A 115,343-nucleotide genomic window follows, 5' to 3' on the forward strand; every position below is an offset into this window, starting at 1 on the left:
GCAGGCGGTGCTTCCTCGTCTACCTCATCAGCAGCTGTTACAGTCACACTGTCCGGATCGCTGGTGTTACCATCGTCATCAGTTTGTACGGCAGTAATTTCCGTACCTTCATCCTGTGAATCAATATCGAGGGACCAGTTTCCTTCTTCATCTACCGTTGTTTCCCCTAATTCTTCATCATCGGCAGAAACCGTTACGTCGTTACCAGGGTCTCCGGTTCCGGTAACTGTCTCATCATCACTGTCCACAGGATCGATAACTGGAGCATCCGGCTGTACTGCTTCTTCTGCAGGGATGCTGACGGAAGTTGTTGCTTCAGAGTCTGCCAGCACTTCAGCATCTGCCAGATCACCATCGAGCTGCGAGCCGGTAATGTCATAATCTCCTGCTGCCGGCCGTTCGTTGTAAACTACTTCAACGTTTATAGACTCACTGCCAAGTACATCAAGATCTAAAAGGCTTGAGGATGAAACGTAAAGGGAATCGCCGCTGACAAATGCGTCTCCACTTTCATCATTCAGATTAACCTCTACGACATTTCCATCTTCATCCGTTACATTAATTGCTGAGTAATCTGCTTCTGCCAAAAGTTCCGGCGGCAGCTCAAACTGGTAATACCCATCTTCAAGCAGAGCTGCTTCAGCCACGTAATCCACATCGTAGTTAAAGCTCAGCGTTTCTTCTTCCTCCAAATAGCTGCTGCCCATTGAAGCATCGGAAATGACGTCTGCATCGACATCAGCATCGCCATCATCCGCAGCCGTAACTTCTACGGTCTCTTCCGGACTTTCTACCCCGTCCTCATTCGTTTGTACAGCGCTGATCACTGTACCTTCGTCCTGCGGCTCAATATCAATGCTCCAGCTTCCGTCATCATCTACGGTCGTTTCACCCAACTCTACATCGTCCGCAGAAACCGTCACGTCGTTACCGGGCTCTCCCGTGCCTGTTACAGTAGTATCGTCACTGTCAACATCATCAAGACCCGGAGCTTGCGGAGCCTCTGCTTCAGCGTCATCTACTGTGATTTCAGCGTTTCCTGAGTCACTTATTTCCAGCAAATCTAACTCAACTAAATCACCTGTATCTACAGCTGCTGCAGATAAAGGATAGGTCCCGGGCTCTAAAGGTTCGTCAAAAGCAAGATCAAAGCTGACATTAAGGCTGTCAGTGATCCCTAAATCATCAAGAATTTCATCTATTCCCAGTAATCCTATATCCAGAAGACTTAATAATTCAGCGTTCAGCAAATCTGTATAATCTACAATGATTTTGTTTCCTTCAACGACAGCGCTTGGGGAACCCAAACTCACTTGCAATAATCCACCGTCTACAGAAAGATTGGATATATTATCTTCATTTAATTGCCCGGCTAATTCCTCCGGAAAAGCAAACGCTACTCTTCCGTTTTCCAGGAGTTCTACGTCAGCAATATTGTCTGCCGTATAATTCAAGCTTAAGCTTTGATTATCTCCAGAGAGTTCAGCGTCCAATTCATTATTTTCAAATACTCCGACATCAGCAACCGCAGCTTCCGCTGTCTGTGCCGCGAAAGGATTACTGAGCGTATTTATATACGATGATATGCCTTCCTTGGTGGAGTCAGACACGCTGCTCCCAAAGGTTGGTACTGTTGTGCCTAAGAGTAAAGCGGCCGCAGCCACCATGCTTCTTGTACGATAGTTCTTCCTTCGCCTGTTGCGGTTCATTTTCGCCGCATAGTCGATCGGCTTCCTATGTTTGCGCATATATTCACCCTCCTAGATTTAGGCCTTTTCAGCCCTTACTATTTGCAGTCTAGGAGAAATGAAAATCAGAAAATTTCAATATTTTAACATTCTTATCAACATATAAACACGTATTAAATATAAACATTTCCATCGTACTAGCTTTGAAAAAAGTTCTACCAGATTAAAAATTTATATTTCGGGAAACACGCATATTATACGAATATGTAAAGGAGGCTTTTCATGGATTATCAAATTACTGCCATTCATTTTGACGGTGGCCGTGAAAAAGAAGAGCACATTACGCATATACAGCTGGTGGACGGAACCGAGGAAACGATAGAAAAAGCGATCGCAAGCGTTGATGACGGTAAGGATTACTATTATCGCGTAGACGGCGGGGACAAAGTCCGCGTGGACACGGTTCACCCGGAAGACCCGGACACTCCTGCCTATCTCCGGACCCACCCGGATCAGTCAACAACAGACAATTTGTTAAAGCTTCCCACATTTGACCCTACCTACATGCCTTAACTCAGAAAAGCAGCGTTCTCCCGTGGGAGGACGCTGCTTTTTACAGTTCCTGTTCAAACGGATACAGCCCCCGCGCCTCGGCCTCAGCGGCATAGTCATTTAAAACTTCTTCAAGTGTATCCTCGGTATCTTTTCCTTCTGTATTAATGCCAAGCACCTGGGCCGCGTGCATAATTTCCTTCTCCCTTACGCCCGCCATCATCTGTGAAACATCTTCAGTGACTTCCACTCCGTAAACGGATGCTTTTTCCTTCCATTCCGATAAAAGTACTTCATCAATTACGGTCTGTTCATCTTTGCCTTTGACAGCTATGCCGTATTGCTCTGCTTTTTTCATTAAATCATTTTCTCGGATATCCGTACCCATCCGTTCTATTCCGGCTTCGCTTTTTTGCGCCGATACATTGGCCGGCAGGGCAACACTCGAAAGTATACAGGCGGTAATGACGGCATACATCCATTTTTTCATCTGCTCAACCTCTTTTTATATAGAGTATATTTTTATTCATCATATAGATAAATAATGTCAGGAAAAAGTCAGGAAGAGGTTATTACATCACATCCGTTTGTTTTTCACGATCGTTATTCTGATCCGGCACGTCCTGCGGCAATTCAAATACAAAGATGGTCTCTTCCGGCCGGCTCGATTGGAGGTACAGGTCGCCGCCGAGCCCCTGGGCGATTAATTTACTGAACGGCAGCCCGAGGCCGAGGCCGTGCACATTATACTTTTTATTTTCTCCCCGGTAGAAGCGCTCAAATACGAGCAGCTGCTCCTCCTCATCAATACCAATGCCGCTGTCTATCACTTCAATAGCCACCATGTGCTCGCTTTTTTCACTGCATCGTATGGTCAGCGTGCCTTCCTTCTTCATTGCCTGGTTCGCGTTATTCAAAAGATTAACCATAATTTGCTGGAAGCGCATCGGATCAGTGTAAACCGCATGCGTCTCTTCGCCGTAAAGCTTTTGAATATCCAGCCGGTCCGTGTCATTGGAAATCGACCATTGATGGATGACCTCATTCAAGAGTGACTCCAGCGTCAATGGCTGCATGTCTGTCGGCACTCCCTGGGAGGAGAAGGTGTTAAATTCAAGCAGGTCCGCAATCATGTTCCGCATCCTGCCCGTTTCCGCCAGCGTCACGCTCAAAAATTCCTTCGCCTCGTCCCCAGTTACTACATCATCTTTAACCGCCTGCACCATCCCACTGATGGAGGTAACCGGAGTTTTCAATTCATGAGTAACACCGGCCAACAGCTCGGTACGCATGCTTTCAAGCTGCCCGAGTCTCGTCGTCATGTCATTAAAGCCGGTAACCAGTTCATCGACCTCCCGCTCTTTCGCCTCGGTATCAATACGAATGGCGTACTTTTCTTCCTTTACACGCTGAAAGGCTTCGGCAATCTGCTTGATTGGCCGCAGCATTCGTTTGGAAAGAATATAAATCGTGAGCCACCCGAGCAAAGCCAGACTCACCAGCAGGATACCGACCAATTGATACTGACCGCCGACTCTTACCAGTGAATCGGCCGGCTGAACGATCACCACCCATCCTTCGAAAGAGCCGTCATCGCCCTGAATACGTGACTTGACCAGGTACTGCTCCAGACTTCCCTGTTGGACTTTCACCGTCTGCGGCCCGGAATCAAGAAATGAATCCGGGAACACGACAGGCTCCTGATACAGGGAATTTCCGAACAAAGAGTTGGATACAATATTTCCATTATTGTCCACAACATATACTAGCGGCTCCGTTTCAATATCAAACGTCTGCTGACGCTCACGCACGTATGATGCGAGATCCGCATTTAAGCCAATCGAATTATCTTCTGCCCCGGCCAAATCCTCCGAGATTTCATCCGCCAGGAAGGAAGTAACGTTCAGCCCGCGTTCGAGATTATAGGAGCGGAGCCAGAAAAATGAAATCAGGCCAATGATAATCAAGCCGATGCAGAGCGTAATAAAATAGCGCGTCGTCCAGTAGCGGAGCAGCGAAACTTTTTTATCTTTATTCCTCTTTAACACTGAGCTGATACCCCACTCCCCGGAGCGTTCGTATTTCTCCTTCTTCCACCGGCCAGTTTTTCAGTGACCGGCGTATCCGCTTGATGGCCAAATCCACCGCGCGGTCGCTCCCTTCGTAATCAATGCCCCACACGTGGGAAATTAACTGCTCCCGGTCAAAAAACTGATTCGGGTGATTGCTTAGAAAAATAAGCAGCGACAGATCCCGCGGTGTCAGATCGAGCTGCAGCCCGTTCAGCGTCACAGCGTAGGCCTTTTCATCAATGACGAGGCTTCCGAACCGTTTAAGGTACTGCTCCTCCTCCGCTGGCGAGGCTGTTTTACCGCTGCGCCGGAGTACAGCCTGGACACGGGCGACGACTTCATCACCTTCAAAAGGCTTCGGAATGTAGTCGTCCGCCCCGCCGTCAAATCCTTTTAACCGGTAGTCCACATCCCCAAGAGCGGTCAGCATAATACACGGGCAGTCGCTTGTATTCTGAATATGTTCGAGTACTGCCCATCCGTCCCGTCCCGGGAGCATGACGTCAATTAAGGCTAAATCAAAATTCCCGCGGTCGAACGTCTCCACGGCTTCGTTTCCTTCATATATTTGAGTCACTTCAAAGCCTGCCTTTTGAAGATAGGCCCGAAGCACCTGGCTGATCGATGTTTCGTCTTCAATTACAAGAATCGAGCTCATATACGCTCTCTCCCTTCTCTATGTACTTTCATTATAAATCAACGAAGCGCAGGAACAAACGGGTTCCCATGCAATCCGGTACAAAAAAAAGACCCTCGCGGGGGAACGAGGGCGTACAGCTATATGAATCTAGGGGGTAATTCCATGAAGAGTGCACTACCCGAGTGAGTGCAGCTCTTAAGCCGAGTAATAATACCCAGCTAAAACACAATTGGATTTTTTGCATAGGGCCATCGTATCCACATGACTCTTCGGCTTCTTCTGCAGTTACAGGACGATCAATCGTTGTTCTAGGGGGGTCAACATATTTAAGGTCCTGGAACCAGTAAGCTGCATATCCTCACCTTTTCTTCGTATGTGCCAGTTGTTTGATGCACTTTCCCTTTCGACAATGCAGCAAATATAGGGCGGAAGAAAATGATGATTCGATGCCGTTTACGTGGCAACTGTATCAGAAGCCGGCTTTCACTCCGCTTTCTAAGGATGTTGGTACCTGGTGCGGCGCGGAAGTGTTTTAAGCCGTGGCGGCCTCTACATTTATTACTATAAGTGGTCTGTGTGTCAGCAGAATGTCAAAAAATATCTTTTTTTAAAAAGTACTGTTTAATTTGCCTCAAGGACCTGCATTAACCGCTTCATCTATTGAGGGTTTTCGTTATGTTTTACATTGATGATGACGTTTCCCTTCTTGTGTCCATTCTCTACATACCGATGGGCTGCCACTATTTCTTCAAGTTCATAGTACCTGTCCACTGCAACCTTTAGCTTCCCCGTCGCCACAAGTTCCTTGAGAAAGCTGAGAGCTTCGGCGTTTTCCGATGAATTTTGAGCCAAAATCAATTTCCTGCTGCTTGTCAGTTTCGTCCACAGCATCCTAACGCCCGGCAGCGGTACTGTGACATTTATATAGGTGCCATTCTTCTTTAATGATTTCATACAAGCTGAAAACGAACTCTTGTTTACCGCTTCAAAAATAACGTCATAAGTCGCTCCTTCACTTGAAAAATCTTCAGTGGTGTAATCAATTACCTTATCAGCGCCGAGTGATTTTACCAATTCCAGATTCGTCGTGCTGCAAACTCCTGTAACTACGGCTCCAAGATACTTAGCAATTTGGACAGCGTAGCTCCCTACACTCCCTGAAGCACCGTAGATAAGCACCTTCTGCCCCTTCTGAATGTCTGCTTTCTCAAGATGAAACAATGCGGCACTCGCCCCTATTGGTATGGCTGCGGCTTCCCCAAAAGATAAATTACTCGGTTTAATACATACTGGGCCGTCTTCAGACAAACACTTATATTCAGCATATGCACCAGAACCCTTTAGGGAAGCGGCAAAAATCCGGTCGCCCTTCTTAAACCGGGTGACCTCTTTTCCGGCTGACTCTACTTCTCCAGCTAACTCCATACCGAGTATCTCATTTTTCGGCTTCCTTACACCCAGGGCTATTCGGGCAGGCACCCAGACCGAAAGAGGAACGGTGAAGCTCCGTGCACGAATATCTGCGGCTGTTACAGTGGTCGCTTTTACTTTCACCAGTATTTCATTTTTCTGAGGTACGGGTTTTTCTATGTCTTTGAGCTGAAGGACTTCGGGGGAGCCATACTTTTTGTACACAATGGTTTTCATTTATCCACCCCTATTTCGTTATATTCATTAATTACTTCGGAAAAAGTCTTAAACATACACAACGACCGTTTACTTTTTATAGTACAAATACATGGTCAGCGGTGCGAATACGAGGACTAATAAAAATGAAACCAACAGCACCCATCCGACCTCAGCAAAGGCCGGGTCTCCACCCATAAACCCGCGGACAGCTACAACAAGAAACGATACCGGGTTGATTTCCACAATCGGCTGAAGCCAGCTGGGCATTGTCTCGGGATCCACAAACACATTACTGATAAAAGTTAATGGAAACAAAACCATCATGCTTGCTCCCATCAGTGACTTTTCCGACCTCATCACGATGCCAAGCGTCGTCCAGATCCAGGAAAGACTGAAGGCAAACACAAGCAGTATGCCTACGCCCAGCAGTACACCCACCAGCCCGCCCTCCGGCCGGAATCCAAGGATAAAGCCAAGTGTAATCATAATCGTAGAAGCAATCGAATACCTGACAAGATCCACGAGCAGAGCCCCGACTAGAACGGAGGGCCTCCAGACTGGCAGGGTCCGGAAGCGGTCGAATATCCCCTTGGTAATATCGTTGTTTAATTCGATACCTGTGTACATCGTAATACTAACTACGGTCAATACCAGTACCCCCGGCAGCACAAACTGCAAATAGGCTTCTGTGGATCCGGCAAGGGCGCCGCCAAATAAATAAGTGAACATAAGCAAAAAGATAATTGGAAAAGCAGTAATATCAAACAGCTGCTCGGGCACATATTTGATTTTCAGAAGCATTCTGCCGCCAAAGGTAAGTGACGCCGAGACCGGGCCTGCGTTTTTCGGACGTTCGCTGGTCGATACTGCGGCACGGAGCACATCCTGCTGACTGAGAGGAGCCTGTTTTTTGTTCATGCTTCCGCCTCCACTTCTTCCTCTTCTGCTGAACGTCCAGTCAGGGTAAGAAATACTTCATCCAGGCTCGGTTTGCCTACAGAAAAGTCTGAAACAGCGATACCGGCTTTATTTAATTCATCGAGTATTTGTACCGCCAGGTTGTTCTCTGCCACCTGGGCCGTCAATCCCGAGGCATTAGAGGAATAATTCACAGCTGTCCCCAGCTTTTGCTGCAGCAGCTGGGCAGCGATCGGCCGCTGCCCAGGGTCCTGAAGACGGACATGCAGCTTGCCCACTCCTACTGATGCCTTCAATTCACCACTCGTTCCTTCTGCGATGACTTTTCCCTGGTCAATCACCGCGATCCGGTCCGCCAGCTGATCCGCCTCATCCAGATACTGAGTAGTTAACAGCACCGTGGTGCCCGTATCCACCAGCGTCCGTACAATATCCCACACCTGATTGCGGCTTCTTGGGTCAAGGCCTGTCGTCGGCTCGTCCAAAAATAACAGATCCGGTGTTACGACAATGCTTGCAGCGATATCAAGCCGGCGCTGCATCCCGCCGGAATACTGCTTCACCTGTTTTTTTGCCGCTTCTTCAAGTCCGAAAGCACGAAGCAGCTCGTACGCCCTGGCTTTTGCCTGAGCTCGTGTAAAACCCATCAGCCGCCCAATTAAATGAAGGTTTTCCAAACCGGATAAATCTTTATCCACTGAGGCAAACTGTCCTGTCATACTGATCCGCTTCCTTATGAACGCTGCCCCCTCCACTACATCATGGCCAAACACACTTGCCCGGCCTTCACTTGGCTGGAGAAGGGTCGCAAGTATGCGGAGAACTGTCGTTTTTCCAGCTCCGTTTGGACCGAGTACTCCGTACACTGTTCCTGCCGGCACCTCCAGATCAATCCCGTCCACCGCACGGATCGATTCAAACGTCTTCACCAGACCTTTGACGTCAACAGCAATTCTTTGTTCGTCCACCTCGTTGCCCATCCCTTGTACCTCCTTATACGTCGTCTCTAAACCGTCTCCTTTTTCTTTATGATAGCACTGCCAGCCCATCCGGACTTCTTTTCGATTGCTGTAAAAACGTATGTTCGTATTTTTTTACAGCCGGTTCTTTTTTAAGAAATTTAACACAGCACGGTCTCTGTACTCTGCTCCCGACCCGATCCAGATCAGATGCCCCCACGAATCCAGAATAGTTAATTCCGCCTGAGGTATTAAACGTTTAGCCTCGTACGCATGCTCTAGAGGCACCGAAGCGTCATGCTCACTGTGCACAATCAGCACCGGTGCATCAATCATCGGCTTCACCTCTTTTGCCGCATTTGTGTTCACATCAATCAGAAAACCCTTCCCAGACCTCTGTGCTGCTATCATACTGGCAAATTCCTGAAGAGCCCTGCTGTTTATTTCCTGACGAATACGTTCATACGAAAGCGTGCTGAACGAGGCAGCCATTTGTTTAAATATCATTTCCGGTCTTCTTTTGACAGCCATCCTCAGCAGAGCCCATGTTCCTTGTTCCACTATCGGCCGAAACAGCACCTTTGCTGCTTTGTAGGCAGCATCCTTTTTCGTCAGCCATTCGGTAGTGACCGCTGACTCAAGCGTCAATGTACGCACCCGTTCAGGATAAGCTGAAGCAAGCATCAACCCGCTCGGCCCTCCGGCGGAAACCGCAAGCACATGAACAGCGTCTATCTGCAGATAATCAAGCAGACCGGCGCAGGCTTCTGCGGTTCCTTCCAGAGAGGCGCCGATTTCTGCGCTTGTGGCTCCGTACCCAGGCCTCGAAGGCGTAATTAACCTGTATCCCCGCTTCACGAGTGGTGCATAGCCCATCTCCTCCATGCAATTGGAATGCCCTCCATGCATCACCAGCACCGGCTCCCCAGTCCCACAAATGGTATATTCCATCTGCGTACCGTCCTTCCGGTACCACATACCAAGTGTCCGCTTCATGTTCTGCTCCCCTTCCCATTTTCTATACTTTTACTATATCCTATAATGAAGTGGGCTGCCGGGCGCATTTCCGCTGAGAACGGAAAAAATTTACGGAAGGATTTTCATAAACATTCACGCAGGAATTGCAAAGCATTCTGCTCTTTGTCATATTAAATAAGAGACAAATTATAAACGGAGGCTGACCATGGATCAATTTATCTTTTTTCAACCAATCTTTCAGGAACGCATTTGGGGTGGAAATAAGTTACATACTCATTTTAATTACAACATCCCATCAGCATCGACCGGTGAAGCATGGGTCTTTGCCGCTCATCAAAACGGTTCAAGCATTGTAGCGAACGGCTCCTACGCGGGTAAAACGCTCCTGAACCTCTGGCAGGATAAGCGGGAATGGTTCGGTTCGTTAAAAGGCGACCGCTTTCCGCTGTTAACAAAAATTCTCGACGCGGCCAAGGATCTTTCGGTGCAGGTGCATCCGGACAATCAGTACGCCGCCGCTAATGAAAACGGCGAATACGGCAAGACTGAATGCTGGTACGTGATTGACTGCGATGAAGACGCGGAGCTCGTACTCGGGCACAACGCCGACAGCCGGTCAGAGGCCACGGAGCTCATTGCCGCCGGCGAATGGGACGCTTTTTTACGGAGAGTGCCGGTAAAGCCCGGGGATTTTGTTTACGTACCGAGCGGCACGATGCACGCTATTGGCGAAAGCGTGCTTATTCTGGAGACTCAGCAGAACTCGGACGTCACCTACCGCGTCTATGACTACGACCGGACCGATAACGAAGGAAACAAGCGGGAGCTTCATCTGCAGCAGGCCCTCGACGTGACTCATTTCCCTCATGAGGATGCTAAAGTGGATCCTTCTGTGGAATCCGACGGCGAGGCAGAAGTCACCACCTTTGTGGAGGCAGACTACTTTTCCGTCTACAAATGGGAGGTGCACGGCACAGCTTCATTCACCTGCGAAGCGCCGTTTCTGCTCTGCAGCGTCATTGAGGGCAGCGGCACTGTCGATAACCTGACGGACAGCGCCCCAATCCAAAAAGGCGATCATTTTCTCGTCCCGAATCACGTGACCGACTTCACGATCGACGGCAATGTCACCTGCATTGTGTCTCATCCGAATGCCTCCCTTCACTCCTCCTAAATACAGAAAACCACCTTCTGCCAGGCAGAGGGTGGTTTTGTTATACTATAAAAAAACAAAGATTGGCGGCGGTACGATGAACATGTTCCCTCTATTGTATACTCCGATCATGCAGCCGGTGGAAAAACAATTTCTTTATGCGCTCCGGCAAAAACACATTCCCTCTCTCTCCGGCCACGTACTCGAGATCGGCTCCGGTCCCGGAGCAAATTTTCCTTACTACCGGGCAGCTGCAAAAGTAACTGCCATCGAGCCGAATGACCGGATGCGCAAGCAGTCTATTCCGGCGCAGATGCACGCTCACATCCCGATTCGCACACTTGGTTCTTCAGCTGAGCGACTGCCCTTTGACGACAATACCTTCGACAGCCTTGTCTGTACACTCGTGCTCTGTTCTGTCGAGGACCCCATCCAGGTACTGCAGGAATTAAAACGGGTATGTAAACCGGGAGCTGCGGCCTATTTTCTCGAGCATGTCCAGATGCCCCAACAAGCGGCAGCGCGTGTCCAGCATAATATAACGCCGGTATGGAAGCACTTTTGCGACGGCTGTCACCTCGATCGCCCCACCCTTTCGCACATTGAGCAGGCCGGATGGAGCATCACTGGAACCGACAGTTATTTCCAGGGATTTTTACTATCCATGCAGGCTGTTCTTCCTCCAGACCGATCAGCCTAAAAACAAAATGCCGTAGATGATGGCAAGCACAATGACCAGCGCCGGATGCAGCTTCGTTTTTTCAAGCAGCAGATAGCTTGCCACAAGCATCCCGGCTGTCTGCCAGCCGCCTGCGCCTTCCCAGGCACTGGTGAAAAACTGCAGCGTTAATATGCCCAGCAGTACCCCGATGACCGGGCGCACGTAAGCCGTGAGCCGTTTTACCTTCGGGGAGTTCCTGTATTTGTACAAAAAGCCCATTAGGACGATCATTAAAATTAACGACGGGGCAACGGTCGCAAACAGACCGGCAGCAAGCCCCGGCCAGCCGGCGACTTCATATCCGATGTAGCCGGCCATTTTGGTGGCAATCGGTCCGGGCAGGGCGTTACTGATGGCCAGCACTTCACTGAATTCACCCACGCTCATCCATTCATACCGGTTCACCACTTCATGCTGGATGAGCGGAATGGAGGCGGGACCGCCGCCATAGCCGAGAATACCCGGGATAAAAAACGCCATAAAAACCTCTAAGTAAATCACGTGGAGGTGTCCTCCTCTCGTTTAGCAGAATCCTTCTGAACCAGTGCAGCAATCAGAAGCACTGCAATAACGATCGCCGGATGCACACCGAGCACGCCGAGTACCACAGCGGCCCCGATAATAAATGCTATCGTCTTCTTCCAGCCCAGGTCACCGCCGGATTTTTTAATAAATCCCCATGTCAGCACTCCCATCAGCACCGTCACTACGGGAAGCACTCCGTTTGCAAGTCCGCTCACCCACGAAGCGTCCCGGTATTGGGACAAAATGCTGAAAAACAAAATCATCAACAGTGCCGTGGGGGCGACGATCGCCGCCACTCCGTTCAGCGCCCCAAGAACACCGCCGCGGCTGTAGCCGATGTATCCGGCAAGCTTGGTGACGATCGGCCCCGGAAGCGTGTTGGCAATCGCTAGTGTATCGCCGAATTCCTCGTCGGTCATCCATTCATAGTGCTCCACTACTTCTTTTTGCACGAGTGGAATCGACGCCGGTCCTCCCCCGTAGCCAAAAATACCGACCCGGAAAAAGGCGAGAAAAATTTTCCACTGCATCACTTCCACCTCTTCTCTCTTTATTACCAGGCAGCTACGTTGCCGTCTGTGCGGGATTCGCTTCCCCCGCAGAGTACTCCAGTTTCCGGATCTCTCCATATAATCTGTCCACGGCCAAAGCTCGAGGATTCTGTTTCTATTTTCACCGTATGGCCTTTCCGGTTCAGCGCCTGAGCGGCTGCCGCGGAGAAGTCAGGCTCCACTGTAATCAGCTTATCCCGCTTCCACTGCCATCTCGGTGCATCCAGGGCCGCCTGCGGATGAAGACCGAAATCAATAGTATTCATGATCATCTGCATATGGCCCTGGGGCTGCATGAATTCCCCCATCACCCCGAACGGTCCCACGGGTTCACTGCCCTTAGTCAAAAAACCGGGAATAATCGTATGATACGGACGTTTTCCGGGCATCAGCCCATTTGCGTGCCTGTCATCCATGGAAAAATTGTGCGCCCGGTTGTGAAGGGCGATTCCGGTCTCCGGCACCACCATTCCTGAGCCGAAGCCCATGTAATTGCTCTGGATAAATGAAACCATATTGCCGTCCCCGTCAGCAGCTGCCAGGTACACTGTGCCTCCGCTGTGCGGATCTCCTGCTTCGGGTACCTTCGCTTCATTTCCAATTTCACCGCGCCGGGTCTCTCCATACGCATCCGAGAGCAGCTCTTCGGTGGTCCGGGTCATGGCGTCCGGATGGGCGACATATTTTTCTCCGTCCGCAAATGCAAGCTTCATCGCCTCCATTTGATGATGAAAGGTGTTGACGCTGTCGCGCTCCTGAAAATCATACCCCTTCAATATGTTCAGAGCCATTAAAGCAACAATCCCCTGGCCGTTCGGCGGAATTTCCCAGACGTCATATCCTTTGTAGTGCACCGAGATCGGCTTCACCCACTCCGGCTTGTACAGCGCCAGATCCTTGGAGCGCAGATAGCCGCCCTGCTCTTTCATGCAGGTGTCTATTTTCTTCGCCAGGTCTCCGCGGTAAAACGATTCTGCATTTGTTTCAGCAATTTCCTTTAACGTCTCCGCATGCTCTTTGGAGCTCCACAGCTCTCCCGCAGCCGGGGTGCGGCCCTCCGGAGCGAACACCCGGCTCCAGTCGGCAAACACTGTCGGATCGAGCTCTTGCTCCAGTGTTTCAAAGGCGGACGCCCACAGCGTTGCCAGCGTGGACGCTACCGGATAGCCTTCCTCAGCGTAAGCCACAGCTGGAGCGATCAATTCTGAAAATGGAAGCCTACCGAAAGCACGGGACAGCTCTGCCCACGCAGCCGGCGCTCCTGGCACCGTAATCGGTACCGGTCCCCGTTTTGGCATTTCATCGTAGCCGTCTTTATACAGCCCGTCGATCGAAAGCTCCTCCGGCGCATAGCCGCTGGCATTCAGGCCATGGAGCTCGCCGTCCATCCAGACGAGCGCAAAGGCATCACCGCCAATTCCGTTGGATGTCGGCTCGAGTACGGTCAGACTTGCTGCTACAGCAACAGCTGCATCCACAGCGTTGCCTCCTTTTTTTAAAACGTCGAGACCTACCTGGGAAGCAAGCGGCTGTGACGTAGCCACCATGCCTTTTTTACCGTACGTTGACGTGCGGTAGGATGCATATGGATGATGGTGCGGATCAAATGAAATCATGATAATCGCTCCTTTTATAAATCAGTATGCTGAAGACGGTGGACGACATGCTGGACAAATGACAGGAGCCGGCGATCATCGTTCCGATTGGCGATAATTGAAATCGAGATCGGAGCTTTTCCCGGCATTTCCACTGGAATGGTTACCTGCGGCAGCCCGCCGATACCCGCAATACAGGTCAGCTGCATCGTGCGTTTCCGCACCGCCTGGATCTCCTTTTCCCCGGCATGAATTTTCGGGGCCGGTCCGGGCACAGTCGGAATAACCATCACCGTGTCTTGTCCCAGCCTTTGCTGCACCTCCTCCTGCAATTGTTTCCGTTTTTCAAATATGTGGGGATAATCCTCCCGCCGGGTGTCTGCGGCAAACGCAAACCGGTCCCGGACACCGGGTCCAAACGACGGCTTATACTCCCTGATCCATTCCCGATGCATTTCTCCAATTTCCACTGCCTGCTGCAGCCGAAAAACTTCAGCCCATTCTGCGAGCGAGTCTTCCGCCAGCCTGTTTTCATTCAGCGTTTCGGCCTGCGCCTGCACGGCGGAAAATACTTTTCCAAGCGACTTCTTGTATTCATCGGCATATTCCTTCCACGCCTCTTCCTCCCACCAGATCGTCCGGTACGGGGTTTCTTCTTCTCCCGCCGGAAGGAGCGCTTCTCCTACCTGCTGTAAAACCCCGGGGTCTCTGCTCATCCAGCCGACAGTGTCAAAGCTCGGAGCGAGCGGTACGATGCCTTCAAGCGATACGGCCCCGTGCGTCGGGCGTATGCCGTACAGGCCGCAGTAGGAGGAGGGCACGCGCACCGAGCCGCCTGTATCCGTACCAAGGGCAAAATCGACGCTGCCTGCCGCTGCCGCTGAGGCCGATCCGCTCGAGGACCCTCCTGGTATTGCTTTCGGGTCGGCTGGATTGACCGGCATGCCGTAATGCACGTTGTCGCCGTGCAGGCTGTACATTAATTCATCGCTGATGGTCGTTCCGGTCAGCGCAGCCCCGCTCCGAAGCAGGCGTTCAATTGCCGGCGCATTAGCTGTGTTTTCCGGGTGGGTTCGAAGCCATTCCGGGTGGCCCGCAGACGTTTTTTCGCCATGAACCGCGAACACGTCTTTCACTGCAAACGTATAGCCGGAAAGATTCCCGTTCATCGTAGGCTCGAGCCGCAGCTTCTTATTCATAAACGCTTCCTGTTTATTCATTTGTCGAATCCTCCTCGGAAATGGCCTGGATAATGGCTTCGGCCGTTTTTTCCGCGTGCTCTCCGTTCAGCTGAAGCAGTTCTTCGCGCTTATTCTCCTGCAGCAGAGCAAGCATCTGCTTGTGTTCGTCCTGCGACATGTGAATCGAATGCACGTCGGAATCAATATTTGTATAGATGTTCATGTATGCTTCAATACGGCTCCATACGTATTCGAGCGATTTTATCAGTGGCTCGGAGCGGGAGGCCTCGTACCAGACCTGGTGAAACAGCCGATTTTGCTTCCGCCACTCCACCGGATCCGAAGCGTACCGGTCCATTTCGGCGATTCGTTCCTGAAGTCTGCGCAGGTTCTCTTCATTCATCTGTTCAAAGGCCCATGCCACCGCCAGTTCTTCGAGTTTATTGCGGATGGCAAACAGCTCGCGGACTTCACTGGCAGACAGACGGCTCACATAGACACTCCGTTTTTCTTCAAACAAAAAGCCTTCTGTTTTCAGCGTCGTAATCGCTTCCCGGACCGGCATTGTGCTCACCCCGAACTCCCCGGCAATCTGTCGGATGGTCACCTTCTCGCCAGGCCGCCGCTCTCCCTGAATGATCTGCTGCTTCAGCAGTTTGTACACTTCTGTACGTAACGTTGACACATGCAAAGATGGTTGATTCACAGCATTCGCTCCTTTGTGATCTGTGATCACAAACATTTTTTATTATTCTATCAGAAAAATTCTCTTCTGCAAACTAGTTTTTAGTTTACTTTATCGGCGCTTTTCCTTCATATTTAAAAGAAGAGAAGCTCAAGGAGGACGATACCATGACAACACTAGTAACCGGCGTGAGCCATGATCAGGGAATCGGTGCTGCCGTCTGCCGTCTGCTTGCCGAGCGGGGAGAAAATATTATTTTCACTACCTGGGGCTCAGACATCGACTGGGCGGCAGAATTTAAACTGCATCTCGAAAACCAGGGCATCGAAATTTATTATATCGAAGCCGATTTCTCGAATCCGGGCGCGCCGGATGAACTCCTCGATCAGCTGAACGAGCTGCCGCTGTTCCCGACCGCACTCGTCAATAACGCTGCCTATTCAGCCAACGACAGCTACGAGCGCCTGAACGGGGAATCGCTTGATGAGCATTATTACGTTAATATGCGTACCCCTTTTCTGCTTACCACGAAAATCGCCCAGCGGTGGATTGATTTTGGTATCACCGGAAAGATCGTAAACCTGACCTCCGGACAGGATCTCGGACCGATGGTAAACGAAATTGCCTACGTATCTACGAAAGCAGCGGTGCGGGCATTTACCGAATCCCTGGCTGCCGAGCTCGCACCGCATGATATCAACGTTAACGCCGTCAATCCGGGGCCGACGAACACCGGATGGATGGATCCGGCTATGGAAAAAGAGCTGTCGAAAAAATTCAGTAAAGGCCGGATTGGACAGCCGGAAGACGCAGCCAAAGCAATCGCCTTTCTGTTGTCAGACGAGTCGGACTGGATCGTCGGCCAGGTTATCCACTCCGAAGGCGGATTTTTACGCAGCTAGCCGGCATGACGCCGGTCAGTTCGATGTTGCTGCAGGATGTAGCGATTTTAGTCGAATATCCTTTAAATAAACACCCTGCGCTTTTCTTTTGTCCAGCTCCGGGTGTTACCATCCCCGTCCGTTCGTGATTTCAGAGCGTTTGTGACTTCGTCTCAATCCGTCTGAAACCGACGAGCCGTCAGGGATGGTGATCAAACACCCTGCGCCTTTCTATTCACCTTGCACAACATTTCTTTTGTTAACTTTGTTCAGGTTGTCTATATTAATCTGTAAGCGTTTTCTTTAATATAAGCAACAGATAACATAAACCTTCTTCAAAAGGAGCGAACTTATTATGGCTGGTATCCGCATGAATCACATTACAAAAACATACGATGGTGACGTTACTGCAGTAGATGATTTTAATCTTGATGTTGAGGACAAGGAATTTATCGTTTTCGTCGGCCCTTCGGGTTGCGGGAAATCCACTACTCTCCGCATGATTGCCGGACTCGAGGATATTACGGACGGCGATTTATATATCGGAGATGAGCGCGTCAACGACGTTTCTCCAAAAGACCGCGATATCGCGATGGTGTTCCAGAACTACGCCCTGTATCCGCACATGAACGTATACAACAATATGGCTTTTGGCCTGAAGCTCCGTAAGTTCAAAAAAGATGACATTGACCAGCGTGTAAAAAACGCAGCCGATATCCTCGGGCTGACAGACTACCTTGACCGTAAACCAAAAGCGCTCTCCGGTGGTCAGCGTCAGCGTGTTGCTCTTGGACGTGCCATCGTCCGCGACCCTAAAGTATTTCTGATGGACGAGCCGCTTTCCAACCTGGATGCGAAGCTTCGTGTACAGATGCGTACAGAAATCATTAAGCTTCACCGCCGCTTAAACAGTACAACGGTTTATGTAACGCACGACCAGACAGAGGCTATGACCATGGCGACCCGTATCGTTATTATGAAAGACGGCGTGGTGCAGCAGGTAGGCTCTCCTAAAGAAGTATACGATCACCCTGCTAACGTTTTTGTAGGCGGTTTCATCGGCTCACCAGCGATGAACTTCCTCGAGGGACAGATCAACGGCAATATCCTTGAACTTGGCGAACATAAGCTTGAAATCCCGGAAAACAAAATGCAGACGCTGCGGGACCGCGGATTTGCAGATGACAAAGTAACCTTCGGCATTCGTCCGGAAGACATCCACCATGTAATGGGTGGTACTACTTCCTCGAAAAATAAACTGAACCTTGATATTGAAGTAGCTGAAATGAACGGGGCAGAGTCCATGCTTTACACCAGCGTTAACGGCAAACAGGTTATTGCCCGCGTGGATGCGAACAGCAGCATTCATGCCGGAGACAAACTCGACCTTTTCTTCAATATGGACCGCTGCCACTTCTTCAGCCCGGAAACGGAAGAAGTACTGACTCCGGAATTAAAAGATCTTTCCGCCGCCTCCGCCACTCAGTAAAGCAGAATACGGCACCTGTTCTCATTCGGGACGGGTGCTTTTTTATGCTTTTTTAGAAAAATTTTGCTCCCATTAAGTACAGTTTTATGTTTCCGCCTGTATAATGAAGGGAACGTGTACAAACGTCTTGATTTTCGTTTATCCCTTATTAAGAAAAGAGTGGTGATTGTAAAACATGTACCAATACAAATGGTTTCGTGTATCGTTAGGTATACTGGTCTTTTTAGCCATTGCCTTTATGGCCCGGCAGGTAGACTATATTTTTCAGCCCTTATTCGTATTAGTAGGAACGCTCGCCGCTCCCATTATTATTTCCGGCATTTTAAGCTATTTGTTCCGGCCGTTTGTTACTATGATCTCCAAGTACATACCCCGTTCATTGTCCATCCTGCTTTTGTACGGTGTGCTTGTCGGTGTCATTGCTTTGATTATAAATTTAATCGGCCCGATTATTGCCAGCCAGTTTAATCAGCTGATCAACCAGATTCCCCGCTACTTTGAACAGGTACAGTCCTTTATCATGAACAACCAGAACCATCCGGCTATACAGCCAATAATGCAGGGGAATGACATCTCTATGGATTCTCTTGGCTCCCAGCTGCAGAATTCAGCCAGTACGATCACGGATTCGCTTGTTTCAACAATAGTTACAATAGGGAGTGCCATCGTCAGTTTCTTTGTTATCCTGTTTGTTATTCCGTTTGTGCTTTTCTATATTCTGCGCGAAGGCCATAAGCTTCCAGGCTTTATGCTGAAATTTGTGGATCGTGAACATCGCCCGGAGGTACACAAAATTTTACAGGATATGGACCGTGCGCTTGCGAACTATATTCAGGGACAGATTACCGTCAGCTTTATCGTGGGTATTCTTTCCATGATCCTTTTCTGGATTATCGGTCTCGACTACGTGCTCATTCTCGGCATCATCTGTATGCTGACGAACCTCGTTCCATTTGTCGGACCGTTTATCGGCACAATACCAGCCGTAATCGTCGGGTTATTTCAATCCCCGATTACCGCGCTGCTCGTTATTCTCGGTGTCGTTGTTATCCAGCAGTTTGAATCCAACCTAATCTCTCCGCAGGTTATGGGACGTGTGCTGAAGGTGCACCCCGTCACCGTCATTTTCGTCCTGCTGTTTGCAAGCAGCATGTTCGGACTCCTTGGCCTGATTCTCGCTATACCGGCGTACGCCCTCATAAAAGTGGTCGTTACCAACCTGTATCGGATTTGGCAGATCAACCGGCGCGGGAACAAGCACCGGCGCGAAGAAATGATTTAACCATAAAAAGGCCGGCAGCCGCATGATTTTGCGTGCTGCCGGCCTTTTTGCTGTTTTAGACCTTAAAACCAACCGAGGCCAAGCTGCATTGACCCGGCAATGGCAATACCGTAAATGAGAATACTCGTACCGGTGGAGAGAAACAATGTCCGCTTTGACATGCCGATGGCTTTGGCAATCACGGCAATGGCCCAGACGCCTGCAATCGGCGCCAGCAGCAGAATAACCCAGCCTCCGTACTGCTCTATTTTGCCCCGGAACCGGTTGCCGGCCAATTTTTTCATCCAATTGGAGAAAAAGCTGACTCTCTCCAGCTGGCGATAAAAAAGCGTCACGGTCGGCACCGCCATAAAGTTTCCTACAGCCGCCCACAAAACAGCCGATACAGGATCAAATCCTGCCCCCATCGCTGCAGGTACTGCAATGTAAATTTCAAACAGTGGAAAATAACCCATAAACCAGGCCAATGCAGCCATCAAGATATACTCCATTATTTCTCCCCCCTTCCCTACCGAAAATTTCACACAAAAATTATTTTAGCACGCGTTATTCCGGCTGGGAAGCGAAAAAACCTGTTAAGAAGTAATTAACTCCTTATATATATTAATATGTTCCAATTACTAAATATAACTATATATACATCAGTCATATGAATGTTTACTTGAAAAGCTCTGCTTCTGGAGCCGTCTTTTCAAAGCACTCTAAAGCATTAATATTTGTAAATTTTTTGCACATTTTAACCAAGGGAGCTTTTTTTCAATTAAAAGCGTGCAAAAAACTCCAAATATCGATTTTTTCGATAAAGAAAAAGGTGAAAACAGGTAAATAGTCCTTTAAAATGCATATTTAATACTTTCCTCGTACTTTTTAGTTTCTTTATCTCAAAATTACTTATATACCAGTATTTTCACATTTTACTATGCATCAGCATGCTTTTCAGGCACCTTGAAAAAAAGATAGGGCTTTATTCTTGAAAGCAGGACCTAGTTCCCGCCTGCGCTTTTTTATGATTATTGTATTCCGTTTTTACCCAAAACAGTGAAGTGTTGATACTAAAGCATTTAACGCATATATTTTAGTACAATACTATAAATGCGGCCTGCATTTGCTGCCTCTTTTATCAGACCGGGATCCCCTCAAGCACGCTATCTGTAATTAGAATTGTTACTTATTTAGCATTTCTTCCAAATTTATATCGTGGTACGGTAACTGTAACGAACTTTTCCTTTCGACAATGGTGTAAAAAGTGTTAAGAGGGGGCGAATGGCAGTGCCGGAGAAAAATGAGACGCTTTATGTGGAATTGCTTGAATCTTCTGATGATCCGCATCAGAGCTTCATGGAGTTATCCCGTACGATTCTGGATCAGGGCGTCGACTCAGAGAAGAAAGTGGAAGTAATGCGAAGGCTTTTGCAGGCGTATGATACTGTGTCCCGCAGATACAAGACCGTTATACCACTCCGGAAAGTAACGTAAATAAAGATATAACAGGGGGAAGCCGGCAAGCTTGGGAATGCCGGCTTTTTGTATGGTTTTTTAATCTATGCAGGCATGCAAAAAGCCCGGGCCTGATTTATTACTGGAGATTGGCGGCGGCTGCTTTCACCGCCCGGATGATGCCGCTGTAGCCGGTACATCTGCATATGTTTCCGGCCAGCCCTTCCCGGATCTCTTCATCGTCCGGGTCCGGCGTATGCCTGAGCAGCGACTCCGCGGCCATGATCATGCCCGGCGTGCAGTAGCCGCACTGAAAGCCTCCTTCATTCATAAATGCTTCCTGTACTATACTGCAGCGCTCCTCTGTACCCATGCCCCCGATAGTCGTCACTTCTTTTCCTTCCACCTGGTAGGCAAGCAGCAGACACGAGCTTGTGAGCCTGCCGTCCACCCAGATCGAACATGCACCGCACCGGCCGATGCCGCAGGAAATTTTCGTGCCTGTTTCATGCAGCCGGTCTCTTAAAAGGTCGACGACCCGGTCCATCGGAAAAGCATCGACACTCACTTCTTCACCGTTGACCCGGAAGGTACACGCGTATGTGCCCTGCCGGTGCTCTATCCCCCGGGAATCTTTTCTGGTTTGTTCCAAGGCAGAAGCCCCCTTTGCTGAATCTGTTGCAGTACCCACTCTCTGGAAACAGGAAGCTTTTCCGGACGGGCTCCAATGGCCTGGTAAATAGCTTCCGCAATGGCCGGCGCCACTGCAATTGTTCCTATTTCCCCGACGCCCCTTGGTCCGTGAATGTCCCCTTCCATCACTTCTTCACGCGGCTTTACCGTCACATTATCCGGCAGGTCCTTTACTCCCGGCATCAAGTACGTATCGAAGTTTTCCGTCTGATAGTGCCCTCCGTTCATCACGGCGTCCTCCATCAACGTGTACCCGAGCGCCATGATGCCGCCGCCTTCAATCTGTCCCCTGTACCCCTGCGGATACATGACCGGCCCCGCCGATACAGACTGTTTCAAATCAAGCACCCGCACGGTGCCGGTTAAAAGGTTTACCTCTACCTCTGCGCTTACACCGCCAAAGGAATACAAATAATGACCGGAGTCAACTTCATCCGGCGTCACCGGAAAATCAAACGACGTGTGCGTCTCAATATCCCCGTCCTGTACATATTCTGCCAACGCCCTGTAGCTTAAAAAGAGCGAGGGCTCTGCGCCTCTTTTATGAATGCCTCCTGTCTCCAGGTATAACTCTGCTGCAGCCGTACCGGTTACTCTCGATGCTTCACTAAGCAGCTGTCTGCGAAAGGAGGTCTTCATGTTTTCCACTGCTGTCCAGACCATACTCGTGCCGCGTGAAGCGGTCGTTGAACCTGAAACCGGCACTTTATTTGTATCACCGATTGTTATTTCAATATCCTCTTCCTTGCAGGAAAATGTGTCTTTCATCACCGTTTCAATTACGGCTGTAATGCCCTGGCCGCATTCTTCAAACCCGAAAGCAGCTTCAAGCTTTCCATCCTTTGTAAGAGCAAGCCGCCCGCCGGAAGGGTCCAGCCGTCCGTAGCCAAGACCGCCTCCGTGCATGGATACAGCACCGCCCCGGCCTTTTTTCACCCAGAGGGTTTCTCCCGCATTACTCAGCGGCAGCTGCTGCCAGGCGGTGACGTCTTCAAGTATCATTTGTCCACCGTCCGTCGGAGCAATTTCCTGGCCAAGCGGGCCGGCGTCTGAAGGCTTTCTCATATTTTTGGCCCGCAGCTTCGTCCCTTCCATTCCAAGCTTTTCTGCCAGCCGGTCCATCTGCCCCTCAAGCGCAAACGTTACCTGATTGCCGCCAAAACCGCGAAATTCCCCAGCTACGCCATTATTTGTAAACACGGAAACACCGGTGGTCGTAATGTTTGGGATGGGATACAGCCCGCTGGCATGCTCGACAGCAAAGTCCAGAATCGCCGGGCCGAGGGTGGCATAAGCCCCGGTATCCGCATAAATAGTTGTTTCATGCGCGAGTATGCGTCCGCTATCATCAGCGCCTGTCCGCATCGTAATTGTCATCGGGTGGCGCTTCAATCCTGCCCGTATCGACTCTTCCCGGGTGTTATGCACCCGCACCGGACGCCCTGTTTTCAGTGCCAGCAGGGCCCCGTACGGCTGCAGGTTCAGCTCATCCTTGCCGCCAAACGACCCTCCGATTGGACTTGAAATGATGCGTATCTTCTCTTCCGGAGCGTCCAGAATTCTCGACAGCTGAAAACGATCTTTAAACCCGTGCTGTGTAGCCATGTATACGGAAATGCCCCCATCTTTTTCCGGGACAACCACCCCGCCCTCCGTTTCCATATAGCCATGCATCTGACGGGGCAGCTGATACGTCTCTTCGACAATACAGGTACAGCCCGTAAAGCCCTCCTGCAGATCCCCGCGTGTATAGGAAGCTTCATGCAGGATGTTCCCATTTTCGTGCAGCTGTTCAGCTTCGGGAGCCAGCGCTTTTCCGATCGAATCAAGCACAGCCAGCGGCTCGTATTCCACTACTACGGCTGCCAGGGCCTGATCTGCCGTTTCTTTTGAGTCTGCTGCCACTGCGGCTATTGCATCTCCCGTATAGCGTACTCTGTCTTCACAAAATACGGGCTGGTCCGGCATAACGATGCCAAAGCGGTTTAGCCCCGGCACATCATGATGTGTCAGCACCGCATGAACGCCCGCCAGCGCTTCGGCCGCTGACGTATCGATTCTTTTAATACGGGCGTGCGGGTATTCGCTTCGCAGCACTTTTCCGATCAGCATATTTTCTTCAAAACGGTCGGTTAAATACTTCAAGGCTCCGGTTACTTTCGGTACAGCGTCCGGCCGGCGCTGATTTTCTGGCTGTTTCATGTTTTATGCACACCTCCCTTTTCTGCATTATCTTCGAGCCACAGGTGGGATAAAAATAAGTGGGCAGCCGCCTGCAGGCGGTAGTTTCCTGAAGAAAACGGTTCATCCTCCGGCTGATAATCAGCTGCAAGAGCCTCAAAGAACGCTTCCGGGGTCCATCCGGATTCGGCCACACATGCTTCTGCATAGCGAAGCCGCACCGGGGCGTCTTTTCCGCCTACTAACGCAAGCCTCGCCCTCATGCTTCCGTCTCCCTGCCTGCGGGCGCAGCCGCTTACAGCAAGGAGCGAGGCAGTGAATGCTTCCCTGCGTCCGATTTTTTCAAAAAAGTGTATGCTGTCCGGTCCTTTTTCCAGCGTTTTTGGCAGCAGCACAGCTGTTAATAGAAATATACCGTCATAGGAAGCTGCTTCTTCCACTGAAATACGGGCATACGATTCCCCGTTCCAGATTTCGAGCTCAGCCTGCAACGCAATCAGTGCCGGCAGGGTATCTCCGTGGCCGTACATAATGTTGCCGCCGATGGTGCCCCGCGTACGGACAGCCGGAGCAGCAATCCGCCGCAGCGTTTCCCCCAGTATTTCCCGGGAAATAACCGGTTCCTCTATTAATTGTTCGAGTGTCATACAGGCTCCGATCCGTACGTACTTTTCTTCTTCCTGCAGAGAAGAGAGCCCGAATATACGCTCAAGCACGATCACATTGCCGGTAAACGCCCTCCCTTTTTCCCGCTCGACCTGCCGCCACGTGCCTCCGGCAATCCATTCCGCATCAGGAAAATATTCCTGATACAGAGCAAAAGCTTCCTGTACCGTTTCCGGCATCCATACCACCGGCGTTACTGGTGTGTGTGCAGCATCCATCTGTATTCCTCCTCGGTGTCAACGTCAAGCTGCTCGAATTGCCTAAAGCCTACGTACGGGCTTCCTGTCCACGTATGCGTCCTTCGCAGAATAGAAGCAGCCCCGCGGTCACCCTCCACACTCTGCAGAGCAGCAAACATTTGTTTTTTAAACAGCATAGGCGGCTGGTAATGCCTGCCGGTCCACATCCCGGTAAAATCGCACGTCTGTATCTGTGCCTGCGCTATTAACCGGTCAATCGTCTCCGCTGTCAGACCGGGCTGATCGGCAAGTACAACGAGAACCGCCTCCGCTCCAATACGTACTGCTTCGTTCACTCCAGCCCGGAGGGAATATGCCTGCCCGTTCACTGCCAGCGGACTGGCTGCAAGACGCACCGGACGTTTATTTTGTTCGAATATTCTGTTATCTATCCATACAGACTGATTCGTCACGACGATAACTTCCTCTGCGCTGCTCTTTAGCACCTGCTGCAACGCACTGCTCCCGAGCGTCGTATTTCTCCACGGTTTTTCGAGTTTGTTGTGGCCCATGCGGGAGCTTTTCCCTGCTGCTAAATAAATTACCGCCGTTTTCATGCCATCACCTCTCCAGTTTTTGCGGCGTTTTGAAGAGCAATCAGCTCTCCGATCACGCTTACCGCAATTTCTTCAGGGCCTTCTGCTCCGATCGACAAACCGATAGGGGTTGTAACAATCTCCGGCAGTACCTCTGTCTGCAGCAGGCGTTTCGTTCTCGCCTTTGAACCGAGTACACCAATATATGCCATTGGCTGCTGCAAAAGATGCGTCAGCGCCTCTCTGTCTCTTTCAAAATGATGAGTCATAATCACCGCCATATCTCCGCGGCGAAACACCGTCTCCGACCACCATTCATGGGGAAACCCGCGCACCCTTCCGGCCTCCGGAACCTCATTTCTGACTGTTTTCAGGGCAGCCAGGCGCCAGTCGAGAACCGTTACCTCGTACCGGCACCGCGCCGCCATTTGTACAAGCGGAAGTGCATCCGGGCCGGCACCGAAAATAAACAGTCTCGGCCTTGGCAGGATCTTCTGGACAAATATTTTTTCGCCCCGGCTGTCTGAAACAGAAGAACGGCCGCTCCCACGCTTCATCACAGCCGCCTGCTCGGCTAACTGTTCTGCCTTTTCGTCCGGTTCCCCGCCGCAGACGAACCATCCGCTCTCTGTAGTCGTGGCCCACCTCAGCACTGCTTCTCCCTGTTTCACGAAAGCGTGCATGCTGCGCATAGAGGCTTCCAGCTCGTCCGTTACCGGTTCAAGCAGCACTTCAATCACTCCGTTGCACCCCGTGCCTTCTCCCCAGGAAAGCTCTTCGTAGCCCCGCATGTCATACGAAACCACTTGTGCTCCCTCTGCATGCACGTCCTCAATCCGGCAATGCAGATCCCCTTCAAGGCAGCCCGAACTCAGCATACCCACAGAGCTTCCGTCTGCCTTTAACAGCATGGACGTACCTTCCTTACGGTACGCCGACCCCTCCACATTCGTAATCGTCGCCAGTATTTGTTTTTCGCCTGCAGAAAGCTGCGGAATAATATCATGCAGATGGTCCATGCATCTCGCTCCTTTTATAAAAAAAAGCCGGAGAAAGGCACAGGTATCTGCTCCTGCGTTTCTCCGGCCTCTTCATTCCCGTTTAACAGGAATCAAGCTTCCGTCTGGATGGAAAGAGAAGAACTGCCGGTCTACAGCAGGTCTTCTTCTTAACTATTTGTATTTATTTTACTTCTATCCAGGCAGCCTGTAAGGAAGGATGTCATATAATCTAACGCGATTTTTCTTCCAGGTAAATAACGGTCGCCGCAGCCCCTGATACAGGATCAAAATCCTTCAATACAGTTCTTACCGGCAAATTCAGCTCCTGGACCAGCAGATGATGCAGCCGCTTCTTGAATTCGTCCACCAGTGCCGCATCCACCTGGCTGGTCAGAGCCTCATTGCGCTGTTCGAGCGCCCGCAGCGCGGGCACTCTTTTATGCTCTCCAAAAATAATACACTTGTGCTGTAACAGCTCGACCTTTAACGTTTTCACCCCAACATCGTACATCTCCTGGTTCACACTGTTGTACAACTGAGCAATTTGCTGCTTGATCCATTTTTCACTTTCAAACTGTTTTTCCCACACCATTACCCCGTCCTTTCGTTCATGACTTATTATAACGAATAACGCGGTCTTAGCCTATTTTCATGAAAGATTTTTGTCGCCGGAATTATTAACTAGGAGTTTCGAACTAATTTATGTTTCTAACCTACTGTTATGCAACAATTTTGGATTTTTTCTGACATTTTCGATTGACGGAAGCGCTTTCATATTATAAGTTTAATTTGTCTCCTTCCTTTCTGCTGCATGTCGTTTCTGTCGATACTCTTACCTTACGCTAATTGAACTTTATTTGAAAAAGGAGGAAAAAATATGCCTGTCGAAAAAGAGTCTGATGCAACCAACGAAACCTTTACCTCTGGCGGCGGAGTAAAATATTCCGAAGCTGTGGAAAACCCTAAGTTTAAAAACCTCATGTCGAAAAAAAGAAAATTTATTGCGCCCTTAACGGTGTTCTTCCTGCTATTTTACCTGGCTCTTCCGGTTTTAATTCTTACCTCGGACGTGCTGAACAATTCGGCAATCGGACCAATCACCTGGGCCTGGATTCTCGCTTTTGCGCAGTTTGCCATGACCTGGACACTCTGTATTCTTTACGTACGTAAATCCGCCAAATTCGATAAAGACGCCGAAGCTATCATCGAAGAAGAAGAACGCAAAGCTAAGGGGGATCATTCATGAATGCAACAGTCATAATCCTATTTCTTGCAATAGTCAGCCTCACCCTCGTCATTACGTACTTTTCAGCGAAAAAAACCAGCTCGGCCAGTGACTTCTATACAGCCGGCGGCGGACTGACCGGCTGGCAGAACGGCCTTGCGATTTCAGGGGACTACTTATCAGCTGCTTCCTTTCTCGGGATTGCCGGTGCCATCGCCCTATACGGCTTTGACGGTTTTCTTTTCAGCATCGGTTACTTAGTTGCTTACCTTGTCGTTATGTTTGTGGTCGCTGAACCGCTTCGTAACCTTGGCCAGTTTACGCTTGCTGACATGCTGAATGCGCGTTTCGATGCGAAAAAAATCCGCGGGGCAGCGGCATTTAGTACAATCACCATTGTCATTTTCTACATGATTGCCCAGCTCGTAGGGGCAGGAGCTTTAATTCAACTGCTGTTTGGCATCCCTTACATTTGGGCCGTTATTCTCGTAGGTGTCATGATGACCACATACGTGCTGTTTGGCGGCATGACTGCCACCAGCTGGGTACAGATCACAAAAGCTGTACTACTTATGATTGGTACACTGATTATTTCCATCATGGTTCTTTGGCAGTTTAACTTTAACGTCATTGCTATGTTCCGGGAAGCAGGACAGGCTACACCTGCCGGAACCAATTTCCTGAATCCGGGACAGCAGGATAACCTGCCGCTTGATTCACTGTCTCTCATGATTGCACTCGTACTTGGTACAGCCGGTCTTCCACACATTCTCATGCGCTTTTTCACTGTTAAAGATGCGAAAACAGCGCGGAGCTCGGTTGTTACAGCTACTTGGATTGTTGGTATCTTTTATCTCTTAACCGTCTGCTTAGGCTTTGGCGCAGCGATTTTTGTCGGTCGAACAGAAATCATTGATGCCAACCCGGCCGGTAACATGGCTGCACCGCTTCTTGCCCAGGCGCTCGGCGGCGATCTGCTGTTCTCCTTCGTCTGTGCCGTAGCATTTGCGACTATTCTCGCCGTGGTAGCAGGCCTCGTGCTTTCCGGAGCCAGTGCCTTCGCCCACGACCTGTACGGACAGATCATTAAAAAAGGGAAAGTATCCGAACGCGAGCAGGTAGTCGCAGCCCGTACTGCTTCACTGACAGTGGCTATTCTCTCCATTGCGCTTGCGATCTTTGCGCAGAACTTAAACGTAGCCTTTCTTGTGGCACTCGCCTTCTGTGTAGCCGCCAGTGCGAACCTCCCGGTTATTGTGTACACAATTTACTGGAGACGTTTCAATACGAACGGCGCTATTACAGCGATTGCAGTCGGTCTTATCAGCGCAGTCGGCCTGGTTGCCATCAGCCCGAACGTTATGAACCCTGACGGCAGCGCATTTATTGCCGCCGAGGCGATCTTCCCGCTCACCAACCCGGCGATCGTATCCGTACCGCTCGGCTTTCTCGGCGGCTGGATCGGCACGCTTGTTTCCAAAGAGTCGAGATCCGGACGCTACGACAAAGTGCTTTTCAAAGCCAACACCGGCTACCGCGAATACGACCTGCAGGGTCGCGCCATCAAAAAAGACGAATAGCACGAATACAAAAAAGCACCGGAGCAGCCGCTCCGGTGCTTTTTTACGCTCAATATTTCTCATTCTTTTGAAATAAGCTGGCTTTCAGTTTACAAATTTAAAAATATGTTAACTAAAACTTTAACCAGTTCTCCTCTATAAAAAAACCGAAGCACCCAGGATGCTTCGGCTTATCCGGCGATATGCTGCGCGATAAACACGGTGACCGGTAAAAGAAGCAGGCTGATGACCGTTGTGGCAATCAGTGCCACGATACCAAGCTGCTTGGAGCCGCCGTGAATGTAGCGCTCAAATAATACAGTTGCCAGTGTAAAGGTGGGCATCGACGCCTGCACGATAATAATTTTACCGAGAAGCGCCGGAATCGGCAGCAGCCATACCAGAAGACAGGCCGCAGCCGGCACGGCGAATACCTTCACGAGTACGGCTGTACCCATAAACCGCTTGTACCCGGTCTTCACCATTTTCCAGTTCGCAGACGTAATCGTCGGAATCAAAAGCCCGATCAGAATCATCGCAAGCGGCGCGGCCAGCCCCGAAATGGTGTTTACCGTTTCGAGAAAAATCATCGGAAGCATAATACCGGCGGAGGCAAGCAGCACCGAACTGACAAGCGTCAAAAATGGCGTATTTAAAATGGCTGTCAGCTGCCGGAACGAAAAGCGTCCCGGCTTCAGCAGCAGAATACCAATAGTGAACACACTCGTCATGGTCCCGGCATCATACACCGCCGCGTACGACCCGGCTTCTGTTCCAAACAAAATTGTAATGAGCGGAATGCCGATAAACCCGGTATTGCCGCACCCTGACACGATCGCAAGCTGGCGGGCTTCCATGTCAGTATAATGAAACGAGCGCCCAATCGAATAGCCAAGAGCCATCCCGGTCCACGTAAGCCCGAGCGCGCAAGCATAAACCATAGCAAATGACGCCCAGGTGGAGCTGTTGAATTCGAGCTGAAAAATGCTGTATACGACTACAGCCGGAAGTGCGAAATTAATAGCCACAAAGGAGATAAAACGGCGCGTTTCCACCGATACATCGATCATTTTAGAGGTAACAAGACCGATCACCACCATCACGGCCATCATAAACACCGGCGTAATTATATCAATAATAGACATCCGTCTCGCCTCGGTTCTTTCATTATTTTCCTGAAGCTGCACGTGTTCTATCTTAATACAAATCAGTAGGATTGAAAACGAATGAAAGCTTGCTGTATCAATAAATTATATGCAAACGCTTCCCCTATACCAAAAAAAGCTGCCCTCCAGGCTGGAAGGCAGCGGTCCGTTACGGGGAGGTCTTAGGTTCAGGGTGCTTCTTGCGGTTGAGCAGCCGACGCAGATCGTCCTTTTGCTGTCTGGAAACGAGAATGTACAGAAAATCTCCTTCCTGGATCTCAGTATTACCGCCCGGGGTGACGAGTTCATTATTTCGCACCATCGCGCTTACGGTCGCATCATTTGGAAAATTGATTTCATACAGCTGTTTCCCTACAATCGCCGATTCCTCACTCGCTTCAAACTGCACCATTTCCGCATTCGCCGAGCCCATGCTGACGAGCTCGATGGAATGGTACGGTATTTCTTTTTTCGGCCCGACCAGATGGAGAAGCTTCGCCACATAGGAGATGCTTGAGCCCTGGATAAGCGCGGACGTCAACACGATAAAAAATACGAGGTTAAAAATCAGCTGGGCATTATCGAGACCGGCGACCACGGGAAACGTTGCAAGTACGATCGGCACCGCTCCGCGCAGGCCCGCCCAGGAGAGAAACGTTCGCTCCTTCATCGTATAGCCGAGAAATGCCGTAGATATAAAAACGGCAAGCGGCCGTGCGATAAACATTAGAACAAAGGAGAGCGCAATGCCGGCAAGCATCACGTCTGCCGTAAATACCTGACCCGGAAAAGCAAGCAGACCAAGAATAATAAACATCAGAATCTGGCTCATCCAGGCGAACCCTTCATTAAATTGAAAGATCGAGTAACGGAACGTCAGCTCAGAGTTGCCGATGACAAGCGCAGCTATGTATACTGCCAGAAACCCGCTCGCTCCAACAGCCGCTGTCACGCTGTAGGCCAGAAGCGCAAAGGCCACCGAAAAGATCGGATACAGACCACTGGATTCAAGACCGATATGATTGATCGAAAACGAAGCGAAGCGGCCAAACAGCAGTCCTAAAACAATGCCTGCCCCGATCTGCCAGAAAAATGACGGAATGAGCATCCAGATGTTGGCATCCATGTTTGTGAGCAGTTCAATAAAAGATATCGTTAAAAAAACAGCCATCGGGTCGTTCGTTCCCGACTCGGCTTCAAGCGTAGCTCCGAGCTTGGCTTTAATATTTCGTTCCTTCAGGGCAGCGAAAACGGCCGCCGCATCGGTCGAGCCGACAATCGAGCCGAGAAGAAGCGCTTCATACCAGGTAAAGTCGAGCAGCAGATATGCCATGCCTCCTACGCATAAGGAGGTAATCACCACGCCCGCGGTAGCAAGCGAAATCGAAGGCACCGCCACCCGGCGCACAGTCGCCCATTTTGTCTGCAGGCCACCCTCAAACAGAATAATCACAAGGGCAAATATACCGACCAGCTGGGCTACTTCAGCATTATCAAAATAAATAATTTCCAGGCCGTCGCTTCCGATCAGCATGCCGATCAGAATAAACAGCACGAGGGCAGGCAGACCGAGCCGGTTCGAAAATTTAGCAACAATAACTCCGGCCACCAGCAGTAAACCGACAAGCAGAACGGCCCCATCGTTTGCTTCCAAAAAGTCCAATATGTTTCGTTCCTTTCATGACACATACCCTGCATGCGTTATGTTTTATAGTTTTACGGTGAATTAATAGGAGAGCATTCAAGCCGACTGTGGAGAAGAAGGCCGCTGAATAAAACGAGGAAAATGGTACATAATAATATACTCTTTTTATCTTAACATTGATTTTTTATTCTCCATAGCGATCAGCCCTTTTGCGTTTTCATGCGTAACGAAACCTTTTACAGGGAAAAGACGTATAGTGGTAAACGCACATCAAAAGGAGGCAACCATTCATGGAAGTATCCCGAATACTCAAATGGGTCACTGGCGGGATCGAACTGTTTCTCGGTATCCCAATTATAGGCGGGCTCATTATTATCAGTACAGGCTATGTGCCGCTGAATATTATGCTTGTTGTCCATATTATCGCTCTTATCGCGTCCATTTATGACAAACAAAAGAAAACAGGCAACATACTCGGCATTATTACGTCCGTCGTCGCCTATATCCCGGTTGTCGGTATGTTTATGCACATTCTCACCGGCATCTGGCTGCTTGTTGAAGCCTTTGGACCTCAGCGCGAGAAAGAAATTTAAAGCGGGGCACGCCTTAAACGGGCGTGTCCTGTTTATTTCTGCCTGAAAACAGGAATATGATTGTTAATACTTTTCAGGAAAGGAAGCAGTTACTTATGACCAAATGGAAAACGTCTACGCAGGCAGCCATGCTGCGCTCTTTTCAAAAACGCGTCAGTCAGCAGTCCCAGTCGTATATTACCCCGCCGCCGGCTGATTCGGTCAGCACCTCCTCGTATCTGGTCGAAACGACACCTGGAGCCACACCGGTACATATTTATTATCCGATTGCGGACGTTTCCAAAAAACTTCCGGTATATATCAACCTGCACGGAGGCGGCTTTGTGATGGGCAGTGCCAGCGAAGACGCGGGCTGGTGCAAATATATTGCCGCTGAAGTGCCGTGTGTGGTGGTAAACATTGACTACCATTTGGCGCCGAAGACCCGCTTCCCGGCCCCGGTGCTTGAAGTATTTGAAATTGTCGAATGGCTGACAGCCCATGCCGGGCGCCTGTCGCTGCAGATGGATAACTACGTGCTCGGCGGCCACAGCGCCGGAGGCAACCTTGCCGCCACAGCGAGCATGATGCTGCGTGATACCGGCCACAGGCTCCCGAAGCTGCAGATTCTTGATTATCCGGTTCTGGACCTGCAGACGGATCCTTATGAGAAGCCGGCTTATTCGACCGCCATTCCGCCGTACATTGCGCAGATTTTCAACGACAGCTACCTGCAGACACCGCAGGATGCCCGTCACCCCTACGTCTCGCCATTATATGCTGAACAACTCGAAGGCCTGCCTCCGGCGCTTGTTATCACTGCTGAATATGATTCGCTCGCCCGGGAGGCGACGCAATATGTAAGTCGCCTGGAAAAAGCAGGCGTCGCTGTGCAGCATTATCCTTTTTCTACGACCAGCCACGGATTTACCCATATGGGAAATGAAGAAACCGCACTTGAGGCGTGGGCGACAATCATTCACGCACTCAAACGTGCCTTCAAATAAAATAAACCGCCCTTCACGGGGCGGCTTTTTTAGTTACATATCGTGTCTTCGCAGATTTCGCGGTTTTCCATGTCGATCTGGATGGTCGTATGGTGGATGCCGTGCTCCCTGTGCAGCAGCTCGTTGGCATTTTTCAGCGTTTCCTGCTGGCTCGTGCCCTCTTCAACGACCAGATGGCAGCTGAGCGCCGGGAAGTCTGACGTAATCGACCAGACATGCAGATCGTGCAGATCCTTGACGTGCTCGACAGTGAGCAGATGTTCCTTTATCTGCTTCGTGTCGATTCCCTCCGGCGTGCCTTCCATGAGCACGTGCACCGAATCCCGCAGCACCCGGAGACCGCTGATGAAAACAAGCACCGCAACGACCATGCTTGCGATCGGGTCCGCAAGGCTCCAGCCAAACAGCATGATTAAAATCGCAGCTGTAATGGCACCGACCGAGCCGAGCAGGTCTCCCATAACGTGGAGAAACGCACTCCGGACATTTAAATTTTCGTGATTATCCCCGCTGTGAAGAATGCGGGCCACAACAATATTAACGATCAGGCCGACAGTGGCCACGATCAGCATCCCTGTGCTCACCACGGACGGCGGATCCATTAAACGATGAATGCCTTCATACGTAATATATACAGCAATCACCATCAGCGCGAGACCGTTGATAAACGCAGCCAGCACTTCAAACCGCCGGTAGCCGTAAGTTTTCGAAGAGGTCGCGCTCCGGCTGCCGTACCATATTGCTGCAAAGCTGAGGCCGAGCGCTGCTGAATCACTCAGCATATGCCCTGCGTCAGAAAGCAGTGCCAGACTATTCGTCCACAGGCCTCCAATCACCTCAACGACCATGAAAACAGTAATTAAAATAAATGACCATTTCAGGGCCGTCTGGTTTGTCGTTCCGTGATCATGGCTGTGCCCTTCATGTGCCATAATGTCTCCTCCCTGTTTCTTTACCTTTTATATTCAAATCATCTTTTGATTATATTATACCACTTCCACTCTTTTATTCAAACATTCTTTTGAATAATAAAATGTATAAATTTTTCTTTAAAAGGGAATACAGTACCGTACGTAGAAGTTAACGTTTACAAAACCCACACAAGGAGAAGATGTTTATGCACAAACTCGTCAAACAGGCAGGCCTTGGCGCCTGCGGACTAATCGCTGCAGCAGCTGCCTATGCATTCTTTTCACCGCGGCCGGCTGCGTGGTATGTAAAGCAGGCCTTCAAGGGCGGCCTCGAAACCGAAGCGCCCGACTTTGCCGAAGCAGCCGAAAAAACGGTACAGTATAAGGATATTGACTACGAATCCCAATACCGTAACGGACGGCTTGATATTATTTTGACGACGAAAAAAGAAGAAAAAACGCCGGTTATTTTTTGGATGCACGGCGGCGCCTACGTCGCAGGCGACAAGCAGGATGCTTCCAAATACGTGACCTATCTGGCTGCCTCCGGCTATAATGTGATCAACATTAATTACGCACTCGCACCGGCCGCCGCTTACCCGGCGCCATTAATCCAGCTCGATGAAGCGTACCGCTATATTAAACGGCACGCCGATGAGTATGGGATCGATCTGACCAATATTTTTTTCGCCGGCGATTCTGCCGGGGCACAGATCGTCTCCCAGTATGCGGCCATCCAGCTGAACGAGGGGTACTCCCCTTGGGTGCCGGTAAGGCGGCATATTGATCCGCTTTATATTAAAGGGGTACTGCTGTTCTGCGGCCCGTACGACCTTCGCCAGATCGCCGGCGCACCGCTCGGCTGGTTCAACCGCTTCCTGTTCAAGCGCATCGGCTGGGCATACATCGGCACTTACAACTGGGAGGAAGCTCCCGCGCTTACGGAAATATCGATGCTCCAGCGTCCACCGGAAAAATTCGCGCCTACGTTTATTACAGACGGCAATAAAAACTCCTTCGACACCCAGGGGCGCCGGCTTGCTGCCCTGTTAAGCCGCCGCGTGCCTGTTCGGGATATCTTTTACGATAAGGATGAAACGCCGGTCGAACACGAATATCAATTTATCATGGATAAGCCTGCCGCCCGGCAGACGTTCCGTTCCCTGACTGCTTTTATTGATACGTACAGCCGTACGTAAACGACGAAAAGGGCCTGCTGCGCATACATGCGCTTCAGGCCCTTTTTCTGCGCCGGCTGTTACACGTCCAGCAGCGTCCCGAGACGATTCATAATTTCCCCGCCTTGTTCGCCGACAATCACGTCGTCCTCGAGACGAATGCCGCCCCATCCTTCAATATACATACCCGGCTCAATGGTGAGTACCATCCCGGCTTTAAGAAGCTCGTCGTTTTCGCTATGAATCGATGGCGCCTCGTGCACGTCCATACCGAGACCGTGACCGACGCGGGTGATGAAATAATCGCCATACCCGGCTTCTGTAAGTACGTCCCGCGCGGCTTTATCCACGTCCCCGATTCGTCCGCCGTCCCGGCACGCCTCTATCGCTGCTGTTTTCGCCTCCGACACAATCTCAAGACGCTCCCGGGTAATTTCATCGGCTCCGCCAAACACCCAGGTGCGAGTCATGTCGGAGCAGAAGCGTCCGTAGCGGGCACCGAGATCCACCAGAATCAGGTCTCCCTTTTGCAGCCGGACTTCTGACGGAACGCCGTGCGGAGAGGCGCTTTTTTCTCCGAACAGGACGATCGTATCAAAAGCCGCACCGTCCGCTCCCTGCTTTTTCATTACCTCTTCAAGCTGATGAACGACCTCCCGTTCAGTCACTCCTTCCCAAAGCCCTTCCGCAACGGTTTCAAGCGCCCGTTCAGTAATATCCACTGCGTGCTGAATCTGCTTCAGCTCCTCCGATGATTTCACCTGGCGGCTCTGCATAATCACCTGCTCAAAATCTGTATAGCGGACTCCCGGATAAATCTGCTGCAGCTTTTCGAACCGGGCCACAGATAAATGATTTTTCTCCACTGCGATCCGGACAGGATTCGGCATTTGTTTATGAAGTGCTTTTTTCACGCTTTCCCACGGGTCCTCGCTGTCTGTGTAGGTAACAATGCTTCCATCCCATCCGCTTTTTTCCACCAGCGCCTTTTCCATTCCCGGGCAGACAATCAGAGGCTCTCCCTGCTGAAAAAGGAGAAGCATTAAAAGCCGTTCATGCGGGTCTGTGTAAAAGCCGCTTGCATAGTAAATATCAGCCGGATTCGTGATAACGGCTGCGTCCTCCTCGCGTTCTATTAACGATCTCGTCCATGCTTCAATTACCGCATTCATTTTTTGGCCTCCTTTTTCTTTAGTATCGCACAATTTTTTAGATACTTTCCAGCCGTTCCTTGTTTTGTCCAAGGTTTGCCTGGAGGCAAAGACGGGAAATAATGACAACGATAAGTGAAACAATGCCCTTTTTGAATGCGTAGACATACATAGATAAACAGCGTGGTGGTTTCGCGCATACCGCGCAAACCATGAAGGGGGGACAGCATCTATGCAGAACCAGGAATGGATCTTTAACGATATACTTTTCTTTTCCTCCCACAATTCAGTTCCAGTCTACAACCACGGAGGGGAAACGGTCGGCCTTCTTGAACGGGCCGACGCCACATCCATCGACGTTAACACCGATCATATGCGTACCGGGGACGCTTACCGGTTTAAAGATACGCACGGCCGAACGCGGATGGCCATGGGTGTAAAAAAAGGCAAGATGCACCGGCGCCTCCGCTATCATTATATGTTTCAGCCATGCAGCGAAAAAGAAGAAATTGAGCTGCGTGATCAAATATTTTTCCCTTACTTTCGTTTTCATGTAAAGGGACGCGTGAATGATGAACAGCTCGAAATCTACCAGACCCGCCACGAACAACTAATTGTACGGTGCGAAAAAGTAACTGTCGCTACGATCACCTTTAAAAATTCCGGATGGAAGGTCTCGGCCTCCGTTAATAAAATCCAGGATTCCTGCGTAACAACTCCGGAATTTCTCACCCTCGCCTACTGCATGTTCCGCTTGAACGACTTTGAATCCTCCGATATTAAAACGCTGTAAGCAAAGCCCACAACAGAGAATTTTCTTCATTAATATAAGATTGACGCACGTCCCTATACGAAGGCTGTTTAACAGGAGCACTGAACGGTGCTCTTTTTTATAGCTTCAGACATATTAAAAAACCCGCCTTCCATTGTTGGGAAGACGGGTTCTGTTCGTTTATTGATTAGTCTACTACTGTTACTTCTACGTCCTGACGCCCGAATTCATAAGCGTCCGATTTTGTTGGTACGTGAATGTCGATGCGGTCGTTATTGATGGCACCGCCGGTATCGGCTGCTTCATACGTGCCCATGCCTTCAACCTTCACGGTGGAGCCAAGCGGGATCACGTCCGGGTCTACGGCAATAACATTAGCGTCGCGGTCGTTGTTCAGGTTTTTGCCTGTAGCGGTAATACCACTGCAGCCGGCACATTCAGCCGTGTAAGCGGTAGCTTCCATCGTCATGGTGTCGCCGCCTGTGCTGGCGTCACTGCTTGTCGATTCTTCCGAAGAGCTGCTGCTTTCGCTTTCTGAGGAGCTGCCTTCAGAAGATTCGGATGTGGAAGCTCCTTCCACTGCTTCGCCGCCGTCCACGTCATCAAGTGCCGCGCGGGTGTTCGGCCCGATAATGCCATCCACGGTCAAGCCCTGATCACGCTGGAAGCTGCGTACGGCGCTGTCCGTGATCGGGCCGTAGATGCCGTCGACGGCGTAGTCGTAATAGCCTTCATCCTCGAGGACGGACTGTGCTTCGGATACATCGTCCCCGCGGTCCCCTTTATTTAATAGGTCTGCTGCGTCCGACACGGCCGGTGCTGCTGCAAGAAGTCCCGTTCCGAGTGCGAAACCACCGGCCCACTTCATCGATTGACGTACAGAAAACATATATGAATACCCCCAACTGTTTGAATTTCTCTCACAGCAAGAACTATAACGGACCACCATGGGGGTCTTCAAGCTTATTAGTTAATTGTAATTACATTGTAATTTCTATGTAATTATTACTAATGCATGATAAATTCCCGTAACAAAGCCTCTGTTTTTTCGGATATTCATGAATTTCCCGGGCAGAACGGCTTAGAGACATTCTTCTCTTTGCTATTCGTTCCGGGTGGTGCCGTTACCATATTACAAAAGCTTTTTAAGTCTGTTACAGGAATTCTGCTTTTTTTCACGAAAGTAGTAAATAAACGGCACGGGGATTCTCAAACTAAACCGAAGGGGTGCTTCGGCATGTTTACTGGCAGCCTGATTGTCCATATCACTGCAGGGTTTCTGGCTCTCGGCGTGTTTTGGATACCGTTGGTTACGAAAAAAGGAGGGCGCACGCACAGGCGCGCAGGATGGATATTCGTTTTTGCTATGATGACTGTCGCTTTTACCGCCTTTCATCTTTCCTTTTACCCTTTGTTTGTCTCTAGCGGCCGCACACCCGGCGAAGATGCCTTTTCCTACTTTCTCTTATTTATCGCTGTATTGAGCATTGCCACTGCCTGGCACGGCATGAGAGTGCTTCGTTTCAAAAAACGAAAAGCGATTCATCGTCACCCTGTCGATATCGGCATTTCCTTCCTTCTTCTCGGTTCCGGACTGGCAGCCTGCCTATACGGCTTCGTGCAGGGCATTGCTCTCATTACCTACTTTCCCCTCATCGGTATCGCTCTTGGCAGTCTGCAGCTGTACTACTGGCTTCGTCCCCCGGCCGAACGAATGCACTGGCTTTACGAACATTTAGGCAGTATGATCGGCTGCTCCATTGCCACGATTACGGCTTTCACGGTGTTCGGGGCACCGCAGCTGTTAAACATCGAGGAAGTATCGTTATTCATCTGGCTGCTCCCGACATTTTTACTGGTGCCGTTAATTATCGGCTTCACCAGGTACTACCAGCGGAAATACAGCCCTCCCGTCAGCAAATGACTGCTTGTACCTCTGCCGGCAGAAACGCCGGGGTGCTATTCCCAAATAAAAAAGCTGATCCTGTAAAGAATCAGCTACTGCTCTGTTTGTTGTCTGATCAGCATGCGCCTGATGCGAAGCGTGCGGTTTGTCGGCACGTAAAATACCTTAGCCGAGCCCTCTTCCTTCAAAAGAGGAAAGGTCGGAAGCTTATCATCAATCTTAATAATGGTAGCAGTGCGTCTGTCTGTGAGCTCCACCGTAGCTCCCAGCGGAAAAATTTCCAGGGTTTCACACAGCCTGGCCACATATTTCACGTCCACGCTCTCCTCCTGCAGAATAATCCGAATGGCTTTATGGGGACAAACTGCATTTCTGTACGGCCGGTCGAGCGACAGCGCGGAATATATATCCAATACGCCAATCAGGCGTGCCTGCTGCGATATCTCATTTCCCGCAATACCATAGGGATATCCCCTGCCGTTTAAACGCTCATGATGATCACGAGCCATCACCGCAATATTTTCCGAAAATTTAAACTCTTTAAGCAATTCGTATCCGGCCGACGGATGGGTCTGAACCATCGCCATTTCAGAGCCGTTCAGGGCACCTTTCTTCCATAGTATCTCCTGTGGCATCTTCAGCTTCCCCGCATCATGAAGAAGACAGCCGACTGCAAATTCACGCACATTTGGAAAACCAGATTCGCGGGCCAGCAGGGCCCCTAAAATAAATACATCAAACGAATGCTGGTACGTGTATGGATCCCAGTCCTGCAGCTTATCCATCAGCGCCTTCACCTTCGGTTCCTTTATAATGGTACAAAATAAATTTTCCAGCCATTCATAGTGCTCCAGGTCATTCAGTGCAAAACCGAACCGGTATTCGTTGCCGAGGCCGATCACGTTTTCCAAAAACAGGCGTTTTAACTCCTGTTCACTCATCTGCGCTCCTGTTTCCACTGGTTCGTTACCGTGTTGAATTTCCACTGCTTCAATGCCCCACCTGTGCAGCCTGTCGATCCATTCCTTCGTTAATACCTTTCCTTTTTTTAACGCCAGGGTGCTTCCTTTGTATACATCCTCTCCCAACACGTCTTCAGGTCGTAAGTCTTTGATCAGCCTCTCCGTCATGATCTCCACCGCCCGTCCTCGTATTTATTTGTCATTTAGTATTCAGCTGCATATTAGGTATATATTCACACTACTTTAGTTTGTTATTAAAATCAATATATAATATGCAAATTATTCCATAAAAAAACTGGAAGCTCCCGGCTTCCAGTACATACTACTTTTCTTCTTTACTGTCCACGATCAATATATCGCAGCTGGCCGAACGGACGACGGCTTCCGAGAAGCTGCCCATCAGCGTGCGGTCCATTTTATTCTTGCTCGTCTGCGGAAGCAGCACCAAATCAATCTGATAGTCCGGCACTACCTTCTGCAGCAGCGTCTGCGTCGGAGCCCCGTGCTCCACAATCAGCTTCGCATCGAGCTTCCCGTGCCCGTGAGACTCTGCTTTCTGCTTCACGGTGTGAAGCGTTTCCTCTGCTTCTTTTTCCGCCTTTTTTAAAACATCTGATCCGTATTGGGCAAACGGGCCATAGCCTTTTTCCTCAACCATAGATGCCAGATAAAGCTTTGCTCCGTGAAGTTCGGCCAGTTGGCAGCCTTTTTGTACGACATGCTCCGGCACGCCTGCCGTCGGATGCACGCCGATTAAGATGTTTTTGTATAGTTCCATATTTATACGCCTCCTTATTAAGTATATGGAATGCGTAATATGACTATTCCCATCTACCTGAAAATGTATGCATCAATTCGGAAAAACGGGAGGCCCTCCAGCCGTTATACGCAGCTGCGAATCTCCATTAACCTCCACCCAGATACTGTCACGCCAGCTTTCAATACGGGGAAAACTGCTCAAATATATTTCCATACGCAGGCGGTTCCCCGCCGAAAGCCGGTATGCGGTTCTGCCGATATCAATGACCCGCTTTCCTGCCGCTTCCGGCTGCGCCTCCACGGTATCCACGACGTTCCATGCACTTCCGTCCGGCTGAACTTCGCTTATCCGCAGGCCAATCGGAATGTCCGGTCGGCTCGCATTCATCGAAAGACGCGCCTGCACGGTGCCAAGTATTTCCCAGTCTTCCTGCAGTGGTTCGCTCGTATAAACCAACACGTCGCTCCGCGCCTGTATCACCTGCTGATCAAAGCTTCCTGCCGGAAATCCGCTCATTAAAATATTCCCGCCGCTCGTCGGTACCGGGTGATCCGGATCATGCTCCACCCGGATATTGGATGCCTGCCCCGGAGATTTTCCGGAAAGCAGGCCGGCAGCGTTCAGGTAAAATGTCTTCTCCGGCTGCCCCTCCGGTATTTCCGTTCCGTTTCTCCATTCGCCGGCGTGCATGACGTAATAATGCACCGGGTCTCCGGATGGTGTTTTTTCATCCTTCAGCCAGCGGTCAAACCACTGCAGAAACAACGCGGTACGATCCACCTGCGCATCAGGAAAAAACACGTTTCCCGCCTGGCCGCTCTGATCTTCATGCGTCCATGGCCCGATCCAGAGCTCCGAGGGACCAGCCGTTCTCTCATATAAATCAATGGTTTCCTCAAGAAAGCAGTCATACCACCCGGCAAGAAACAACGCCGGCGCTTTAATGCTGTCCGGGGCTGCCTGCATGCGCTGCCTGGTGTCTTCAGAAGCCTTTCCGAGCAGAAAGTCGTTATAGTACACCGGCAGGCCGGCCACTGTAACCGGGGGCCACATGAGCGGTTCCCCTTTCCCGAGCCAGGCCGGCAGTTCTTCAAGATATCCGCTGATACGAGCCGGTCCTTCAGGACCCTCCAGCCGCTCCAGGTGATCCGGAAGCATCGATTCAGCGACCCATGTCTGCCATTTGCCGATTTCAAACACGCCCCGGTCTCCACGCATCGCGCTCCAGCCGTCCGCAAATGCCATCACCGGTGCTATTGCCTCAAGCGACGGCGGCTGAACGGCCGCCGCTGCCACCTGGGTAAAGCCGTGATACGACATGCCGATCATGCCGACACGCCCGTTCACCTCCGGGAGGCGCGCTGCCCATTCCACCGAATCATATCCATCTTCGGCTTCATATATAAACGGATAGAATTCTCCCTCCGAGGCAAACCGGCCGCGTACGTCCTGAATAACGACCACGTATCCGGATGCTGTCAGTCGTTCCACATCCACAAATGTGTCCCGGTAATGACGGGTCGTTTTGTCATACGGAAGCCGGAGCAGAAGCGCCGGCCAGCTTCCGGTCCCGTCTGGGCGGTACACGTCTGCGCGCAGCACGGTGCCGTCGCGCATCCGGCCCTCCACCTGCTTTTCGATACGCATGCTACGAGCGCACTTCCTCATGGCCGATCGAAAACGTTCCGCCCGATACGTCCTTGACGTTATGGACGACGATGAACGCATTCGGATCCACTTCTTTAATAACCCGTTTCAAACGAAGCAGACGGTGCGAATGGATAACAATATACAGCACCCGGCGCTGCTCCTTCATATATTCTCCCCGGCCGTCAAAAACGGTCGCACTCGAGGCAAGCTCCTTCGTAATACGCTCCGAAATCTGTTCGGAATACGGCGATACCACATTGAGCGCTTTTTTCGAATCAAAGCCGCCGAGCACAAAGTCAGTGACGACCTTTCCAATATAAAGCGTAATCAGAGTATACATCGTAGATACCGGCCCGATAATGAAAATCCCTGCAATTACGACGAGCGCGTCCAGGACGAGCGTCATGCCGGTCAGGTCCCAGCCAAGCTGCTGGTTAAAGGCACGGGCGATAATGGACGTGCCGCCAACAGAGCTTCCGGCCTGATAAATAAAACCAAAGCCGACACCGGTAATCGCCCCGGCGAAAATCGCAGCAAGCAGCGGATCCTCCATTGGCTGGGCATACATGCCTTCAAAAATCCAGATGAACACTGAAAACAGTGCCACGTTAAAAATCGTTTTATACACCATGTGGCGCGGCAGATAACGAACTCCGACCCCAAGCAGAAGAATAAAAATAATCGGTGTTGAAATACTCGGCGAAATGTCGAGTCCGTAATAAATTAACAGGGACATCCCGACGATGCCGCCCTCGGCAATGGAGTTTGGCATCGCAAGCTGCGTCACCGCGAGCGCAAACAGCAGCGTGCCGATAATAATGTACATTATATTTTTCATACGTTCTTCCCCCCATACATATTTTCAGACAAAACTATATTATAACGTAAAAAAGAGCAGGAACGCAGCCTGCGTTCCTGCCCGCGCTTATTTGCCGCGTTTTTGGTCGAGATTTAAGGTCTTGACAATGCCCACGCACATTAAAATAACAATAACTGAAAGCGGCAGCGCACTGACCACGATGGCAGTCTGGAAGGCGCTCAAGCCGCCAACCACTAATAGAATTGCGGTGACGGAGACGAAGAATACGCCCCACATAATTTTTATCGATACCGGCGGGTTCAGGCTGCCCCCGGTTGTCTGCATCCCGAGCACAAACGTCGCAGAGTCGGCCGTGGTTACGAAAAAGATCGTCACCACGATGATGGCAAACACGGACATAATGCCTCCGAGCGGATACGTCTCAAGCACGTAGAACAGCGCTGTTTCGAGCGACTGCGATGATACCTCACGTCCTTCAAACAGCTCGAGGAAAATCGCGCTTCCGCCAAGCGTGCTGAACCAGAAGAACGAAACAATCGACGGCACGAGCAGCACCCCGGCCATAAATTCACGAATTGTCCGTCCCCTTGAGATCCGGGCAACGAACATACCGACAAACGGTGTCCACGAAATCCACCAGGCCCAGTAGAAGACGGTCCAGTTTTGGGTCCATGCTGCTTCCTGCTCATCAATTGGATCCATGCGCAGCCCCCATCCGAGGAAGTTCTGGACGTAATCCGACAGACCGGAAGCAAACATGTTAATTAAAAAGAGCGTCGGTCCGGCGATCAGCATAAACAGCAGCAGGATGCCGGTCAGGCTCAGGTTGATGTTACTTAAATATTTAATGCCGCGCTGGATCCCCGTGCTTGCTGACGTCACGAAGATAATCGTCACAATCGTCATGATGATGAACTGCACGCCGAGATTGTACGGCACGCCGAAAATAAACTGAAGGCCGGCGTTAATCTGCTGGGAGCCTAGTCCAAGCGAGGCAGCAACTCCGAACAGTGTAGCAAAAACAGCAATGATATCGACAACGTTCGCGACCGGTCCGTACGCATATTTTCCGAGCACCGGCCGGAGCGTCGTGCTCATCAGCCCCGGAGCCTGATAGCGGAACTGCTGCAGAGCGAGCGCCAGCGCCACCAGCGCATAGATCGCCCAGGCATGCAGTCCCCAGTGAAGCCACGTCGAGGAAACGCCCCGGATGGCATCACTTTCCGCGCCGCCCTCGCCGTTTGGCGGGCTCGAGAAGTGCCCGATCGGCTCGGACACACCGTAAAACAGCAGCCCGATTCCGATACCGGCAGAAAACAGCATCGTAAACCAGGTGAGCCGGTTAAACTCCGGCTTTTCGTCCGGCTTTCCGAGCCGCACCTTTCCGTATTTACTGAAGCCCAGATAAACGGCGAAAATTAACAGAAGCGTCACTAAAATCTGAAAATACCAGCCAAAATGCACAAATACAAACGCCTGGGCAGCAGTCATTGCTGCTTCAAGCTGCGCTGTAAAAAATACGCCGAATGCTAAGAATAGTAGGATAAGAACGATCGACACTTTTAACACAGTCGTCATTTTTCTCATTATGTATGTACCTCCTCCATAGTCTTTCCGCTGCAGTCGTTCACAACGTCCTTTATTATAGAGAAAGCCCTCTGAAAAGAAAAAACGCGTAAGCCGTCAAAAACCCGTGTAAAATCTATGCAATTTTTATTGCACAGAGTTTATGATTCATTATCTTATATTTCCTTCCTTTCTCGCCCTCAGTGACCCCAACCTGCATTTTTGTCTTTTTTTTGAAACGTGATACAGTTAGACGCGTGGAAAACAGAGAAAGCTTTATAAAGGGGGAGCGCCATGAGTGCCTCAGGGGATAAAAACCAGCTGCTTGAACAATTGAATGAAACCGAACGGCAGATTGCCGACCGCATTTCCGACAATATGAATACGTTCGGCGTATCATCGACGATCGGCCGGCTGCTCGGCATTATTTACATGAACCGCGAGCCGATGACGCTCGATGACCTGGCCGAAGCAACCGGAATGAGCAAGACCCGGATGAGCCAGGTGATGCGCCAGATGATTTCGTTAAACATTGCCGAAAAAGAGCACGTAAAAGGCAGCCGCAAGGAGCATTATAATGTGGAAAACGATTATGTGCAGACGTTTGTGTCCCTGTTTACGACAAACTGGCGGGAAGTGATCAGCAAAAACCGGCAGTTTGCCAACAAGCTGCAGCGCGAAATCGATGAGGTCGCTGCTGCAAGCGATGGTTCAGCGGAGGTAGACCAAAAAATTGCCGAGCTCCGCAAAGAGCTCGACGAATGGGTCGCGTATTATAACTGGATCAGCCGTCTCGTTGAATTTTTCGAAAGCGGAGATATTTTCGACGCTGTTCCAATAGAGAGAAACGATAAAGGAGAAGATAAATAATGGGTCAAAAAACAATCATTACAAGCGCCGTCACCGGCGCCGGAGAAACGACAAACAAAAGCAAGCATGTGCCGGTCACGCCGGAAGCTATCGCCCGTGACGCCATCGAAGCAGCCAAAGCAGGAGCCGCGGTCGCACACATTCACGTCCGCGATCCGAAAACAGGGGCCTACAGCTTTGACCCCGCCCTCTTCCAGGAGGTCGTGGAACGCGTCCGCGAAAGCGAAACCGACGTGGTGTTAAACCTCACAGCCGGGGGCGGCGGCGATTTTGTGCCCGATCAGAAGCACCCGGCCACCGGCGGTGACGGCACGTTTGTGCAGACCCCGGAGGAGCGCCATCTCCCCGTGGGGAAATTCCTCCCCGAGATTTGCACCCTTGACTGCGGCAGCCTGAACTTCGGCGACCAGGTGTATCTCGGTCCGGCCGGCTGGCTCCGTGAGCAGGCATCGCTGATCCAGCAAAGCGGCGTGAAGGCGGAAATGGAGTGCTTTGATACCGGTCACGTCCGCTTTGCCAACCAGCTCGTTCGCGAAGGCCTCGTAGACGGCGACCCGCTCTATCAGTTCTGCCTCGGCATTCCGTGGGGCGCGGAAGCAGACGCGGAAACGATGCTTCACATGAAGCATCACCTGCCGGAAGGCGCCAACTGGTCGGCGTTTGGCATCGGCCGCATGCAGATCCCGATGGTCGCCCAGGCAGCCCTTCTTGGCGGGAATGTCCGCGTCGGCCTCGAGGACAATCTTTATCTCGAAAAAGGCGTGCTCGGCACGAATGCCCAGCTCGTCGACAAAGCTGTGCAGCTGCTGCAGACGCTGAACGTAGAACCAATGACCCCGCAGGAAGCGCGCGATACGCTCGGCCTGACGAAACAATCTTAAATTTTTAGGAGGACCTCATGAATCCCACAACAACTACTATTGCCGTCGTCGGAACCGGCGTGATCGGCAACGGCTGGATCGCCCGTTTCCTCGCGCACGGCTTTCACGTTATTGCCTGCGACCCGGCGGACGGCGCCGAAGAAAAAACCCGCAGCACTGTTACATCGCTTTGGCCGAAGCTGAAGGAAAACGGCATGCACGACGATGCCTCCATCGATAAGCTTACATTTACGACTGACATTTCAGACGCTGTGTCAGACGCTGCCCTTATTCAGGAAAATGTGCCTGAACGCGAAGACATTAAACGAAGCGTGCTCGCCCAGATTGATGCACACGCGCCAGCCGAAAGCATAATCGCTTCAAGCACGTCCGGCTACAAGCCGACGACGCTTCAGACCGACTGTACCCGCCATCCGGAGCGCGTCATCGTCGCCCACCCGTTTCACCCCGTCTACCTGCTTCCGCTTGTGGAGCTTTCCGGCGGCGAGCAGACGACAGGTACCGAAATGACACGCGCCCAGGAAATATATGAGCTTGCCGGCATGAAGCCGCTTGTCATGAAGGGCGAAGTGGACGGCCATATCGCCGACCGGCTGATGGAAGCCCTCTGGCGGGAAGCCCTTCATATTGTGAACGACGGCCATGCCACCACCGAAGAAGTCGACAAAGCGATTGTCTACGGCGCCGGTCTCCGCTGGGCACTCATGGGACCGTTTTTGACCTTCCATCTGGCCGGCGGTGACAAAGGCATGACCCACATGCTCGAACAGTTCGGTCCGGCCCTGAAAGCACCGTGGACCAGTCTCGAAGCCCCGGAGCTCACTCCTGAATTGAGCGAAAAAGTGATCGAGGGCACAAAGGAACAGTCCGGGGATAAAAGCGTCGCCGAGCTTGAAGAGCGCCGCGATGAATTTCTTTTAAAGCTCATGAACCTGCTGCACGATGGCAGCTACTGGCCGGCAGAAAAGGTGCACAGCCATGACAAATAACCATACAGTCTGGAACGGCCGCGTAGAAAAGGAATGGGTGGACTATAACGGACACATGAATGACGCCGCTTACGCTTTAGTTTTCAGCCGGGCCCTCGACGCGCTGCTTGAAGACGCAGGCCTGACTGCCCGCTTTATCGAACAGGAGCAGTACACCGTATTTACCCTCGAAACGCACCTGATGTATCTGGCGGAGGCCCATCAGGATCAGCCGCTCGCCGTATCAGCGGCGGTCCTTGATCAGGACGCCAAGCGGCTGCATCTGTGGTTTGAGATGCTTGACGCTAAAAATGAAACAATCGCTACGAGCGAACAAATGGTGATGGGAATGGATCAGTCCGCCGGACGGCCCGCCTCGTTTCCCGAAACGCTTCAGCAGGGGTTTGCCGGCGTTCCGGTCCTCCCTCCGGATAACTGGCCGGCTAAAGCCGGACGCTCCATTGGAATTAAACGAAAATAATGCAGCATCAGCTGGTACTCTCTTAACGAGTGCCGGCTGATTTTTTATGCTGGACAATTTTCAGCTTAACAAAAGGCTGCGGCAGGAATAGGTACGTAGAGAGAAGAAAGGAGTGGCACCGATGCCCGTATGGAGAACCTACCTGTTGACCGCGCTTCTGCGCGCATTTCAAATACGACTACGCCGTTATTCGCCGACCCATATTACCCCGCCTGCGACAGAGGCGGTCCGCACTGATTCCTACATTGTTGAAACGGCTGCCGGGGCAACGCCCGTCCACATTTATTATCCCGAAAAAGCTGAAGGTACGGCTCTTCCGGTGTTTGTGAATCTGCACGGCGGCGGCTTTTTCATGGGAAGCTACGCCGACGATGAAGGCTGGGGCCGCTATGTCGCCGAGCTGACCCCCTGTGTGGTCGTAAATATTGATTACCACCTGGCCCCGCGCAGCCGGTTTCCGTTTTCCCTGTTTGAAATCCGGGACGTGATCGCATGGCTGCATGCCCATGAGGATTGGCTCGGCCTGAATATGGAACGCTTCGCCCTCGGCGGACACAGTGCCGGCGGAAACATTGCAGCATCAACGCTGCTGCTTTTGCGCGACACCGGGGCGCCGATGCCCGCAGTTCAAATTCTGGACTCGCCGATTCTCGACCTTGCGACTGATCCCCGCGAAAAAGCATTCTTCCCCGGAGCGATTCCCATTTTTGTGGCGGATCTGTTCACGGCAAGCTACCTGGAAACGGGCCAGAGCGCTGCGCACCCGTATATTTCCCCGCTCCGTGCGGAATCACTCGAAGGGCTGCCGCCGACGCTTGTGTTCACCCCGGAATACGATTCCCTCGCCCGGGAGGCATTCCGGTACGCAGAGCGCTTGAAGCAGGAAGGCGTGCCGGTGGAGTATCAGATGTTTCCAAAAACCATTCACGCGTTCACCCATGTCGGACGAAAAAGCACCGCAAAAAAAGCGTGGGGACTCGTCGTCTCCACGCTTCAGGCCCGACTTCTGTAGGCGGGCCTTCGTATTACTCGTCCGGATGCGCCGGCTGCTGATCGAGAATTTCCTTCAGCACCCAAGCGTGATTTCGTTTTACGTCCTCTGACGAAAAGACGAGCGTCACGTCCTTGTCCTGCATCCGCACAATTTCTTTCAGGCGCTGCAATTCTTCGCGTTTGAGCTCATCCTGCTCAAGCTCTGCCTTATACGCCTCCTTGAAGCTTTCGAACTTTTTCGGTTCGTCCTCAAGCGCCTTCTGGAGCTCCTTAGACGGGGCAACACCGTCCACCCATTCATGAATATCGGCACGCACCTCTTCGACTTCGTTCGGCCATTCCTTTTCAACAAAAATCCGGTAGCCGTCGTCCGTATCTGCTTTCTTATGGAGCCGTTTGCAGTATATTGGCATAGTAATCATCCTTCATCTGTGTAATTTTAAATCTCTCTTCTCCGCTCTTTCCTTTCCCGGAAAGCGGGCAAACGAAAAAAGCAGAGTCCATTTTAAAACAAAAAAATAAACCACCTTTGAGTTAGAGCGCTCCAGTGGTTTATTTTTCCCTGAGCCGACCCCTTTGAAGGGTCAGTACTGCTGTTGGCGGTCCGTGTTCGCGCACGGGCCGTTTTTTGTTAAATGAATTATACCACAGGCGGGCGAAGCTATTCAAGCTCGTCCGGCTTTAAGGCTTAGAGTTAAGTTTATTCATACAATTCCGGCATCCGGCTGTCAAAAACCGGTACGTTTTTGCGGACATCTGCCACATTGGAGAGATCCAGGGTTTCCCGGAGCGTTTCCTCGCCGTCCACGCTTCCCTTCTGCAGCACGTTGCCCCACGGATCGATAAAGGCCGAGGATCCGGCGAATGTAATACCATCGTACGAGCCCGGACGGTTGCACGTCACGACATACATCTGATTTTCCACCGCCCGCGCCACACTCAGCACGTCCCAGTGACTCCGGCGGCTGTCCGGCCATTCCGCCGGGATAAACAGCAGCTCACACCCCTGAAGAGCGAGGCTCCGGATAATTTCCGGAAAACGAAGGTCATAGCAGATTACGACCCCCATTTTGATTCCGTCAATCTCAAACACCTTCACCGGCTCGCGCCCGCCGCTTAAATGTGCCGGCTCGTTCAGCATCGGCACGAGATGGATTTTGTCATAATCATATACAAGCTCCCCTGTGTTATCTATCACAAAGGCCCGGTTATACACCTTCCCGTTTTCTTTTACCGCGATCGATCCTCCCATGATATGAACATCATAGTGTTTCGCCGCCTCCTGCAAAAAACGGATCGTTTCGCTGTCCGAAGGATCCTCCGCAATATCCTGAAGCTCCGGCAGCGTATACGCGGTCGTCCACATTTCCGGAAGCATGACCATATCCACGCTGCCAGGCTCCTGCTCCCTGAGCCACCGGCTTACCTTTTCCCGGTTCGCTTCCGGGTCTCCCGCCACAATGTCCATCTGATAAACGGCAATATTCATCGTTTTCCTCCTCCTGTATATGTATCCTATTACGATTCAATATACCACCCGGCGCTGACGGAGAAACAGGGCCTATTTTCCGGTACTTATTTCATTTCCCGTCCGGAACCTTTATGCTTAACTGTAGCGGAAATTATACAAATTCTAAAAAAGAAAGCGGGTGAAACCATGCTTCATATGCTGTTTCGCATGATGCCGGCACCGGTAAAACGGCTGCTCAGCATGTCCTCCCGTCAGCGCTGGCACGAAACGCGCGCCAGCCTGTGGGTGCTGCCGGCTATTTATATTATTATCGCTTCTCTTTTATCGATTCTCTCGTTTTGGATCGAATTCAGCCTCCGGCCGGGATGGACGCTTTTGTCAGCATTCACGACAGAGTACTCGCTCACCCAGACGATGTACAGCACCATGCTGTCCGGGGTGCTGACGCTCAACGCGTTCACCTTTAACTCAATGCTGATGGTGCTCACGAACATGTCGAACCAGTTCACGCCGCGGGTGCTGCTCAACTTTATTTCCAACCGCCGCACCCAGCACGCAATCGGGATCTTTAACCTCTGTTTCTTCTATCTGCTAATCGTATTTTTCTTTTTGGATTCGTCCATCAGCCAGTACACGGTTTTTCCAATTGCGGGCGTGCTCATGACGGCCTTTTCGGTGCTGAACTTTATTTTGTTTATTAATCACGCCACCAAATGGATGCAGCCGCCAAGCATTACCACAGACATGAAAAAACAGTCCGAGGAGCGGATTTTAAACACGCTTTACTACGACCTTGAAAAATACCGGGCCGACAACCCGGACCACCTCAGCCTTTCCTATTTGCCGCAGGAGAAACAGGACCAGGCAACAAAGGTGGCGTGCGAGACGTCCGGCTACCTGCAGATTATCGATTTTGGCAAGCTGATCCAGGAAGCCCAAAAGGACGGCCTCGTAATTCAGCTGCACTGCAATATCGGTGATTTCCTGCTGCCCGATTTGACACTCTTTTCCTACTGGACGACCGAGGGCACCACCGTGGACGAAGTGGATGAGCAGAAATACCGGCGCATGCTGTTTCTCGGTGACCGGCAGAACGAAATTCAGGATCTCGGATTCGGGGTCCAGAAGCTGAAGGATATCGCTGTGAAGGCGGTAGCCAACGATGAACCGGGGACACTTAAAGACACGCTATATCAGCTGATTGACCTGCTGCTTTCCATCGCCAAAGTCACCTCGTTCACACCGTATCTGTCCGACGGGGAAAACGCGCTCCGCGTCGTCATGAAGCAGGAGTATTTTGACGATTACCTGTATACGGCCTTTGGACACATCAGTGTTTATGTGAAAAACGACCCCGTTCTTACCAATATGCTGCTTGAAACGCTCGTGCTGTTAGCCCGCTCGCTGCCGGAGGATAAAAAACAAATCTGCTGGAGCTACGGCCAGGTGGTCGCCCAGTCATTCGCGGAAAAATTCGCCTATGAATTTGAAAAGCGCTCCTTTTACAGCCACCTGCGGACGCTTTCGATCGAAGCCCGTGACCCGAAGACCTTTCAACAGCTGGTGCAGGAATTTATCGAAAAAGGTACGCTGCCCGCAACGTATAAAGAAAATTACAGATAATAAGAGGGAGGCTTCTCTATGACTAAAGCTGACGAATGGATCCGAGAACTGCAGCTTGAACCGCACCCGGAGGGCGGCTTTTTCCGGCAGACGATGAAGTCGGAGGAGACAGTCACTACGCCTGATGGCAGAACCCGCGCCCAGTACACGAGTATTCATTTTCTCGTCCGCTCCGGGGAGCCTTCCCGTCTCCATCAGCTGCAGTCTGACGAAATGTGGTACTACCATACCGGCGCTCCGCTCGATGTGCATATGATTCATCCGGAGAGCGGGCACCATGAAATTATGACGCTTGGGCCGAATCCAGCCAATGGCGAAGTCCTTCAGGGCATCGTGCCGAAGGGAACTGTTTTCGGTGCCGAAGTCCGCGAACCGGAGCAGTTCGCACTTGTCAGCTGCGTCGTTGTTCCCGGCTTTGACTTTGCCGACTTCGAGCTGCTCGCGCGTGACGAACTTACCGCTGAATATCCCAAACACCGGGAATTAATTGAACGGCTGACGTGATCAAGCGCAAAAAAAGCCCGTACAGACTCATCTGCGCGGGCTTTCCAAATTCAAGACGTATATTTTTCATCCCGGCGCCCTGCGTATTCGTTTATCGCTTCAGCCGGGAGCGGCGGGCTGTAGTAATAGCCCTGGTATTCCTGGCACGCTTTTTCCGAGAGGAGGCTCAACTGCGAGCTTTTTTCGATTCCCTCTGCGATCACGTTAAAGCCAAGACGCTGGGCCATATGGATAATGCTTTCCACGATCGCTTCCTCGCGCTGCCCGTCCTCGATGTTGTCCATAAACGATTTATCAATCTTAAGTGTATTCAAAGGAAAGTCCTTCAGATAGCTGAGCGATGAGTAGCCGGTGCCGAAATCATCAAGAGAGATGCGGATACCCCTGGCCCGGATGCTTTCCATCAAAGGCACCGACCGTTCCGGATCCTGCACAATGCTTTCCGTCAGCTCAAGCTCCAGGTATTCCGGGGGAAGGCCGGTATTTTCAAGAATTTCCATAACCATATTCAAAAAGTCCGGCTGCTGGAACTGCAGGGTGGAAATGTTCACTGACATTCTGGTTACCGGGCTTCCGGCTTTTTTCCATTCTGCCATCTGCCGGCACGCCTCCTGAAGAATCCAGCGCCCGAGCGGGATGATGAGTCCGGTTTCTTCAGCAAGCGGAATAAATTCTCCCGGCGGCACCATTCCGAGCTCCGGGTGTCTCCAGCGCACAAGTGCTTCATAGCCCTTTATTTCTCCGCTGACAACGTCCACCTGCGGCTGATAGTACAACAAAAATTCTTCGGTGATGATGCCCTTCCTAAGTCCGGACTCAAGCAGCATTTTTTTGGATACCTCTTCATTCATATCGGCCGTGAAGAAGAAATACTGATTTGCGCCGCTGCTTTTCGCTTTGTACATCGCCGTATCGGCATGCTTTAGCAGGTCCTCCGCTGTTTCCCCGTCCTCCGGATACACACTGATGCCAATCGAGGCGGAAATAAACAATTCATTTTTCTCTATCGTGACCGGTTCATTCAATACCTGTACCAGCGAATGAGCCGTGTTTCCTGCCCCGTAACCGGTAGACTCCGGCAAAATAACCACAAATTCATCCCCGCTCTGCCTGGCCAGAAAATCCGTTTCCCGCAGGCGCTTTTTCATCCGTTCAGCGGCAATGATTAAAAGCTCATCACCAATACGGTGTCCGTAGACGTCGTTTACATTTTTAAACCGGTCCAGATCAACAAAAAGCACGGCTAGATTCGCCTGAGACAGCTGCTCAAGCATATGGGTGAGATGTTCGTTCAGCATGCGCCGGTTCGGCAGCCGGGTTAAATCATCCCGGTAAATCAGCTCCTGGATACGTTCATTCTGTCTGATACGCTCCGAAATATCGCGCACAATTCCGGTATATACTTTTTGGTCCCCGCTCCCCTGCCGGGAAAAGGAAAGCTCGAGCGGAAACGTCCGGCCATTGCAGTGCAGCCCTTCCAGCTCAACGAGTGAGGCACTTTCCACATCTTCGCCGGTTTGATGAAAATACTCCACCCTTCTTTGATACGCACTTGGAATAATCGTTGAAAGCGGCTCGCCGATAATATCTGCCTGCCGATGTCCGAAAATACGCTCCGCCGCGTCATTCCAGGATACAATTTTCATATCCATATTGGACGTAATAATTGCATCGTTCGCCGTATGAATAATGCCCCGGTACAAATCATCGATGTAATCCAGCTCGTCTTTCTTAAATTCGATCTGACGGTCAAAAACGGCCACAATGGTCGTAATAACTAAAATCATCATAATTCCAATACCGATAAAAATGGACAAAAGCTCCGTTTGAATAGCAGTGCCATCCATTGCCATTCCGGCGCTTCCGTGTTCAAATGACGCTCCGGCCATGCCTGTATAATGCATGCCTGAAATAGCCGCTCCCATCAAAAGCGAACTTCCGATAAAGCCGATCTCCTTCCAGAGGCGTTTTTGAATGGACGGCACGACCGAAAGCAGCCGGAGAGCGGTAAACGATGCCAGATAGGCAATCACGACGGATATTGTCACAAGTACCGGGCTGTACTGTATCTCTGCATTCATTTGCATCGCTGCCATGCCGATATAGTGCATCGACACAATGCCGCTTCCGATAAAAACAGCGCCAAGCAGGTGCCACCGGAGACCCGGTTTGAAAAATTGCAGAATCAGAAAAGCCAGCCAGCTGGCCCCCACCGCCATCACAATGCTCAGCACAAGCAGCCCCGGGTCATATGTAACCGGCATGCCCACATCAAGTGCGAGCATAGCAATAAAATGCATCGACCAGATACCACCGCCGAGACACAAACCGCCGCTCATGGCCCAGACGGCTTTATGCTTCGATCCGGCCGCTTTTAGTCGGCCGGCGGCGTGAAAGGCTGTATAGGAGGCAAATGCCGCAATCAAAACAGACAGCACCACTAGTCCAGGACTGTACGATTCATAAGTAAGCTCCACCACGTTCACCCCGAATTCATAGCATTTTCCAAGCATAGAATATTACACATCTATGTCTTTTATCGGCAGAACCATGAATATAGTTGAGCTCCAGTCAAGCAAGTACGGTGTTAGTGCTTTATGACTAATGCCCGGGCTTTTCAACGTATCGTTCGTTATTACTTATTTTCATCTTTTCGTTCCTGTTCCTTTTTTTGGATCAAAGAGGTGCTATCATTGGGATAAAACTCTTGTTTGAATCTAAAGTTCAGCTTGGGCCAAGCAGCGACGGGGGATGCTATGCTGTCAGGATTTTTTATTAATATAACTATTCTTATATCGTTTATCTATTTGTTTCACCGCCTGCTTTATAAAACACCTTTAAGCACGGCTTCACCAGTAAAACAAAAAATAGCTGCCGGTGCCGCCAGTGGGATGCTGGGGCTTGTCCTGCTTGCCTATACCATTCCGCTGAACGAGACGACTATCATCGACCTCCGGCTCGTGCCGGTTACGTTGATGGCTGTCTTTGGAGGCTGGGTGCCGACTATTATCACCGGAATGATTATCGCAGCCGGACGGCTGCTCATCGACTTCAGCCCTTCTTCCCTCCCTGCCCTGCTCCTCATTGCTCTAAGCGTAGTCTCAGGCGGGATCGTCCATACTGCCGTGAAAAATATCTGGCGGCGGGCGGCCTGGATGATTGGACTCACCACTCTTTATATGGCAGTGATGCTTTCCATACTGATGCCGTTAACGGTCTCGCTTCCTGTTTCGGCGTTTTATTTCCTCGCCTCCCTTACAGGTACAGGTGTTTCTGTTTACATGTTTGTTCATTTAAATAAAGTGAACCAGATGTTTAACCGCTACCAGTACCAGGCGTACCGGGACAATTTAACGGCGCTGTACAACCAGCGCGCCTTCCAGGAGCTGCTCGGGCAGGCCGCAGAGGAATATCCCGCAAGCAGCCGCTCCCTGTCGCTTTTAGTGCTTGATATCGACTATTTTAAGCAAATCAATGATACGCACGGACACCTCGAGGGCGATATGGTTTTAAAGCAGCTCAGCCATGTAATCGTTGCTTCAATCCGCCCGGGTGATGTTGCCTTCCGCATCGGCGGCGAAGAGTTCGGCGTGATTCTTTACGACTGCGATGAAACGCACGCATTAACCATTGCCGAGCGCATCCGTGCCGATGTTGCCCGAACCCCGTTTATCGTTGCCGGGCGCCCCGCTCCCGTGTTCATCACCATTTCGATTGGAGTCGGGGCCTACCCGGCCTCCGGAAAAAACGTTCATGCTTTGTATGACCTGGCGGACCAAGCGCTGTACCAGGCAAAACGGCAGGGGCGTAACTGTATTTGTACTACTGATGAAGTTGGTTAACAAACATGAATAGCATCTGCATGAAACAATAAATAAGACCTAATACCTAAAGTGGTACTATTAAATTTAACTTTATGCCTTTATGCTTAGAATACATTATGTTTTGAAAAATATGTATTCTAACTATAAGGAGCGTTTTATGCATACACATATTAAAGCTATGTTCGCCATAACTGTTGTCGTGGCATTTTTTTTGAGTCTTTCCATCAGCGTTAAAGCAGAAGCAGCTGAACGAATTTCAGGAGATGACCGGATCGGCACCGCTATCGAAATTTCTCAGTATGGTTGGGAAAACAGTGATTCAGTGGTCCTTGCCAGATCTGACCACCCTGCAGACGCTCTAGCTTCGGCGGGGATTGTGGAAATGGCTGATGCACCCATCCTGCTTTCCAGAACTAATTCTTTAGATCCGCGTATCATGGAGGAGGTTCTTCGACTTGATGCTAAAACTGTTTACCTGCTCGGCGGAGAGGCAGCTCTTTCTTCCAGCGTAGAACAGGAGTTTCTAAGTGCAGGGATCAATGTGGAACGCGTATCCGGAGCAACCAGATATGAAACAGCGGAAGAAGTGAATGACACTGCCGGCTATTCTAGTGCTTCTTCGGCCATTCTGGTCAGCGGGGAAGTAGCTGCCGACGCTTTAAGTGCGTCCGGCATGGCTGTAGATGACAGCCTCCCTATTTATTTAACGAAAAAAGACAGCCTTTCTACTGACCTTCCTTCTTCAGTCAATTATGTCACTATTTTTGGCGGCACTAATGCCGTCAGTTCCCAGGTTGTCGAGGAATTGGAAGCTGAAGGAATTAAAGTAAGAAGAATTAAAGGTGACACTCGTTACGAAACAAGTGTCAAAGCGGCTGCGTCTTATTCACCCGGCAATTACAATCTGCTGGTTCGCGGTACTTCCGTAAAAAGCGATGAAGAAGATTATCCTGATGCCGTAGCTGCTGCCGGCCTCGCGAATAAAATCGGAGCGTCTATTGTGCTTTCTCACCCTTCACAGGCACAGGCCTCCACCACCAATTATTTAAACAGCTCGTATAATACCAACATTATTTTAGGCGGAACGGCTGCTATATCCGAGCAGGTAAAGGTTTCCTATGAAGAAGCTGCTCCCGGAGATGCACCCGACAGTGTCGAATTAGTGGAAGGCATATCCACCTATACGATCGATAATATTATTGAGTCCGGTGAAAAATATATCGGCACGCCTTACCAATTCGGGGCCCCGCCCTATACCACGTCCACATTTGACTGTTCCTCCTTTCTTCAGCTTATATTTGCAGAAAATGGTATTACACTGCCCAGAACTTCCCGGCAGCAGTACCAGGAGGGTGTAGAGGTGCCGGAAGACCAACTCGAAAAGGGCGACCTCGTCTTTTTTGACACCACTAATGATGATTCCATTAACCATGTCTCGATGTACATCGATGAAGAAACGCTATTTCATGCCACCCTCAGCAGAGGAGTCGACTATACTGGATACACAGATTACTGGAAAAGTCATTTAGTCGGTGCTAAACGTATTACAGAAGAATAAAAAGAACCCAGGACTGCTCAGGTTAAGAGCTCATCCTGGGTTCTTTTTTACGCCCCTGGCGTATCCTCAAGATCATCCACCCGTTTTTCCAAATACTCGGTATCCTTGCGGGCGTTGAATTTTTCGGCTTTTTCCACCTTTACGCCGATATTGTAATCCGGTATTTTCGCAAACTGCTCGTAGCGACCCTTTGGCAGCAGGAAGTTACCCTCCGGAAAATGCACGCCCAGATTGCCCTTCGCCATGTCGGCAATCCGCGCCCGGCCCTGGAACACGCCGTACTGGTTGTACAGCACGACCGCCTCGCCGTCGGCGATCCGGTTTTCCTTCGCATCCGCTTCGTTCATGAGCACGTCATCACGCTCCGCCCCGTTGATCGGATCGGTTTTTTTGTACACCATCGAGTTAAACTGCTTGCCACGCCGGGTCGTCAGGTAAAAGTCCCCCGGCTGCCGGTTCAGGTCCGGAATTTCGACCGGAATCAAATTGCCGCGTCCATCCGTTGTCGGGCAGACTCCGCCTTCGCACAGCCAGGCGCCGCCCCACTGAAACACGTCGCCCTGCTTTTTCAAATGCTGGACGCCGTCGTAGTTCGGGTTCGCCTTGGCCATTTCCTCGCGCACCTCGTAGCCGTCCTTAAAATCAACCAGATGTGCCGTTTCCGGCTTCACGCGCCTGGCGAGGTCAATATAGATTTTCCATTCCGCCCGTGCTTCCTCAATCTTGTTTTTGTTGCCTTCGATTTCCGGGGAAAAATAGACCATCCGCTCGGTCGAGGTCGACGTGCCGCCGTCCTCCTGCTCGTAGCGGGTTTTCGCCGGCAGCACAATCACCGCCTCCTTCGCGTCCACGAGCGTCGACGTGTTTAGGATGATGTCCTGGTGCACACGGACGTCGAGCTCCGAGAGCGCCTGTTCCACAAAATCCGGATCCGGCATCGTTTCCAGGAAGTTGCCGCCGGACAGGTAGTACATTTTGATTTTGCGCTCGTGATCCTCAGGCAGCATGATGTTTTCAAGCGTCACGCCGACGACGTCCCCCTGCCATTTCGGAATGTCAAAGCCCCAGAGCTTTTCGATCCGTTCGATGTTGTCGCCTTTAAAGTCGCCGCCCGGAAGCACAAACGGATCGGCGCCCATTTCTCCGCTTCCCTGCACGCTCGAATGGCCGCGAAACGGCATCAGGCCGCTGTACTGACGGCCGAGAAAGCCGCGCAGCAGCGCGAGGTTTGCCACCTGCGAAATGTTGTCGGTTGCAAACGAATGCATCGTAAGCCCAAGCGCCCAGGCGAATACGGCGTTTTTGCTGCGGGCAAGCAGGTCGGAAAGCTCGATGATCCGCTCGCGGGTCACGCCGGAGGATTCTGTAATTTCTTCCCACGACTGCGCCATTACCTGCTGCTTCAGCTCTTCGTAGCCGTTCACGTGCTCGTCGACGAAGTCATGGTTGATCGCAGATCCCGGCACCTCTTCCTCCATGTCGAACCAGTGCTTCATGATGCCGTGCATGAACGCAATGTCGCCGCCGATATTAATCTGGTAAAAGTCGTCCGCAACCTTGGTGCCAAACAGCGCCGATTCCGGATTTGACGGAATCCAATACTCGTCCATCGACGGCTCGCGGTACGGGTTGATGACAATAATTTTCGTGCCCTTTTTCTTCGCCTCGAGCATGTATTTCGTAGAGACCGGCGAGCTGTTGGACGCCACGCTCCCCCAGAACATCAGCACGTCGGTGCCGATCCAGTCCTGATAGTTAGCTGTCGATGCCCCGACTCCGACCGATCGCTTCATCGCGGTCTTACTCGGCGAGTGGCAGATTCTCGACGCGTTGTCGATATGGTTTGCCCCGAGAAACCGGGACACCTTGGCGGCCACGTAGTACGATTCGTTCGTAATGCCGCGCGACGTTAAGTAGAACGCATACTGCTTCGGGTCGAGCTCCTTCATTTTATCCGCAATCGTATCCATCGCGTCGTCCCAGCTGAGCCGGGAAAATTTGCGCTCGCCCTTGCGGCGGATCATCGGATACGGCACCCGGCCGAGCTCCCGCAGCTCGGTGCTAGAGTATTCGCGCAGCTCATCAATATCCTTGTTTAAAATCTCATCGTCCACCGCTGGCATCGTGTTCAGCCGCAGCACATTCAGCCGCGTTGTACAGATGTGCGGGCCGCTGAGCGTCTGGTCATACAGCCCGGACACCCCGAGCGCACAGCCGTCACAGACGCCCTTCGTAATAATGTTTTTCGCGTAGCCGAGGTTGTCCTTGTTGTCCCAGGCGATTTTCATCGAATCCCGGATATGCTTCGGCTTCACCTTGCCGAGGCCGAACGGAATCGGACTCACCCAGTGCTCCGGTGCCGGCATTTTGACTTTTTTCATTGGTCCCTGGTGCTTGGTTTCTCCCATAATCAATAACTCCTCTATGTGTAATAATAAAAAAACCACCTCACGCCCCGGAGCCTGTATCGCCCGGAGCGCAAAGCGGTTGAGTCTTTTGCAGGGTCGCTGCGAAGTGCCTAACCTGTGTATTTAAGAAAATTTCTCCTGAATATTGTCACTGAACACGAAGATCGACATGCCGAAATCCTTTTCGATATCAATATCCACATACAAATCGACGAACGTGCTGCCGAGGAATTCTTCCATTTCTACCGGATGGTTCTTTTTGTACATATCCTTCACCATCTCGGTCCGGGCCGCCCGAAGCATCTGTTCACCGTTGTCGGCGGCAGCGATAAACTTTTCCACCGGCGACAGGTTGCCCTCCATCTCGCAGATGGCCCAGTGCTTGCAGAACGTGGTGTTGATTTTGCCCGGCCCTTTGCCCATATGCCGTTTTCGGAACGCCTTGACCAGATTACTGAACTCAGCTTCGTATTTGTTCATTTTTTTCACCTTTACTATTTATGCTCTCTAAATTTTATGTGCCGCGGCCGCAAAAATCAACTCGAAAGTCTCTCTGCCTTAGCCGGCTCGGCGGTCGCCTGCTTCAGCTGGCGGATATCGATACGGATTAAGAGCGATACGAGAAGCGCGACGATAAACATGCTGCCAAAAATCGAAAGCGTGAGCGCGTAGCTCTCGGTGACCCCGCGGATCCAGGAGGCAAGCAGCGGGCCTACCAGGCCGGCTGCCGCCCAGGCAGTCAGCACGTAGCCGTGAATGGCGCCAAGCTGCTTCGTTCCGAAAATGTCGCCAATGTAGGCCGGAATGGAGGCAAAGCCGCCGCCATAGCAGGTCATGATTAAGAATAATGCCAGCTGGAACAACAGCGCTACGGCCAGGTTCGGCAGCGCAAAGAAGGTCACGATTTGAATCAGGAAAAAGGCTGTGTACACGTTCGGGCGTCCGAGATAGTCGGAAATGCTCGCCCAGGCAATGCGGCCGGCGCCGTTGAAAAAGCCCATCAGGCCGACCGTGGTGGCCGCAGCGGCTGCCGACAGCCCGGCGATTTCCTGCGCCATCGGGGAAGCAACCGATAAAATCGCGATCCCGCACGTGACGTTAATAAACAGCATGACCCACAGGTACCAGAAGCGGCGCGTCTTGACTGCTTCGTTCGCCGTCAGCTGCGCAAGGTCCGGCTTCTGCTTTCCAGCAGCCGTGTATTCCTTCATGTAGCCCTCCGGCGGACGCTCGAGGTACAGCGCCGAGCTCATCATCACGATAAAATATACTGCCCCTAGGATGAAAAACGTTAACGGAATGCCGGCGCCTTCAATGAGTGAGGCCATTACCGGGCTTGCGATCATTGCCGCAAAGCCAAACCCCATAATCGCAAGGCCCGTAGCGAGACCCCGGCGGTCCGGAAACCATTTCACGAGTGTCGATACCGGTGTGATGTAGCCGATGCCAAGACCGATGCCGCCAAGCATGCCGTACGTTATGTATAACAGCCATAGCGACTCCATCATCGTCGCTGCCCCGGAGCCGATCATGCCAAAGCCGAAAAAGCTTGCGGCAACCATCCCCGACACCCTGGGGCCATGCTTTTCAACGAAGTGTCCCATAAATGCAGCCGACAGCCCCAGAAACAGGATCGCAATGCTGAACGTGAGCGACACGGCGCTTAAATTCCACCCGTAGGCGTCAATGAGCGGATTGGTGAACACGCTCCACGCGTAGACCGACCCGATCGAAATGTGAATCCCGACAGCCGCGAGCGCAATCAGCCAGCGGTTTTTTGTTTTGTTCATTCCTCTCACTCCCCAATATGTAATAATAAAAAAAGCGCCGCCTGCTCCGCCGGGATAAAAATCCCCAGCAGAAACAGAACGACGCTTAGCTTCAGGCAGGACCTCTGCCGAAATACCAATGTAATCGTTTCCATAATTATACTCATTTAAAACCGCCTGCAGGAGCGCTGCCGCGATGTTTAAATGTTACAGCTTTCTGAACACCTTTATCATAGCTGTTTTCGGGCTGAATTTCAATTGTTTTTTCAGCAGGTCAGGTTTTAGCTTCACTTCCCCGCACTCGCGGCGCCCGGTACGCCATGAGCGCAATTACCATCGCCACAACGACGAGCGCGCTTCCGGCCCAGGAGGTGGCGGCAACGACGGACTGCTCCACGACGATGCCGCCGAGAATTGAGCCGATCGCAATGCCGACCTGGAGCGCCGACGTGTTGACGCTCTGCTGGATATCCGAGGTTTCCGGGGCGACCGCAATCAGATAGCTCTGCTGCGCCGGAGCAATCGACCAGCTGAGAATACCCCAGATAATCACGGCGATGATAAAGAGCGCCATCGAGTTGGTCGCAAACGGCAGAATGAATAGAATGACCGCAAACGAAGCAATGAACGTGAGCGACATTTTTTTGGAGCCGAACTGGTCGGTTAGCCAGCCGCCGACGCCACCGCCGGAAACGGCAGCGGCCCCGAAAATAAAGAACATGGCGCTGATCCAGAATGAATTCAGTCCCATCGTCTCCTGCATGAACGGATTAAAGTAGCCGTACAGCGTATAATGGCCCGCAAGCACCAGAAGCGTCACGCTGTGGATGCCGACGATTTTCATATCTTTAAGCGAGCGGATCTGCTGGCCGACAGTAACCACCTGCTCCGGCTGCATGCGCGGCAGAAAGCGGATCATGACGGCGCCAATCAGTACCGTCAGCATAGCGATCATCACGAAGATGATCCGCCAGCCGAACGCCTCCCCGATCAGCACGCCGAGCGGCACGCCGAGGACGAGCGCCGAACTGACGCCCATCGTCACGAGTCCGATACTGCGGGAGCGGTATTTCGCTTCCACGAGCTTGGGTGCCATCGTAAGCGCAAGCACGATAATGAGTGCCGCACTCGCTGCGGTTACAAACCGGGCGGCCATGAGGACGGTAAACGTTGGTGCCAGGCTTGCGCCTATATTGGCAATCGCAAATACCGCAAGCGCCCATATGTACACCGTTTTCCTTTCCACATTGGACGTAAATGACAGCAGTAGCGGACCCGCCACCGCAAATACGAGGGCAAAAATGGTAATCAGCTGGCCAGCAATAGCAATCGACACCGATAAGTCCTCCGAAATGAGCGGAAGAATCCCGCTGATAATCAGCTCAACCATGCCGACGATAAACGCCGACACCGCCAGTAAGTAAACACGTGAATTCATAGCACAGTGACCTTCGAAAGACGCTTACGTCTTTCGTTCCTTTCTATCCTAAAATCTTCTATCTCATTCTAACACGAACCTCCCAACGGAAACGATCATCTGCCTGCATAAAAAAGCAGCGCCCAAACGGGCCCTGCCTTCTTTCATTTATATCAGCTGCACATTTTGTGTCGGTTTTTCGTGATTCTGGTACTGTTTGGCCATAATGCCTTCCGGGGTAATCTCCCAATCGGTGATCGAAAGAACCAATTCGTGCCGAAAACCGGTCAGGCGGCAGGAGGCAAGCTCCTCTATGTGTACCGGGCGTCCCTGCAGTTCTTCAAGCAGTTCATACGTTTCCGGCTTCCACATCATATATTCGTCATAAAAGAAGGGAATGAGCAGTCCTTCTTTCCGTTCCTTCGCCTGTTCGTAGTTCACTATTGCACTATCACGAAAAAGAGAGCCGATGTCTTCCCAGCGATCCGAGCGGACCTGGGCAGCAATGAATGTGTTTCTCATCTGTGACAACTCCTTTCCCCTCTCTATTCCCAGAAGAAAGGAAAGTTAGTCATGAATGGTGAATGTTTTCATAAGAAGCGCACACATTCACTGCGGCTGAAACAGTTCCACCAGCAGCAGTGCCACTGCGCCGAGCATGGTCGCTTTGCTGCCAAACTCGGTAATGACGACTTCTGTCTGCTTGGCCTGTTTGGTGAGACCACGCTCCTGAATCGTGCGCCGGACCGGATCGAGCACGTACTTCCCGGACTCCGACACCCCGCCGCCGAGAATAATTTTAGTCGGGTTGATAATATGGATCAGATTGGTGAGCCCGATGCCGAGATATTCCCCGGTCTGCCGGAGAATGTCGATGGCGAGCGGATCGCCTGCTTCAGCAGCTTTTAAAACTATTTCTCCGCTCACCTGCTCCGTGTCACCCTCAATCAACTCCCATATCCGGCTCTCCGGATGATTTTTCAGGCTTTCCACGGTCCGTTCGGCAACGGCCGGTCCCGAAGCGACGGTCTGCAGGCAGCCGTTGCTTCCGCACGCACACCGGCGACCGTGCACATCAATCGCCATATGACCGAGCTCTCCGGCGATGTCATACTCGCCGTGATAAAGCTCTCCGTTGATGATAATACCGGATCCGATGCCGCGTCCGACGTTGACCGCGACCATGCTTTTGACATTTTCGCCGCTGCCAAACCAGGCTTCGCCAAGCGCCATGGCACGGGCATCGTTTTCCACCTTCACGAGAAAGCCAAATTCCTTTTCCAGTTCGTCTTTAATCGGAATATCCCGAAGATGCAGATTCGGCGCAAACAGCGACGTTCCTGTCGCCACATCAACAACCCCGTGCATGGCCACCCCGATTCCGACGACTTTGTCCCGCATGAGAGGAATTTCATTTAATAAATCATGAATACCCCGTTTCACTACATCCAGAAATCCTGATTCCTCCGTCAGGTTAATGCTTTCCCTCAGGTGATGAATCACGGTGCCCGACAGATCCGCAAGGCCAAACTCCACCTCGGTCGGGCCGGCGTCGAGACCGATAATATAAAAATCCCCGCTGTTGATCACAAGCATCGTCGGCTTTCGGCCGCCCTGCGAATCGCCGAGGCGGCTTTCTTTGACGATCCCCTGCTCGATCAGCTCACGCACGTTCGCGCTCACCGTCGGCGGGGTCAGGTTTGTTTCTTTCGCAATCTGGGCACGTGATATCGGGCCCTCGCTACGGATTTTATTTAAGACAATTGATTTGTTAATGGACTTCATCCATTGAAAACTGCCGGTTTGCATAACTGATCCCCCGTTTCGCGGCCCCTGGTTCTTCTTCCACGTGCCCTGATGCTATAAATAAAACCTGCACGGCTTTTCTATCTGTTATTCCCCGCGCAGACGAAGCTGAAAATGGAAAGGTTTCGTGTGCAGCCTATACTGCCCCAGCACATCCGGCCCGCAGCTGGCCGAACCGAGGCCGTGCTGCTGATGATCGATTTTCACCGTAACATATTCCTCTTTTTTCAGATCGTAACGGTGCCTGGCCTCTTCCATGTTTTTCTGGCTGTACTCCTGGATGGTAAAGTCAAAACGCTCCCCGCGTGCTTCGGCCGTTAACGCTACAGCTCCGCCTTTCAGTGTTACTTCGCGTACGTCGTGGCGGTTGCCGTTTTCCTGCGGGAAAATGTACGGCGTCATGAGCTCCGGCACCGGCGACGACCACTGGCCGCGCCGCACGGACTGCCGACTGTCGCGGTAGGCCTCTCCTGGCCCGAGCCCGAGCCAGTCCACCTGCTGCATCGTTTTCGGTACTGTCCATTCAATGCCTACCCGCGGCAGGGTGTCCGGATAGTGACCGCGCGGAACAACAGAAACATCCACGTCCACCGTTCCCGATGGATCAATTACATACGTCCACTCCACACCCATATTCCAAGCCAGCCCCGGAGGCGCGACACTTTCCTGAACGCTCACGTGCACAGCCTCCCCTTGTTCGGCCACATGAACGGCTGCCGTCCGCGTAAGCAGGTAATGCAGCCCGAAGGATTTCCATGTTTCCTCCGACGGTACCGGCTTCCATTCCTTCTGTCCCCAGCGGTCATTATCGATCGGCGCCCGCCACAGATTCAGCTTCGGCCCATGCTCGATCAGCGGCTCTCCGTTGTGCGTCCATGCATTCATTCTTCCGGTTTGTTTGCAGAACGCCAGGTGCGTTATTTCCCCGGAAATAATCCATTCGGCCCCGGTTTCCGTTACGGCAAGCGTTGATTCGCTGCCGCCTTCGTCCGGCGCCTCGCCCGGAAGCACCGCCTCCTGCAGCACGTGCTCGCTCCAGGCAATCTCATGGCCCGCCGCGGCCCACTCGGTCTCTTCCTTCAGCGAGCATTCCACTGTGAGTGTCACCTCTTCGGTCGAGTCAGCTTCCACCGTTTCATACGGAATGCTGAGCGGCTGCGACGTACGTGCCGGCAGCTCAATGCCCCGGAGCTCGCCGGCCTGAACGGTCGTCCCGTCGACTTTCACCTGCCAGTGAACCGCCAGGTGATCCGTGCCGAGAAAATCATATTCGTTTACAATCCGGTACTCACCGTCACTGTCTGCTTCCACCCAGACGGGCTGGATGATTTTTTTGTATTCCCGCAGCGCCGGGGACGGCGTCCGGTCCGGCATCAGCAGTCCGTCGATGACGAAGTTGCCGTCGTGCGGATATTCCCCGAAGTCGCCGCCGTAGGCAAAGTATCTCTCGCCGTTATCGGTCGTACTTAGAATGCCCTGGTCGATCCATTCCCATACGAACCCGCCCTGCAGGCGGTCGTGGCGGCGAATGGTTTCCCAGTATTCCTTCAGGCCGCCCGGGCCGTTACCCATCGCATGTGCATACTCACACAGAATATGCGGTTTTGTGTACTCGGTCCTCGACCCGAGCTGATCCATCACTTCCACGCTTGTGTACATCGTTGTAAATACATCGGAGGCGGTTGGATCATGGTCCGGCTGGTTGCGCACCGCCGCTTCGTTCATCAACTGACGTGTTTCGCCTTCGTAGTGTACAAGCCGTCCCGGATCGCGCTCCTTCGCCCAGTCGGCCATCGCCTGGTGGTTCGAGCCGAATCCGGACTCGTTACCGAGCGACCACATAATGATCGACGGGTGGTTTTTATCTCGTTCTACCATGCGCACCATCCGGTCCAAATACGCCTCTTTCCAGTCTTCAATCCGGCTGAGCTGACTCCAGTCGTTTATCACATCAAAGCCGTGGCACTCCAGGTCCGCTTCGTCGATTACATACAGCCCGTAGCGGTTGCACAGGTCATAAAAGGCCGGGGCATTCGGATAGTGCGCCGTGCGTACGGCATTGATGTTATGCTGCTTCATTAAGCGCACGTCCTCCTCCATGCGGGCCCGGCTGACTGCCCGTCCCGTCTCTGGATCATGGTCGTGGCGGTTGACGCCCTTCAGCGTAATCGGCACGCCGTTCACAAGAAACACGCCGCCCTTCAGTTCAACGGAGCGGAAGCCCACGTCGTGGACAATCCGCTCCACTTCTTCGCCGCTTTCGCTTCGCACAATCAGCACGAGCTTGTACAGGTAAGGCGATTCCGCGGACCATTTTTCCGGGTTCGTGACGTGCATATCAACGCTTGTATTTTCACTATCCGCCGCCAGCTTCCCGGAGCCGATTTCGTCTGCGCCATCATACAGGAAAGCTTCGACTGTATACGCTCCGTCCCGGCGGTTCGTCTGGACGTTCACCCGGCAGACCGCGTCACGGTAGTAGTCATCAAGGAGCGTCTGTACAAAAAGATCGTTTACATAGACCGGCGGTTTTACCTGCACGGATACATCACGGAAAATACCGCTCATCCACCACATGTCCTGGTCTTCGATGTAGCTGCCGTCGGACCACTGATACACCCGTACCGCAATATGATTGGTGCCGGCGGTGACAAAGCTGGTGATGTCAAATTCACTTGGCACCCGGCTGCCCTGACTGTATCCTGCCTCCCGGCCGTTGACCCAGACGTGAAACGCGCTGTCGACGCCTTCAAAGGCCAAAAGCACCGTGTGGTCCTCCGGTACCTCCTCCAGTTCAAAGGTGCGCCGGTAGCTTCCGGTCGGATTCTCCGAAGGTATGTTAGGCGGATCCACTGGAAACGGGTAAATCACGTTCGTGTAATGTGGACGGCCGTAGCCGTGCAGCTGCCAATGCGACGGAACGGCGAGCGTGTCCCAGGACGCGTCGGAAAACGCCGGCTCATAAAACCCTTCCGGCGCCTCCTCCGGCGACGGGGCGTAATGGAATTTCCAGTCGCCGTTTAACAGCGTGACGCCTTTGTCGCTCCCCGTGCTCTCCCGTGATACGAACGATGCCCGGGCCGCCCGGCGGTTTCGCTGCAGCGTGATTAAATCTTCCCAATCTTTTTGCATAGCAATGCCTCCTACTTGGACTGTTTAATAATGGTGATGCCACGTGGCGGGAGCGTGAGCGTTTCATGAACCGCTTCCCCGCTCACCAGGTTCGTTCCGCTCAGTTTCTTCGACGTTAGGCTCTGCTTTCGTTCGCTGAAATTGGATACAAACAGATAGTTATTAGTTTTATTTTCGCGTTTCTGCACCGTCACCCCACGCGGAAGCGGAACATCCACAAGAGGCTCCACTCCGCTTTCGCGCAGAACGTAAGCGTAAAAATCATCGTAAAATAGTTCCTCAGCGCGGGCAGCCACATAGTAGGCCTGTCCGCTGCCGTAACGGTTGCGGGTAAGCGCCGGACGGCCGGCGTAAAAGTCGTCCCGGTACGAAGCAAGCACCTCTGCCCCTTCGGTATGAATCAGATCGCACAGCTCGGTGAGCGTGTATTCGCCCCTGAGCTCCGGCACGTTCACCTGCTTGATCATTGTATTTTCTTCCCCGTCCCCAAGACTGTCGATTTCTTCCGACCAGATGCCGAGCACCTCGCGGAGCGGACCCGGAAACCCACCGAGAAAGCAAAGGTCGTGCTCATCGACAATGCCGGACCAGTACGTAGTGATAAGCGTGCCGCCGTTTTGGACAAACGCGGCAATTTTTTCACCAACTCCCTCGCGCACCATGTACAGCATCGGCGCGACAAGCACCTTGTACGGCGACAGGTCCTTGTCCATGTCAATCACATCCACCGGCACGCCCTGCTTCCAGAACGCCTTGTAATGGTCTTTTGCCGTCGCTTCATAATGGATGCCGCTGTTTCGCGGCCCCTGGGCATCCTTCACCGCCCAGCGGTTCTCGGTATCAAAAATGACCGCCACCTCGGGCTGCACCGTGGCACCGGCAATCTCCCCGGCTGCTTTCAGTGCTTCGCCAAGCTGAGCCACCTCCTGAAACACTCTCGTCTGCTCGTGGCCGGCGTGATCCACAACGGCCCCGTGAAACTTTTCGCTGGACCCCCGGCTTTTCCGCCACTGAAAGTACTGCACCGAATCGGAGCCGTGGGCGACTGCCTGCAGGGACGATAAGATATGTACTCCCGGCTTTTTCAGCTTGCTGAGCGGCTGCCAGTTGGTGGTGCTCGGCGTGCTTTCCATGAGAAAAAACGGCTGCCCGTCCTTCATGGCGCGGAACCAGTCATGATTCATGCCGACCCAGGCCGCCAGGTCCGTGTCGTCTTCGCTATAGTGCCACGTCGGGTACGAGTCCCAGGAAATGAAATCGACGGCTTTGGCGAATTTGGCATAATCCAGCTCGTCAAATGCCTCCATGAAGTTGGCCGTGGCCGGAAGCTGCGGGTTCGCTTCGCGGAACGGACGCAGCTCATGCTCATAAAAATTGATCGTCTGATCGGTGACAAACCGTTTCCAGTCCAGGTTCAGGCCGTGCACCATCGTCTCCCCGTGCGGCGCAGGCGATTCAATCTGCTCCCAGGACGAATACGTATGGCTCCAAAACGTCGTCCACCAGTCGTGGTTCAGCTGCTGGAGCGTGCCGTATTTGTTTTTCAGCCACTGGCGGAACGCTGCCTGGCAGAGCGGACAGTGGCACTCCCCGCCGTATTCATTCGAAATATGTAGCCCGATCACCGCGGGGTGATGGGCATAGCGTTCAGCCAGACGGGTATTCATTTGTTCCGTCTTCTCCCGGTAGACCGGCGACGTATAGCAGTGGTTGTGACGCAGCCCGTGCAGGTTACGCTGCCGGTGCTCGTTCACCCGGAGCACCTCCGGATACTTTTCCGACATCCATGCCGGCCGCGCGCCGCTCGGCGACGCAAGGAAGGCATAGATGCCGTTCGCCTGGAACTGCTCGAGAATCCGGTCCAGCCACTCGAACGTATACGTCCCTTCCTCCGGCTCCAGGCTGGACCAGGAAAAGATGCCAACCGACATGACGTTGCAACGGGCCTCCTTCATGAGCCGGATATCGTCCTCAAGCTTGTCGGGGTAATCGAGCCATTGCTCCGGATTGTAATCGGCTCCGTGCAGAAGCGTTCCCGGCACGGGAAAAATGGATTGATAGTCGCGTTCCAAGGTGTCTCATCCTTTCATTTCTGTACTCTGTTGCAGATCGTTATCCTTTCACCGAACCACCCAGGATCCCGGCAATAAACTGCTTCTGCAGGATCAGGAAGAACACCATGATCGGTACGACGGAAATGGCAGCCCCGAGCGTAATCTGTCCGTAATCAATATCCGACAGACCGATAAGACTCGACAGCGCGACCGGCAGGGTGTACATTTCCCCGGAGTTTAACACGACGAGCGGCCAGATAAAGTTGTTCCACTGGAACATAAACAGGAAGATGGCCACTGCCGCAAGCGCCGGACGCATCGTTGGCAGTACAATTTTGAAAAAGATCCGGAATTCCCCGGCGCCGTCCACCCGCGCGGCTTCGAGCAGCGTTGACGGAATCGCCTGCATGTTCTGGCGCATCAGAAAAATCGCAAACGGATAGGCGAGCTGCGGCAGAATGACCGCCTGGTACGTATTGAGCCAGTTGAGCTCTACAAAGATCCGGAACAATGGAATTAATGTCACGTGATACGGAATCATCATCGACAGCAGCAGCACGAAGAAGATAACGTCACGGCCCTTAAATGTAAACTTCGCAAACGCATAGCCGGCCGCGCTGCATATGAGCAGGCTGAGCACGGTAAACGACAGGGCAATAAAGAGCGAGTTGAACACGACGCGCAGAATGCCGATCGACTCATTTAAGCTGATAAAGTTTTCCACCAGGTAGGTGCCGGGAATCAGCGACGGTGGAATGCTGAAGATTTCCCCCGACGGATTGGTAGCTCCTATAATCATCCAGTAGAACGGAAAAATAGAGATAATGACGCCGACCGCAAGTAGGCTGTACAGCGCAATTTTTTTCGGCAGGTGTTTTCTCTGCGGATTAGCTGTTGAAGTACTCAATCCCGATCACTCCCAAGTCTCAGCTGTATCCAGGACAATACAGCGATAATAATTACAAGCACGTACGCAATCGCCGAGGCGTAGCCGAAGTCAAAGTAGCGGAAGCCCTGGTCGTACAGGTACATAATAACTGTCAGGGTGCTGTTGTTCGGTCCGCCGTTCGTTAAAATGTACGGCTCGTCAAACAGCTGGAGCGTGCCGATGGTGGAAAGCACGACCGTAAACAGGATGACCGGCTTCAGCTGCGGAAGGGTAATGTGAAAAAACTGGCGCACTTTGCCGGCACCGTCGATACTCGCTGACTCGTACAGCTCCTGGGCGACGTTCTGCAGACCGGCAAGCAGAATAACCATGTTGTAGCCGGTCCAGCGCCAGGTGACCACAAGCATAATTGAGACCTTCGCCCAGAACGGATCGTTCAGCCACGAAACTTTTTCAAGACCTATACTCGAAAGCACGTAGTTGACAATGCCGTAGTTACTGTCCAACAGAATGATAAAAATGATGGAGGCCGTCACAAGGGCTGTCACGGATGGGAGAAAAAATGCTATCCGGAAAAAACCGTTAAAGCGGACAAGCGCAGAATTGAGCGTGACCGCAAGCAGGATCGCAAGCGTGATCATAACCGGCACCTGAATAATCAGCAGGGTGAATGTATTAATAAGCGACTGGTAAAACAGGCCGTCATTAAAGAGCCGTATGTAGTTCTGGAAGCCGATAAAGCTCATTTCGCCCCCTTCACTGGCCTGGAAGCTTAATATAAAGGACGAAATTACCGGGTAAACCGTAAAGACGGCAAACAGAAACACGGCCGGAAAAACGAGAATGTAGGGAAAGGTTTTCGGCGTGATCCATTTCTTTTTCGTTTTCGTCTTTTCCCCGACGTGGTCCTGGTTGACGTTATCCAAGTTCGACATGTTGTACCTCCTTATAAAAATGGGAGAGCAGGCGCTCTCCCCTTCATTCGTTATTGTGATGTTTCCCGGCCGGTCTCACTGGCCAGCCGTTCGACTGCATTGTTCATGACATTGCTTGGATCGTTGCCCTCGAGAATGACTGAGGACTGCGCATCCATGATCACGTCTTCCGCCCGCGGGATGTCACTGTTAAATATCGGAGATTCAATATTGTCAGTCGTATCGGCAAGCAGACCGTAGGCCGGCTCGTCGTTAAAGTATTCCACTGGCTCTTCGAAGATTGGATCTTCGTACGTGCTCGTAAGGGACGGGAACAACCCGTACTCTTCGAAGGACTGGATTTGTACGTCTTCACTGGTCGTAAAGTATTCTGCGAATGCATAGGCTGCATCCTGGTTTTCCGAGGATTCGAGCACCGCCAGGTCCGAGCCTCCCGAGTTGGCTGCCTGCGGCGTGCCTTCTTCAAATGTCGGCAGCTCCATTACGCCCCACTGCCCGCTCATGTCCGGGGCCTGATCCATGATGGTACCGCTGTACCAGGCGCCTGTCGGCACCGAAGCCACATCGCCGTTAACGGTCGCCCCGACCATCGCATCCCAGGTGTTGGCGTTATAGATCAATTCCTTCTCGCTCATTTCCGCCATCAGGTCCATGGCAGCCTGCGCTTCATCCGTATCGAGCTGAATTTCACCGTCCTCGTTAAAGTAGTTGACGCCCTGCTGGTTCAAAAACACCCGGTACGGAGAGTCATCCGAAGTCACCTGCACCGGCAGCATGAACGCATCTGTTTCTTCTACGACCTTTTCACCGGCGGCTACGTAATCATCCCACGTTTCAATATCGTCCGCATTTACGCCAGCTTCTTCAAACAGGTCCACCCGGTAAAATACCCCGGCCGGGCCGATATCCCACGGCATCGAAACAAAGTCGCCGTTTTCATCCTGGGCGGCATCCACCTTAAATTCGGTGAATTTGTCCGCATGCTCATCAAAGCCGTTTTCCGACAGGTTCATGAAGCCATCCGGAAACTGGGATTTGTAGTTTTCAAGCTGGGAGGACTCCAGGGACACAACGTCCGGTAGGCCGGAACCGCCGGAGCCAAGGCCAACCGTCAGCCGCTCGTACACGTCATCGGTCGAGCTGTCCTGAACGGTGATTTCCACGTCCGGGTGCTCTTCCATAAACTGCTCGGCCGCTTGCTCCAGTGATGCTGCCGCCACGTTCCACGACCATACCTCCACTTCGCCGCTCAGCTCGCCGTTATCACTTCCGCCGCCGTCGCCTCCGCTGGCACCGCTTCCGCCCCCGCTGTTGCCGCTGCAAGCCGTTAACAGTCCTACCGACGCTGCCCCCGCTACTGCCAATTTCCAATATGATGTTTTCATGAACCCATCCCCCTTAGGTGTGATACCAACTTTTGAAAGTCGTGTATATAGAAGCATATTAAAGCGTTTTCAAAAGTTAGTAAAATAAATTAATTAACTTAGTATTTATTAAACAGTATTTTGTGAACGGTGTCAATAAGATTATTTAGCCCTTGCTTTTATTAAAATAAATAGGCACAATTTTTTATGCAGACTAGAAAAAATCTTATATCTAATGTTGGAGCGCCTAGGCATTATCCAGCGAGCGACATTTGGTATTGATGAGGCAATAACATTTTAGTTCGCAGACGAACTTACCGCTGGAACCCAAAAGCGTTCCGTCTGATCACCTTGGTCTGGTTGCTTAATCTTTCCCTAGTATCATTATGATAATCGAACATAAAGCTATCCAAAATTTTGGCCTGTCAATGTCGGCCAGCGTGGTCAAGTCTCCGGCTTTTTTTGCTAAACACGTGCTTCAACCACTTGCTACTGTAAGACAACAATTTGCGCTGTGCACCAGCTGTCCCTAGTAATCGTGAGCCCCCTGGCCAGCTTGCCCCAGGCCGGACACCAGCTCCCTAGTCGGGCACTGCCCCCTCTGAGGCGCATCATGCCTTCCTGGTCATTGGCATGAAGTACCAGCATCTCTTGGAAGCTTAGGAGCGTTATATTATTATACGTGCGCACGCAAATCTTATTCTGCTTAATTTTTACCAACTCAATTATGTCAAGGTCGGTCAATCTTTGGTTTTCCCAATCTTTTGGTGAAGGAAAACGTGAGTGGATGTAAGAGAAAAGATTATTTTTTCGCTATACCTTCGGCCAGGTATAAAGAACTTTTTAACGCAACAGATCGACGTTGGCCCGGCCATACATTTGACGTTTCATTACCTTAATACGGGTCACGTGGCCTTCCACTAGCCCGTTACTCCAAGGGAAACGATAGGCATTGGCCACGGCGTGCCAGTCCGAATACAAGTAGGTGCTGACGTTTTGCATTTCGGGAATATGGCTTTGACGTATTCCCGGGAGCCGTCCCTGGTAACGATGCGAATCGAAGGATAAGGAGCTAGCCATGCTTTCACGGCTTCCGTCGTTCGCCCGGGAAAAAGACCGATCGATCTTTTCGTTTCCAGATCACAAACCAGGGTGCCATACTGATGCCCTTTCTTCATCGCCCAGTCGTCGAGGTCGATCACCGCAGGGTCTTGGAAGGGACGAAGGGGCTCGCTTCGCACCAAAGCCAAAAACGTATCCGCGCTGACCCGAACGCCATAAAAAGGGACCAGCCGGCTGGCTGCTTCCGCAGCCAGCGAAAAAGCCAGTTTGGTGAGAAAGGATCGAAGCCGGTCGGTTTTTCGGGCGTACGGGTGGCACCAGGACGGATGCCGTTCGGTAAAATACACTGGCTGCAGGCCTGCCGATTACAAAAAAATTTCTGGCACCGAAGGTGAAGGGTTACCGCACGCTCGGCCATGAGGGTATCGGTTAACTTTCGCCGATAATGGCTGTGCATGCGTCCGGATGCATGGCCACAGGACGGACAAACACCGTGAAGAATCGGGTTTTTGAGGTAGACATTCATCTGGCTCGACGACAGGACAACATGTAAACACTCCCAACCGGGATACAAGCAGGACACGTTCATCAAACCGCCCCCTCTTCTTCGTGATACTATTGCTATTCCCCGAAAACATCTTCACCAAAAGATCGGGAGAACCAAAGATCGCCCGGCCTTGACATTTTTTCCATCTCAACAAATACTAAAACTTTTTTCTCTCGACACATAACAAAGGCCTCCGAAATTCATTTCCGGAGGCCTTTGTCTACAATCTGAGAAAACCTTTACTTTAGGTTTTTCTTAAGAAATATATTATGAAGTTTTTCTTTCTTCCCTATTTTTCGAACGCGTATTTTTATTCGAACTTGTTAAATTTGAAGAATTATCTAGCTCATTTTCTCTCATAATAGGAACTACACCTAATATAGGTAAGCCCAATTCTTTTTCTATGTCTTGTTCGTTTTTTATAGATTTATCTAAGAATTCAAGTAGAAAAGCAATGCCTGCCCCTATTACTAAACCAATCACTGAAGCTACCGTTAAAATCAAAATCGGCTGTGGGGAAATTGGATTACCGTCGTTTGCTAATTGTGCTTCAGACAAGACACTGACATTATCTACATCCATAATATTGGGGATTTCATTTTCAAAAGTTTGAGCTAAATTATTAGTTAAAGTTGAAGCCAATTGAGGATTAGAGTCTTCAATACTGACTGTGGCTACTTGAGATTCTTCTTCTGAGGATACTTCAATTTTAGAACGCAAATCTTCTACTGAGCCCTCAAATTCCGTATTTTCAATCACAGGTTCTAGTATAGTAGGACTAGTAATAATTACATTGTATGTACTAATTAAATCTCTGCTAGACTGAAGTTCAGAAGAAGAAACAGTATTACTTTCATTTTGAGATTGATTCACTAGAATCTGCGTCGATGCTTGATATTGCGGGGTCATTACAAAAAAAGTAATAAACGCACTTATTAGCAGGGCCCCAAGTATTACGGTAATAATAAAATTCATTCGTTTTTTTAGGATTTGAAGTACCTCTTTAATATTAATTGTCTCTTCCATAATTTCCTCCAAAATATTACTTTTTCTATCAATAAATTTAGTTTATCATAGTCTAGTTTCAAATCCGATAATATATTTCAGAAATGAGCAATTACAGTTTTTCCCATTTATTTCAAAACATTGTAAACTAATTATTTAAGTTAATTTATTTGAGTTCTTGATTTGCAATAAGCTTTGAAAAGATAAGCGATCGATTTTGTTGGTTTTTACGATTCTCATAATTAACACTTATGACTATTATTACGAAAAAGAAAAAATATCTAAAGTCAAAGAGACTCCCTGAAAACATTGAAACAATTATCATATATAGGGGGAGAACGCTGAACACGGAATTATACTTATGTTTCTGAAAAGTAATTGGCAGTAAGGCAAATAAAAGGAGGGCTATTAATAATATTAAAGCTACAATTCCGGCTTCTAAAAGAACTTCTACTACAATGTTATGGGCATAAGCACCATCAAAGTTAATAGCATAACTATCCAACCCGCTACCTAAAATAAAATTTTGTTTAATTAGATCAAAGGAATGTAAGTATATGGTGTCCCTTCCCGAATAATATATATTTTCTACAAATAATTTTATAAAACGCTCGTTAAAGACTTCAAATGCCAAATTAAATACAGGGAAAAGAAAAGGTATAGTTACTATTATAATTATCAAATGTTTTATCGAAAATGAACGTAAGTATTCTTTTTCTCTTAGTATCATCATAAATAAAAATGCTAAAGTAATAAAAGCTCCTAACATTCCGCCTCGGGAGCCTAACATTATAATGCTTAGTAATTGTAGAAAAGCGAATATTAAATACATATTTTTTTTAGATTGAAAAAATATATATAAATTAGCTACCAAGGAGAAAAAAGCAATTCTAGTAGCTACATTTGGGCCGCTTATTCCAACTCCCCCGCCCTCATTTCCAGTAAAAAAAGAGACTACAAGGATTGAAAAGTAAAGCATTCCTATCCCTGAGAGTAGCTTAGCAAGTGGATTTATTAATAGTTGGGAATTCTCAACTAATTTAAAAGTCACAAAAATAATTGATATTAAAATAAACATAACTAAAATATCGATGAATTTTAATATTGAAACCATCTTTTCTTCACTTTGGAAAAACGAAAATAAAGTTATTACGATAAATATATAAAAGATAAAATAAAATAAATTATATAAACTACCTTTATAATAAATCTTCTTGTAAGTAACGATTGTCAACAAGAATATGATTACATTTATTACTGAAAATACATATAATAATTTAATATTTGGGAGATTATCGCTAATTCTATCTAATGAAAAGTCTCCTGCAAATAAAGTTAAAAAACATGATATAAATAATAGTTTTCTTAGATCAAAATTTATACTCATTCTCCCACCTTAAATCTTTTAATAATGTGTAAAATCGTTTTCATCTCAAAACTAAAAACTATTAATATATAAATTATTAATCCTACTAAGCATTGTATAATAAAACTTAAAACTTCCGATTCAGTATTAATAAAGCTCGAGATAGCGAACTTCATTGTTATGTAGGAAATCAAAAACATTATTAGAGGTTTTAACAATGATAAATATAGACTAAATAATTTCATTCTTAAAGTTTTCGCTATACTGTACAAAAAAAAGTTATCTAATATTAAAGAATGGACTAATATAAATATCGCTGTAGTTAAAAGGCTGTATTGAGTTCCAATGACCAATACAAATATTAAAAAAATTAAAGACCATAAATTAAATTTAAAATCTTTTTCCGGAAAGCCCATGCCCTGAAATACAAAACCTATTAATGTTGATAAAGATGATGTTATGCCTACTAGCATCAATATTTGAAGAACAGGTATAGCTTCTTTCCATTGCTCTCCATATACTATTAGAATAAATTCCTCGGCGAAAAATACTAAGCTTAAACAGAAAGGAATGATAAAATACATTAGCGTAACAATAATATTGAATAATTCTTTACTATTTTTTGAATTATCTTGTTTTTGTTTACTAACTCGCGGCAATAAAACTTTTCCAATAGATCCTGATAAATAAAATCTAGCTACGGTACTCCATTGGAAAGCTATTGAATAAATCCCTAAGTTTCTATCCCCAAGTATAGACCCAATTAAAAAATAATCAACATTATTCCTGCTAAAATTTGCAAATTTAGCTCCTAGTACATTTACGCTATACCTTACTATTTCTTGAAAAGAAGACCAATTGAAAAAACCGGTGATTCTTACCCTTTCAACATATAATAAAAAGAGGCTTTGTATAGCCGGTCTAAATATTATTCTAGAAGCTACCGCAAAATAATAAGCATTCAAAAAAAATAGAAAGAATGTTATGATTACGCCTATCAGCTCCGACATAATATTAATTTTAGCTAAAGTATTAAATTTATTTTTTTTCATTAGATTCGCGCGACTCGATATTCCTAAGGAACCTAGTATCAGACCTGCAGTTGAAAAATATAGTATATACTCTATATTACTATTACCAAAGATATTAGCAATGTTTTCAGCAAAAATGGCTATCAAAACACAAAAAAATATAGAGATAAAGATATTAGCAAAAAATACGGTGTTTTTTATAGAAGAAGTAACTTCATCTTTATAAATAATAAAAGAACTAAATCCAGCTTCTTGAATAGTTATTATTAATACAATAAATATTATAGCTGCGTTTGCTCCGCCAATGATTTCTGGATTGAGAAGCCTCGCTAATACTACCATAGTTAATAATCCTATCAACTGTACTCCGATATTACCGAAGATACTCCATAAAGAGTTTTTTAAAAAATTCATCTTTCCACCTATTCTATATTACTTCAACTTATTTATTTTTTTAGGAAATTAAATCCTCTACCTTAATTTTTGTAGCTTATTTTAAAACTTTTTTAACGTATTAAACTAGTTATTAAATAAAAAACATTTATAAAACGGATAATAAAACTTCTATCAGTGTGAAAAGTATTTATAGCTTTTTTTGCTAAATTATCATATTCAAATATACAAATCATTAAATACATTACCTGGTACTCTCTGCTTTTTCCCAAAAAGGTTTGGATTTTCCAGTAACTTTGTTATATGTTCCTACCAGTTGAGCAATAAGAGTGAGTGTGTAATAATATGGAAAATGAAAAATCTTATTCTCGAAGTTAAATAGCTTTTTCATTAAAGCTAATAGATAGAATAGAATTTGTAATATAAATGTGCAAATGTAAATTAAATGCTCTCCAAGGATAATTGAATTTGAAAGAAATATTATTATATGGAGGATAAATAGTAAGCGACGTAAAGCCCGATGGCTAAAATAAAAATAACTAAACCAACCGTATTCAAATAAATTATATTTTTTAAAGTCTCTATAAACAGATTCTATTCCGCCTCTAAACATACGAACTTTTCTTTTAAATTCATCTTCAGAAGTTTCGCCAGCTTTTTCATAAGCAATAGCCTTTTCGTTAAATAAGGCTTTTTTATGATTGAGCGCTGCATACGTTGGCATAGCAGAATCGTGACTTTTTATTGGTTCAAAATTAATGTATTCTGATTTTTTTATAGCATAAACGGCCCCATTACCTGCTGTAATTGTTTTAGTATTTGATTCCACTTTCCTCATAAATAAGTCATAATTCCAATATCTGTTTTCAGCTTCACTAGTACTTGAGTCTAAACTATTAACATAAGCCAGTTTTCCAGTAACATAAATTACTTCATTATCTGTAAAAGATGAAACCAAATGGATTATTGCATCTTTGTCTAATATGGCATTGGCATCGCTAAAAACTAATATTTTTCCACTAGCAATTTCCGCCGCTTCATTTTGAGCGTTAGTTTTTCCCATTCTTTTTTCTACAATGTATAATTTTATATTATACTCAGGGAAGTTCTCTTGAAAATCCTGTACTATTTGATTTGTTCTATCGTCACTATTATCTGAAGAGATTATAATTTCCAGATGCTCTTTGGGGTAATTAAGGCTCGTTAAATTTTTTAATTTATTTTCAATAACAGTTTCTTCATTATGAACTGGGATTATTATTGTAACAGCAGGCCTTAAAGAAAGATCAGTGTAATTATTTTTTTTCTTTACAAATTTATTGATAATATATAAAGAAACTGGGTAGCCTATCACAGCATGAAATATTAAAAATAGAAAAATCCAAAATAGGATTTCTAGTAAAATCAATTTAAATCTCTCCAATTCCTAGTTAAGGGTTATGATAATGGGGGAGTTATATTTCTAAATATAAGTCACTACCCTCTAAAAAATTTCACCTCATTGAATTTCATCATATAATTACCTTCATTATATCGACCAATTGACTCTTCATTTATTTTTCCATTTATATTATTTAGAATCATTTGTGGAACATTCATTCCATTCTCGTAAGCATGAGGGAAGCCCCCCCCAAAGCGAGGATTAACTTCAGATATATAATATTCACCATTCATTTTAAAAACATCTAAATCAATTATCCCTCTATAGCCCGCGGATTTCACAAATTCCCTTACTAATTTAGTTAATTTCTCATCTTTTATAGATATAGATTTATCTGTTTCTCCTGCCCTCATTTTGATTTTCTCTTTAATAAATATTTCAATTGGTTCTCCACTTATTAGATCGATGTATACGTCAATTCCGTATTCCTGACCTTCCATAAATTCTTGAATCATTAAATTATTAAAGCGATTAAACAAAAGCTCAATTTCTTCTGTTGAACTAACTTTGTTTATATTGATACTAGCGCTACCTTTGACAGGTTTTACAAAAACCGGATAGGAAATTTTTTCCTCATCAATTGCTTTTAAAAATTCATTTTTATTTATGTAGCTTTTTAAAGTATTATAATTATTATTGATTAAGAATTTAAACATTTTGTATTTGTCAAAACAAGTTTCCACAACTTCGTAACTTGGGTTGATGGGTATTGTATTTATTTTTAGGAATTCATTTTCGTATTGTGCTAATATGCTAATCTCGGGATCTATCAAAGACAATACGGCTTTTACATTATTTTCTTCACAAATAGAAAATATAGTATCTAAATATGAATTTTCATGGATTTTTGGAACAATAAAATATTTATCGGCATCGTACAAAGCTGGAGCAAGAGGACTACAATCAGTAGCTATAACTTTTCCTCTTCCTTTTAATTCTTCCTTAAAGTATTGCACTATTTTATTACGTGATCCACAACTGAGTATTAATATGTTTAAGTCTTCCTCCATTTACTCTTTCCTCCAAAAATTTTTATAAGATTATACTTTCTAATTTTCTACTTTAAAATAAGAATTTTTCCATTATAATTAAGTTTTTATACTCGCCTTTAATAAACCTTTCTTCTTCAAGTTCTCCTACTTTTTTGTAACCTAGTCGTTCCCAAAACAATATAGCTGCATTGTTGTCTAAAACCACATTTAATTTTACTTTTCTAATATTAAGATATTCTTTAGCGAAATTTTCTACTAACTCACACGATTCTTTTCCATACCCTTTACCTTTCGATTCTTTATTACCAATGTAAACACCTAATTCACAAGTACGATGAATCCAATTAATATTATATAAACCTATCATACCTAAAGGCGTGTTATTATTTTCACAAATAATAAATCTTTTTGAACTTCCTGAAGTATCAATCATAGAATCCATCCAGTTTTCTTGTTGATCTATAGAAACTGGCATAAAACCGCCACCGAGATATTTAAATGTTTCTTCATCGTTTTTCCACTTATTTAAATTGCCAAGATCCTCTTTTAAAAGTGGACGAAGATATAAATTTTTTCCTTTAATCAAATTTCCACCTCATTTAATTTTTTTTTGTCTTCTCTTCAGTAGAGTGCATATAGACATTTTCAGGTTTGAATAATTTGCTAATTGTTTTCATAAGTATTTTAATATCGAGCCATAAATTAAAAGATTCTACATATTTGTTATCTACTTTTATTCTTTCGTCCCAGCTTACTGAGTTTCGGACAGTGACTTGAGTTAAACCAGTCACGCCTGGGAGCATTGCGAAACGCTTTTTAGCTTCCTCTGAATAATTCTCATAACCATCATAGGGAAAATAAGGCACCGGTGGTCTAGGCCCTACGAGACTCATTTGTCCAATGATAACATTAAATAACTGTGGGAGTTCATCCAAACTAGTTGAGCGTAGAGTTTTCCCCACTTTTGTAATCCGAGCATCGTTAATGTTTTTAACAGTTAAGCCGTCTCCAGTATTTTCAGCATTTTCTACCATTGTGCGGAACTTTAAGATACGAAAAACTTTTCCATTCTTTCCAATCCTTTTTTGTTTGAAAAAAACAGGCCCTTTTGAAGTGGTTTTAATTGTAAAGGCAATTACAACCAACAAAGGCGAGATGGTGATAACACTTATTAAGCTACCAAAAAAATCTATTATTCTTTTTAAAAATAAATTTGTATTTCTCATTATCAATCACCACAATCTTTTTATATTATTTACTATTTTGTATAGTTCTTCATCAGTCATTTTCGTGTCTGAAGGCAAACAAAGTCCTTTCTTAAATAAATCCTCTGCTACCTCTCCTCCCACAACGTCGTATTTTTCAAAAAAGGGTTGCATGTGCATTGGCTTCCAAATAGGTCTAGCTTCGATATTCTCTTTCTCTAAAGCTTCAATCACTTCTATTGTCCTTATCTTTCCATTTAAAGTTAAGCTACTTAACCAATAGTTAGGGGAATCCCATTCATTAACAGGCATAAATTCAACCCCTTCCAAATGACCTAACTCACTTTTATAAAAATTGAATATATATTTCTTTTTTTCAACTCGTTGATCTAAAACCTTTAGCTGGCCTCTTCCAATTCCTGCCGCTACATTACTAAGACGATAATTGTAGCCTAGTTCACTGTGTTCATAATGCCTAGCCTGATCTCTTGATTGCGTGGCCCAAAATCTTGCTTTATCAATTTTTTCTTCATCATTGGAAACCAGTATCCCTCCGCCTGAAGTAGTGATAATTTTATTTCCGTTAAACGAAAATATTCCGTAGTCTCCAAACGTACCCGTATGCTTTCCTTTATAATGCGTTCCTAAGGACTCAGCTGCATCTTCTATTAGGACGACGTTGTTTTTATTACATATTTCAGTAATTCTATCCATGTCTGCCGACAGTCCATAAAGATGCACAATAATAACAGCTTTTACTTCTGGATGCTTTTTAAAAGCTTCTTCTAGAGCTTCCGGATCCATGTTCCACGTTTTGTAATCACTATCTATGAATACTGGAACCGCATTTTGATAAATGATAGGATTTGCTGTAGCAGAAAACGTTAAGGTTGGACAAAACACTATATCTCCATCACTAACGTCCGCAGCTTTTAAAGCCAGATGTATAGCTGCTGTTCCCGTCGTCAAAGCTGCAGCATGTCTACTACCAACTTTAGCTGCCAGTTCATTTTCAAACTCATTTACGTTGTTACCTAACGGCGCAATCCAATTAGTATCAAACGCTTCCTGTACATACTCCATTTCATAACCTTCATCACTCATGTGAGGAGAGGATAGATATATTTTTTCACTCATAGTCTGAAACCGTCCTTAATAATTATATTTATTTTAAAGTCGCAATGTTTTGTTTGTCTTTAACTCTATTATTGGCAATCTCTAATGCTAAACGAATGATTTCTTTTTTCTCTAATCTATCGCATTTCTGTGTAAATCTAAATACTTCATTAATATTCAATTCATTTGCTTTTCCAACATATATTTTTGGATAAATTTGTTCTTGCACTTCTTCTTTACTGAGAAGTTCTTCATACATTTTTTCACCTGGACGGATACCGCTAAATTTAATGCCAATCTCATCCACCGTATAACCAGAAAGCTTAATCAAGTTTTTCGCAAGATCTACGATCCTTACCGGCTCGCCCATATCAAGTACGAAAATTTCTCCACCTTTCGCAAGAGCCCCGGCTTGAATAACCAGTCTTGAAGCTTCCGGAATGGTCATGAAATAGCGAACCATTTCAGGATCTGTAACGGTGACAGGGCCTCCGTTTTGAATTTGCTTCTTAAATAGAGGAATAACGCTCCCCCGGCTACCGAGCACATTGCCGAAGCGTACTGCTACAAATTTGGTTTTGCTGACCGTGTCCATATGCTGCACAATCATTTCGGCCAATCGTTTGGTCGCACCCATCACACTTGTTGGGTTGACTGCTTTATCAGAGGAAACCATTACAAACGTGTTTACTCCGGCATGATCAGAAGCTTCAGCCGTATTCTTTGTTCCCAAAGCGTTGTTTTTTACCGCTTCTTCAGGGTTACGTTCCATCAGCGGTACATGCTTATGTGCTGCAGCATGGAATACGACGTGCGGTTTTCTGTTTTTAAAGATTTGCATCAGCTTGCTTTTGTCCTGAATATCAGCTATCTCTGTAGAGATATTTAATTCAGGGAGACTGTTTCTAAGCTCCATTTCAATAGAATAAATACTGTTCTCCCCGTGCCCAAGGAGCACAATTTCTTCTGGAGAAAAACGGGAGATCTGCCGGCAGATCTCCGAGCCGATGGACCCTCCGGCTCCTGTGACCAGCACTCGTTTGTTAGTAATAGAATCAGCAATACCTTCTACGTCCAGCTTTACCGGCTCACGTCCGAGTAAATCTTCTACATCCACGTCTTTGAAATGGGTGACCTCAACTTTTCCAAGCATAATATCTTCCATGCGTGGCAGTGTTTGAGTTCTTACCCTTGTCTCTGAACATACATTGACAATCTGATTTAACTCCTCACTTTCAAGTGAAGGCACCGCAATAATAATATGCTCAATCGAAAATTTTTCTACTGCTTTTTTTACATCTCTTATTGATCCATAAACAGGGAGGTCCATAATTTCAAGACCCTGTTTGGAAGGATTGTCGTCCAGGAAAGCGACAGGCAGAAGCCCTGAACTTGTTTCCTGTGTTAACTGCCTCGCCACCATTGTCCCTGCTGAACCCGCTCCCACGATCAGTGTCTTCTTTCCATCTTTATTGTTCGAAACGTAAGCATCTCTATATAGACGCCAAGTCATTCTCGAACCACCGATAAGAATCACATGCGCCATCCAGGTCATAATTAAAGTACGTGCGTAAAATTCCTGAAAGACCACCATTTGCATCAAAGCTGTAATAGCTATTGATATAGTTACTGCATACACAATCGATTTAATTTCCTTTGCGCTCGCGTATTCCCATGCTTTTTTATATAGCTTAAAATAATAAGCACAGACGTGATGCACAGCCAACAGTACTGCTGAACTAGTAACCAAAACGTTATCAACCGGGCGTATATCTGCTGCCAGTATAAAATTACAAATAAATATGGAAAAAATAACTATAGCTGAGTCTAAAAAAATTAAAGCCAATAATCTCTGCTTCAATCCCATGGTTTTCTCTACTCCTTCGTATAAGTAATAATTAAATCCGAACATCTACTTATTTCTTCTTTAGAATAACAATACGAGTTATTATGTATTGAATGAATTTACAGACTCGATCTTATTGGATTAATACAATTGAGTATTATACATTAATTCTTTCATTATGTAATTCAAAGGCATATTTTAAAACCCAAACTATACTTAACATTAATACAAACTTATTTTCCTCTTGATTGGCAATAATTTCAACAGCTAAACTGGATTTTTTAGGAAAAAACTACTAAAATATAACTTCGTAGCGCTTCTTTAATCTTGCGCTAACTTCATAATAAATAACATAATTTTCCTTTGTCCATTTCGCAAAAGAATTTATTTGTTATATGATCGATATGTTTTCTTAAATGGGTTAACAATTAACATAATAAAAATATTAAATATTAATGGGGTACGCAGTATGATTTTAGTGACAGGAAGTAATGGCTTTGTAGGTATGCATACAGCCAAACGTCTGTTGGAAGAAGGCTATGAAGTCGTCGGGGTTGATAACAATAACGATTACTATGACGTGAACTTAAAGTATAGCAGACCGGAGCGGCTGGAAAAACACGACGAATTTCACTTTTATGAAATAGACCTGGCTGACGCTGCTGCACTTCAGGATATTTTTCATACATATACGATCACGGCCGTTATCAATCTAGCCGCACAGGCGGGTGTCCGGTACAGCCTGGAGCGCCCGGATAAATACATTCAATCCAACATTGTCGGCTTTTCGAACATTCTGGAAATGTGCCGGCACCATCAGGTAGAGCATCTGATTTATGCTTCTTCCAGCTCGGTGTACGGGGCGAACAAAAAAATGCCGTTCTCTCCGGAGGACGGGGTGAATCACCCGGTCAGACTGTATACGGCGACGAAGAAGTCGAACGAACTGCTCGCACACACGTACAGTCACCTGTATGACTTCCCAACCACCGGCCTCCGGTTCTTTACGGTGTACGGAACGTTCGGACGCCCGGACATGGCCTATTTCAAATTTGCCAATAAAATCGTGAACGGGTAACCGATCCAGGTGTACAACAACGGTGACATGATGCGGGACTTTACGTATATTGATGACATTGTGGAGGGCATTGTGCGTTTGGTTCCGGCAGCTCCGAGCGGTGACCCAGAGTGGGACGCCGAGGATCCTGATCCGTCGACGAGCTACGCTCCCTACCGCGTACACAACATCGGCAACAACCAGCCAGTCGCTCTGATGGAATTTATCGAAACCCTCGAAAAGCACCTGGGCGTGGAAGCCCGGAAGGAATACCTGCCGATGCAGCCCGGAGACGTGCAGGCGACGTACGCCAACATTGACAGCCTGCAGAAGGCCGTCGGGTTCAAGCCGGTAACCTCTCTTGATGAGGGTATCGGAAAATTCGTGGACTGGTATAAAAACTATTATCCGGAGTATTTCTCTGTGGAAGCCGCTTCGAAAAATAAATCCAACCATTAAACACAATAAAGCAGCCTGCCGACGATTGTCAGCAGGCTGCTTTTTATATTCTATTTCTATGTATTCCTTTAAGCGAAAAAACTTATGAAGGCTGCGGCTTAACGTTAGCTTTCCTGAGACCAAAACGGTGGACCATAATCAGCGTCTGCTCCATCGCACGTATCGTATTTGGAGTCACGAAGATAGCTTTCATATTCTCCCCAAGCAGCACCTGCTTACCCGCGTCCAATGACTCTTCTTTTACTTCGACGATATATTCCAGCCCGTGCGGCGGCTGTTCTTCCGAGGCCATATATAAGTTTTGCCACTCGGTTTCTGCGAGCAGCTCCTGCATTTGATCCCACTGCACGTAATTACGGATGAGCCGGTTCATGTCCTCGTACATGTAATGCTCTTTATTCACCTGGTAATAACGCCGGTTCTGCACCGGGCGCCCGATGATCAGCTCCATGTCGCTCAGCCGCTTTAGTTCCACACGTATCGCATTGGCTGAATCGTTGAACTCTCGGACAATTCTTCGCAAATACGTTTCCTCCTCGTATAAAAAAAACTTTACGAGTAACCGTAATCTTGTTTTGGATGTAACTAATTGATGCAGCAACGATTTTCCTCCTCCGACGGCGATAATTTCTTCATATCTATTTTTATTTCTATTCATTAAGCCTACACACGATTTTGTTCCTATTTAATCCATCGGCTGTTTTCACAAGATTCTGAAGGTCATTTGAAAAGTAATTTCAAAAATCCCTTTTGTTATGTTTTTTTCTGCATGCAGAAAAAAGCGTTGCGTGGTCGCACTACGCAACACTTTTTCCCCTTGTAGAACTATTTCTTTATGAAGTCTTTTGTTTGGAAACCGTCACACCTTTACCTTCTGATTGCGTGATTTCTTCTAATTCAATCACCTCTTCGGACCTGTCCTGTTTTTGATCGGCAATAAAAGTGATAATACCGAGAACCGGAAGGCCCAGTTCGTTTTCAATATCCTTTTCCTCTTTAATCGACCGGTCAAAGTATTCGCGTACAAACGCAAATCCGATACCGATCATCGCGCCGATCAAGAGAGCAAGCGCTATATTAAAAAGCGGCTGCGGCGATACCGGTTCTTCCGCCTCGGCTAATTTGGCTGGTGCCAGCACGCTGACATTGTCCACGCTCATAATATTTGGCACTTCACGCTCAAACACCCGGGCTGTCGTATTGGCCGTCGTGACCGCCGTTTTCGCGTCCGTGTCCTCCACCGTAATCGAGGCCACCTGCGACTCATTTTCTCCCGCTACGGTAATCTGTGACTGCAGCTCTTCCACAGTTTGATTCAGGCCGGCCTCCTGGATTACCTGCTCGAGAATCGGCGCGCTCATAATAATAACGTTGTACGTGTTTATATAAGCCAGGTTCGCTTCCAGCCCGGTACCGGGTGCTGCGTTCTCCTCCGGCTCCTGATTCACAAGAATCTGCGCCCGGGCTTCATACACCGGGGTCATGAGCAGATACGTGTACGCTGCTCCAACCGCACCCCCGATGATAGCGAAGGCTGCGATTGCCAGAGCGTATTTTTTCAGGACACTCAACACCTTTGCTGCGCTCATGGTTTTTTCCATACGACCCTCCTGGGCGTCTGACCTGGAGTGAGATGCGTTTTACGTACGTATTCAAGCAGCTCTGTGAAGGATGCCCGTGACCCGGTAAAGCTCCATTGCTCCGTCAGCCGCCGGGCTTCTTCGGCAGCTCTTTTGCGTTCCAGCTCCGCGAAAGTCCTTTCTATCGCCCTGGCTATTTGCCTGCTGTCATCGGGATGGACGGTGTAACCGTTCACGCCCTCCTTCACGAGATCGGGCGCGCATCCGCAGTTTTCTGACACTATAACCGGCAGACCCGCGGCCAGCGCTTCGTTAACAACCAGCCCCCACGGCTCTATGAGGGAGGGAAGGATAAACGTATCCCCAAGCATATAATGCTGGAACACATCCTCCTGCCGGGACAGAAATCCGGTAATAATAAGCTTTACTCCGGCTTGCCGGGCCTGCTTTTGCAGCTCCTCCTCCTGTCCGCCGCCCCCGATAACGAACACAGTCACCGGATTTTCCATTGCGCCAACCGCTTCGATCACCTTTGACATATTTTTAATCGCGATCAGGCGGCCGGAATACACGAGCACCTGCTCATCCGGCGTGAGGCCGTATTTGTTTCGCAGCTTTTCACGGTAGTAATCGCGATGATGAGCGAGTTCCTGAATCGAAACGCCATCCACTGAGAGGTACTGGTTGTAGATACGTGCTTCCGGATAGCCGAACACGTCGGCAAAGTAGCGTCGGCTCGCCTCCCCGTTCCCAAAAATGGCAGCGGAATGCTCGACCACGAGTGCTTTCAGCTTATGCTTGTAGCCGCCGGGCTCCTCCTGCAGCCTTGGGATGCTGATCCCGTCATACAAAAGCACGTACGGCTTCCGGTACATCCGGCACAGGAGACTGAGCGCAATATAGGTTGGCTTTTCATACCCGCCGATCACTATCAGATCATGGGTGCTCACAATATGGTGCAGTCCGGCGTTCATCCTTCCCGCTTTGCCGAGCTGAACGCCGGGAAGATCAATTTCCTTGTACCCTTCAGCCGCAGTCATCTTCCAGGCCCGGTTTTTACTTGGCCGGTCAGTGTAATACACCGTGATTTCGGTATCCGGAATACGGGCAAATTCGTTCCACTGCAGCGTCCGGTACGGTGCACGCAAATTCGTAACAAAGGCAATTTCCATCTGGCTGCTCCTTTCTATGAGTCTCCCGCTTCAGCTTGCGTTTCTTTTTAATACCATGTTCAGGCAGGTCCAGACGATAATTTTCATATCAAGCACCGTGCTGCGCGTTTGAATGTACAGGAGATCGAGCTGCACCATCTCTTCAAATCCGACACTGTTACGGGCGGTCGCCTGCCAGAGACCGCTGCATCCCGGTTTTACATTCAGTCGCTGCATATGATACTCGCTGTAGTATTTGACCTCCCGCGGAAGCGGCGGACGCGGGCCGACCAGACTCATGTCGCCTTTGACCACGTTCCACAGCTGGGGAAGCTCGTCGATGCTCGTTTTTCGGATCCACCGGCCGACTTTGGTAACGCGAGGGTCCTCGGCCATCTTAAACATCAGGCCGCTTACTTCGTTTTGATCCTGCAGCGCTTCCCACCGTGCTTCAGCGTCTGTCGCCATTGAGCGGAACTTATACATCGTAAACGGCGTGCCATCTTTTCCGCAGCGGGTCTGTTTAAAAAATACCGGGCCTTTCGGATCTTCGAGCTTAATCAGCAGCGCAGTTAACGCAAACAGCCAGCCGAGCAGGATAATTCCGGCAGCGGCCAATACAAGATCGGCCAGGCGCTTCGTTACCCCGTAATACCGCTTCGTCTGTATAGGCTCCAGAGACGGGTGGACTTCCTTCACAATGCCATCGGCCTGTCGTTTTGTTTCCATCAGCATATTCCCCTTCCGGTTGGATTTTTATGAAGGCTTTGCCTTTGTCCCCGGCATCACGGCTGCCTGCTTCTCGCGCGTCAGATCCTCAAACAGCGTGCGGTACTTTCCGATTGATGCCTCCTTCGTTAATTGCTGGTCCAGATATGACCGTCCGGCTAGCCCCATCACTCTCCGGTCTTCGGCGTCCATGTGATATAAGGCTGCGATCGCTTCTTCCACCGCTTCGTAATCACTCGGCTCTGCCACCAAACCGGAATTGCTCATCCGCAGCAGCTTTTCCGCTTCGCTGCCAGCTTCAAGCACCCCGATCACCGGTTTTCCGGCAGCCATGACGCCGTAGATTTTGCTTGGCACCGACACGCCCTTAATCCCTTTCTGATTCACGATTAAATGCACGTCCGCTGCGTTTAACGAATATTTGATGAATTCGAACGGCTGATATGGCAGAAAAATTACGTTGGTGAGATGATGCTTGTTTACAAATTCCTGCATTTCTACTTTTTTCGCCCCTTCGCCGATAAATACGAACATCATATCCGGGTAACGATGAAATTTTTCGGTGAGCCGGATGAGGTTTTCCAGGTCATAATACAGGCCGAGGTTGCCGGAATACATGACGATAAATTTGTTCTCCAGGCCGTGTGTGTGCAGAAACTTCTGGACCGCCGGGTGCGTTTTGTCGAGTGGGACAATTTCTTTTTCGTTCGTCCAGTTGTTGATTACGCTGTGCATCGGCGTCTTCCGTTTACCAAAACGGCGGCGGAGCGTTGCGCGCATGTCTTCACCAACAACGACCACATGATCAGCAAAGGCACAGTTAACGGTATCGACAGCCTTCGCCAGCCGGAGCACCGTCTGGTTTTTCACGTAGCCGGCCGCTTCAGCCTGTTCGGGGTTAAAATCCTGAATATTGTATACGTGCTTCGCCCGCTTGATGACTTTCCCGATCGTGCCGAGCAGGCCGCCGACCACCGGCGGCTGCGAGATCGTGTACACAAGATCTACATCTTTTTCCCGCTGCAGCGCTCGCAGAGCACGCAGGAAGTAGAGCGCCACGTATTTGGCCCGGCTCGCCTTCGAATTTTTATTAACCCGGGGGAGCGGCACGCGAACCACTTTAATCGGACCGTGATAATCGACCCCTGAAGGCCCCTGCGCAGAGGCTCCTGCGTATCCGGGCTGCGCAGCGATAACGGTAATCGTGAAGTCTTCAGCCAGCTCCTCGCACAGCTCGGTCATCAGCTGGCCGGTGGAAGCAAGGTCGGGGTAAAAGTAGTTGATCACAAACACCAGTTTTTTCATCCAAGCTTCTCCTTTGCTGAAGATTCGGCTGCTTCCGGCGGCGCTGCTTCCGGGACGGCCCTCTGAAATATTTTGTGAATCCGATCGGTATAGTCTGTTTCTTTAAACGAGTGCAGGGCATACGTCCGGTTGACCCGGGCTGTTTTCTGAAGATCACGGATGCTGATGTCCTGGAGCAGCCGGGCAATGGCGTGCGGCGCCTGCTTGGGGACAAAATAGCCGTTTTCTTCTTTAACAATATCCGGAATGCCAGCATGCTTTGTCGTAACGACCGAGAGCCCGTTCGCCATCGCTTCGATGACCGAAATCGGCTGGCCTTCATTCGGGTAGTAGGTGGGAAGTATAAACACATTGCACGTGCGCAGCAGCTCTTTTTTGGCTTCACCGCCAACTACGCCGTGAAACACGACGTTGGTTAACTCGTGCTCTTCAACCATCGCCTTGAACCGCTTTTCTTCCTTCGGATCAAAAAAAGCACCCGCAAAATGAAATGTCATTTCCGGGTGATCCTTTGAAAGACTCGCCGCCTTCAGTACGTCCAGGTAGCCCTTGGATGCAATGAAGTTACTTAAAAACAGCACGTGCTTGCCGTTCATCGTCTCTATTTTTGTCTCCAGCTCCTCCTCGGTGAGCAGTGCTTCCTTTTCCACAAAGTTTTCGCAGATGACAAGCTTTTCATTTGGGATAATCGGCTGAAAGAGCGCTTTTAAGCTCTCGCTCAGCACGACCACGCAGCTCGCTTTGGGAAGCAGCTGTTCGTTCAGCTTCCGCTGCAGCGGATTCATCTCGCCGAGCAGCTGTTTAAAGTAGCCGCCGTGATAGTGAATAATCACCGGGCGCCTTTTCCCCAGCATGATCGCAAGCAGCAGCAGGTCCCGGGCATTGCCGCCCTTCGAATGGGAAATCGTGAAGTAAAAAAAATCGCAATTGGAAGTGGCAAGCTTTCGTATCGTCGAAAAAATACGCTTGTTATTAGTAAGGTTGATTGTCTGCATATCGTAATCAGCCTGAAGCTCTTTTGCGTCGGCTATCTTGAAGAGAGCCTTTGACAAACCGTGTACCGGCGGGGGAAACTGGCCGACGAGCGCCGCTTTCGTGCGCATATGCTCTCACCTCCTTGGGGTTTACCAGAAACGGCCGCTTTCGGAGCGGCTTTTCAGCCATAAGCTCGTGAACGAAGAAATACAGGACGGCGGTAATGATCATATAAAACGACATTTTAAACATGGTAATCGGGTCATACGCGAGCCAGCGGGGGAATGTGGTGAGAATGATGATGCCGACGAAAATAAACAGCGGGTGGCGGGCATTCGCCAGTCTGTTCAGGATCACTGCGATCACTGCCGCAATCGCGACGATTCCGCCAAAGCCGAAAAAGTAAAAAAAGTAGCTGGCGATAAATCCGCCGCCCCCGGCCGGCGATATTTCCGACAGGTAATTGCTCAGCTCTGCCTGTTCAAACGGAATGCGGCTCGTCGGAAGAAAGATCCGCATCACAAACGCTGCAGCTGCGGCCATCCGGTCACCGGCACCAAGCAGGCCGTCCTGCAGCAGCCCCGAAAACAGAGTGGAGTTGTACAGTACTTCGCCGGCATTGCTCGGCATGTAGCTGCCCTCCGAGTAGCTGCTGAGGCCGAAGTTAATGCTTCCCGGGTTCTGCAGATAAAACGAAATATTCGTCCGGATGCGGCCGAACACCATAAACACGTAATAGATGAGACCGCCGCCGGCAAGCATCATCACGGGCGAAAGCCGTTTTTCCCAGAATAGAATAAACAGCAGCATTCCGACCTGGAGCGCTTCGATCCGGCCGCCAAACAGAATCATTTTTGCGATATACAAAAACGAAAGCCCGAGCAGCAGGGCATTCGCGTAAGGAATGTTTTTCGAGTAGTAGTAGCCGAGTATTATAAACAGCACCACGTACTCCGAAATCGCGAGACTCCCGAAGGTTGCCTGTGAATTCATCCCGTACCCGCCGGACTCCAGAATGTTTTCACCCGATTTCCCGAGCACAATTATGACCGTAATCGCGGCAAGGCTCACGAGATACAATACCCAGTTGGACTTCCGCTCCAGCCGGTCAGCGATATAGACCGGAGCCGCCGGCTTCCGGGTAAACAAATAAAGCACGAGCAGAAACAGCGACATGATCAGAAGCGTTTTATCATAATACATCGGATAAAAGTAATCGTCGTAGTACGTCGTTTTGTACCCACCGTAGTACACGTAGGCGAAGTTCATATAGTACGTGCTCATAAATACCACTAAGAGCATGACGGCCTTGAACCTTCGCAGGTGGTAAATAAAATGAACGATGATCAGCAGATTGGACGCCACCGCGAGAGCGGGGCTGCCGTTAATCAGCAGCAGAAGCGCGATAATTTGCACACATATGAGAACGTATTTCGTAAACATCGGCGTACCTCACTTATCTGCCATGGGTTTTCTGGTACTCTAAATACTTGACTCCAAGCAGGCCGGCCAGGTTTCCGGCGCCCATATACACGTACTGCAGGGCCTTGACCCGCTCGTGCTCCCAGCGGAAAGCGGCCGGTACGTACAGGAGAAGCCCCTGGATGATTCGGCCGCTCCCCACGATGGCCCGGCTAGCTTTTGCCCTTCGTGCATTCGCTTTTGCCCCGGTGCAGAGGGCAAGCGTGTTGCCGGAGCGGTAGGCCCGCTGCAGCACCCACTGCCTCGTTGTGCGCGTGGTTGGAATCAGATCGTAGACGACCGCCTCCTCCGCGCAGATCATCGTATACGCCTCCCGCTCCAGCTCGGTGAATAAAAACGTGTCGGAGCCGCCGGTAAGCGCGAGCGCTTCGTTAAACCGGTAGCGGTCGAAAATGCTTTTCCGCATCAGCAGGTTGTTGGTTGCCGCCCGCCGGATCGGATCCCCGGTACGCCGCTCCAGGCCGCTAAAAAAGCCGCCACGGATCACCCAATCGGGCGCCTGCTGTTCAAACACGCTCACGACCTTGCCTTCCACCACGTCTGCGTCGTACATGTAACGGGCGACAAGCAGCTGCTCGAGCCAGTCGGGCGCCGGCGTTTCGTCATCATCCACAAACACGACAAAATCCGTGTCCCCGGCCAGCCGGAGCGACGTGTTTCGAGCTGCCGGTATCCCCCTTTTCGGTTCTACCTCGTAGATGAGCGGGTACGGGTAGTTGAGTGGAAGCGTTGCAGCTGCGCTGCCTTCGGCGTCGTTATCAACAACGACTACTTTTAATTCGGGGTGGTGCTGCTCCCATTTCTGTGCGGCAATGCCTTCCAAAAGCGCCTGTAATCCTTCCGGACGTTGATACGTAATAATACATACCGCAAGCTTCATTTATTCCTCCCTCTTTTCTGCGACGGGAATGTCTGCTTTCATCTTCAGCACCAGAATAATGCTGAACAGCAGCTCACTAAGCATAAGCCCGACGAGCGCTCCCGCTTCCCCGAACGCCTGCACAGTCACAGCGGTCATGCCCACCGTAATGACGGCAACAGCCATACCTGATTTGGCGAGCATTTTAAAAAACAGTGCCGACTGAAAATAATTGGAGTAGTTGACTCGCACAAGCTGAAACAAAAACACGAGCATCCATAAAAGCACATACTCCTGAATGCCCTGGTACGCTTCCGGAAACGCTCCGGAGGGCACGACGGAAAGAGCGGCCATCAAAACGAGCGTATACACGAGCAGAATAGCGACCGAAGCTCCCATCCCCTGATACATTAGCGTCTCGGCCCGACCCGGCCGTTCGCGCACCATCGCCTTGCTGAGAAGCGGACGCATCACGTTGCTCCAGCTCGAAATAATGAGCACAATCGGCGTCATAAGCAGCTTGGCCGCCGCAATATAGGCGACTTCGGTAACACCCAGCATCAGAAAGAGCAGCAGCAGGTAGGCGTTTCCCTGCAGCCAGCTGCTCGTTGCCCCGAACAGGCTCCACTGCGACAGCTTCCACGTGTCACGGAATTTCTTCCGGATCACCTGCTTCGGCGGCAGATGCGCCGTAAACTGGTACATTTTTTTAACTGAAACGAGCAGTGATGCGACACCGGTGATCAAAAACATGAGCGATACGTACACAATATCGGTATACACAGCCGCGCCGATCGCTACGAGTGCTGCCACAGCATAGACGCTATCCCGTTTGAGCGCTTTCTGGGGAAGCAGCTGCGCGTACTCCTCGGTGCGGAAATATTCCCGAAGAAGCAACAGACAGATCGCGAGCGGCAGCACCCAGAGGGATGCTCTGTCGATACCTGTGACTCCGCTGAAAAAGGTGATCACCATCATCGAAAGAAATACGATAACTAAAAACAGCAGCAGCACCGCAAACAGGCTGCGCCGGAGCAGCACGGCGTCCTCCTCTTCAAGCTTCGGAGAAAGCACAATCATCGGTGTATTAATCAGCGCATTTTGTACGCTTAGAAATAAAAAAAACACGCCCATAAACATCGTATAAAATCCGTAACTTTCCGGAGAGCTGAAATACACAAAGGCGAGACCGATCGTAAAGTTCACGCCGCTCAGCGCCGCCTGGTCCAGAACGGTATAGAAGGCTTTGCCGGAAATGTTTCCGGCAAGCACCTTCTTAAGAAGTTTCACGATAGATTGGCCGTACGTTTTGGTGACTTCCATAATGGTTCAAATCGCTCTCCACCATCATTTCCACCAGCTCCCGGAATCCGACCTCAAGCTCCCAGCCGAGCTTTTCCTTCGCCTTCGTGCAATCGCCGAGCAGAAGGTCCACCTCCGCCGGCCGTACAAATTTCGGGTCGGTCACGACGTAGTCGCGCCAGTCGAGGCCGACATACTCGAACGCAATCTCCACCAGCTCCTCCACCGTATGCGTCTCCCCGGTGGATATCACGTAATCATCGGGCTCGTCGCTCTGCAGCATGAGCCACATCGCCTTCACATAGTCGCCGGCGTAGCCCCAGTCGCGTTTGGCATCGAGGTTGCCCATCCGAAGCTCACTCTGCAGCCCGAGCTTGATACGGGCAGCGGCGTCGGTCACCTTCCGGGTGACAAATTCCATACCGCGCCGCGGCGATTCGTGGTTGAATAAAATACCGGCGCACGCGAACATATCAAAGCTTTCCCGGTAGTTGACGGTAATCCAGTGACCGTACGTTTTGGCGACACCGTAAGGGCTGCGCGGCCAGAACGGGGTCGTCTCCGTCTGCGGCGTCTCAAGCACCTTGCCGAACATTTCGGAGCTGGATGCCTGGTAAAAACGGGCGTCCGGCTTGGCAATACGTACCGCTTCCAGCATGTTCACTACCCCAACGGCAGTAATCTGACTTGTCGCAATCGGCTGTGGCCAGGATGTTGCCACAAATGACTGGGCCGCCAGGTTGTACACCTCGTCCGGCTGCGCCTGCTGCACGGCGCTGATGAGAGAGGACAAATCGGTCAGGTCGCCGTCGATCCATTCAATTCTGTCTCTTACGTGTTCAATGTTTTCAAAGTTCGGTGTGCTCGTCCGGCGCCGGAGGCCGTAAACCGCGTAGCCTTTTTCCAGCAGAAATTCCGCCAGATATGAGCCGTCCTGGCCGGTCACGCCGGTAATCAGTGCTGATTTTGTCATAGAGAAGCAGCTCCTTTATTTGGTAGTGCCGCCTGGCCGGTGTACCAGTCGTACGTTGTTTGCAGCCCTTCGGAAAGCGAAGTTTTCGCCTCCCAGCCGAGGCTGTTCATACGGGTGACGTCGGTGCGTTTCCGGAACGTGCCGTCGGGCTTTGTTGTGTTAAACGTAAAATCTCCCTCGAAGCCAGTGACGAGCTTGAGCGTTTCGGCAAGCTCCCGGATCGGGATGTCGCGTCCGGTGCCGATATTCACCATGCCGGTGCCGTCGTACTCATTCATCAGAAAGACGCACGCATCGGCGAGGTCGTCCGCGTACAGAAACTCCCGGCGCGGCTCGCCCGTTCCCCAGATTTCAACGGTGGGATCGCCATTGATTTTCGCTTCGTGGCATTTGCGCATCAGTGCCGGCAGCACGTGCGACGTTTCCAGGTCGAAATTGTCGTTTTTCCCGTACAGGTTCGTCGGCATCGCGGCGATAAAGCGGGTGCCGTACTGGCGGTTGTAGGATTCGCACATTTTCAGGCCGGCAATTTTAGCGATAGCGTACGGTTCATTCGTTGGCTCAAGCGCGCCGGTCAGGAGAGCGTCCTCTTTAATCGGCTGCTGGGCATGTTTTGGATAAATGCACGTACTGCCTAAAAACAACAGCTTTTTCACGTTGTACTGATAGGCTGCATCGATAACATTCGTCTGAATATACAGGTTATCGCGGATAAAATCTGCCGGATAATCGTTGTTGGCAGTAATGCCGCCAACCTTCGCGGCTGCTAAAAACACGTAATCTATCGAAGAGGACTGAAAAAAAGCGTCTACATCATTTCGGTTTCGCAAGTCGAGCTCGCTGCTCGTCCGGTACACCAGGTTCGTATAGCCTTCCTCCTGCAGCTTCCGCACAATTGCAGAGCCTGCAAGCCCCCGGTGCCCGGCTACATATATACACGCATGTTTTTCCACTGGTGATCCTCTTTTCCTGTAAGATTTTGGCGTTTTGTAATACCTGCATCTATTCAAAACAGATGACTGAAGTCGGAATGCCAATGGTCTGTCTTTTCATCTGCAGCAGCGTTGTATGCGCAGCTGCCGCAGTTAATCTGGAGGCATTGAACCTCTCCTCACGCAGCGCTGTTGACGATCAACGTCTAAGGCTCTTTGGAGCCCTTAGCACTGCCGAGTGCCTCCATGTGATACCGGTGCAGGAGACATGACCGAATATTTTTGAAAAAAGTTATTTAATGAATTTGGCAGCGGAGCCGTTGTGGGCGCGGAGCACGTCCTCCCATGTGTCATGAATCCGGACTGTGTCTTCATCGCTGATGTCAATGCCGGTCTGGACCTCCACGATTTCAAGATCAATGGTAGCCCGGAGCGCGTGCTTTGTGCCAGCCGGCAGGTGGACGACATCCCCCGCTTTGATGCGGTACATATGATTGTCGACCGCAATCTCCCCTTCTCCGCGCACGACCGTCCATACTTCATCGCGGTTGTGATGGTAGTGAAGCGTGGAGTTTTTTCCCGACTCCAGCAGAATTCGCTTTGTAATCATCATCTGGCCGTCCGGGTACTTGGCGTAGTCGAGCACCCGTGACCAGCCCCACAGCCGCTCCTCGTACATCTGCGGGTAGCGGAAGTCCTTGATAAGCTCTTTAATCTGCGAGCTCGACTCCTTGTTGGCGACGATGATGCCGTCGGGACTCGACACAATCACCATGTTGCTCGCATCGATAACCGCGACCGGGATATCGAGCTCGTTGACGAGGTGTGTGTTAACCGAGCTTTTGGAAATAATGCCTTTCCCGGTCTGGTTGGACGCCATCTCCTCGGTGAGTGTGTTCCAGGTGCCAAGGTCCTTCCAGTCACCTTCATATTTTAAAACGGTGATCTTTTCCGCCTTCTCCACGACCCGGTAGTCAAAGCTGATCTCAGGGATCGTGTGGTACTGGCTTTTAAGCAGCTCGTACTCAAACGGCAGCTTTTCCTCCTCCAGAATCCGGAGCAGGTACCCCATCGTAAAGCCGAATACGCCGCAGTTCCACAGCGCCTGTCTGTCGATGAGCTGCTTTGCCGTTGCTTCGTCCGGCTTTTCCGTGAAGGCTTTGACGGTAAAGGCTTTGGTGTCTTCGTTCCACCCGTCCGGAACGATATACCCGTATTTGGTGGATGGGTAGATGGGCTGGACTCCCATCAGGGCCATATCGCTCGAGCCTTCATGAATCAGCTGCTCCAAAAGTTCAAAATTTTCAAAAAAAGTAGTGTCTACGAATGCGTCTACCGGCAGCATTACAATTACTTCCTCCGGAAACGCTTTTTCCACAGAAAACAGGTAGCTCGCTGCAAGTGCTACGGCGGCGAATGTATCCCGGCGCTCCGGCTCCATGACGAGCGGAACGTTTTCCCCGAGCTGGCGTTTAATCAGGTCCTTCTGTGATTCTGAAGTGGCAATCACCGCCGAGGAAGCCAGACCGCATGCTTCCAGCTGTCTCCACACCCGCTGGACCATCGACTCCTTTTCGCCGCCCGGCCCGTCTAGCACCTTTAAAAACTGTTTGGATCTCGTGTCGTTGGACAATGGCCACAGCCGTTTTCCCGAACCTCCGGATAACAGGACTAATCGCATCTGCATTCCTCCTTGTTTCCTGAAATTTTGGACAGAATTTCCTTACATTCGTTTAAAAAAAGCACGCTTCTTGTGCAGTGGCCTGGGCGGGTCGACAAACGCCGGTGAACCGACGAGAAGACGCTTCGTATTTTCCTGCAGCTCCCGGGCCTTTTTCAGGCCGAGAACTGCTGCTGTCTGCTCGTAGGCAGGCTTCAGGCGAAAAGGAACGCTGTCTGCCTGGGAGGCGATGAAATGAGCCAGGTTTTTCCGCAGGAGCTTCAGGGCGAACCGTTGTCTTTTCCACCCCTGTCTCCCAGCCACCGCCTCGGCGCTTACCTGAGCGAGCGCCCCGTGGGATACAAAATAATAAAGCGGTTCATCCGTTTCTTCGCTGCTCTGCAGCCGCTCCGGATGTGTCATGATCGGAATATAGCCCTCGAGCTGCATCGAGTGAAACAGCGCTTTGATTTGCATGAAGGTGTCGCCTGTCTGCATTTCCACGAGGACGTAGTTGGTATCCTCGAGCGGCAGCAGCTGCCCGGATAAAAGGTCATCTACCATCTCCTTATACAGCGTAATTTCGTGGCCGCTTTTTACGTGCAGTGGAATACTTTCGGCCCGGAGCTGCATATTAAAATCAAGCACGGCTTCTTTGACCGCCAGGCCGTCGTTGTCATAGACGCCCGGCCGGTAGTGCGGGGTCGCAAAGACCGTCTGAATATTGTTGGCGGCCGCTTCTTTGGCAATGGCAGTGCTTTCCTTTACTGTTTTCGGCCCATGATCAAGGCCGGGCAGTATGTGCGTGTGTATATCGATCATACGGCGTTCCCCCAGGTATTTGTTTCGATTCGTTACTTGCGGGGATCGCCTTTACGCCCGGCCGGCGCGGTCCCTCTCTGTTTCCCATTGATACAGAGCCTGTAGCCCCTTGGCAATCGATACCTCCGGATACCAGCCGTACCGGTTGATTTTTGACGTATCAAGCGTTTTTCTCCGTAATCCCCCGGAGCCAGAGCCTGTAAAAAACACAGCCCCCCTGTAGCCGGTAATCCGCTTGATCAGCATAACGAGCTCCTTCGCGCTGACCTCGCGCTCCGTGCCGATATTGACCGGACCCTTTTCGTTGTAATGGTTCATCACAAACACACAGCCGGACGCCAGATCTTCGCCGTAGATAAGCTCCTGGAAGGCGGGTTCCTTTTCCGGAATCTCCACCTTCGCCTGCCACTGGTCCCGGGCCTGGATGCACCGCTGCATCGCATCGGCCACCATGCTGGACCGCCTGTTCATATCCTCCACCGCGTACATCCGCGGAGCCACCGCAATGTGAAAATTCGTGTGGGACGCCCGGTTGTAGGCCCGGCAGAGCGCGATGCCTTCCCTGGTCACCTGCGTCTGCTCAGCGTATACCTCGTCAATGATGCCCCGCTGCAGAAATGTTTCCTTCAGCGGCTGCGGGGTGTATTTCGGGTACACGTGAATATCACCGACGTACAGCAGCTTTTTCACGTTGTAGCGGGCGGAGGCTTCAAGAACGTTCGCCTGCTGCCAGCGCCTCGCCTGCAGTCCCACTTTTGTATTTGATTCTGCGTATTCATAGCCGTCGGTCATGAACACATATTCAATATTTTCCTCTGCAAAAAACGTATTGACGGCCCGGATACTCTCCATGCCCGTGTCGATGCCGCTTTGCACGACCACGTTTTCGTACCCCTGCTTTAATAGGTAGTGATAAATGGCGCTGCCTGCCCGCTCCTGATGATTGGTTACGTAAATCTTCGCCTGTTTATCCAACCCGGCTTCCTCCTTTTAAGATACTTTTTCTTTTTGTCTGCCTACGCTGATCAGTACCTGCTCAATATGATTCAGCATCGAAGTCGTCGCGAATGTCACCGTCGTCCCTTCCCCGAGGTAGAACTGCTTGCCCCAGTGCGGAGAGTTTTCCTCCACTTCAATCACATATTCCACCGGGGAGCTCCTTTTCGGATCGGGCGTAATATAGATGGTTTTCCAGTCGATGCCCTTCAGCTGCTCGTGCAGCTCATCCCAGTATAAGTACTGCTTGATGAGCGATTCCATCTGCCCGTGCAGGTAGTAATTTTTATTGATTTTGTAGTAGCGGCGGTTTTTGACCCAGCGGTCGGTAATTAAATTCATGTCATACAGCCGGCGCAGCTCGAGACGGATAGCATTTGTTGACTCCTTGCATTCGCGCACGAGCTCACGCAGATACGTTTCTTCCTCTGTCAGATAAAATTTCATTACGAGTCGCAGTCTTGTTTTGGATGTTACTAATTGGTGCAAAACCATCTCCCCCTTCAGTCCCCTCGTCAATACAGATTATGTGCGTTTCCGGCGGTTTTATAACGTAAGCGCCGGCGGTGTGATCCTCCCCCCGTTCAGCAGCAGGTGCGTATTTTTCTGCATTCGCTCCCACTCCCCCAGCCGCTGCATTCGGACAAACTGCCAGTATGCCTGATCCAGGCAGAACGGCTGGTCATAAGCACTGCACGCGTTCGAGGCCACAAAGTGCACGAGCCGCTTTTTTAAAAAATATTTTGCCCAGCGCCTGTCGCCTCTTCCGTCGCGGCCCAGCAGCGCTCCGGCGCTGATCTGAACGGCTGCTCCTTCATTCACGAGCGTCTCAAGGCCCCCATGCCTTTTCTGAAACATCCGCAGCCGCTCCGGCGATGAAAGAATGGGAATAAACCCGCGATTGTACAGTTTTCTGAGCATCTGCCGGACGTACAAAAAGCTGTGGGTTTCATTCATATGAACGAGTACATAATTGGTATGCTCCAGTGGCAGAATCCTTTTTCTTTCCAAATCGGTTTCCATTCCGTCATACAGGGTGACTTCCTGACCCGAGCGGACGCGGACCGGAATCCGGGCTTTCAGGAGCTGAAAATTCAGAAATTTCACCGCCTCCGTAACGAAAATGGCATCAAAATCGTACGACGGATACCGGTACCTCGGCGTTGCGTAAATAATGCTGACACCGGCCGCTGCTGCCTGCCTGGCCATTTCCAGGCTTTCGTTCATCGTGTTTGGTCCGTGGTCAAAGCCGGGAAGAATATGGGCATGCATCTCAATCATGTACTCACCTCTTTCCTCTCAAGTAAGGCAAATGTCCTATTTGATATTTTTTAGAATATTTTGCCTGTTGCCGTTTCTTTTATATTAATAGTCCAGTATAATTATTAATAGTAATTACCTAGTCATTAATAATCACACAAATGTTAATAGTCATATGACCTTTTCTAGGAAGATGGGACCCCGCGCGGGATTACCCTGGCGAAAGGGAGTGGACCTGAATGAACCGCCGCCAGCGAATCTTCATGTATACGATCCAATTTATAGCCATCATCGCAGCCGGACTGTTCGTATACATGGAGTCGCCGGACGAGCGGTGGCTTGCCGCAGGCCTCTGCTGGGTATTTGGTATTATCCAGGTGACCCGGCTCGTAATTTTATCCATACCGCTTGCCCGCTTTTCCTCGGTAATGGTCATCAGCCTCCAGTTCGTCATTGCCTGGACAGTCCAGGTGATTGCCGGGGGATTTGTGCCGCAGACGCTCTTTTTCGTCCTGATTGCCGAGCTCGGGTACCGGGCGCCGAGGCGCTTCAGCTTTCCGTTTATGCTTTTCTGCTACGCGGGGTTTGTTAGTGCTACAGCCTTTCACGAAGAGTTTCCGGCGACTGCCGGTATCGCCTTTGTGCTTCCACGCTTTATCGAATACGTCCTGTTCTGGGGATTCAGCTATTTGGCCAAACGCTCTACCGAGCAGCGCAATGAGCTGCAGCGGGCCTATGACCGGCTCCGCCTGTATCACCGGGAGATGGAGGACAAATCCATCATGCAGGAGCGGCTGAAGCTCTCCCGGGACATTCATGACAGCGCCGGTCATTATTTAACCACCTCCATGATGGCGCTTGAAACAGCCAAACGGCTGCTCGAAAAAGGCGAAGTCGAAAAAGCCCGTACCCAGCTGCAGACGTCCAAGCACCAGGTGCAGGAAACGATGAAAGAAATCCGGAAAACGGCTCATTCCATGGCGCATACCGACGGCTTCATCGACCTTTCGGCTGCACTTGAGGGGCTTCTCGTTTCCACACGCGATACATCGGATGTACGGATTGAGTGGCAGTTTGATGAGCCGCTGCCCCTGCTCCGGGCGGAGCAGGAAATGCTTTTGTACCGGATGCTCCAGGAGGGGCTCACCAACGGCCTCCGCCACGGCGGATGCACGTTCTTTTCGTATACACTGTCCACGAAGGTGCCCGGCCAACTGATTGCCCGACTTGAAGACAACGGACGCACTGTCACGAAAAACGTAAGCTACGGCTTCGGCCTGCGCGGGCTTTCTGCCCGGGCGGAAGAACTCGGCGGCCTTCTGCGCTTCGAAGCAATTGCGGAAGACAGAAACGGCATGGCGCTCGAGCTGCGCCTGCCGGTCAAGGACCGAAGCCCTTACACCCCGTCGTAATACGGAACTGACTATTTATACGCATAAATCTCAGGATAAGTATAAGAAGGAGGATCTGCAGATGGAAACCGTGCGGATAGGGATTGTCGATGATCATGCTATTGTCCGGGACGGACTGGCGATGATCATGGAGCTTGAAGAGGATTTGGAAGTGGTCGGTATTGCGAGAAACGGTGCGGAAGCAGAAATGATGCTTACGAACGAGCTTCCGGACGTAGTGATGCTTGATGTTTACTTAGAAGGCAATAACGGCATCGAATGGCTCCCGGATTTTCAGCTGACATCGCCGCAGACGAAGTTTATTATGCTCAGCTCCTACGTGGACGCTGAAAACGTCATTCAGGCGCTTGCCAACGGGGCGAAGGGATTTCTCCTGAAGGACTGGGAAAGCGAGGAGCTCGTCCGCTGCGTGCGCCAGGTGGCCCACGGCCAGATGGTGCTTCCGACATCGGTATCGGAGACGCTGAGCGACCAGCTCGCTGCCCGCAACCGGAAGGACGGTGCCCCGCATTTTCAGGAAACCGAGCATACAACCGAATTGTCCCTGCAGGACCGGCGGATCATGGATCTGCTGCTCGCCGGCTACTCCAACCAGGAGATCGCGGATACGCTGTTTTTAACGCTTGGCACCGTCAAAAATTACCTGACCGCCATATACAGGAAAATCGGTGTCCGCAACCGCCGCGAAGCTATTGCCTATTTCCAAAAAAGACACAAACAAACCGGCTCCTGAATTTCAGAAGCCGGTTCGAGCTGGGTGGAATATGATGAAAAAGAAATTTTGGGTCATTAATATACTTATGGTTTTTCTCTTTTTACTCACAAATACTATTTTGTATTTATTTTTCGATTTATATCGTTCAGCTTCAAATATTGCCGTTTTAACTATAGTTACCATCGCTTTAAGCATCCTCAGCCAATGGAACTACCGGAAACACTATAAACATACAACACGTCCATGATTCGTTTAAGATGTCATGAATGCTATAGCCTTTCGTCTTTACTCAGTCAGCCCCACACTTTAACGTAGTTTTCTCCTGGCTTCAGATCATTAATTGGGCCCACTGCTTCTTTTTCATTTTTCTTATTACCATAGTAATCCTCGTTTAATATTAACTCACTGCCATCCGGGTTCTCGAAATCGGCATCAACAATACGGGTTCTATGCAAGGTCTCCGTTGATTGAATGTTCCCAGGCATCTGTTCAAAATCCTCCGGAAGTTCACAGTAAAGATACACCTCGCTGCCTTTTTCAATAATCTCTAATTTGGGGTCAAAATGATCTGCCGTTAATTTCTGCTCCTCTCTTTCAAAGGGCTCTGCTCCGTTTAAATAAGCATTGTTATTAATATACACCGGCTGCTCCACGTTATTGAATGCTTTATGATCTGCAGAGAAATCGTTTACTGTATCAATATATTCCTCGAGCGACGCCGTATATCCATTATAATGATTCGTTCCTGCGCCTTTAAGACCTTTATCCCCTATAAATAGATTATTAAAGTAGCGGTCGTCTCCGCCGTAGGTTACAGCAAAACCAGCCATTTCTGTACTATGCGGAACGTGGTATGGAGTCGCGCGGTCCAGCATTTTCTTATGCACCATTTCGCCACGTATCAAATTATTAACGTAAGCCCCACCCTGAGCGTGGTTGTCCAAAGCGTAATCCGCAGTTAGGATATTGTGATCGACTACATAAGGACCGCTGCTTACCTCCACAAACAAGTCGCGGTTATTCCGGTAAAATAAATTACTGCTGACTCTGGTTCCCTGGGTTTGCCAGTCCAGCCAAATGCCGAGGGAGCAGCCATGAATACGATTGTGATAAATTTGCACATCAATCGCAGCATGCAGCTTAATTCCTGCAATTTCATGCCCGAAGAACTCACGCTTTATACCTATGTTATAAATATGATTGTTATATATTTCACTGAACACGCACCCCAGGTGCCCCACAACAGCGTTTTGTCCGCAGTCGTAAATTATATTGTGGCGGATAATATGAGAGCCGACTTTTTCCTTCGTCCAGCCGGACTGCTGGGCCTGAAAGATTGATTCCACCTGGTACTGATACCCGGATTTATCCTTTCGTGTCGTACTGTAATTCTGTCCGGTGGAAGCCTCTTTTCCTATACTGATCGCACTGCATTTGGAATCATGGATGATATTGTTTTCAATAATCCAGCCTTTGCTCCAGTGCGGTCCCACAAGCCCCGGCTGATCAGCTGTAGGCGGTGTCCACGGGGTAGCCGCCTGAGCCATTTCAAACCCGCTGACGGTAATATAATCAACACCCGTTTCTTCAGGATAAAAGCAGCATTTGCGTACATTTATTTCCACAAGCTCCTGCGCGGGATCCATGTCGTGACAATTAATATATATCGTCGTTGTATGCTGATCCACTTCTGCAAACCATACATACTCCGTCTGCTCCGGGTCTTCGACGGAAACGGTTTGTTCCGTCCAATGATCCACGATCTCCGTTTGCACCGTTGGACTGTGCACTTCCTGAATATCTTCCGCCTCGTAAAGCGACTTTCCGTTTATATACACATCACCCAGGTGCCTGCCGGGATTATATTTCACCCAGTCTCCAAAGATTTTTTCTTTGTAGGGATTATATTTCCCGAAGAAATCGTTTGGCAGTGTCGTTTTCCAGACCGTGCCTTCTACCTGCTCCCAATCTGTTATCTGCTCCGACCCCTTGATGACCACCCTCTCCCCGTCAGCTGCTTTATACGTGATTCTTCTCGATTTGCTTAGTCCTGCATGTTTGGGCTTCACCCATTCCCGGTACTCTCCTTCATGCACAATCACGGTATCACCTGCTGTCGCGACATCAGCTGCCTGGTTAATGGTCAGGAATGGGTTTTCCCTTGTGCCCCTATTATCATCTGATCCATTTTTCGCCACATGGTATTCATTAGCCATCGTATCTGCTCCTTTTGCACCGTCTCTTTTTTTCTTATACTACTGTAACCCTGTTTTCCGAGAAAAACTGTTCAATTGAAAATGCAGCACAGCCGAGCGCACATGACAGCATACCGTGTTCGGAGAATTTCAATTCAAACGAATCATGGTAATACGGCAGCAGACGCTGCTGAAGCACACGCTGAATCGGATTACGCAGCCATGGTTCTAATACAGCAAACCGGTTTCCGATAATGATTTGCTCCGGGTTAAAAGTATTTACTATATTGGTAAGTACAATGCCAATATATTCACCTATTTGATCGAAGGCATTCAGCACCCTGGGGTGATTTTCCATAGCCATTTCAATAAGCCTCTCCAGGCTGATTCTGGTGTCGGGCGGGAAAATGGGTCTTACTTTATTCATTAACGCTGCCTCGGAGCTGTACATTTCCCAGCACCCCCTGTTCCCGCAGGAGCATTTCTTTCCATGGGAATCAATCGAAACATGCCCTATTTCCCCGGAAATACCTGTCGATCCTTTGTGCAGCTTATCGTTAATAATAAGGCCTGCTCCAATCCCCACACCTATGCTTAAATAAATCAAATGAGACATATTCTGCCCTGCACCGTATATTTTTTCCCCATGAGCCCCGGCCTTTGCTTCATTTTCAATCGTCACAGGGAGCCGGAATTCTTTTTCCAGATAATCTTTTAAATCAACCCTGTGCCAATTAAGATTCGGGGCAAATAAAATCAAACCCTGATTGTCAATCATGCCTGGCACCCCGAGACCAATACCGATGATACCGTACGGGCTCTCGGGTGCTTTCTGCTGCAGCGCCCTGATCAGATTTTTTACTTTTGGGAAAATAATTTCAGGTTCGGTCTCCTCAATTTCAAGCTTTTGTTTATTAATAATATTGCCCTGCAGATCTGTTATAACGGCAAGAATGTAATTAACACCAAGGTCCACCCCGATGGAATAGCCTGCACTCTTATTAAAGAACAGCATTGTCGGCCTGCGTCCACCGCTTGAAAGGCCCACGCCTATTTCCCCGGCAAAATGCTCTTCCATCAGTTCACTCACCAGACTGGAAACAGTAGCTTTGTTTAAGCCGGTAATTTTTGAAATTTGAGCCCGGGAGACCGGACTTTCTGTCTGAATTTTATTTAATACGATGGACTTATTAATTTTTCTTACAAGACCTTGATCACCAGTTTTCATATATGAGTCTCCATGTTTATTTATTTTTACATAAAGGGAGATCCGTTTTATTCATAAAGTTATCCCTTCACAGAGCCCGCCGCGAGTCCTTTGATGATTTTCTCCTGGGCTACGAAGTATACGAGCAGCAGCGGGACGCTTGCCAGGGTTAAGGCAGCCATCAGTCCTGGAATGTTTATCGAAAATTCTCCGTAAAATTCCCGCAGCCCGATGGGAAGCGTCGCTGCTTCGTCGGAGTTCGTTAACACGAGAGCAAAAATAAACTCGTTCCATATATGGATAAAGTTATAAATGGCTACCGTGGCGGTCGCTGGAATTAATAGAGGGAATAAAATTCTCCAGAATAACTGCAAATGCCCGCAGCCATCAATTTTTGCCGATTCGATTAATTCCTTCGGCAAATCAGACATAAATTGAGTGTAAATCACTACCGATATTGGGAGAGCAAAGGCCACGTAAGGACCAATAAGGCCCCAAAGAGTGTTGTACAGCCCCATGTTCTGGGTAAGCAGGAAAATAGGAATCAGCGTCGTGTGAATAGGAATCATCATCCCTACCATAAACAGCAGCAGGATCGGTCTGTTTAATTTGAATTTCATGCGCGACAGCGGATAGCTTGCCATCGCAGAAAATATGATCGTTAAGATAACCGAGATCACTGTTACAAATAAGCTGTTGCCAAAGAACTGAAAAAAGTTCGTTTCAAACAGAAAGGCATAATTCTGAAAGGATAAAGCCTCCGGCAGCGCCCAGGGTGCTGAAGAAAATTCCGCCTGCCCTTTAAAGGAGGTATTAATCATGACGAAGAAAGGAAGACCGGTAAATAAAAGAAGAGCAATGGCTACGATATACAGCGGGGTTTGTCTTAATTTATTTATCATCTAGAAATCCGCCTTTCTTTTGTTATCTACGGTAATGATGCAAAGTGTCACTATAAATGCAATGATGAACATCATTGAGGATATAGTACTGCCGTACCCCATGCTGAAGTTTGTGAACGTCTGGTCATACATATAAGTAGCCATTAATTCCGTAGAGTTGTTTGGACCGCCGCCAGTCATTACATAAATTAAATCGAAATACTTTAAAGCACCAATGATGGAAAGAATGGCAGAGGTGATAATGATAGGACGAAGTAACGGCAGTGTAATTCCCGAAAACTTCCTCCAGGCTGAAGCGCCGTCAATATCAGCGGCTTCATATAAGTCCTCCGGAATCCCGACGATAGCGGCCCGGAATAAAATCATATAAAACGGGGCAAACTGCCAGCAAATTGTGACAATAACGGCCCAGATGGCGGTATCTTCACTGCCAAGCCACCCACGCTGTAACGATTCGAGACCAACAGCGCCAAGGAATTGGTTTACGAGTCCGTAATTGGCATCAAAGATATAGATGAACAAAATCCCGATAGCCACCGTAGACATTAAGAAGGGCATAAAATAAACAGTACGGAACAGCCGCATCCCTTTGATCGGACTGAACAGCAGCAGAGCCATAATTAAGCCGAGAGGCAGCTGCGTTAACAATGAAGCCCCAATCAGCAGGGCGTTGTTTCCTGAAGCCTGCCAGAACACACCATCCCGGATGACTTCAAAGTAATTCTGCAGTCCAATAAAAACCATATTGGAATCGATGCCGTTCCAGTCAAACAGACTGTAATAAAATGTCATCCCAATCGCATAAACCACATACACGCCGTAGAAAATTAGCGCTGGAGCCATAAATCCTAATATGACCAGCCAATTCTTGGCATTCTTTTTCCTGGAAGCACCCCGGGATTTTGTGTTCACTTTATTTTCGACGTTGGTAGCCAACAACATTCACCTCAATTTTTAACTATGTCAAGCCGGTGGACCGGCTTGACATAGAAGTTAATTATTCCAGCTCTTCCTGGGCAGCCTGTTCCATTTCTTCTGCCGCTTCTTCTGGTGTGATCGACCCGCCAAATAAGGCCTGTGTCGTGTCCAAATGGACTTCTGCAAGCGCTGGAGGGAGGGTCTGGTCATAGTACGTTTGTACAAAATCAGCTTCATCCAGAGTTTCACTTAAACGCTTGATATATTCATCTTCATACTCCGCCCCCTCTACTGGAGACACAGCGCCGCTTTCATTAGCAAAGTCGGTGGCTGTTTCCTGATCGGAAATGAAGTTTAGGAAGTCAATAGCGGCTTCTTTGTTATCACTTTGCTCCGAGACGGAAAATGCCGGGCTTACCCCGCCCACAAGGTGGTTTTGTGCGCCTTCCCCGCCCTCAATTTCAGGGAACATAAAGTAATCGAGGTTTTCTTTAAATTCAGGCATTTCATCATCCACGTTTTTAAGCATTGCCCCGCTGGTCATAATTTCCATTGCAGCGTCACCTGAATACATTAATTGACGGGACTGGCCGTTGTCATAGTCGCTGCCGTTAATGCCGTCCGGGAATGCGTTTTTATCCACCAGCTCCTGGATCTTTTCCCCTGCTTCGATATATGCTTCATCATCAAAGCTTCCTTCGCGGCTAAAGGCGTCAGCGAATAAATCTTCCCCTCCGGCCCTTTCAGCAAGGTACATCAAATAGAAAGCACCTGGCCATTGCGTCTGGTTTGCGAGAGCAAACGGAATGACGTCATTTTCATTTAATGTATCTACAATGTCTAACAGCTCATCATATGTTTCGGGTTCTTCGAGACCATATTCCTCGAAGATTTCTTTGTTATACCATACAGGCACTAAATCAAGACCCATAGGCACGCCGTAAATTTCATCATCAAAGGTAACTGTGTCTAATCCCGCTTCCAGAAACCTGTCTGACTCAACTTCGTCAGTAATATTTACCACCTGATCAGCATCCACGAAATTTTCCAGCCAGCCGCCGCCCCAGGAATGAAAAATATCGGGAGCGGCATTACCACCCATGGCCGTACTAATCTGCTGTTTGTATGGATCGTTTTGGTAATATTTTAAATTTACTGTAACTCCTTCTTCCTCTTCGAAACGCTCTGCCGCATCCTGAAGTACTTCTTCTCCTGCTCCTGTTTCAATATGCCAAACTTCAATAGCATTATCTCCGCCGCCGTTTTCACCTGAAGAAGCCTCTTCCCCGTCCGGGCTTTCCGGGTTTGCAGGCTGGCACCCTGCCGCAAAGATTAAAAAAGCTGGTAAAATTGCTGCCATAGAAACTTTGTAATTCACGTTCAATCAACTCCTCTTTTTAATTGATAACGCTTACATTAAGTGGAAATAAAAACTGAATATTAAGAAAAATAATGATTAATATTTAATATACAAATCAGCTCCTTTCATGTTTATCCAGCCGCCTATGTTTGTCGGCTGGATAAACTAATAAAAGCCTGAGTTTTTAGAAAATCTTTATTAGAATCGGTTCAGCCACCTTTTGGAGTCTGGCAGTTCCCCATCCTCTCAAAGAAATTAATAATGTGGGAATGGTCCCTTTTCCCGTTTCCGTTCGCAATTTCAGAGTGAAAAATTTCTTTCACCAGGTTCGTGACGGGAAGCGGCACCCCAATTGCGTTCGCTGAGGACTGAATGTTCTTTAAATCTTTGTAATTCGTTTCAATGCGGCCGCCCGGCTCAAAGTTCCGGTCGATGATCTGCGGCATTTTCGCCTCCATGACAGCACTGCCTGCCAGGCCGCCATGTATGGCTTCAAACAGTTTATTTAAATCAATGCCTGCCTGGCTCGCATACACGCAGGCTTCCGATAAAGCGGCGAGATTTCCGCTGACAATAATCTGATTTGCCAGCTTTGCTGCAGAACCGGTCCCATTCGCCCCGCAATGGACAATATTCTCTCCCATTGCTTCCAATACGGGCAGTACCTTATTAAAGTGGTCTTCGTCCCCGCCTGCCATAATGGAAAGCCTGCCTTCAACCGCCATTGGCTCTCCTCCGCTGACAGGAGCGTCGATAAAATGAATATTCATTGCTTCCAGTTTACTGGAAAACAGTCTCGATTCCTCTGTTGATACCGAGCTCATATCAACGATAATGGTGCCTGGCTTACTTGCTGCAGCCAGCCCTGTTTCTGCAAATAACACCTCGGACACGTGTTTTCCTTCCGGGAGCATCGTGATGATGACATCGCTGTTTTCCGCTGCCTCCCGGCCTGTTTTACACGCCTGGCCGCCTAAAGCTGCCAGTTCGTTGACCGCCTCCGTGTTTAAATCAAAAAGGTACGTCTCAAATCCCTTACTGATAAGATGTCCGGCCATCGGTTTGCCCATAATGCCTAAGCCAATAAATCCAACCTTCATTCGACACGCCTCCATGCAACAGTATTTGAATAAATTCCGGTAATGCTAAATGCTCTCAGCTTCCCTGAATGATCGGGTGGAGGTGTTTGTTGACGTAGCTGCCAAGCTCTTTAATAACTTTACCTGTATCCGGTTCTGCTGCCCCGGTTTCCTCTTCGAGCATCACCCAGCCGTCGTAGCCGCCGTCCTTCAGCACCTGCATGCACCCAACAAAATCAATGTCACCTTCGCCCATTTTCTTCCATTCATGATTTTTGGAAGCTTCTTTAAAGTGCACGTGTTTAATTAACGGCAACGCTTCCCGGAAAATGTCCACCGGATCCATATCGCCGAACATGATATGACCGGCATCCGGCGTATAGCCCATGTATCTTTCATCGAGGCCATCGAAAAGAACTTCATAATCCTCCCGGGATTTCCAGTAGGAGGTTTTATAGGAAATGGGATGAAGCGATGTTATAATGCCGTGCTCCTCCCGTGCACGCTTTCCCAGTTCATTAGCACCCCTGATAATCTCCTGCTGCCTTTGCCGTACATTGTCCCGGCTGGCCCCGACTCTGGACGGTACGTTCATCACAGCTTCCGGAAAGTGCTTTAAGTATTCAAAATAGTAATTTTCTAATTCTTTTTCCTGCTCTGAAGGTTCTCCCCCTTCAAACGCATGCGGGATTGTCAGTGCAGCCAATTGAAGTCCTCTTTTATTAAGCTCTTCCTTGAAGCGCTCCGGCTTATCCCTATACTTTCCAAGCAAAGAAATCTGCATATCCAGGCCTGTCAGCCCGCCATTTTTTACATCATCCATGATCTGGTCCATCATGTCTGCCTCTACATCATAATCCAGCACCCATGTGGAACCCTGGCACCCAAATTTCATGACCATTTTAATGCTCCCCTTCAGTAATTTTTAAATTTAAGGCTTCTGTAATAAAAGTAGAGAATAGAAGCTGCATCGAGGTCGCCCCCGGGTCCTGGTGTCCTATGGAGCGCTCGCCCAGCCGGCTCGATCTGCCTTTTTTGGAGCTCATCTCTTTGGTGGCCTCCATTCCATTTTTCGCCGCCACTGCTGCTTGTTCAAATTTTTGTTCCACCGTTCCCTCTTCACTTTCGAGGACTGCCTGAACAGGATATAGAACATCCATCATCGTTTTATCTCCCGGCTCCGCCTGGCTTCTTTCCTGCACGCCGCGGATAAATTCAATCCAAAACTGCCTCATATCTTCCATGGAAAGCTCGGTTTTATTTTTAATTGCCTTCGCCCCGGCCATAAAGCCCGACGCGTAGAGCGGTCCTACTGATGATCCCACCGTGCTTAAAAAGGAGCGCCCTGCCGTCATGGCGATTTTGCCGCAATCTGTTTCGTCCGCCAGCTTTGAATGAATGGCCTCCTGCACGGCTTTCCAGCCGATACTCATCGTGACACCGTGATCGCCGTCTCCAAGCGCCCGGTCCAGTTCACATAAATAGGTTTTGTTTTCTTCCATTACGCTGTGAGCGCTCTCAAAATAATTTTTCCAATCCCCTGTCCTCATGCCGTCATCTCCTCCTGCTTAACTCTGTGTATACATCGGGCACTCGGCCGGAGCATCAATGAATGGTTTTAATTCCTCATCCATTTTTAGAAGCGTGATGGAGCACCCTCCCATTTCCAGGGACGTACAGTAATCTCCTACGTAGGACGTATAAATATTTATTCCTTTTTCATGAAGAAGGCTTTCCACCCTGTCATACATGATATAAAGCTCCATCCTGGTCGTGGAGCCGAGCCCGTTAATAAGTACAGACACTTCATCCGTGGATTCAATATCCATTTCATCAATAATATTGTTTAAAATACGCTCAGTGACAACGTTTGAAGTAGCCAGCTTGCTTTTTTCCACGCCCGGCTCCCCGTGGTGGCCAAGGCCGATTTCCATTTCATCCTCTTCGAGACTGAAGCTTGGCTGCCCGGTTTGCGGAAGTG

General features: G+C 49.5%; 106 protein-coding genes and 2 pseudogenes (2 of these 108 cut by a window edge). 26 read left to right on the forward strand and 82 right to left on the reverse strand.

Annotation, left to right across the window (positions count from 1 at the left end; genetic code table 11):
• Positions 1 to 1,748, reverse strand: the 5' portion of a protein-coding gene (locus tag ACTRXI_RS05985; protein WP_474261546.1) for an Ig-like domain-containing protein. It extends 2,245 nt beyond the left edge of the window; the window shows 1,748 of its 3,993 coding nt (coding positions 1-1,748); the start codon lies at positions 1,746 to 1,748; the stop codon falls past the left edge of the window.
• A 222-nt stretch (positions 1,749 to 1,970) separates the two neighbouring features.
• Here ACTRXI_RS05985 and ACTRXI_RS05990 point away from each other — a divergent pair, with 222 nt between their 5' ends.
• Positions 1,971 to 2,261 (forward strand): DUF3892 domain-containing protein, encoded by a 291-nt coding sequence (locus ACTRXI_RS05990; protein WP_474261547.1) that lies wholly within the window; start codon positions 1,971 to 1,973, stop codon positions 2,259 to 2,261.
• A gap of 40 nt (positions 2,262 to 2,301) precedes the next feature.
• Here ACTRXI_RS05990 and ACTRXI_RS05995 read toward each other — a convergent pair whose 3' ends face one another.
• The 7 genes from ACTRXI_RS05995 to ACTRXI_RS06025 form a co-directional block, all read right to left on the reverse strand.
• Positions 2,302 to 2,730, reverse strand: a complete 429-nt coding sequence (locus ACTRXI_RS05995) for a hypothetical protein (protein ID WP_474261548.1) — start codon at positions 2,728 to 2,730, stop codon at positions 2,302 to 2,304.
• An 82-nt stretch (positions 2,731 to 2,812) separates the two neighbouring features.
• Positions 2,813 to 4,288, reverse strand: coding sequence for a HAMP domain-containing sensor histidine kinase (locus ACTRXI_RS06000; protein ID WP_474261549.1), 1,476 nt, complete (start codon positions 4,286 to 4,288; stop codon positions 2,813 to 2,815).
• Positions 4,272 to 4,970 (reverse strand): response regulator transcription factor, encoded by a 699-nt coding sequence (locus tag ACTRXI_RS06005; RefSeq protein WP_474261550.1) that lies wholly within the window; start codon positions 4,968 to 4,970, stop codon positions 4,272 to 4,274. Before ACTRXI_RS06005 ends, ACTRXI_RS06000 begins: the two co-directional genes overlap by 17 nt.
• A 639-nt stretch (positions 4,971 to 5,609) precedes the next feature.
• On the reverse strand, positions 5,610 to 6,599 hold the full coding sequence (locus ACTRXI_RS06010) for an NAD(P)-dependent alcohol dehydrogenase (RefSeq protein ID WP_474261551.1): 990 nt from the start codon (positions 6,597 to 6,599) through the stop codon (positions 5,610 to 5,612).
• A gap of 69 nt (positions 6,600 to 6,668) precedes the next feature.
• Positions 6,669 to 7,499 (reverse strand): ABC transporter permease, encoded by an 831-nt coding sequence (locus ACTRXI_RS06015; RefSeq protein WP_474261552.1) that lies wholly within the window; start codon positions 7,497 to 7,499, stop codon positions 6,669 to 6,671.
• On the reverse strand, positions 7,496 to 8,479 hold the full coding sequence (locus ACTRXI_RS06020; RefSeq protein ID WP_474261553.1) for an ATP-binding cassette domain-containing protein: 984 nt from the start codon (positions 8,477 to 8,479) through the stop codon (positions 7,496 to 7,498). Before ACTRXI_RS06020 ends, ACTRXI_RS06015 begins: the two co-directional genes overlap by 4 nt.
• A gap of 114 nt (positions 8,480 to 8,593) precedes the next feature.
• On the reverse strand, positions 8,594 to 9,454 hold the full coding sequence (locus tag ACTRXI_RS06025) for an alpha/beta fold hydrolase (protein WP_474261554.1): 861 nt from the start codon (positions 9,452 to 9,454) through the stop codon (positions 8,594 to 8,596).
• A 187-nt stretch (positions 9,455 to 9,641) separates the two neighbouring features.
• Between ACTRXI_RS06025 and manA the strand changes: the two genes are divergently transcribed.
• A complete protein-coding gene (gene manA / locus ACTRXI_RS06030; RefSeq protein ID WP_474261555.1) occupies positions 9,642 to 10,610 on the forward strand; it encodes a mannose-6-phosphate isomerase, class I in 969 nt (322 codons plus the stop codon).
• A gap of 37 nt (positions 10,611 to 10,647) precedes the next feature.
• Positions 10,648 to 11,289 (forward strand): class I SAM-dependent methyltransferase, encoded by a 642-nt coding sequence (locus tag ACTRXI_RS06035; RefSeq protein WP_474261557.1) that lies wholly within the window; start codon positions 10,648 to 10,650, stop codon positions 11,287 to 11,289.
• Here the strand turns inward: ACTRXI_RS06035 and ACTRXI_RS06040 are convergent.
• The 5 genes from ACTRXI_RS06040 to ACTRXI_RS06060 are packed head-to-tail and all read right to left on the reverse strand — an operon-like array spanning position 11,281 to position 15,868.
• The gene (locus ACTRXI_RS06040; protein WP_474261558.1) at positions 11,281 to 11,811 is read right to left on the reverse strand and encodes a chromate transporter; all 531 of its coding nucleotides are present in this window, start codon (positions 11,809 to 11,811) and stop codon (positions 11,281 to 11,283) included. The two genes, ACTRXI_RS06035 and ACTRXI_RS06040, sit on opposite strands and share 9 nt — an antisense overlap.
• The gene (locus tag ACTRXI_RS06045) at positions 11,808 to 12,365 is read right to left on the reverse strand and encodes a chromate transporter (RefSeq protein WP_474261559.1); all 558 of its coding nucleotides are present in this window, start codon (positions 12,363 to 12,365) and stop codon (positions 11,808 to 11,810) included. Before ACTRXI_RS06045 ends, ACTRXI_RS06040 begins: the two co-directional genes overlap by 4 nt.
• Before the next feature lie 23 nt (positions 12,366 to 12,388).
• Complete coding sequence (ggt, locus tag ACTRXI_RS06050; RefSeq protein WP_474261560.1) at positions 12,389 to 14,002, reverse strand: gamma-glutamyltransferase; 1,614 nt, start codon at positions 14,000 to 14,002, stop codon at positions 12,389 to 12,391.
• A 14-nt stretch (positions 14,003 to 14,016) separates the two neighbouring features.
• Positions 14,017 to 15,201, reverse strand: coding sequence for an amidase (locus ACTRXI_RS06055; protein WP_474261561.1), 1,185 nt, complete (start codon positions 15,199 to 15,201; stop codon positions 14,017 to 14,019).
• Positions 15,194 to 15,868: a GntR family transcriptional regulator gene (locus tag ACTRXI_RS06060; RefSeq protein WP_474261562.1), complete on the reverse strand. Its 675-nt coding sequence runs from the start codon at positions 15,866 to 15,868 to the stop codon at positions 15,194 to 15,196. The genes ACTRXI_RS06055 and ACTRXI_RS06060 overlap by 8 nt, the downstream gene beginning before the upstream one ends.
• Before the next feature lie 146 nt (positions 15,869 to 16,014).
• On the opposite strand from ACTRXI_RS06060, the gene ACTRXI_RS06065 reads away from it, so the two are divergent.
• The 3 genes from ACTRXI_RS06065 (at position 16,015) to ACTRXI_RS06075 (ending at position 19,499) form a co-directional block, all read left to right on the forward strand.
• Complete coding sequence (locus tag ACTRXI_RS06065; RefSeq protein WP_474261563.1) at positions 16,015 to 16,749, forward strand: SDR family oxidoreductase; 735 nt, start codon at positions 16,015 to 16,017, stop codon at positions 16,747 to 16,749.
• Between the two features lie 334 nt (positions 16,750 to 17,083).
• On the forward strand, positions 17,084 to 18,217 hold the full coding sequence (locus tag ACTRXI_RS06070) for an ABC transporter ATP-binding protein (RefSeq protein ID WP_474261564.1): 1,134 nt from the start codon (positions 17,084 to 17,086) through the stop codon (positions 18,215 to 18,217).
• 175 nt (positions 18,218 to 18,392) lie between these two features.
• A complete protein-coding gene (locus tag ACTRXI_RS06075) occupies positions 18,393 to 19,499 on the forward strand; it encodes an AI-2E family transporter (protein ID WP_474261565.1) in 1,107 nt (368 codons plus the stop codon).
• A 62-nt stretch (positions 19,500 to 19,561) separates the two neighbouring features.
• On the opposite strand, the gene ACTRXI_RS06080 is transcribed toward ACTRXI_RS06075, so the two are convergent.
• A complete protein-coding gene (locus tag ACTRXI_RS06080) occupies positions 19,562 to 19,990 on the reverse strand; it encodes a small multi-drug export protein (RefSeq protein ID WP_474261566.1) in 429 nt (142 codons plus the stop codon).
• A 778-nt stretch (positions 19,991 to 20,768) separates the two neighbouring features.
• Here ACTRXI_RS06080 and ACTRXI_RS06085 point away from each other — a divergent pair.
• Positions 20,769 to 20,975, forward strand: a complete 207-nt coding sequence (locus ACTRXI_RS06085; RefSeq protein ID WP_474261567.1) for a hypothetical protein — start codon at positions 20,769 to 20,771, stop codon at positions 20,973 to 20,975.
• A gap of 100 nt (positions 20,976 to 21,075) precedes the next feature.
• Here the strand turns inward: ACTRXI_RS06085 and ACTRXI_RS06090 are convergent, their stop codons facing one another.
• The 6 genes from ACTRXI_RS06090 to ACTRXI_RS06115 all read right to left on the reverse strand — a co-directional run bounded on the left by ACTRXI_RS06090 (position 21,076) and on the right by ACTRXI_RS06115 (position 26,844).
• On the reverse strand, positions 21,076 to 21,558 hold the full coding sequence (locus ACTRXI_RS06090; RefSeq protein ID WP_474261671.1) for a (2Fe-2S)-binding protein: 483 nt from the start codon (positions 21,556 to 21,558) through the stop codon (positions 21,076 to 21,078).
• A complete protein-coding gene (gene pucD, locus ACTRXI_RS06095) occupies positions 21,555 to 23,831 on the reverse strand; it encodes a xanthine dehydrogenase subunit D (protein WP_474261568.1) in 2,277 nt (758 codons plus the stop codon). The genes ACTRXI_RS06090 and pucD overlap by 4 nt, the downstream gene beginning before the upstream one ends.
• A complete protein-coding gene (locus ACTRXI_RS06100) occupies positions 23,828 to 24,694 on the reverse strand; it encodes an FAD binding domain-containing protein (RefSeq protein ID WP_474261569.1) in 867 nt (288 codons plus the stop codon). The genes pucD and ACTRXI_RS06100 overlap by 4 nt, the downstream gene beginning before the upstream one ends.
• Complete coding sequence (locus tag ACTRXI_RS06105; protein ID WP_474261570.1) at positions 24,670 to 25,272, reverse strand: nucleotidyltransferase family protein; 603 nt, start codon at positions 25,270 to 25,272, stop codon at positions 24,670 to 24,672. The genes ACTRXI_RS06100 and ACTRXI_RS06105 overlap by 25 nt, the downstream gene beginning before the upstream one ends.
• Entirely contained in the window at positions 25,269 to 26,270 is a 1,002-nt protein-coding gene (locus tag ACTRXI_RS06110) for an XdhC family protein (protein WP_474261571.1), read from the reverse strand. The genes ACTRXI_RS06105 and ACTRXI_RS06110 overlap by 4 nt, the downstream gene beginning before the upstream one ends.
• Before the next feature lie 211 nt (positions 26,271 to 26,481).
• Positions 26,482 to 26,844, reverse strand: coding sequence for a Na-translocating system protein MpsC family protein (locus ACTRXI_RS06115; RefSeq protein ID WP_474261572.1), 363 nt, complete (start codon positions 26,842 to 26,844; stop codon positions 26,482 to 26,484).
• A gap of 285 nt (positions 26,845 to 27,129) precedes the next feature.
• Between ACTRXI_RS06115 and ACTRXI_RS06120 the strand changes: the two genes are divergently transcribed.
• Positions 27,130 to 27,498: a DUF485 domain-containing protein gene (locus ACTRXI_RS06120; RefSeq protein ID WP_474261573.1), complete on the forward strand. Its 369-nt coding sequence runs from the start codon at positions 27,130 to 27,132 to the stop codon at positions 27,496 to 27,498.
• Positions 27,495 to 29,057 carry a solute symporter family protein gene (locus tag ACTRXI_RS06125; RefSeq protein WP_474261574.1) on the forward strand — a complete coding sequence of 521 codons (1,563 nt, stop codon included), beginning with the start codon at positions 27,495 to 27,497 and terminating at the stop codon, positions 29,055 to 29,057. Before ACTRXI_RS06120 ends, ACTRXI_RS06125 begins: the two co-directional genes overlap by 4 nt.
• Before the next feature lie 170 nt (positions 29,058 to 29,227).
• Here ACTRXI_RS06125 and ACTRXI_RS06130 read toward each other — a convergent pair whose 3' ends face one another.
• On the reverse strand, positions 29,228 to 30,181 hold the full coding sequence (locus ACTRXI_RS06130) for an AEC family transporter (protein ID WP_474261575.1): 954 nt from the start codon (positions 30,179 to 30,181) through the stop codon (positions 29,228 to 29,230).
• Between the two features lie 169 nt (positions 30,182 to 30,350).
• On the reverse strand, positions 30,351 to 31,844 hold the full coding sequence (locus tag ACTRXI_RS06135; RefSeq protein ID WP_474261576.1) for a potassium/proton antiporter: 1,494 nt from the start codon (positions 31,842 to 31,844) through the stop codon (positions 30,351 to 30,353).
• A gap of 272 nt (positions 31,845 to 32,116) precedes the next feature.
• Between ACTRXI_RS06135 and ACTRXI_RS06140 the strand changes: the two genes are divergently transcribed.
• Entirely contained in the window at positions 32,117 to 32,419 is a 303-nt protein-coding gene (locus ACTRXI_RS06140; protein ID WP_474261577.1) for a hypothetical protein, read from the forward strand.
• Positions 32,420 to 32,514: 95 nt separating this feature from the next.
• Positions 32,515 to 33,405: an alpha/beta hydrolase gene (locus tag ACTRXI_RS06145; protein ID WP_474261578.1), complete on the forward strand. Its 891-nt coding sequence runs from the start codon at positions 32,515 to 32,517 to the stop codon at positions 33,403 to 33,405.
• 29 nt (positions 33,406 to 33,434) lie between these two features.
• On the opposite strand, the gene ACTRXI_RS06150 is transcribed toward ACTRXI_RS06145, so the two are convergent.
• Complete coding sequence (locus ACTRXI_RS06150) at positions 33,435 to 34,337, reverse strand: cation diffusion facilitator family transporter (protein ID WP_474261579.1); 903 nt, start codon at positions 34,335 to 34,337, stop codon at positions 33,435 to 33,437.
• 185 nt (positions 34,338 to 34,522) lie between these two features.
• Here ACTRXI_RS06150 and ACTRXI_RS06155 point away from each other — a divergent pair, with 185 nt between their 5' ends.
• Positions 34,523 to 35,515 carry an alpha/beta hydrolase gene (locus ACTRXI_RS06155; RefSeq protein ID WP_474261580.1) on the forward strand — a complete coding sequence of 331 codons (993 nt, stop codon included), beginning with the start codon at positions 34,523 to 34,525 and terminating at the stop codon, positions 35,513 to 35,515.
• A gap of 59 nt (positions 35,516 to 35,574) precedes the next feature.
• Here the strand turns inward: ACTRXI_RS06155 and ACTRXI_RS06160 are convergent, their stop codons facing one another.
• Positions 35,575 to 36,666 carry a M24 family metallopeptidase gene (locus ACTRXI_RS06160; protein WP_474261581.1) on the reverse strand — a complete coding sequence of 364 codons (1,092 nt, stop codon included), beginning with the start codon at positions 36,664 to 36,666 and terminating at the stop codon, positions 35,575 to 35,577.
• Positions 36,667 to 36,877: 211 nt separating this feature from the next.
• Between ACTRXI_RS06160 and ACTRXI_RS06165 the strand changes: the two genes are divergently transcribed.
• Positions 36,878 to 37,438 carry a hypothetical protein gene (locus ACTRXI_RS06165; RefSeq protein WP_474261582.1) on the forward strand — a complete coding sequence of 187 codons (561 nt, stop codon included), beginning with the start codon at positions 36,878 to 36,880 and terminating at the stop codon, positions 37,436 to 37,438.
• Positions 37,439 to 37,604: 166 nt separating this feature from the next.
• Here ACTRXI_RS06165 and ACTRXI_RS06170 read toward each other — a convergent pair whose 3' ends face one another.
• Positions 37,605 to 38,306: a peptidoglycan-binding protein gene (locus tag ACTRXI_RS06170; RefSeq protein ID WP_474261583.1), complete on the reverse strand. Its 702-nt coding sequence runs from the start codon at positions 38,304 to 38,306 to the stop codon at positions 37,605 to 37,607.
• 348 nt (positions 38,307 to 38,654) lie between these two features.
• Between ACTRXI_RS06170 and ACTRXI_RS06175 the strand changes: the two genes are divergently transcribed.
• Positions 38,655 to 39,341, forward strand: a complete 687-nt coding sequence (locus ACTRXI_RS06175) for a DUF2306 domain-containing protein (RefSeq protein ID WP_474261584.1) — start codon at positions 38,655 to 38,657, stop codon at positions 39,339 to 39,341.
• 74 nt (positions 39,342 to 39,415) lie between these two features.
• On the opposite strand, the gene ACTRXI_RS06180 is transcribed toward ACTRXI_RS06175, so the two are convergent.
• The 5 genes from ACTRXI_RS06180 to ACTRXI_RS06200 all read right to left on the reverse strand — a co-directional run bounded on the left by ACTRXI_RS06180 (position 39,416) and on the right by ACTRXI_RS06200 (position 45,102).
• A complete protein-coding gene (locus ACTRXI_RS06180; RefSeq protein WP_474261585.1) occupies positions 39,416 to 40,453 on the reverse strand; it encodes an HD-GYP domain-containing protein in 1,038 nt (345 codons plus the stop codon).
• A gap of 154 nt (positions 40,454 to 40,607) precedes the next feature.
• A complete protein-coding gene (locus ACTRXI_RS06185; protein WP_474261586.1) occupies positions 40,608 to 41,063 on the reverse strand; it encodes a universal stress protein in 456 nt (151 codons plus the stop codon).
• 72 nt (positions 41,064 to 41,135) lie between these two features.
• Positions 41,136 to 42,692, reverse strand: a complete 1,557-nt coding sequence (locus ACTRXI_RS06190) for a CocE/NonD family hydrolase (RefSeq protein ID WP_474261587.1) — start codon at positions 42,690 to 42,692, stop codon at positions 41,136 to 41,138.
• Between the two features lies 1 nt (position 42,693).
• Positions 42,694 to 43,533 (reverse strand): YitT family protein, encoded by an 840-nt coding sequence (locus ACTRXI_RS06195; protein WP_474261588.1) that lies wholly within the window; start codon positions 43,531 to 43,533, stop codon positions 42,694 to 42,696.
• Positions 43,534 to 43,620: 87 nt separating this feature from the next.
• Positions 43,621 to 45,102 carry a BCCT family transporter gene (locus tag ACTRXI_RS06200; protein ID WP_474261589.1) on the reverse strand — a complete coding sequence of 494 codons (1,482 nt, stop codon included), beginning with the start codon at positions 45,100 to 45,102 and terminating at the stop codon, positions 43,621 to 43,623.
• 273 nt (positions 45,103 to 45,375) lie between these two features.
• Here ACTRXI_RS06200 and ACTRXI_RS06205 point away from each other — a divergent pair, with 273 nt between their 5' ends.
• The 5 genes from ACTRXI_RS06205 to ACTRXI_RS06225 all read left to right on the forward strand — a co-directional run bounded on the left by ACTRXI_RS06205 (position 45,376) and on the right by ACTRXI_RS06225 (position 49,293).
• Positions 45,376 to 45,951 (forward strand): GbsR/MarR family transcriptional regulator, encoded by a 576-nt coding sequence (locus ACTRXI_RS06205; RefSeq protein WP_474261590.1) that lies wholly within the window; start codon positions 45,376 to 45,378, stop codon positions 45,949 to 45,951.
• Positions 45,951 to 46,832, forward strand: a complete 882-nt coding sequence (locus tag ACTRXI_RS06210; protein ID WP_474261591.1) for a beta-keto acid cleavage family enzyme — start codon at positions 45,951 to 45,953, stop codon at positions 46,830 to 46,832. Before ACTRXI_RS06205 ends, ACTRXI_RS06210 begins: the two co-directional genes overlap by 1 nt.
• A gap of 17 nt (positions 46,833 to 46,849) precedes the next feature.
• Positions 46,850 to 47,821 carry a 3-hydroxyacyl-CoA dehydrogenase NAD-binding domain-containing protein gene (locus ACTRXI_RS06215; RefSeq protein ID WP_474261592.1) on the forward strand — a complete coding sequence of 324 codons (972 nt, stop codon included), beginning with the start codon at positions 46,850 to 46,852 and terminating at the stop codon, positions 47,819 to 47,821.
• A complete protein-coding gene (locus ACTRXI_RS06220) occupies positions 47,811 to 48,281 on the forward strand; it encodes a thioesterase family protein (protein ID WP_474261593.1) in 471 nt (156 codons plus the stop codon). Before ACTRXI_RS06215 ends, ACTRXI_RS06220 begins: the two co-directional genes overlap by 11 nt.
• A gap of 121 nt (positions 48,282 to 48,402) precedes the next feature.
• The gene (locus ACTRXI_RS06225; protein ID WP_474261594.1) at positions 48,403 to 49,293 is read left to right on the forward strand and encodes an alpha/beta hydrolase; all 891 of its coding nucleotides are present in this window, start codon (positions 48,403 to 48,405) and stop codon (positions 49,291 to 49,293) included.
• A gap of 13 nt (positions 49,294 to 49,306) precedes the next feature.
• Here ACTRXI_RS06225 and ACTRXI_RS06230 read toward each other — a convergent pair whose 3' ends face one another.
• Complete coding sequence (locus ACTRXI_RS06230; protein ID WP_474261595.1) at positions 49,307 to 49,687, reverse strand: DUF488 domain-containing protein; 381 nt, start codon at positions 49,685 to 49,687, stop codon at positions 49,307 to 49,309.
• Between the two features lie 287 nt (positions 49,688 to 49,974).
• Complete coding sequence (locus ACTRXI_RS06235) at positions 49,975 to 50,763, reverse strand: carbon-nitrogen family hydrolase (protein WP_474261596.1); 789 nt, start codon at positions 50,761 to 50,763, stop codon at positions 49,975 to 49,977.
• Positions 50,764 to 50,931: 168 nt separating this feature from the next.
• Between ACTRXI_RS06235 and ACTRXI_RS06240 the strand changes: the two genes are divergently transcribed.
• Positions 50,932 to 52,368: a DUF2254 domain-containing protein gene (locus ACTRXI_RS06240; RefSeq protein WP_474261597.1), complete on the forward strand. Its 1,437-nt coding sequence runs from the start codon at positions 50,932 to 50,934 to the stop codon at positions 52,366 to 52,368.
• Positions 52,369 to 52,386: 18 nt separating this feature from the next.
• Positions 52,387 to 52,872, forward strand: coding sequence for a cupin domain-containing protein (locus ACTRXI_RS06245; protein WP_474261598.1), 486 nt, complete (start codon positions 52,387 to 52,389; stop codon positions 52,870 to 52,872).
• A gap of 50 nt (positions 52,873 to 52,922) precedes the next feature.
• Here ACTRXI_RS06245 and ACTRXI_RS06250 read toward each other — a convergent pair whose 3' ends face one another.
• A complete protein-coding gene (locus ACTRXI_RS06250; protein ID WP_474261599.1) occupies positions 52,923 to 55,385 on the reverse strand; it encodes a bifunctional diguanylate cyclase/phosphodiesterase in 2,463 nt (820 codons plus the stop codon).
• Positions 55,386 to 55,628: 243 nt separating this feature from the next.
• Between ACTRXI_RS06250 and ACTRXI_RS06255 the strand changes: the two genes are divergently transcribed.
• Together ACTRXI_RS06255 and ACTRXI_RS06260 are read left to right on the forward strand one after the other, a co-directional pair.
• Entirely contained in the window at positions 55,629 to 56,714 is a 1,086-nt protein-coding gene (locus tag ACTRXI_RS06255) for a GGDEF domain-containing protein (RefSeq protein WP_474261600.1), read from the forward strand.
• A 139-nt stretch (positions 56,715 to 56,853) separates the two neighbouring features.
• Positions 56,854 to 58,254, forward strand: coding sequence for a cell wall-binding repeat-containing protein (locus tag ACTRXI_RS06260; RefSeq protein ID WP_474261601.1), 1,401 nt, complete (start codon positions 56,854 to 56,856; stop codon positions 58,252 to 58,254).
• A gap of 47 nt (positions 58,255 to 58,301) precedes the next feature.
• On the opposite strand, the gene ACTRXI_RS06265 is transcribed toward ACTRXI_RS06260, so the two are convergent.
• The 24 genes and pseudogenes from ACTRXI_RS06265 to ACTRXI_RS06380 form a co-directional block, all read right to left on the reverse strand.
• Entirely contained in the window at positions 58,302 to 60,662 is a 2,361-nt protein-coding gene (locus tag ACTRXI_RS06265; protein WP_474261602.1) for an FdhF/YdeP family oxidoreductase, read from the reverse strand.
• Positions 60,663 to 60,785: 123 nt separating this feature from the next.
• Positions 60,786 to 61,142, reverse strand: a complete 357-nt coding sequence (locus tag ACTRXI_RS06270) for a Na-translocating system protein MpsC family protein (protein ID WP_474261603.1) — start codon at positions 61,140 to 61,142, stop codon at positions 60,786 to 60,788.
• 56 nt (positions 61,143 to 61,198) lie between these two features.
• Positions 61,199 to 62,452, reverse strand: coding sequence for an L-lactate MFS transporter (locus ACTRXI_RS06275; protein ID WP_474261604.1), 1,254 nt, complete (start codon positions 62,450 to 62,452; stop codon positions 61,199 to 61,201).
• Positions 62,453 to 62,457: 5 nt separating this feature from the next.
• Positions 62,458 to 62,598, reverse strand: a complete 141-nt coding sequence (locus ACTRXI_RS06280) for a hypothetical protein (RefSeq protein WP_474261605.1) — start codon at positions 62,596 to 62,598, stop codon at positions 62,458 to 62,460.
• Between the two features lie 107 nt (positions 62,599 to 62,705).
• Entirely contained in the window at positions 62,706 to 63,869 is a 1,164-nt protein-coding gene (locus tag ACTRXI_RS06285) for an MFS transporter (RefSeq protein WP_474261606.1), read from the reverse strand.
• Positions 63,870 to 64,016: 147 nt separating this feature from the next.
• Positions 64,017 to 64,370, reverse strand: a complete 354-nt coding sequence (locus tag ACTRXI_RS06290; protein WP_474261607.1) for a hypothetical protein — start codon at positions 64,368 to 64,370, stop codon at positions 64,017 to 64,019.
• 87 nt (positions 64,371 to 64,457) lie between these two features.
• A complete protein-coding gene (locus tag ACTRXI_RS06295; RefSeq protein WP_474261608.1) occupies positions 64,458 to 65,657 on the reverse strand; it encodes an ROK family transcriptional regulator in 1,200 nt (399 codons plus the stop codon).
• A gap of 84 nt (positions 65,658 to 65,741) precedes the next feature.
• A complete protein-coding gene (locus ACTRXI_RS06300; protein ID WP_474261609.1) occupies positions 65,742 to 68,786 on the reverse strand; it encodes a glycoside hydrolase family 2 TIM barrel-domain containing protein in 3,045 nt (1,014 codons plus the stop codon).
• 11 nt (positions 68,787 to 68,797) lie between these two features.
• Positions 68,798 to 70,858 (reverse strand): beta-galactosidase, encoded by a 2,061-nt coding sequence (locus ACTRXI_RS06305; protein ID WP_474261610.1) that lies wholly within the window; start codon positions 70,856 to 70,858, stop codon positions 68,798 to 68,800.
• A gap of 40 nt (positions 70,859 to 70,898) precedes the next feature.
• Positions 70,899 to 71,747 (reverse strand): carbohydrate ABC transporter permease, encoded by an 849-nt coding sequence (locus tag ACTRXI_RS06310; protein ID WP_474261611.1) that lies wholly within the window; start codon positions 71,745 to 71,747, stop codon positions 70,899 to 70,901.
• On the reverse strand, positions 71,744 to 72,664 hold the full coding sequence (locus ACTRXI_RS06315) for a carbohydrate ABC transporter permease (RefSeq protein WP_474261612.1): 921 nt from the start codon (positions 72,662 to 72,664) through the stop codon (positions 71,744 to 71,746). The genes ACTRXI_RS06310 and ACTRXI_RS06315 overlap by 4 nt, the downstream gene beginning before the upstream one ends.
• Before the next feature lie 50 nt (positions 72,665 to 72,714).
• Positions 72,715 to 74,049 carry an ABC transporter substrate-binding protein gene (locus ACTRXI_RS06320; protein WP_474261613.1) on the reverse strand — a complete coding sequence of 445 codons (1,335 nt, stop codon included), beginning with the start codon at positions 74,047 to 74,049 and terminating at the stop codon, positions 72,715 to 72,717.
• Positions 74,050 to 74,871: 822 nt separating this feature from the next.
• Positions 74,872 to 74,988, reverse strand: a complete 117-nt coding sequence (locus tag ACTRXI_RS06325) for a transposase (RefSeq protein WP_474261614.1) — start codon at positions 74,986 to 74,988, stop codon at positions 74,872 to 74,874.
• On the reverse strand, positions 74,949 to 75,437 hold the full coding sequence (locus ACTRXI_RS06330) for a transposase (RefSeq protein ID WP_474261616.1): 489 nt from the start codon (positions 75,435 to 75,437) through the stop codon (positions 74,949 to 74,951). Before ACTRXI_RS06330 ends, ACTRXI_RS06325 begins: the two co-directional genes overlap by 40 nt.
• Positions 75,438 to 75,463: 26 nt before the next feature.
• A pseudogene (locus ACTRXI_RS06335) lies at positions 75,464 to 75,679 on the reverse strand (transposase family protein); the annotation flags it as partial.
• Positions 75,680 to 75,904: 225 nt separating this feature from the next.
• Complete coding sequence (locus tag ACTRXI_RS06340) at positions 75,905 to 76,663, reverse strand: YveK family protein (RefSeq protein WP_474261617.1); 759 nt, start codon at positions 76,661 to 76,663, stop codon at positions 75,905 to 75,907.
• Positions 76,664 to 76,808: 145 nt separating this feature from the next.
• Positions 76,809 to 78,029, reverse strand: a complete 1,221-nt coding sequence (locus ACTRXI_RS06345; protein WP_474261618.1) for an O-antigen ligase family protein — start codon at positions 78,027 to 78,029, stop codon at positions 76,809 to 76,811.
• Complete coding sequence (locus tag ACTRXI_RS06350) at positions 78,026 to 79,453, reverse strand: oligosaccharide flippase family protein (protein WP_474261620.1); 1,428 nt, start codon at positions 79,451 to 79,453, stop codon at positions 78,026 to 78,028. Before ACTRXI_RS06350 ends, ACTRXI_RS06345 begins: the two co-directional genes overlap by 4 nt.
• 223 nt (positions 79,454 to 79,676) lie before the next feature.
• A complete protein-coding gene (locus tag ACTRXI_RS06355; RefSeq protein ID WP_474261622.1) occupies positions 79,677 to 80,840 on the reverse strand; it encodes a glycosyltransferase in 1,164 nt (387 codons plus the stop codon).
• A 68-nt stretch (positions 80,841 to 80,908) separates the two neighbouring features.
• Positions 80,909 to 81,883: an ATP-grasp domain-containing protein gene (locus tag ACTRXI_RS06360; RefSeq protein WP_474261623.1), complete on the reverse strand. Its 975-nt coding sequence runs from the start codon at positions 81,881 to 81,883 to the stop codon at positions 80,909 to 80,911.
• Positions 81,884 to 81,935: 52 nt separating this feature from the next.
• Positions 81,936 to 82,451, reverse strand: a complete 516-nt coding sequence (locus tag ACTRXI_RS06365; protein WP_474261625.1) for a GNAT family N-acetyltransferase — start codon at positions 82,449 to 82,451, stop codon at positions 81,936 to 81,938.
• Between the two features lie 13 nt (positions 82,452 to 82,464).
• Positions 82,465 to 83,091: a sugar transferase gene (locus tag ACTRXI_RS06370; protein ID WP_474261626.1), complete on the reverse strand. Its 627-nt coding sequence runs from the start codon at positions 83,089 to 83,091 to the stop codon at positions 82,465 to 82,467.
• A gap of 6 nt (positions 83,092 to 83,097) precedes the next feature.
• Positions 83,098 to 84,207, reverse strand: coding sequence for a DegT/DnrJ/EryC1/StrS family aminotransferase (locus ACTRXI_RS06375; RefSeq protein WP_474261628.1), 1,110 nt, complete (start codon positions 84,205 to 84,207; stop codon positions 83,098 to 83,100).
• Positions 84,208 to 84,235: 28 nt separating this feature from the next.
• Complete coding sequence (locus tag ACTRXI_RS06380; RefSeq protein WP_474261629.1) at positions 84,236 to 86,053, reverse strand: polysaccharide biosynthesis protein; 1,818 nt, start codon at positions 86,051 to 86,053, stop codon at positions 84,236 to 84,238.
• A 448-nt stretch (positions 86,054 to 86,501) separates the two neighbouring features.
• Here ACTRXI_RS06380 and ACTRXI_RS06385 point away from each other — a divergent pair.
• Positions 86,502 to 87,548 (forward strand): annotated as a pseudogene (locus ACTRXI_RS06385) (NAD-dependent epimerase).
• 82 nt (positions 87,549 to 87,630) lie between these two features.
• On the opposite strand, the gene ACTRXI_RS06390 reads toward ACTRXI_RS06385, so the two are convergent.
• From ACTRXI_RS06390 to ACTRXI_RS06465, 16 genes are all read right to left on the reverse strand, one after another.
• Positions 87,631 to 88,071 carry a hypothetical protein gene (locus ACTRXI_RS06390; protein ID WP_474261631.1) on the reverse strand — a complete coding sequence of 147 codons (441 nt, stop codon included), beginning with the start codon at positions 88,069 to 88,071 and terminating at the stop codon, positions 87,631 to 87,633.
• 310 nt (positions 88,072 to 88,381) lie between these two features.
• Complete coding sequence (locus ACTRXI_RS06395; protein WP_474261632.1) at positions 88,382 to 89,149, reverse strand: YveK family protein; 768 nt, start codon at positions 89,147 to 89,149, stop codon at positions 88,382 to 88,384.
• On the reverse strand, positions 89,134 to 90,300 hold the full coding sequence (locus tag ACTRXI_RS06400) for a glycosyltransferase family 4 protein (RefSeq protein WP_474261634.1): 1,167 nt from the start codon (positions 90,298 to 90,300) through the stop codon (positions 89,134 to 89,136). Before ACTRXI_RS06400 ends, ACTRXI_RS06395 begins: the two co-directional genes overlap by 16 nt.
• Before the next feature lie 30 nt (positions 90,301 to 90,330).
• Positions 90,331 to 91,008 (reverse strand): sugar transferase, encoded by a 678-nt coding sequence (locus ACTRXI_RS06405; protein ID WP_474261636.1) that lies wholly within the window; start codon positions 91,006 to 91,008, stop codon positions 90,331 to 90,333.
• A gap of 27 nt (positions 91,009 to 91,035) precedes the next feature.
• On the reverse strand, positions 91,036 to 92,313 hold the full coding sequence (locus ACTRXI_RS06410; RefSeq protein WP_474261638.1) for a glycosyltransferase family 4 protein: 1,278 nt from the start codon (positions 92,311 to 92,313) through the stop codon (positions 91,036 to 91,038).
• Positions 92,310 to 93,416 (reverse strand): glycosyltransferase family 4 protein, encoded by a 1,107-nt coding sequence (locus ACTRXI_RS06415; RefSeq protein ID WP_474261640.1) that lies wholly within the window; start codon positions 93,414 to 93,416, stop codon positions 92,310 to 92,312. The genes ACTRXI_RS06410 and ACTRXI_RS06415 overlap by 4 nt, the downstream gene beginning before the upstream one ends.
• The gene (locus ACTRXI_RS06420) at positions 93,316 to 94,731 is read right to left on the reverse strand and encodes a hypothetical protein (protein WP_474261642.1); all 1,416 of its coding nucleotides are present in this window, start codon (positions 94,729 to 94,731) and stop codon (positions 93,316 to 93,318) included. Before ACTRXI_RS06420 ends, ACTRXI_RS06415 begins: the two co-directional genes overlap by 101 nt.
• 13 nt (positions 94,732 to 94,744) lie before the next feature.
• On the reverse strand, positions 94,745 to 95,650 hold the full coding sequence (locus ACTRXI_RS06425) for a glycosyltransferase family 2 protein (RefSeq protein WP_474261644.1): 906 nt from the start codon (positions 95,648 to 95,650) through the stop codon (positions 94,745 to 94,747).
• Complete coding sequence (locus tag ACTRXI_RS06430) at positions 95,651 to 96,952, reverse strand: lipopolysaccharide biosynthesis protein (RefSeq protein ID WP_474261646.1); 1,302 nt, start codon at positions 96,950 to 96,952, stop codon at positions 95,651 to 95,653.
• Positions 96,906 to 97,904, reverse strand: coding sequence for a GDP-mannose 4,6-dehydratase (gene gmd / locus ACTRXI_RS06435; RefSeq protein ID WP_474261647.1), 999 nt, complete (start codon positions 97,902 to 97,904; stop codon positions 96,906 to 96,908). The genes ACTRXI_RS06430 and gmd overlap by 47 nt, the downstream gene beginning before the upstream one ends.
• Complete coding sequence (locus tag ACTRXI_RS06440; protein ID WP_474261648.1) at positions 97,901 to 98,857, reverse strand: GDP-L-fucose synthase family protein; 957 nt, start codon at positions 98,855 to 98,857, stop codon at positions 97,901 to 97,903. The genes gmd and ACTRXI_RS06440 overlap by 4 nt, the downstream gene beginning before the upstream one ends.
• A gap of 271 nt (positions 98,858 to 99,128) precedes the next feature.
• Entirely contained in the window at positions 99,129 to 100,517 is a 1,389-nt protein-coding gene (locus ACTRXI_RS06445) for a sugar phosphate nucleotidyltransferase (RefSeq protein ID WP_474261649.1), read from the reverse strand.
• Positions 100,518 to 100,559: 42 nt separating this feature from the next.
• On the reverse strand, positions 100,560 to 101,318 hold the full coding sequence (locus ACTRXI_RS06450) for a tyrosine-protein phosphatase (RefSeq protein ID WP_474261651.1): 759 nt from the start codon (positions 101,316 to 101,318) through the stop codon (positions 100,560 to 100,562).
• A 51-nt stretch (positions 101,319 to 101,369) separates the two neighbouring features.
• Positions 101,370 to 102,293, reverse strand: coding sequence for an NAD-dependent epimerase/dehydratase family protein (locus ACTRXI_RS06455; protein WP_474261652.1), 924 nt, complete (start codon positions 102,291 to 102,293; stop codon positions 101,370 to 101,372).
• A 15-nt stretch (positions 102,294 to 102,308) separates the two neighbouring features.
• Positions 102,309 to 102,803, reverse strand: a complete 495-nt coding sequence (locus ACTRXI_RS06460; RefSeq protein ID WP_474261653.1) for a winged helix-turn-helix domain-containing protein — start codon at positions 102,801 to 102,803, stop codon at positions 102,309 to 102,311.
• Between the two features lie 57 nt (positions 102,804 to 102,860).
• Positions 102,861 to 103,595, reverse strand: a complete 735-nt coding sequence (locus ACTRXI_RS06465; RefSeq protein ID WP_474261654.1) for a tyrosine-protein phosphatase — start codon at positions 103,593 to 103,595, stop codon at positions 102,861 to 102,863.
• Positions 103,596 to 103,813: 218 nt separating this feature from the next.
• On the opposite strand from ACTRXI_RS06465, the gene ACTRXI_RS06470 reads away from it, so the two are divergent.
• Together ACTRXI_RS06470 and ACTRXI_RS06475 are read left to right on the forward strand one after the other, a co-directional pair.
• Positions 103,814 to 104,986, forward strand: a complete 1,173-nt coding sequence (locus ACTRXI_RS06470) for a sensor histidine kinase (protein WP_474261655.1) — start codon at positions 103,814 to 103,816, stop codon at positions 104,984 to 104,986.
• Positions 104,987 to 105,047: 61 nt separating this feature from the next.
• Positions 105,048 to 105,719: a response regulator gene (locus tag ACTRXI_RS06475; RefSeq protein ID WP_474261656.1), complete on the forward strand. Its 672-nt coding sequence runs from the start codon at positions 105,048 to 105,050 to the stop codon at positions 105,717 to 105,719.
• A gap of 275 nt (positions 105,720 to 105,994) precedes the next feature.
• Here ACTRXI_RS06475 and ACTRXI_RS06480 read toward each other — a convergent pair whose 3' ends face one another.
• The 9 genes from ACTRXI_RS06480 to ACTRXI_RS06520 all read right to left on the reverse strand — a co-directional run.
• Entirely contained in the window at positions 105,995 to 107,917 is a 1,923-nt protein-coding gene (locus ACTRXI_RS06480) for a right-handed parallel beta-helix repeat-containing protein (protein WP_474261657.1), read from the reverse strand.
• Positions 107,918 to 107,951: 34 nt separating this feature from the next.
• Positions 107,952 to 109,124 carry an ROK family protein gene (locus tag ACTRXI_RS06485; protein ID WP_474261658.1) on the reverse strand — a complete coding sequence of 391 codons (1,173 nt, stop codon included), beginning with the start codon at positions 109,122 to 109,124 and terminating at the stop codon, positions 107,952 to 107,954.
• A gap of 59 nt (positions 109,125 to 109,183) precedes the next feature.
• On the reverse strand, positions 109,184 to 110,005 hold the full coding sequence (locus ACTRXI_RS06490; protein ID WP_474261659.1) for a carbohydrate ABC transporter permease: 822 nt from the start codon (positions 110,003 to 110,005) through the stop codon (positions 109,184 to 109,186).
• On the reverse strand, positions 110,006 to 110,947 hold the full coding sequence (locus tag ACTRXI_RS06495; protein ID WP_474261660.1) for a carbohydrate ABC transporter permease: 942 nt from the start codon (positions 110,945 to 110,947) through the stop codon (positions 110,006 to 110,008). It abuts the gene before it with no gap.
• A 55-nt stretch (positions 110,948 to 111,002) separates the two neighbouring features.
• Positions 111,003 to 112,301, reverse strand: a complete 1,299-nt coding sequence (locus ACTRXI_RS06500; RefSeq protein ID WP_474261661.1) for an extracellular solute-binding protein — start codon at positions 112,299 to 112,301, stop codon at positions 111,003 to 111,005.
• A 191-nt stretch (positions 112,302 to 112,492) separates the two neighbouring features.
• Complete coding sequence (locus ACTRXI_RS06505) at positions 112,493 to 113,383, reverse strand: NAD(P)-binding domain-containing protein (protein ID WP_474261662.1); 891 nt, start codon at positions 113,381 to 113,383, stop codon at positions 112,493 to 112,495.
• Positions 113,384 to 113,438: 55 nt separating this feature from the next.
• On the reverse strand, positions 113,439 to 114,263 hold the full coding sequence (locus ACTRXI_RS06510) for a sugar phosphate isomerase/epimerase family protein (RefSeq protein WP_474261663.1): 825 nt from the start codon (positions 114,261 to 114,263) through the stop codon (positions 113,439 to 113,441).
• Position 114,264: 1 nt separating this feature from the next.
• A complete protein-coding gene (dhaL, locus tag ACTRXI_RS06515) occupies positions 114,265 to 114,912 on the reverse strand; it encodes a dihydroxyacetone kinase subunit DhaL (protein WP_474261664.1) in 648 nt (215 codons plus the stop codon).
• 18 nt (positions 114,913 to 114,930) lie between these two features.
• Positions 114,931 to 115,343 carry the 3' portion of a dihydroxyacetone kinase subunit DhaK gene (locus tag ACTRXI_RS06520; RefSeq protein ID WP_474261665.1) on the reverse strand. Its footprint extends 592 nt past the window's final position, so only the last 413 of its 1,005 coding nucleotides appear in the window; its start codon lies beyond the right edge, outside the window — the gene reads right to left on this strand; its stop codon occupies positions 114,931 to 114,933.

It is taken from the genome of Marinococcus sp. LNHM4E3-1, from assembly GCF_056034405.1.

Coding starts and splice junctions, on each gene's coding strand:
- ACTRXI_RS05990 (WP_474261547.1), top strand. CDS start 1,971: ATGGATTATCAAATTACTGCCATTCATTTTGACGGTGGCCGTGAAAAA.
- ACTRXI_RS05995 (WP_474261548.1), bottom strand. CDS start 2,730: ATGAAAAAATGGATGTATGCCGTCATTACCGCCTGTATACTTTCGAGT.
- ACTRXI_RS06005 (WP_474261550.1), bottom strand. CDS start 4,970: ATGAGCTCGATTCTTGTAATTGAAGACGAAACATCGATCAGCCAGGTG.
- ACTRXI_RS06010 (WP_474261551.1), bottom strand. CDS start 6,599: ATGAAAACCATTGTGTACAAAAAGTATGGCTCCCCCGAAGTCCTTCAG.
- ACTRXI_RS06015 (WP_474261552.1), bottom strand. CDS start 7,499: ATGAACAAAAAACAGGCTCCTCTCAGTCAGCAGGATGTGCTCCGTGCC.
- ACTRXI_RS06020 (WP_474261553.1), bottom strand. CDS start 8,479: ATGGGCAACGAGGTGGACGAACAAAGAATTGCTGTTGACGTCAAAGGT.
- ACTRXI_RS06025 (WP_474261554.1), bottom strand. CDS start 9,454: ATGAAGCGGACACTTGGTATGTGGTACCGGAAGGACGGTACGCAGATG.
- manA (WP_474261555.1), top strand. CDS start 9,642: ATGGATCAATTTATCTTTTTTCAACCAATCTTTCAGGAACGCATTTGG.
- ACTRXI_RS06045 (WP_474261559.1), bottom strand. CDS start 12,365: ATGCAGTGGAAAATTTTTCTCGCCTTTTTCCGGGTCGGTATTTTTGGC.
- ggt (WP_474261560.1), bottom strand. CDS start 14,002: ATGATTTCATTTGATCCGCACCATCATCCATATGCATCCTACCGCACG.
- ACTRXI_RS06055 (WP_474261561.1), bottom strand. CDS start 15,201: ATGAATAAACAGGAAGCGTTTATGAATAAGAAGCTGCGGCTCGAGCCT.
- ACTRXI_RS06065 (WP_474261563.1), top strand. CDS start 16,015: ATGACAACACTAGTAACCGGCGTGAGCCATGATCAGGGAATCGGTGCT.
- ACTRXI_RS06070 (WP_474261564.1), top strand. CDS start 17,084: ATGGCTGGTATCCGCATGAATCACATTACAAAAACATACGATGGTGAC.
- ACTRXI_RS06075 (WP_474261565.1), top strand. CDS start 18,393: ATGTACCAATACAAATGGTTTCGTGTATCGTTAGGTATACTGGTCTTT.
- ACTRXI_RS06080 (WP_474261566.1), bottom strand. CDS start 19,990: ATGGAGTATATCTTGATGGCTGCATTGGCCTGGTTTATGGGTTATTTT.
- pucD (WP_474261568.1), bottom strand. CDS start 23,831: ATGAAACAGCCAGAAAATCAGCGCCGGCCGGACGCTGTACCGAAAGTA.
- ACTRXI_RS06100 (WP_474261569.1), bottom strand. CDS start 24,694: ATGGATGCTGCACACACACCAGTAACGCCGGTGGTATGGATGCCGGAA.
- ACTRXI_RS06105 (WP_474261570.1), bottom strand. CDS start 25,272: ATGAAAACGGCGGTAATTTATTTAGCAGCAGGGAAAAGCTCCCGCATG.
- ACTRXI_RS06110 (WP_474261571.1), bottom strand. CDS start 26,270: ATGGACCATCTGCATGATATTATTCCGCAGCTTTCTGCAGGCGAAAAA.
- ACTRXI_RS06115 (WP_474261572.1), bottom strand. CDS start 26,844: ATGGTGTGGGAAAAACAGTTTGAAAGTGAAAAATGGATCAAGCAGCAA.
- ACTRXI_RS06120 (WP_474261573.1), top strand. CDS start 27,130: ATGCCTGTCGAAAAAGAGTCTGATGCAACCAACGAAACCTTTACCTCT.
- ACTRXI_RS06125 (WP_474261574.1), top strand. CDS start 27,495: ATGAATGCAACAGTCATAATCCTATTTCTTGCAATAGTCAGCCTCACC.
- ACTRXI_RS06130 (WP_474261575.1), bottom strand. CDS start 30,181: ATGTCTATTATTGATATAATTACGCCGGTGTTTATGATGGCCGTGATG.
- ACTRXI_RS06140 (WP_474261577.1), top strand. CDS start 32,117: ATGGAAGTATCCCGAATACTCAAATGGGTCACTGGCGGGATCGAACTG.
- ACTRXI_RS06145 (WP_474261578.1), top strand. CDS start 32,515: ATGACCAAATGGAAAACGTCTACGCAGGCAGCCATGCTGCGCTCTTTT.
- ACTRXI_RS06150 (WP_474261579.1), bottom strand. CDS start 34,337: ATGGCACATGAAGGGCACAGCCATGATCACGGAACGACAAACCAGACG.
- ACTRXI_RS06155 (WP_474261580.1), top strand. CDS start 34,523: ATGCACAAACTCGTCAAACAGGCAGGCCTTGGCGCCTGCGGACTAATC.
- ACTRXI_RS06160 (WP_474261581.1), bottom strand. CDS start 36,666: ATGAATGCGGTAATTGAAGCATGGACGAGATCGTTAATAGAACGCGAG.
- ACTRXI_RS06165 (WP_474261582.1), top strand. CDS start 36,878: ATGCAGAACCAGGAATGGATCTTTAACGATATACTTTTCTTTTCCTCC.
- ACTRXI_RS06170 (WP_474261583.1), bottom strand. CDS start 38,306: ATGTTTTCTGTACGTCAATCGATGAAGTGGGCCGGTGGTTTCGCACTC.
- ACTRXI_RS06175 (WP_474261584.1), top strand. CDS start 38,655: ATGTTTACTGGCAGCCTGATTGTCCATATCACTGCAGGGTTTCTGGCT.
- ACTRXI_RS06180 (WP_474261585.1), bottom strand. CDS start 40,453: ATGACGGAGAGGCTGATCAAAGACTTACGACCTGAAGACGTGTTGGGA.
- ACTRXI_RS06185 (WP_474261586.1), bottom strand. CDS start 41,063: ATGGAACTATACAAAAACATCTTAATCGGCGTGCATCCGACGGCAGGC.
- ACTRXI_RS06190 (WP_474261587.1), bottom strand. CDS start 42,692: ATGCGTATCGAAAAGCAGGTGGAGGGCCGGATGCGCGACGGCACCGTG.
- ACTRXI_RS06195 (WP_474261588.1), bottom strand. CDS start 43,533: ATGAAAAATATAATGTACATTATTATCGGCACGCTGCTGTTTGCGCTC.
- ACTRXI_RS06200 (WP_474261589.1), bottom strand. CDS start 45,102: ATGAGAAAAATGACGACTGTGTTAAAAGTGTCGATCGTTCTTATCCTA.
- ACTRXI_RS06205 (WP_474261590.1), top strand. CDS start 45,376: ATGAGTGCCTCAGGGGATAAAAACCAGCTGCTTGAACAATTGAATGAA.
- ACTRXI_RS06210 (WP_474261591.1), top strand. CDS start 45,951: ATGGGTCAAAAAACAATCATTACAAGCGCCGTCACCGGCGCCGGAGAA.
- ACTRXI_RS06215 (WP_474261592.1), top strand. CDS start 46,850: ATGAATCCCACAACAACTACTATTGCCGTCGTCGGAACCGGCGTGATC.
- ACTRXI_RS06220 (WP_474261593.1), top strand. CDS start 47,811: ATGACAAATAACCATACAGTCTGGAACGGCCGCGTAGAAAAGGAATGG.
- ACTRXI_RS06225 (WP_474261594.1), top strand. CDS start 48,403: ATGCCCGTATGGAGAACCTACCTGTTGACCGCGCTTCTGCGCGCATTT.
- ACTRXI_RS06230 (WP_474261595.1), bottom strand. CDS start 49,687: ATGCCAATATACTGCAAACGGCTCCATAAGAAAGCAGATACGGACGAC.
- ACTRXI_RS06235 (WP_474261596.1), bottom strand. CDS start 50,763: ATGAATATTGCCGTTTATCAGATGGACATTGTGGCGGGAGACCCGGAA.
- ACTRXI_RS06240 (WP_474261597.1), top strand. CDS start 50,932: ATGCTTCATATGCTGTTTCGCATGATGCCGGCACCGGTAAAACGGCTG.
- ACTRXI_RS06245 (WP_474261598.1), top strand. CDS start 52,387: ATGACTAAAGCTGACGAATGGATCCGAGAACTGCAGCTTGAACCGCAC.
- ACTRXI_RS06250 (WP_474261599.1), bottom strand. CDS start 55,385: ATGCTTGGAAAATGCTATGAATTCGGGGTGAACGTGGTGGAGCTTACT.
- ACTRXI_RS06255 (WP_474261600.1), top strand. CDS start 55,629: ATGCTGTCAGGATTTTTTATTAATATAACTATTCTTATATCGTTTATC.
- ACTRXI_RS06260 (WP_474261601.1), top strand. CDS start 56,854: ATGCATACACATATTAAAGCTATGTTCGCCATAACTGTTGTCGTGGCA.
- ACTRXI_RS06265 (WP_474261602.1), bottom strand. CDS start 60,662: ATGGGAGAAACCAAGCACCAGGGACCAATGAAAAAAGTCAAAATGCCG.
- ACTRXI_RS06270 (WP_474261603.1), bottom strand. CDS start 61,142: ATGAACAAATACGAAGCTGAGTTCAGTAATCTGGTCAAGGCGTTCCGA.
- ACTRXI_RS06275 (WP_474261604.1), bottom strand. CDS start 62,452: ATGAACAAAACAAAAAACCGCTGGCTGATTGCGCTCGCGGCTGTCGGG.
- ACTRXI_RS06280 (WP_474261605.1), bottom strand. CDS start 62,598: ATGAGTATAATTATGGAAACGATTACATTGGTATTTCGGCAGAGGTCC.
- ACTRXI_RS06285 (WP_474261606.1), bottom strand. CDS start 63,869: ATGAATTCACGTGTTTACTTACTGGCGGTGTCGGCGTTTATCGTCGGC.
- ACTRXI_RS06290 (WP_474261607.1), bottom strand. CDS start 64,370: ATGAGAAACACATTCATTGCTGCCCAGGTCCGCTCGGATCGCTGGGAA.
- ACTRXI_RS06295 (WP_474261608.1), bottom strand. CDS start 65,657: ATGCAAACCGGCAGTTTTCAATGGATGAAGTCCATTAACAAATCAATT.
- ACTRXI_RS06300 (WP_474261609.1), bottom strand. CDS start 68,786: ATGCAAAAAGATTGGGAAGATTTAATCACGCTGCAGCGAAACCGCCGG.
- ACTRXI_RS06315 (WP_474261612.1), bottom strand. CDS start 72,664: ATGTCGAACTTGGATAACGTCAACCAGGACCACGTCGGGGAAAAGACG.
- ACTRXI_RS06320 (WP_474261613.1), bottom strand. CDS start 74,049: ATGAAAACATCATATTGGAAATTGGCAGTAGCGGGGGCAGCGTCGGTA.
- ACTRXI_RS06340 (WP_474261617.1), bottom strand. CDS start 76,663: ATGGAAGAGACAATTAATATTAAAGAGGTACTTCAAATCCTAAAAAAA.
- ACTRXI_RS06345 (WP_474261618.1), bottom strand. CDS start 78,029: ATGAGTATAAATTTTGATCTAAGAAAACTATTATTTATATCATGTTTT.
- ACTRXI_RS06350 (WP_474261620.1), bottom strand. CDS start 79,453: ATGAATTTTTTAAAAAACTCTTTATGGAGTATCTTCGGTAATATCGGA.
- ACTRXI_RS06360 (WP_474261623.1), bottom strand. CDS start 81,883: ATGGAGGAAGACTTAAACATATTAATACTCAGTTGTGGATCACGTAAT.
- ACTRXI_RS06370 (WP_474261626.1), bottom strand. CDS start 83,091: ATGAGAAATACAAATTTATTTTTAAAAAGAATAATAGATTTTTTTGGT.
- ACTRXI_RS06375 (WP_474261628.1), bottom strand. CDS start 84,207: ATGAGTGAAAAAATATATCTATCCTCTCCTCACATGAGTGATGAAGGT.
- ACTRXI_RS06380 (WP_474261629.1), bottom strand. CDS start 86,053: ATGGGATTGAAGCAGAGATTATTGGCTTTAATTTTTTTAGACTCAGCT.
- ACTRXI_RS06395 (WP_474261632.1), bottom strand. CDS start 89,149: ATGGAAAAAACCATGAGCGCAGCAAAGGTGTTGAGTGTCCTGAAAAAA.
- ACTRXI_RS06400 (WP_474261634.1), bottom strand. CDS start 90,300: ATGGAAATTGCCTTTGTTACGAATTTGCGTGCACCGTACCGGACGCTG.
- ACTRXI_RS06405 (WP_474261636.1), bottom strand. CDS start 91,008: ATGGAAACAAAACGACAGGCCGATGGCATTGTGAAGGAAGTCCACCCG.
- ACTRXI_RS06410 (WP_474261638.1), bottom strand. CDS start 92,313: ATGAAAAAACTGGTGTTTGTGATCAACTACTTTTACCCCGACCTTGCT.
- ACTRXI_RS06415 (WP_474261640.1), bottom strand. CDS start 93,416: ATGCGCACGAAAGCGGCGCTCGTCGGCCAGTTTCCCCCGCCGGTACAC.
- ACTRXI_RS06420 (WP_474261642.1), bottom strand. CDS start 94,731: ATGTTTACGAAATACGTTCTCATATGTGTGCAAATTATCGCGCTTCTG.
- ACTRXI_RS06425 (WP_474261644.1), bottom strand. CDS start 95,650: ATGAAGCTTGCGGTATGTATTATTACGTATCAACGTCCGGAAGGATTA.
- ACTRXI_RS06430 (WP_474261646.1), bottom strand. CDS start 96,952: ATGGAAGTCACCAAAACGTACGGCCAATCTATCGTGAAACTTCTTAAG.
- gmd (WP_474261647.1), bottom strand. CDS start 97,904: ATGACAAAATCAGCACTGATTACCGGCGTGACCGGCCAGGACGGCTCA.
- ACTRXI_RS06445 (WP_474261649.1), bottom strand. CDS start 100,517: ATGCGATTAGTCCTGTTATCCGGAGGTTCGGGAAAACGGCTGTGGCCA.
- ACTRXI_RS06450 (WP_474261651.1), bottom strand. CDS start 101,318: ATGATCGATATACACACGCACATACTGCCCGGCCTTGATCATGGGCCG.
- ACTRXI_RS06465 (WP_474261654.1), bottom strand. CDS start 103,595: ATGATTGAGATGCATGCCCATATTCTTCCCGGCTTTGACCACGGACCA.
- ACTRXI_RS06470 (WP_474261655.1), top strand. CDS start 103,814: ATGAACCGCCGCCAGCGAATCTTCATGTATACGATCCAATTTATAGCC.
- ACTRXI_RS06475 (WP_474261656.1), top strand. CDS start 105,048: ATGGAAACCGTGCGGATAGGGATTGTCGATGATCATGCTATTGTCCGG.
- ACTRXI_RS06480 (WP_474261657.1), bottom strand. CDS start 107,917: ATGGCTAATGAATACCATGTGGCGAAAAATGGATCAGATGATAATAGG.
- ACTRXI_RS06485 (WP_474261658.1), bottom strand. CDS start 109,124: ATGAAAACTGGTGATCAAGGTCTTGTAAGAAAAATTAATAAGTCCATC.
- ACTRXI_RS06490 (WP_474261659.1), bottom strand. CDS start 110,005: ATGATAAATAAATTAAGACAAACCCCGCTGTATATCGTAGCCATTGCT.
- ACTRXI_RS06495 (WP_474261660.1), bottom strand. CDS start 110,947: ATGTTGTTGGCTACCAACGTCGAAAATAAAGTGAACACAAAATCCCGG.
- ACTRXI_RS06505 (WP_474261662.1), bottom strand. CDS start 113,383: ATGAAGGTTGGATTTATTGGCTTAGGCATTATGGGCAAACCGATGGCC.
- ACTRXI_RS06510 (WP_474261663.1), bottom strand. CDS start 114,263: ATGGTCATGAAATTTGGGTGCCAGGGTTCCACATGGGTGCTGGATTAT.
- dhaL (WP_474261664.1), bottom strand. CDS start 114,912: ATGAGGACAGGGGATTGGAAAAATTATTTTGAGAGCGCTCACAGCGTA.